The 113,076-nt window shown below is 60.1% G+C and carries 95 protein-coding genes, 4 tRNA genes and 4 pseudogenes (1 of these 103 only partly in view); 55 read left to right on the forward strand and 48 right to left on the reverse strand.

The window, feature by feature from the left end; translation table 11 throughout:
- Positions 1-127 precede the first annotated feature (127 nt).
- A complete protein-coding gene (queD, locus tag ACQ4MY_RS12530; RefSeq protein ID WP_007915588.1) occupies positions 128-484 on the reverse strand; it encodes a 6-carboxytetrahydropterin synthase QueD in 357 nt (118 codons plus the stop codon).
- An 85-nt stretch (positions 485-569) separates the two neighbouring features.
- Complete coding sequence (locus tag ACQ4MY_RS12535; RefSeq protein WP_008088948.1) at positions 570-1,649, reverse strand: patatin-like phospholipase family protein; 1,080 nt, start codon at positions 1,647-1,649, stop codon at positions 570-572.
- A gap of 246 nt (positions 1,650-1,895) precedes the next feature.
- Here ACQ4MY_RS12535 and ACQ4MY_RS12540 point away from each other — a divergent pair, with 246 nt between their 5' ends.
- From ACQ4MY_RS12540 to ACQ4MY_RS12555, 4 genes are read left to right on the forward strand one after another with little or no spacing between them, the layout of a single operon-like run.
- Positions 1,896-2,204, forward strand: a complete 309-nt coding sequence (locus ACQ4MY_RS12540; protein WP_008081499.1) for a PepSY domain-containing protein — start codon at positions 1,896-1,898, stop codon at positions 2,202-2,204.
- Positions 2,204-2,515 carry a PepSY domain-containing protein gene (locus ACQ4MY_RS12545; RefSeq protein WP_008081498.1) on the forward strand — a complete coding sequence of 104 codons (312 nt, stop codon included), beginning with the start codon at positions 2,204-2,206 and terminating at the stop codon, positions 2,513-2,515. The genes ACQ4MY_RS12540 and ACQ4MY_RS12545 overlap by 1 nt, the downstream gene beginning before the upstream one ends.
- A 3-nt stretch (positions 2,516-2,518) precedes the next feature.
- Positions 2,519-3,187 carry a response regulator transcription factor gene (locus tag ACQ4MY_RS12550; protein ID WP_008081496.1) on the forward strand — a complete coding sequence of 223 codons (669 nt, stop codon included), beginning with the start codon at positions 2,519-2,521 and terminating at the stop codon, positions 3,185-3,187.
- Positions 3,184-4,497, forward strand: a complete 1,314-nt coding sequence (locus tag ACQ4MY_RS12555) for a sensor histidine kinase (protein WP_440095322.1) — start codon at positions 3,184-3,186, stop codon at positions 4,495-4,497. The genes ACQ4MY_RS12550 and ACQ4MY_RS12555 overlap by 4 nt, the downstream gene beginning before the upstream one ends.
- A 112-nt stretch (positions 4,498-4,609) precedes the next feature.
- On the opposite strand, the gene ACQ4MY_RS12560 is transcribed toward ACQ4MY_RS12555, so the two are convergent.
- Both ACQ4MY_RS12560 and ACQ4MY_RS12565 read right to left on the reverse strand, forming a co-directional pair.
- On the reverse strand, positions 4,610-5,365 hold the full coding sequence (locus tag ACQ4MY_RS12560) for a methyl-accepting chemotaxis protein (protein WP_440095591.1): 756 nt from the start codon (positions 5,363-5,365) through the stop codon (positions 4,610-4,612).
- A gap of 102 nt (positions 5,366-5,467) precedes the next feature.
- Positions 5,468-7,030, reverse strand: a pseudogene (locus ACQ4MY_RS12565) (HAMP domain-containing protein); the annotation flags it as partial.
- Positions 7,031-7,206: 176 nt separating this feature from the next.
- On the opposite strand from ACQ4MY_RS12565, the gene ACQ4MY_RS12570 reads away from it, so the two are divergent.
- The 3 genes and pseudogenes from ACQ4MY_RS12570 to ACQ4MY_RS12580 all read left to right on the forward strand — a co-directional run.
- Positions 7,207-8,526 (forward strand): Na+/H+ antiporter family protein, encoded by a 1,320-nt coding sequence (locus ACQ4MY_RS12570; RefSeq protein ID WP_440095323.1) that lies wholly within the window; start codon positions 7,207-7,209, stop codon positions 8,524-8,526.
- A gap of 165 nt (positions 8,527-8,691) precedes the next feature.
- Positions 8,692-9,468: pseudogene (locus ACQ4MY_RS12575) on the forward strand (cache domain-containing protein); the annotation flags it as partial.
- A 312-nt stretch (positions 9,469-9,780) separates the two neighbouring features.
- Positions 9,781-10,374: pseudogene (locus ACQ4MY_RS12580) on the forward strand (methyl-accepting chemotaxis protein); the annotation flags it as partial.
- Between the two features lie 109 nt (positions 10,375-10,483).
- Here the strand turns inward: ACQ4MY_RS12580 and ACQ4MY_RS12585 are convergent.
- Positions 10,484-11,419: a LysR family transcriptional regulator gene (locus ACQ4MY_RS12585; RefSeq protein ID WP_440095324.1), complete on the reverse strand. Its 936-nt coding sequence runs from the start codon at positions 11,417-11,419 to the stop codon at positions 10,484-10,486.
- A 112-nt stretch (positions 11,420-11,531) separates the two neighbouring features.
- Here ACQ4MY_RS12585 and ACQ4MY_RS12590 point away from each other — a divergent pair, with 112 nt between their 5' ends.
- The 3 genes from ACQ4MY_RS12590 (at position 11,532) to ACQ4MY_RS12600 (ending at position 13,159) form a co-directional block, all read left to right on the forward strand.
- A complete protein-coding gene (locus ACQ4MY_RS12590) occupies positions 11,532-12,017 on the forward strand; it encodes a DMT family transporter (protein ID WP_440095325.1) in 486 nt (161 codons plus the stop codon).
- The gene (locus tag ACQ4MY_RS12595) at positions 12,017-12,475 is read left to right on the forward strand and encodes a DMT family transporter (RefSeq protein ID WP_008081487.1); all 459 of its coding nucleotides are present in this window, start codon (positions 12,017-12,019) and stop codon (positions 12,473-12,475) included. The genes ACQ4MY_RS12590 and ACQ4MY_RS12595 overlap by 1 nt, the downstream gene beginning before the upstream one ends.
- Before the next feature lie 516 nt (positions 12,476-12,991).
- Entirely contained in the window at positions 12,992-13,159 is a 168-nt protein-coding gene (locus ACQ4MY_RS12600; protein ID WP_008081486.1) for a metallothionein, read from the forward strand.
- Positions 13,160-13,182: 23 nt separating this feature from the next.
- Here ACQ4MY_RS12600 and ACQ4MY_RS12605 read toward each other — a convergent pair whose 3' ends face one another.
- Both ACQ4MY_RS12605 and ACQ4MY_RS12610 read right to left on the reverse strand, forming a co-directional pair.
- On the reverse strand, positions 13,183-13,455 hold the full coding sequence (locus tag ACQ4MY_RS12605) for a hypothetical protein (RefSeq protein WP_440095326.1): 273 nt from the start codon (positions 13,453-13,455) through the stop codon (positions 13,183-13,185).
- Between the two features lie 39 nt (positions 13,456-13,494).
- Positions 13,495-13,722 carry a DUF6555 family protein gene (locus tag ACQ4MY_RS12610; protein ID WP_008081484.1) on the reverse strand — a complete coding sequence of 76 codons (228 nt, stop codon included), beginning with the start codon at positions 13,720-13,722 and terminating at the stop codon, positions 13,495-13,497.
- Positions 13,723-13,867: 145 nt separating this feature from the next.
- Between ACQ4MY_RS12610 and ACQ4MY_RS12615 the strand changes: the two genes are divergently transcribed.
- The 3 genes from ACQ4MY_RS12615 (at position 13,868) to ACQ4MY_RS12625 (ending at position 16,026) form a co-directional block, all read left to right on the forward strand.
- Entirely contained in the window at positions 13,868-14,632 is a 765-nt protein-coding gene (locus ACQ4MY_RS12615; protein ID WP_440095327.1) for an AraC family transcriptional regulator, read from the forward strand.
- A gap of 235 nt (positions 14,633-14,867) precedes the next feature.
- Positions 14,868-15,041, forward strand: a complete 174-nt coding sequence (locus tag ACQ4MY_RS12620; RefSeq protein WP_007969534.1) for a DUF1427 family protein — start codon at positions 14,868-14,870, stop codon at positions 15,039-15,041.
- Between the two features lie 28 nt (positions 15,042-15,069).
- Complete coding sequence (locus ACQ4MY_RS12625) at positions 15,070-16,026, forward strand: quinone oxidoreductase family protein (protein ID WP_440095329.1); 957 nt, start codon at positions 15,070-15,072, stop codon at positions 16,024-16,026.
- A gap of 123 nt (positions 16,027-16,149) precedes the next feature.
- Here the strand turns inward: ACQ4MY_RS12625 and ACQ4MY_RS12630 are convergent, their stop codons facing one another.
- Together ACQ4MY_RS12630 and ACQ4MY_RS12635 are read right to left on the reverse strand one after the other, a co-directional pair.
- Positions 16,150-17,172, reverse strand: coding sequence for a purine-nucleoside phosphorylase (locus ACQ4MY_RS12630; protein ID WP_440095330.1), 1,023 nt, complete (start codon positions 17,170-17,172; stop codon positions 16,150-16,152).
- Between the two features lie 16 nt (positions 17,173-17,188).
- The gene (locus ACQ4MY_RS12635) at positions 17,189-18,148 is read right to left on the reverse strand and encodes a nucleoside-specific channel-forming protein Tsx (protein WP_008081480.1); all 960 of its coding nucleotides are present in this window, start codon (positions 18,146-18,148) and stop codon (positions 17,189-17,191) included.
- 545 nt (positions 18,149-18,693) lie between these two features.
- Between ACQ4MY_RS12635 and ACQ4MY_RS12640 the strand changes: the two genes are divergently transcribed.
- From ACQ4MY_RS12640 to mnmH, 3 genes are all read left to right on the forward strand, one after another.
- Positions 18,694-29,217, forward strand: coding sequence for an autotransporter-associated beta strand repeat-containing protein (locus ACQ4MY_RS12640; protein ID WP_440095331.1), 10,524 nt, complete (start codon positions 18,694-18,696; stop codon positions 29,215-29,217).
- Between the two features lie 193 nt (positions 29,218-29,410).
- Positions 29,411-30,445 carry a selenide, water dikinase SelD gene (gene selD, locus ACQ4MY_RS12645; RefSeq protein WP_440095332.1) on the forward strand — a complete coding sequence of 345 codons (1,035 nt, stop codon included), beginning with the start codon at positions 29,411-29,413 and terminating at the stop codon, positions 30,443-30,445.
- A complete protein-coding gene (mnmH, locus tag ACQ4MY_RS12650) occupies positions 30,445-31,551 on the forward strand; it encodes a tRNA 2-selenouridine(34) synthase MnmH (RefSeq protein WP_008081476.1) in 1,107 nt (368 codons plus the stop codon). Before selD ends, mnmH begins: the two co-directional genes overlap by 1 nt.
- A 132-nt stretch (positions 31,552-31,683) precedes the next feature.
- Here the strand turns inward: mnmH and ACQ4MY_RS12655 are convergent, their stop codons facing one another.
- Positions 31,684-32,358 carry a hypothetical protein gene (locus ACQ4MY_RS12655; RefSeq protein WP_008081474.1) on the reverse strand — a complete coding sequence of 225 codons (675 nt, stop codon included), beginning with the start codon at positions 32,356-32,358 and terminating at the stop codon, positions 31,684-31,686.
- A gap of 332 nt (positions 32,359-32,690) precedes the next feature.
- On the opposite strand from ACQ4MY_RS12655, the gene ACQ4MY_RS12660 reads away from it, so the two are divergent.
- The gene (locus ACQ4MY_RS12660) at positions 32,691-33,389 is read left to right on the forward strand and encodes a glutathione binding-like protein (RefSeq protein WP_440095333.1); all 699 of its coding nucleotides are present in this window, start codon (positions 32,691-32,693) and stop codon (positions 33,387-33,389) included.
- A gap of 253 nt (positions 33,390-33,642) precedes the next feature.
- Positions 33,643-34,617, forward strand: coding sequence for a porphobilinogen synthase (gene hemB, locus ACQ4MY_RS12665; protein ID WP_008081471.1), 975 nt, complete (start codon positions 33,643-33,645; stop codon positions 34,615-34,617).
- Between the two features lie 128 nt (positions 34,618-34,745).
- Here hemB and ACQ4MY_RS12670 read toward each other — a convergent pair whose 3' ends face one another.
- Both ACQ4MY_RS12670 and ACQ4MY_RS12675 read right to left on the reverse strand, forming a co-directional pair.
- Positions 34,746-36,281 (reverse strand): FAD-dependent oxidoreductase, encoded by a 1,536-nt coding sequence (locus tag ACQ4MY_RS12670; protein WP_440095335.1) that lies wholly within the window; start codon positions 36,279-36,281, stop codon positions 34,746-34,748.
- 218 nt (positions 36,282-36,499) lie between these two features.
- On the reverse strand, positions 36,500-38,704 hold the full coding sequence (locus tag ACQ4MY_RS12675; RefSeq protein ID WP_008081469.1) for a TonB-dependent receptor: 2,205 nt from the start codon (positions 38,702-38,704) through the stop codon (positions 36,500-36,502).
- A gap of 287 nt (positions 38,705-38,991) precedes the next feature.
- Here ACQ4MY_RS12675 and ACQ4MY_RS12680 point away from each other — a divergent pair, with 287 nt between their 5' ends.
- Positions 38,992-40,074 carry a DUF1615 domain-containing protein gene (locus ACQ4MY_RS12680; RefSeq protein WP_440095336.1) on the forward strand — a complete coding sequence of 361 codons (1,083 nt, stop codon included), beginning with the start codon at positions 38,992-38,994 and terminating at the stop codon, positions 40,072-40,074.
- Between the two features lie 70 nt (positions 40,075-40,144).
- Here the strand turns inward: ACQ4MY_RS12680 and ACQ4MY_RS12685 are convergent, their stop codons facing one another.
- The 12 genes from ACQ4MY_RS12685 to ACQ4MY_RS12740 form a co-directional block, all read right to left on the reverse strand.
- On the reverse strand, positions 40,145-40,468 hold the full coding sequence (locus tag ACQ4MY_RS12685; protein WP_440095337.1) for a hypothetical protein: 324 nt from the start codon (positions 40,466-40,468) through the stop codon (positions 40,145-40,147).
- A gap of 216 nt (positions 40,469-40,684) precedes the next feature.
- Positions 40,685-41,377, reverse strand: coding sequence for an anti-sigma factor (locus tag ACQ4MY_RS12690; RefSeq protein ID WP_440095338.1), 693 nt, complete (start codon positions 41,375-41,377; stop codon positions 40,685-40,687).
- On the reverse strand, positions 41,374-41,907 hold the full coding sequence (locus ACQ4MY_RS12695; protein ID WP_440095339.1) for a sigma-70 family RNA polymerase sigma factor: 534 nt from the start codon (positions 41,905-41,907) through the stop codon (positions 41,374-41,376). The genes ACQ4MY_RS12690 and ACQ4MY_RS12695 overlap by 4 nt, the downstream gene beginning before the upstream one ends.
- Positions 41,908-42,063: 156 nt before the next feature.
- Positions 42,064-42,585: a DUF3455 domain-containing protein gene (locus ACQ4MY_RS12700; protein WP_440095341.1), complete on the reverse strand. Its 522-nt coding sequence runs from the start codon at positions 42,583-42,585 to the stop codon at positions 42,064-42,066.
- Between the two features lie 192 nt (positions 42,586-42,777).
- Positions 42,778-44,391: an ABC transporter ATP-binding protein gene (locus ACQ4MY_RS12705; protein ID WP_440095342.1), complete on the reverse strand. Its 1,614-nt coding sequence runs from the start codon at positions 44,389-44,391 to the stop codon at positions 42,778-42,780.
- Between the two features lie 14 nt (positions 44,392-44,405).
- Positions 44,406-45,428: an ABC transporter permease gene (locus ACQ4MY_RS12710; RefSeq protein WP_440095343.1), complete on the reverse strand. Its 1,023-nt coding sequence runs from the start codon at positions 45,426-45,428 to the stop codon at positions 44,406-44,408.
- Entirely contained in the window at positions 45,428-46,492 is a 1,065-nt protein-coding gene (locus tag ACQ4MY_RS12715; RefSeq protein WP_008084944.1) for a microcin C ABC transporter permease YejB, read from the reverse strand. The genes ACQ4MY_RS12710 and ACQ4MY_RS12715 overlap by 1 nt, the downstream gene beginning before the upstream one ends.
- A 1-nt stretch (position 46,493) precedes the next feature.
- The gene (locus tag ACQ4MY_RS12720; protein WP_440095344.1) at positions 46,494-48,359 is read right to left on the reverse strand and encodes an extracellular solute-binding protein; all 1,866 of its coding nucleotides are present in this window, start codon (positions 48,357-48,359) and stop codon (positions 46,494-46,496) included.
- A 229-nt stretch (positions 48,360-48,588) separates the two neighbouring features.
- Complete coding sequence (locus tag ACQ4MY_RS12725) at positions 48,589-51,300, reverse strand: TonB-dependent receptor (RefSeq protein WP_178116925.1); 2,712 nt, start codon at positions 51,298-51,300, stop codon at positions 48,589-48,591.
- A 206-nt stretch (positions 51,301-51,506) separates the two neighbouring features.
- Positions 51,507-51,908 carry an ExbD/TolR family protein gene (locus ACQ4MY_RS12730; protein WP_007918272.1) on the reverse strand — a complete coding sequence of 134 codons (402 nt, stop codon included), beginning with the start codon at positions 51,906-51,908 and terminating at the stop codon, positions 51,507-51,509.
- Positions 51,908-52,594: a MotA/TolQ/ExbB proton channel family protein gene (locus ACQ4MY_RS12735; RefSeq protein WP_371924613.1), complete on the reverse strand. Its 687-nt coding sequence runs from the start codon at positions 52,592-52,594 to the stop codon at positions 51,908-51,910. The genes ACQ4MY_RS12730 and ACQ4MY_RS12735 overlap by 1 nt, the downstream gene beginning before the upstream one ends.
- Positions 52,595-52,661: 67 nt before the next feature.
- A complete protein-coding gene (locus ACQ4MY_RS12740) occupies positions 52,662-53,480 on the reverse strand; it encodes an energy transducer TonB (protein ID WP_440095345.1) in 819 nt (272 codons plus the stop codon).
- A 1,184-nt stretch (positions 53,481-54,664) separates the two neighbouring features.
- Between ACQ4MY_RS12740 and ACQ4MY_RS12745 the strand changes: the two genes are divergently transcribed.
- Entirely contained in the window at positions 54,665-55,288 is a 624-nt protein-coding gene (locus ACQ4MY_RS12745; protein WP_008084933.1) for a glutathione S-transferase, read from the forward strand.
- Between the two features lie 142 nt (positions 55,289-55,430).
- On the opposite strand, the gene ACQ4MY_RS12750 is transcribed toward ACQ4MY_RS12745, so the two are convergent.
- A complete protein-coding gene (locus ACQ4MY_RS12750) occupies positions 55,431-55,871 on the reverse strand; it encodes a CBS domain-containing protein (RefSeq protein WP_440095347.1) in 441 nt (146 codons plus the stop codon).
- Between the two features lie 465 nt (positions 55,872-56,336).
- Here ACQ4MY_RS12750 and ACQ4MY_RS12755 point away from each other — a divergent pair, with 465 nt between their 5' ends.
- Positions 56,337-58,697 (forward strand): DNA polymerase II, encoded by a 2,361-nt coding sequence (locus tag ACQ4MY_RS12755; RefSeq protein ID WP_440095348.1) that lies wholly within the window; start codon positions 56,337-56,339, stop codon positions 58,695-58,697.
- On the opposite strand, the gene ACQ4MY_RS12760 is transcribed toward ACQ4MY_RS12755, so the two are convergent.
- From ACQ4MY_RS12760 to ACQ4MY_RS12770, 3 genes are all read right to left on the reverse strand, one after another.
- Positions 58,662-59,132: a DUF1810 domain-containing protein gene (locus tag ACQ4MY_RS12760; protein ID WP_440095349.1), complete on the reverse strand. Its 471-nt coding sequence runs from the start codon at positions 59,130-59,132 to the stop codon at positions 58,662-58,664. The two genes, ACQ4MY_RS12755 and ACQ4MY_RS12760, sit on opposite strands and share 36 nt — an antisense overlap.
- A 25-nt stretch (positions 59,133-59,157) precedes the next feature.
- Positions 59,158-59,979, reverse strand: coding sequence for an aldo/keto reductase (locus tag ACQ4MY_RS12765; RefSeq protein ID WP_440095350.1), 822 nt, complete (start codon positions 59,977-59,979; stop codon positions 59,158-59,160).
- 273 nt (positions 59,980-60,252) lie between these two features.
- Positions 60,253-61,401, reverse strand: coding sequence for an aldose epimerase family protein (locus tag ACQ4MY_RS12770; protein ID WP_440095351.1), 1,149 nt, complete (start codon positions 61,399-61,401; stop codon positions 60,253-60,255).
- Between the two features lie 343 nt (positions 61,402-61,744).
- Between ACQ4MY_RS12770 and ACQ4MY_RS12775 the strand changes: the two genes are divergently transcribed.
- The 4 genes from ACQ4MY_RS12775 to ACQ4MY_RS12790 all read left to right on the forward strand — a co-directional run bounded on the left by ACQ4MY_RS12775 (position 61,745) and on the right by ACQ4MY_RS12790 (position 65,247).
- Positions 61,745-62,494, forward strand: coding sequence for a hypothetical protein (locus ACQ4MY_RS12775; protein WP_440095352.1), 750 nt, complete (start codon positions 61,745-61,747; stop codon positions 62,492-62,494).
- A 218-nt stretch (positions 62,495-62,712) separates the two neighbouring features.
- Positions 62,713-63,927, forward strand: a complete 1,215-nt coding sequence (locus ACQ4MY_RS12780) for an MFS transporter (RefSeq protein ID WP_158832717.1) — start codon at positions 62,713-62,715, stop codon at positions 63,925-63,927.
- Positions 63,928-64,127: 200 nt separating this feature from the next.
- Positions 64,128-64,913: a sulfite exporter TauE/SafE family protein gene (locus ACQ4MY_RS12785; RefSeq protein WP_008077785.1), complete on the forward strand. Its 786-nt coding sequence runs from the start codon at positions 64,128-64,130 to the stop codon at positions 64,911-64,913.
- Between the two features lie 7 nt (positions 64,914-64,920).
- Complete coding sequence (locus tag ACQ4MY_RS12790; RefSeq protein WP_440095353.1) at positions 64,921-65,247, forward strand: hypothetical protein; 327 nt, start codon at positions 64,921-64,923, stop codon at positions 65,245-65,247.
- A 164-nt stretch (positions 65,248-65,411) separates the two neighbouring features.
- On the opposite strand, the gene ACQ4MY_RS12795 is transcribed toward ACQ4MY_RS12790, so the two are convergent.
- Positions 65,412-65,876, reverse strand: a complete 465-nt coding sequence (locus tag ACQ4MY_RS12795) for a GNAT family N-acetyltransferase (RefSeq protein WP_440095354.1) — start codon at positions 65,874-65,876, stop codon at positions 65,412-65,414.
- A gap of 208 nt (positions 65,877-66,084) precedes the next feature.
- Here ACQ4MY_RS12795 and ACQ4MY_RS12800 point away from each other — a divergent pair, with 208 nt between their 5' ends.
- Entirely contained in the window at positions 66,085-66,648 is a 564-nt protein-coding gene (locus ACQ4MY_RS12800; protein WP_008077777.1) for a DUF4174 domain-containing protein, read from the forward strand.
- A 150-nt stretch (positions 66,649-66,798) separates the two neighbouring features.
- Here the strand turns inward: ACQ4MY_RS12800 and ampC are convergent, their stop codons facing one another.
- Positions 66,799-67,893, reverse strand: a complete 1,095-nt coding sequence (gene ampC, locus ACQ4MY_RS12805) for a class C beta-lactamase (protein ID WP_440095592.1) — start codon at positions 67,891-67,893, stop codon at positions 66,799-66,801.
- Between the two features lie 232 nt (positions 67,894-68,125).
- Between ampC and ACQ4MY_RS12810 the strand changes: the two genes are divergently transcribed.
- Positions 68,126-68,998, forward strand: coding sequence for a LysR family transcriptional regulator (locus tag ACQ4MY_RS12810; protein ID WP_440095355.1), 873 nt, complete (start codon positions 68,126-68,128; stop codon positions 68,996-68,998).
- 149 nt (positions 68,999-69,147) lie between these two features.
- Here the strand turns inward: ACQ4MY_RS12810 and gudD are convergent, their stop codons facing one another.
- Together gudD and ACQ4MY_RS12820 are read right to left on the reverse strand one after the other, a co-directional pair.
- Positions 69,148-70,491, reverse strand: coding sequence for a glucarate dehydratase (gene gudD, locus ACQ4MY_RS12815; protein ID WP_440095357.1), 1,344 nt, complete (start codon positions 70,489-70,491; stop codon positions 69,148-69,150).
- Positions 70,492-70,531: 40 nt separating this feature from the next.
- Positions 70,532-71,878 carry an MFS transporter gene (locus ACQ4MY_RS12820; protein WP_440095359.1) on the reverse strand — a complete coding sequence of 449 codons (1,347 nt, stop codon included), beginning with the start codon at positions 71,876-71,878 and terminating at the stop codon, positions 70,532-70,534.
- Positions 71,879-72,235: 357 nt separating this feature from the next.
- Between ACQ4MY_RS12820 and ACQ4MY_RS12825 the strand changes: the two genes are divergently transcribed.
- Positions 72,236-72,949 (forward strand): FadR/GntR family transcriptional regulator, encoded by a 714-nt coding sequence (locus ACQ4MY_RS12825; RefSeq protein WP_008077767.1) that lies wholly within the window; start codon positions 72,236-72,238, stop codon positions 72,947-72,949.
- Between the two features lie 92 nt (positions 72,950-73,041).
- Positions 73,042-73,272, forward strand: coding sequence for a hypothetical protein (locus ACQ4MY_RS12830; RefSeq protein WP_008077765.1), 231 nt, complete (start codon positions 73,042-73,044; stop codon positions 73,270-73,272).
- A gap of 161 nt (positions 73,273-73,433) precedes the next feature.
- Here ACQ4MY_RS12830 and ACQ4MY_RS12835 read toward each other — a convergent pair whose 3' ends face one another.
- Positions 73,434-74,327 (reverse strand): DMT family transporter, encoded by an 894-nt coding sequence (locus ACQ4MY_RS12835; RefSeq protein WP_440095360.1) that lies wholly within the window; start codon positions 74,325-74,327, stop codon positions 73,434-73,436.
- Between the two features lie 101 nt (positions 74,328-74,428).
- On the opposite strand from ACQ4MY_RS12835, the gene ACQ4MY_RS12840 reads away from it, so the two are divergent.
- Positions 74,429-75,292 carry a LysR family transcriptional regulator gene (locus ACQ4MY_RS12840; RefSeq protein WP_440095361.1) on the forward strand — a complete coding sequence of 288 codons (864 nt, stop codon included), beginning with the start codon at positions 74,429-74,431 and terminating at the stop codon, positions 75,290-75,292.
- Between the two features lie 71 nt (positions 75,293-75,363).
- On the opposite strand, the gene trhP is transcribed toward ACQ4MY_RS12840, so the two are convergent.
- A complete protein-coding gene (trhP, locus tag ACQ4MY_RS12845) occupies positions 75,364-76,686 on the reverse strand; it encodes a prephenate-dependent tRNA uridine(34) hydroxylase TrhP (RefSeq protein WP_440095362.1) in 1,323 nt (440 codons plus the stop codon).
- 156 nt (positions 76,687-76,842) lie between these two features.
- Here trhP and ACQ4MY_RS12850 point away from each other — a divergent pair, with 156 nt between their 5' ends.
- The gene (locus ACQ4MY_RS12850; protein ID WP_008077756.1) at positions 76,843-77,904 is read left to right on the forward strand and encodes an AI-2E family transporter; all 1,062 of its coding nucleotides are present in this window, start codon (positions 76,843-76,845) and stop codon (positions 77,902-77,904) included.
- Here the strand turns inward: ACQ4MY_RS12850 and ACQ4MY_RS12855 are convergent.
- The 3 genes from ACQ4MY_RS12855 to ACQ4MY_RS12865 form a co-directional block, all read right to left on the reverse strand.
- Positions 77,901-78,083, reverse strand: coding sequence for a hypothetical protein (locus tag ACQ4MY_RS12855; protein ID WP_008077753.1), 183 nt, complete (start codon positions 78,081-78,083; stop codon positions 77,901-77,903). The genes ACQ4MY_RS12850 and ACQ4MY_RS12855 overlap by 4 nt on opposite strands.
- Before the next feature lie 102 nt (positions 78,084-78,185).
- Positions 78,186-78,380, reverse strand: a complete 195-nt coding sequence (locus ACQ4MY_RS12860; RefSeq protein WP_016984641.1) for a hypothetical protein — start codon at positions 78,378-78,380, stop codon at positions 78,186-78,188.
- A 230-nt stretch (positions 78,381-78,610) separates the two neighbouring features.
- Positions 78,611-78,994: a hypothetical protein gene (locus tag ACQ4MY_RS12865; protein WP_440095364.1), complete on the reverse strand. Its 384-nt coding sequence runs from the start codon at positions 78,992-78,994 to the stop codon at positions 78,611-78,613.
- 256 nt (positions 78,995-79,250) lie between these two features.
- Between ACQ4MY_RS12865 and ACQ4MY_RS12870 the strand changes: the two genes are divergently transcribed.
- Together ACQ4MY_RS12870 and ACQ4MY_RS12875 are read left to right on the forward strand one after the other, a co-directional pair.
- Entirely contained in the window at positions 79,251-80,069 is an 819-nt protein-coding gene (locus ACQ4MY_RS12870; RefSeq protein ID WP_440095366.1) for a shikimate 5-dehydrogenase, read from the forward strand.
- Positions 80,070-80,272: 203 nt separating this feature from the next.
- Positions 80,273-80,791 (forward strand): cupin domain-containing protein, encoded by a 519-nt coding sequence (locus ACQ4MY_RS12875; RefSeq protein WP_008077744.1) that lies wholly within the window; start codon positions 80,273-80,275, stop codon positions 80,789-80,791.
- A 133-nt stretch (positions 80,792-80,924) separates the two neighbouring features.
- Here the strand turns inward: ACQ4MY_RS12875 and ACQ4MY_RS12880 are convergent, their stop codons facing one another.
- On the reverse strand, positions 80,925-81,572 hold the full coding sequence (locus ACQ4MY_RS12880; RefSeq protein ID WP_008077742.1) for a YceH family protein: 648 nt from the start codon (positions 81,570-81,572) through the stop codon (positions 80,925-80,927).
- Between the two features lie 125 nt (positions 81,573-81,697).
- Here ACQ4MY_RS12880 and ACQ4MY_RS12885 point away from each other — a divergent pair, with 125 nt between their 5' ends.
- A complete protein-coding gene (locus tag ACQ4MY_RS12885) occupies positions 81,698-82,207 on the forward strand; it encodes a DUF1993 domain-containing protein (RefSeq protein WP_008077741.1) in 510 nt (169 codons plus the stop codon).
- Positions 82,208-82,360: 153 nt separating this feature from the next.
- Here the strand turns inward: ACQ4MY_RS12885 and sstT are convergent, their stop codons facing one another.
- The gene (gene sstT / locus ACQ4MY_RS12890; RefSeq protein ID WP_440095367.1) at positions 82,361-83,593 is read right to left on the reverse strand and encodes a serine/threonine transporter SstT; all 1,233 of its coding nucleotides are present in this window, start codon (positions 83,591-83,593) and stop codon (positions 82,361-82,363) included.
- A 335-nt stretch (positions 83,594-83,928) separates the two neighbouring features.
- Here sstT and ACQ4MY_RS12895 point away from each other — a divergent pair, with 335 nt between their 5' ends.
- Positions 83,929-85,092 (forward strand): MFS transporter, encoded by a 1,164-nt coding sequence (locus ACQ4MY_RS12895; protein ID WP_158835233.1) that lies wholly within the window; start codon positions 83,929-83,931, stop codon positions 85,090-85,092.
- Here ACQ4MY_RS12895 and nhaR read toward each other — a convergent pair.
- Complete coding sequence (gene nhaR / locus ACQ4MY_RS12900; protein WP_440095369.1) at positions 85,087-85,986, reverse strand: transcriptional activator NhaR; 900 nt, start codon at positions 85,984-85,986, stop codon at positions 85,087-85,089. The two genes, ACQ4MY_RS12895 and nhaR, sit on opposite strands and share 6 nt — an antisense overlap.
- A gap of 231 nt (positions 85,987-86,217) precedes the next feature.
- Between nhaR and ACQ4MY_RS12905 the strand changes: the two genes are divergently transcribed.
- Together ACQ4MY_RS12905 and ACQ4MY_RS12910 are read left to right on the forward strand one after the other, a co-directional pair.
- Positions 86,218-86,463 carry a hypothetical protein gene (locus ACQ4MY_RS12905; protein ID WP_008077733.1) on the forward strand — a complete coding sequence of 82 codons (246 nt, stop codon included), beginning with the start codon at positions 86,218-86,220 and terminating at the stop codon, positions 86,461-86,463.
- A gap of 28 nt (positions 86,464-86,491) precedes the next feature.
- Positions 86,492-87,238, forward strand: a pseudogene (locus ACQ4MY_RS12910) (TerC family protein); the annotation flags it as partial.
- A gap of 204 nt (positions 87,239-87,442) precedes the next feature.
- On the opposite strand, the gene ACQ4MY_RS12915 reads toward ACQ4MY_RS12910, so the two are convergent.
- Positions 87,443-87,613 carry a hypothetical protein gene (locus tag ACQ4MY_RS12915; RefSeq protein ID WP_440095371.1) on the reverse strand — a complete coding sequence of 57 codons (171 nt, stop codon included), beginning with the start codon at positions 87,611-87,613 and terminating at the stop codon, positions 87,443-87,445.
- A gap of 233 nt (positions 87,614-87,846) precedes the next feature.
- On the opposite strand from ACQ4MY_RS12915, the gene ACQ4MY_RS12920 reads away from it, so the two are divergent.
- The 3 genes from ACQ4MY_RS12920 to ACQ4MY_RS12930 all read left to right on the forward strand — a co-directional run bounded on the left by ACQ4MY_RS12920 (position 87,847) and on the right by ACQ4MY_RS12930 (position 89,033).
- Complete coding sequence (locus ACQ4MY_RS12920) at positions 87,847-88,518, forward strand: peptidase C39 family protein (RefSeq protein ID WP_158830114.1); 672 nt, start codon at positions 87,847-87,849, stop codon at positions 88,516-88,518.
- Between the two features lie 89 nt (positions 88,519-88,607).
- On the forward strand, positions 88,608-88,814 hold the full coding sequence (locus ACQ4MY_RS12925) for a DUF6021 family protein (RefSeq protein ID WP_158830113.1): 207 nt from the start codon (positions 88,608-88,610) through the stop codon (positions 88,812-88,814).
- Positions 88,815-88,826: 12 nt separating this feature from the next.
- Positions 88,827-89,033, forward strand: a complete 207-nt coding sequence (locus ACQ4MY_RS12930) for a hypothetical protein (RefSeq protein WP_158830112.1) — start codon at positions 88,827-88,829, stop codon at positions 89,031-89,033.
- A 157-nt stretch (positions 89,034-89,190) separates the two neighbouring features.
- On the opposite strand, the gene pbpG is transcribed toward ACQ4MY_RS12930, so the two are convergent.
- Both pbpG and folD read right to left on the reverse strand, forming a co-directional pair.
- Positions 89,191-90,129 carry a D-alanyl-D-alanine endopeptidase gene (gene pbpG, locus ACQ4MY_RS12935; protein ID WP_008077722.1) on the reverse strand — a complete coding sequence of 313 codons (939 nt, stop codon included), beginning with the start codon at positions 90,127-90,129 and terminating at the stop codon, positions 89,191-89,193.
- Positions 90,130-90,359: 230 nt separating this feature from the next.
- Positions 90,360-91,214, reverse strand: coding sequence for a bifunctional methylenetetrahydrofolate dehydrogenase/methenyltetrahydrofolate cyclohydrolase FolD (gene folD, locus ACQ4MY_RS12940; RefSeq protein WP_008077717.1), 855 nt, complete (start codon positions 91,212-91,214; stop codon positions 90,360-90,362).
- Positions 91,215-91,490: 276 nt separating this feature from the next.
- Between folD and ACQ4MY_RS12945 the strand changes: the two genes are divergently transcribed.
- The 10 genes from ACQ4MY_RS12945 (at position 91,491) to ACQ4MY_RS12990 (ending at position 100,893) form a co-directional block, all read left to right on the forward strand.
- Positions 91,491-91,567 (forward strand) — tRNA-Arg (locus ACQ4MY_RS12945).
- Positions 91,568-91,599: 32 nt separating this feature from the next.
- Positions 91,600-91,675, forward strand: a tRNA-His gene (locus ACQ4MY_RS12950).
- A gap of 58 nt (positions 91,676-91,733) precedes the next feature.
- Positions 91,734-91,818 (forward strand) — tRNA-Leu (locus ACQ4MY_RS12955).
- Between the two features lie 77 nt (positions 91,819-91,895).
- Positions 91,896-91,971: transfer RNA gene (locus ACQ4MY_RS12960), tRNA-His, on the forward strand.
- 403 nt (positions 91,972-92,374) lie between these two features.
- Complete coding sequence (gene tig / locus ACQ4MY_RS12965; protein ID WP_008077716.1) at positions 92,375-93,685, forward strand: trigger factor; 1,311 nt, start codon at positions 92,375-92,377, stop codon at positions 93,683-93,685.
- A gap of 92 nt (positions 93,686-93,777) precedes the next feature.
- A complete protein-coding gene (gene clpP, locus ACQ4MY_RS12970; RefSeq protein WP_007951559.1) occupies positions 93,778-94,413 on the forward strand; it encodes an ATP-dependent Clp endopeptidase proteolytic subunit ClpP in 636 nt (211 codons plus the stop codon).
- A 112-nt stretch (positions 94,414-94,525) separates the two neighbouring features.
- A complete protein-coding gene (gene clpX / locus ACQ4MY_RS12975) occupies positions 94,526-95,809 on the forward strand; it encodes an ATP-dependent Clp protease ATP-binding subunit ClpX (RefSeq protein WP_003223632.1) in 1,284 nt (427 codons plus the stop codon).
- Positions 95,810-95,972: 163 nt separating this feature from the next.
- Positions 95,973-98,369 (forward strand): endopeptidase La, encoded by a 2,397-nt coding sequence (gene lon / locus ACQ4MY_RS12980; protein ID WP_008077715.1) that lies wholly within the window; start codon positions 95,973-95,975, stop codon positions 98,367-98,369.
- Between the two features lie 148 nt (positions 98,370-98,517).
- Positions 98,518-98,790: an HU family DNA-binding protein gene (locus tag ACQ4MY_RS12985; protein ID WP_008077714.1), complete on the forward strand. Its 273-nt coding sequence runs from the start codon at positions 98,518-98,520 to the stop codon at positions 98,788-98,790.
- Positions 98,791-99,021: 231 nt separating this feature from the next.
- A complete protein-coding gene (locus ACQ4MY_RS12990) occupies positions 99,022-100,893 on the forward strand; it encodes a SurA N-terminal domain-containing protein (protein ID WP_008077712.1) in 1,872 nt (623 codons plus the stop codon).
- A gap of 557 nt (positions 100,894-101,450) precedes the next feature.
- Here the strand turns inward: ACQ4MY_RS12990 and ACQ4MY_RS12995 are convergent.
- Positions 101,451-102,656 carry an MFS transporter gene (locus tag ACQ4MY_RS12995; protein WP_440095372.1) on the reverse strand — a complete coding sequence of 402 codons (1,206 nt, stop codon included), beginning with the start codon at positions 102,654-102,656 and terminating at the stop codon, positions 101,451-101,453.
- A 119-nt stretch (positions 102,657-102,775) separates the two neighbouring features.
- On the opposite strand from ACQ4MY_RS12995, the gene ACQ4MY_RS13000 reads away from it, so the two are divergent.
- Together ACQ4MY_RS13000 and ACQ4MY_RS13005 are read left to right on the forward strand one after the other, a co-directional pair.
- Positions 102,776-103,675: a LysR family transcriptional regulator gene (locus tag ACQ4MY_RS13000; RefSeq protein WP_440095373.1), complete on the forward strand. Its 900-nt coding sequence runs from the start codon at positions 102,776-102,778 to the stop codon at positions 103,673-103,675.
- A 92-nt stretch (positions 103,676-103,767) separates the two neighbouring features.
- Positions 103,768-104,640, forward strand: a complete 873-nt coding sequence (locus ACQ4MY_RS13005) for a DUF2242 domain-containing protein (RefSeq protein ID WP_440095374.1) — start codon at positions 103,768-103,770, stop codon at positions 104,638-104,640.
- 392 nt (positions 104,641-105,032) lie between these two features.
- Here the strand turns inward: ACQ4MY_RS13005 and ACQ4MY_RS13010 are convergent, their stop codons facing one another.
- The gene (locus tag ACQ4MY_RS13010; protein WP_008077698.1) at positions 105,033-106,073 is read right to left on the reverse strand and encodes an AraC family transcriptional regulator; all 1,041 of its coding nucleotides are present in this window, start codon (positions 106,071-106,073) and stop codon (positions 105,033-105,035) included.
- Between the two features lie 3 nt (positions 106,074-106,076).
- Positions 106,077-107,207, reverse strand: a complete 1,131-nt coding sequence (locus ACQ4MY_RS13015; protein ID WP_440095375.1) for a nitrilase-related carbon-nitrogen hydrolase — start codon at positions 107,205-107,207, stop codon at positions 106,077-106,079.
- A gap of 208 nt (positions 107,208-107,415) precedes the next feature.
- Here ACQ4MY_RS13015 and ACQ4MY_RS13020 point away from each other — a divergent pair, with 208 nt between their 5' ends.
- Together ACQ4MY_RS13020 and ACQ4MY_RS13025 are read left to right on the forward strand one after the other, a co-directional pair.
- Entirely contained in the window at positions 107,416-109,455 is a 2,040-nt protein-coding gene (locus ACQ4MY_RS13020; protein ID WP_440095376.1) for an oxidoreductase, read from the forward strand.
- Positions 109,456-109,579: 124 nt separating this feature from the next.
- A complete protein-coding gene (locus tag ACQ4MY_RS13025; protein ID WP_440095378.1) occupies positions 109,580-110,485 on the forward strand; it encodes a 1-aminocyclopropane-1-carboxylate deaminase/D-cysteine desulfhydrase in 906 nt (301 codons plus the stop codon).
- 321 nt (positions 110,486-110,806) lie between these two features.
- Here the strand turns inward: ACQ4MY_RS13025 and ACQ4MY_RS13030 are convergent, their stop codons facing one another.
- The gene (locus tag ACQ4MY_RS13030) at positions 110,807-111,355 is read right to left on the reverse strand and encodes a cytochrome b (RefSeq protein ID WP_440095379.1); all 549 of its coding nucleotides are present in this window, start codon (positions 111,353-111,355) and stop codon (positions 110,807-110,809) included.
- 307 nt (positions 111,356-111,662) lie between these two features.
- Here ACQ4MY_RS13030 and ACQ4MY_RS13035 point away from each other — a divergent pair, with 307 nt between their 5' ends.
- Positions 111,663-112,316, forward strand: coding sequence for a hypothetical protein (locus tag ACQ4MY_RS13035; protein ID WP_440095380.1), 654 nt, complete (start codon positions 111,663-111,665; stop codon positions 112,314-112,316).
- Positions 112,317-112,437: 121 nt separating this feature from the next.
- On the opposite strand, the gene phnX is transcribed toward ACQ4MY_RS13035, so the two are convergent.
- Positions 112,438-113,076: the 3' portion of a phosphonoacetaldehyde hydrolase gene (gene phnX / locus ACQ4MY_RS13040; RefSeq protein WP_440095381.1), read on the reverse strand. It continues 189 nt past the right edge of the window; 639 of the gene's 828 nt are visible here — the last part of the coding sequence; its start codon lies off the right edge, out of view; the stop codon is at positions 112,438-112,440.

Consider the following 113,076-nt stretch of genomic DNA (forward strand, 5'->3'; position numbering starts at 1 on the left):
ACTGCGCCTTTTTCCCGTGTTCATTACGTCCTCCTGAGAATGGGTCAGAAGGTGTAAACCTTATTCAGGACGGGACAGCGGATAAAAAAAGGGTCGTGAGCAATGCAGCTCACGACCCTTTTGCATTTTACTCGCCGCGATAGATGCAACCGCTGGTGCAGGTCTCGTGGATACGGATCGCGCTCAGTTCCGGCAGCAATGGCTTCATTTCATTCCAGATGAATTTGGCCAGGACTTCGCTGGTCGGGTTTTCCAGACCGGGAATGTCGTTCAGGTAGTTGTGATCCAGACGCTCGTACAGCGGCTTGAAGATCGCCTTGATCTCGGAGAAATCGCGGATCCAGCCGGTGTGCGGATCGAGGTCGCCGCTCAGGTGAAGCGCCACTTTGAACGAGTGACCGTGCAGACGTCCGCACTTGTGGCCGTCCGGGACGTGCGGCAGGCGGTGGGCGGATTCGAAAGTAAATTCCTTGAAGATTTCCACGGTATTTTCGGCTCTGTTCAGATGGTGTTCGCCGCAGCGATTCGGGCAGGCGGCGAGTTTACCAGCTTGTGTTTGGGCGTGCTGACTAAAGGGTCAGCAAGCGCTCGGCGAGGCGACCATTGGCAGCCAGTTCGAGGAACTCATCACCCAGGCGGCGGCTTTCGTCCATCGCCGCATGCCAGTATTTCTGTCGGCTCGGCGCATCGCCCATGAAGCGTTTGAAGTCATTACGATCGGGGAGTTTGCCGTAAGGCAGGCGCGCCAGATATTCCTTCGACGGCGCAAGCAACAGTACGTCCTGCAAGCGCTGCACCGAAGCCTTGCGCCACGGCAGGGTCTTGTCGAACCAGCCCGGAATCACCCGGTCGGTGAAATGCGGATAGAGCACGATGCCGTCGCCGCTGTAGGGCAGGTCGAGGTGATAGTCGAGCAGACCGCCATCGCGGAAGGTGCCGGCACCGGCGCCCGGCAAGTCGCGCACGCCTTCCATGACCATCGGGATCGAGCCCGAGGCCAGCAGCGCCTGACGCAGGTTGCCGGCATTCAGGGCGACGAAGCGCGAGGGGAAGTCGTTCAGCGCATTCACCGGTGGCGCCAGACGCGGATCGTGGATGATCAGCCGTTCGAAATGCCGCGACAGCCGCGCGCGGCCCCGCAGGTTGTCGGCGATCACCGAACCCAGCGCCAAGCCGAGGCGACCGCGATGGTCATCAGCCAGGCGCCCCTGACTTTTCACCACCATGATGTTCAAGCGGTAATGCGCGTTGTCGAGGATGCTCGCGTCGCGGCCATCGAGCAGGTCATTGAGCATGCGCTGCGAGCTCTGACTGATCTCGGCCATGGTCACGCCTTTGTTGAAGTTCTGCTCGGCGTACAGATGTCCGAGACGGCGGATGCCTTCGGCGGCGTCCGGCAGGCAAGCGCTGGCGAAGCGCCAGGAACCGACCGAGGCGCCGATCAGCGATCGCTCGCGCGGCGCACTCGGCAGCCATTCACCGAACAGCGCCAGATCCAGCCCCTGAATCCCCAACGCCTTCGGCCCACCCGCGGCGCCGGGCAGGGTGCCGACGTCAGCGGCGTTCAGGCCTTGCGCGCGAATCCGCGCCATGGCGCGAGGGCCGGCTTTAAGGGTGAGGGCGGGGAATTTGATGTGGATGGCGGTCATACCGATCTCGATCGTTAGCAAGCAAACAATTATAAGCACATGTCACAAATTCCTGTAGGAGCTGCCGCAGGCTGCGATCTTTTGATCTTGCTTTTAGTAAAAGACCAAATCAAAAGATCGCAGCCTGCGGCAGCTCCTACAGGGGGTGATGTGTTGGGATGGGGCAATGATGGCAATTCAGTTTCAGTTAAGTTGAAATCGCTAAGGTGCCCGCCGTATGCAACACATAAAAAATACGGAGACACCATGAAAACCCTGACTGCCCTGTCCATTGCCGCGTTCATCGGCTTCACCGCCAGCCTCGCCCACGCCCGCGATCTGGGCCCCGATGAAGCCCTGCGTCTGCGTGACGCTGGTACTATCGTCTCCTTCGAGAAGCTCAACGCCACGGCGCTGGCCAAACATCCGGGCTCGACGATCACCGACACCGAGCTGGAAGAGCAGTACGGCAAGTACATCTATCAGGTCGAAATGCGTGATCCGCAGGGTCTCGAGTGGGATCTGGAATTAGACGCGGTGACTGGGCAGGTTCTCAAGGATCATCAGGATACGTAATGAAGGTTAATGTTTGCGCCACGCGCCGCACGGCGTTGGCGCTGGTGATGTTTTGCTCGACGGCGATGGCCCGCGACCTCGGTCCGGACGAAGCCCTCAATCTGCGCAAGCAGGGCGTGATTCTGCCGCTGGAGCAAGTGCTGCAACAGGCGATGGACCGTTACCCCGGCGCGAAACTGCTGGAGGTCGAGCTGGAAGAAAAGCACGACGTCTACATTTACGAAGTCGAGTTGCTGACCGCCGAAGGCGTGGCCCGCGAGTTGCACCTGAAGGCCGACACCGGCGAACTTGTGAAAGACAAGGAAGATTGATCGATGCGTTTGCTATTGGTGGAAGACCACGTACCGCTGGCTGACGAGCTACTCGCCGGCCTGCAACGCCAGGGCTATGCGGTCGATTGGCTGGCGGACGGCCGCGATGCGGTGTATCAGGGCAGCAGCGAGCCCTATGACTTGATCATTCTCGACCTCGGTCTGCCCGGCGTGCCGGGGCTTGAGGTGCTCGCGCAATGGCGTGCCGGCGGTCTGGCGATTCCGGTGCTGATCCTCACGGCGCGTGATTCCTGGGCCGAGCGCATCGAGGGGTTGAAGGCCGGCGCCGACGATTACCTGACCAAACCGTTTCACCCCGAAGAGCTGTACTTGCGGATTCAGTCGCTGCTGCGTCGCTCCAAGGGCCAGGCCAATCAGCCGACGCTCAAGGCCGCCGGCCTGCATCTGGATGAGGGCCGCCAGTGCGTAGTGCGTGACGGTGCCGACATTCAACTGACCGCCGCCGAATTCCGTCTGCTGCGCTATTTCATGCTGCACCCAGAGCAGATCCTCTCGAAAAGCCACCTCGCCGAACACCTCTACGACGGTGAAACCGAGCGTGATTCCAACGTCCTCGAAGTCCATGTCAATCACCTGCGCCGCAAGCTGGGCAAAAGTGTGATCGAAACCCGTCGCGGCCAGGGTTACCTGTTCGGCGGGCAGGCTTCGTGAGGTCGATCCAGCGCCGCTTGAGCCTGGGGTTGATCAGCGTGATGGTGATCGTCGGTCTGGTCGTCGCGCAAACCAGTTTGTGGTTGTTCGAAGTGGGTTTGCAGCGTTACCTCGAAGCCGGCCTGCGCAACGACAGCGAAAGCCTGCTGGTGGCACTGGTGCGCGGCCCGCAAGGCTTGCAGCTGGATGAGCGGCACCTGTCGCCGGCCTATCAACGGCCGTTTTCCGGGCATTATTTCCGCATCGATTTTGCCGACAGCCACTGGCGTTCGCGCTCGCTGTGGGATCAGGATCTGCCGCTGCTGGAGCAGTCCGGTCTGCACAGCAACCTGCAACTGGGCCCGGACGGTCAGCAACTGTTGGTGCTGCGTTCGGATTATCGGCGTCTGGGACAGTCGATCTCGATCAGCGTCGCGCAGGATTACACGCCGGTGCGCCAGAGCTTTCAGCGCATGCGTCAGATTGGCCTCGGCTTGGGTCTGGCGGCATTGCTGCTGATTCTGTTCTTGCAGCGGCTGACCGTGCGCCGCGCGTTGAAACCCCTGGAAAAGGCGCGCGAGCAGATCGCGCAATTGCAGCAGGGTCAGCGCTCGCAACTCGATGATCAGGTGCCGGTGGAGCTGGAACCACTGGTGGCGCAGATCAACCATTTGCTTGCCCACACCGAAGACAGCCTCAAGCGTTCACGCAATGCCTTGGGCAACCTCGGGCATGCGTTGAAAACGCCGCTGGCGGTACTGTTGAGCCTGGCGTCGAGTGAGAAACTCGATGGCCATCCCGAGCTGCGCAAGATCCTCAAGGAGCAACTGGAGCAGGTGCAGCAGCGGCTTAATCGCGAACTCAATCGCGCACGGTTGTCCGGTGATGCGCTGCCGGGCGCGCTGTTTGATTGTGATGCGGAATTGCCCGGGCTGCTGGCGACGCTGAACATGATTCACGGTGAGCACCTGGCGTTAAGCTACGTTGCGCCAGCCGGGCTGCAGTTGCCGTGGGACCGTGAGGATTTGCTCGAACTGCTCGGCAACCTTTTGGACAACGCCTGCAAATGGGCGGATGCCGAGGTGCGCTTGAGTGTGATCGAGCGTACGGATGGTTTTGCCCTGAGCGTGGAAGATGACGGCCCGGGGATCCCCGAAGCACAGCGCGCGCAGGTGTTCAGTCGTGGCACGCGGCTGGATGAACAGACCCACGGACATGGCCTGGGGCTGGGGATTGTGCGCGACATCGTCGACACGTGGGGCGGGTTGCTGGTGTTGGGCGAGAGTGAGTGGGGCGGCTTGAAAGTCCTCATCGAACTGCCGCGCCGCTGATCCCCCGCATCACCCTGTAGGAGCTGCCGCAGGCTGCGATCTTTTGATCTTTAAAGCAGGGTCAAAAGATCGCAGCCTCGTTGCACTCGACAGCTCCTACCTGTCGTGTGGGTCAGACGCGGAACTGGTCCATCAAGCTCTGCTGCTGATTCGCCAGGCTGTTGAGCGACTGGCTCACCCGCGCCGACTCATTTGCCTGCCCGGACAACGACTCCGTCACGTCGCGAATCGTCGCCACGTTGTTGTTGATCTCTTCAGCCACCGCGCTCTGCTCTTCCGCCGCGCTGGCAATCTGCAGGTTCATGTCGCTGATCACCGTCACTGCCTCGCCGATCTGACGCAGCGCGGTCACTGCCTGGCCTACCTGCTCGACACTGCCCTGTGCCTGACGATGGCTGTTGTTCATCGAGCCGACCACATCCTGCGTGCCGCTCTGCAATTGTTCGATGACCTGACGGGTTTCTTCCACCGACTCCTGCGTGCGGCGGGCGAGGTTGCGGACCTCGTCGGCGACCACCGCGAAACCGCGGCCGGCCTCACCGGCACGGGCCGCTTCGATCGCGGCGTTGAGCGCCAGCAGGTTGGTCTGTTCGGCGATGGCGCGGATGGTTTCCAGCACCGTGCCGATTTTCTCGCTGTTGGCGGCCAGACCTTCGACTTGCACCATGGCTGCACTCATGTCAGCGGCGAGGGTGTCGATGCTCGCGGTGGTGCGGTCGATCACGGTCAGGCCCTGGCGGGTGGCGCGATCGGCATCCTTGGCGGCTTCGGCAGCTTGTGCGGCACTGCGCGCGACGTCTTGCGCGGTCGCGCTCATTTCGTGGGAGGCGGTGGCGACCTGATCGACCTGACGGTATTGCTGCTCCATGCCGGCGCTGGTCTGGGTGGCGATGGCCGAGGACTGGTCGGCGGTGTTGCGTGCGTCCTGCACCGAGCGCTTCACGTCGGCGATGATCGGCTGCAACTTGTCGAGGAAACGGTTGAACCAACCGGCCAACTGGCCGAGTTCGTCCTGCTTGTCGTAGGCCAGACGGCGCGTCAGATCACCTTCGCCGCTGGCGATGTCTTCAAGCATGTGCGCCACGCCGAGGATCGGCTTGGTCACGCTGCGCGCCATCAGCCATACCAGCAGCAGGCCGATCAACGCGGCCAGCACGCCGAGGCTCAGCTCGATCAGCGTGCCCGAATTGTTGCTTGCGTCCAGCTGTTGCTTGAGCGCTTCGGCGCGGCTGACCAGGACTTTTTCCGGCACATCGAGCAACACGGCCCACGACGGGCCGCCGGGAATCGGCTGGAACGGCGACAGCACTTTCAGCTGGCCATTGCTGTGCAGGCTGCTGACGCTGCTGCTGGCCGCGAGCATGCGCAGCAGTTCGCTGCCGCTGGTTTTGTCCACGGCGTCCAGACGCTGGCTGAGTTTGCCGGCGTCCGGGCTGTACCCGGCGAGCAGACCGGTCGGGCTGATGATGCTCACGGCGGTCTGGCCGTCATAGAGCTTCTTGCTCGCGCCCTGACTGATCGCTTGCAGGCTGTTGAGGTTGATGTCGACCGACAGCGAGGCGATGACTTTGCCGTTGACCGTCAGCGGGAAAACGATGCTGGTCATCAGCACGTTGTGGCCGTCGATCACATAGAAGTACGGTTCGATCACACACGGTTTGAGCGTGGTGCGCGGGCAGGTGAACCAGGCATTCGCGGCCTGGCCGCTGGGGCCGGTGCTGGTGTCGGCCATGTCGCTTTCCGGCAGGGCCATCGAGGTGACTTTGCCCGGGGTCGGTTGCGACCAGTACAAGGCGAAACGGCCCTTGTCGTTGCTGCCCAGCTCAGCCTGGCCGGCGAACAGTTCGTCCTTGCCGTCCAACGCATTGGCTTCGAACACCAGCGACAGGCCGAGCAGGTCAGGGTTGGCTTGCAGCGCGGATTTGACCTGACGGGTCATGTCTTCGCGCAGGTCGAAGGCATCGAGGAAGCGCTTCTCTGCCTGTTCGCGCAGGAACAGCACCTGCCGCGAGAAGCCGTGGCCGTACTGATAAGCGTCCATGAACTGTTGACGAATGCCGGCGGCTTGCACTTCGCCTTGCGACTCGATGCGCGCCTGAGCGGACTCGGTGAGCATCTCCATGCTGGAGGCTTTCACCAGTTCGGAACTGTGCTCCATGCGATACAGCGAAAGACCCACCAACAGGGTCACGATACCGGCCAGGCAGAGGCCGGCGAGCAGGGTGATTTTCCATTGGATGGAAAGTTGTCTGAGCGACATGGAGACGTCCTTATTCGATAAATATCTGAGACTTTGCACTGTAACGGCCGAAAATCGGCTTTCTTTATCCCTGAAACACAATATGACCAATTGCCGCATGCCAAGGCTGGCCCCCTGTTTGGGTTGAGCACAAAACCTGTGGTGAGGGGATTTATCCCCGATGGGTGGCGAAGCCGCCCCCTGCATTGCGTCAGGTAAATTGAATCCGCAGGTTTTGCGACTGCTGCGCAGCCGATCGGGGATAAATCCCCTCGCCACAGGAAATACCTTCATCACAGGAGGATTTCAGCCATTGTGCAGCCAGCAGTTGTTTTGACACCGCCGCCACTCTGCGGCACAGTGCGCGCCCTTCTAATAAGACCCTCTTTGCAAATCCGCCGGTAACCCGTTGGCGGACTCATCCTGTCTGGCGGTGTGTTTTCCACCGCAGTGTTTTTTGAGGTAGTGAAATGAATGCAGTCATAGCCGCGGTCGGCGTCATGCTGGTGCTCAGCCTGTCCCGGGTGCATGTGGTGATCGCCTTGATCGTCGGCGCGCTGGTCGGTGGCCTGACCGGTGGTCTGGGCATCGATGCCACGCTCAAGGCGTTCAACAGCGGTCTTGGTGGCGGGGCGACGGTGGCGTTGTCCTACGCGCTGCTCGGCGCTTTCGCCGTGGCGATTGCCAAGTCCGGCCTGGCCCATGCGCTGGCCGACAAGGCTCTGGCGATGGTCGATCGCCAGCATTCGAGCGGCGGCGGCAGCGTCAAATGGCTGCTGATTGGCTTGCTGTGGGTGGTGGCGATCGCTTCGCAGAACATTCTGCCGATCCACATCGCGTTCATTCCGCTGCTGGTGCCGCCACTTCTATATGTGCTGACCAAGCTGCAACTCGACCGCCGCCTGATCGCCTGCGTCATGACCTTCGGTCTGATCACCCCGTACATGGTGTTCCCGGTCGGCTTCGGCAACATCTTCCTTAACCAGATTCTGCTGGCCAACGTCAGCAAGGCCGGCGTCGACATCAGCCAGATCAATGTCATGAACGCCATGGCGATTCCGGCGCTGGGCATGGTCTTCGGTCTGTTGGTGGCGGTGTTTTTCAGCTACCGCAAAAAGCGCGTTTACGATCTGGAGAAGATTGAACAGGTCGAGCAGGTCAGCGTGGCCTACAACCCGAAAACCATTGGCATTGCCGGTCTGGCGATTGCGGCTGCGTTCATCATTCAACTGTTGCTGGACTCGATGATTATCGGCGCGCTGGCCGGTTTTCTGATCTTTTCGGCGTCGGGCATCGTGAAGTGGCGTGAAACCGACGACCTGTTCACCGAAGGCATGAAGATGATGGCGATGATCGGCTTCATCATGATCTCGGCCTCGGGGTTTGCCGAAGTGCTCAAGGCCACCGGCGAAGTGCGCACCCTGGTCGAAAGCGCAGCGGCGTGGATCGATCACAGTCAGGCCATCGGCGCGTTGTTGATGTTGCTGGTGGGTTTGATGGTGACCATCGGTATCGGTTCGTCGTTCTCGACCGTGCCGATTCTGGCGGCGATTTTCGTGCCGTTGTGCGTGCAGTTGGGCTTCAGCCCGATGGCGATCGTGTGCATCGTCGGCACTGCCGGGGCGTTGGGCGATACCGGTTCGCCGGCTTCGGATTCGACGCTGGGGCCAACCTCTGGCTTGAACGTCGACGGTCAGCATCACCACATCTGGGACACCGTGGTGCCGACGTTCCTGCATTACAATTTGCCGCTGCTGGCGTTCGGCTGGGTGGCCGCGATGGTGTTGTAATTTAGCCTCTGAAGATCAAAAGATCGCAGCCTTCGGCAGCTCCTACATCAATCTCTGTAGGAGCTGCCGAAGGCTGCGATCTTTTTTTGCGGGTTCAACTTTTGCTCTGGCGTGCCGTTAAAGCCTTTAACCACGCCAATAAAACCAAAAGAGTGAGCCCCCACAATGCGCCTGAGCCTCAAGGCTAAAGTCCTGTCCCTCGCCGTTCTTCCGGTATTGCTCTTTGCGCTGGTCATCAGCCTGACCACGCTGTTCATCCTCCAGGAACAAGCGCACAAAGAGGTCGAACAGACCCGCGAACGCCTGCTCGGCGACGCCAAAGCGACCCTGCAAAGTTACGTGGCCGTGGCCATGACTACGATCAAACCGCTCTACGACGCGGCCGCCCCGGGCGATGAAGCGGCGCGGGCGCAGGCAATCAAATTGCTCTCGGGCATCCGCTACGGCAAGGACGGCTACTTCTTCGGCTACGACTCCGAGACCGTGCGCCTGTTCAAGGCCAACGACCCGGAAGGCGTGGGCAAAAGCTTCAAGGACAATCGCGACCCGAACGGTGTTTACGTCAACCAGGGCCTGGTGAAGGTCGCGAAGGACGGCACTCACTATCTGCAATACAGCTCGCCGCTGCCGGGCAATGCGCAAGTGCTGGTGCCGAAACTCGGTTACACCGAATACCTGGCGAAGTGGGACATGGCCGTCGGTACCTCGGTCAATCTCGACGGCATCGAAGCGCAAGTGGCGCAGGTTGAAGCGCAGGTGCAGGAACGCATGCAAGGCGTGGTGCTGAGCATCGTCGGCGTGGCGCTGGTGGTGCTGTTGGTGATCGCGGCGGCGGGCATGCTGCTGGCCAATACCATTCTGCGTCCGCTGACCCTGATGAAAGCCAACCTCGACGACATCGCGGCGGGCGAGGGCGATCTGACCCGCCGCCTGAACATCACCAGCGAGGACGAACTCGGTGAACTGGCCGGCTCGTTCAACCGCTTCGTCGATAAAATCCACGGCCTGGTGCGGCAGATCACCGAGATGACCACGCAACTCACCGGGCTGGTGACGCAGGTGTCCGATCAGGCGCAGCGTTCCGATCAGGCGATGGAGCGGCAGCGTCACGAGACCGATCAGGTTGCCACCGCCATCAACGAGATGTCTGCCGCCGCGCAGGAAGTGGCCAAGAGCGCGCAGAACGCCGCCGTCGCCGCCCAGCAGACCGACGAAGAAGGCCAGAGCGCCAAGCGTGTGGTGGCGGGCAGCATCAAACAGATTCATGCGTTGGTCGATGACATCCGCAGCAGCGGTGTCTCCCTCGACAGCCTGCAGCAGGACGTGACCTCGATTGTCGGCGTGCTCGGGGTGATCCGTTCGATTGCCGAGCAGACCAACCTGCTGGCGCTGAACGCGGCGATCGAAGCGGCGCGCGCTGGCGAGGCCGGGCGCGGCTTTGCCGTGGTGGCGGACGAGGTGCGGGCGCTGGCCAGTCGCACGCAGATCAGCACCCAGGAAATTCAGGGCATGATCGACCGCTTGCAGGCGGGTACGCAGCAGGCGGTCGAGGCGATGCGCCGCTCCAGCGAGGCCGGTGACGGCACCTCGCAACAGGCCAATCAGGCTGGCGCGTCGCTGGATGCAATGGCGTCGCTGATTGCGACGATCAACTCGATGAACGCGCAGATCGCCAGTGCGGCGGAAGAGCAGACGGCGGTGGCGGAGGAGATCAACCGCAGCGTGCATCAGATTGCGGTGGCGGTGGACAACGTCGCCGATGAGACGCAACTCGGCGCGCAGACCTCACGCAGCCTGGCCGAACTTGGCCAGCGCCTGGGCAAACTCGTGGGCCAGTTCCGTATCTGACTCCCCTCACTATCCAATGTAGGAGCTGCCGCAGGCTGCGATCTTTTGATCTTGATTGTTAAAAACCTGATCAAAAGATCGCAGCCTGCGGCAGCTCCTACATGGGACATCATGGTCTGTCCCAGTAGGGGATTTCGCCGAAGCATTCCATGAAGAAGTCGATGACCGTGCGCACCTTCACTGACAGCCGGCGGCTGCCCGGCCACAGCACCGCGATCTGCTGCGGTTCCAGGCTGTTCGACACCTGATACTCCCCCAGCACCGGCACCAACGTGCCTTCGCGCACCGCTTCGCCAATCAGCCACGACGGAAACATCACCAGGCCCAAACCTTGTTCGGCGGCTTGCGTGAGGGTGTCGGCATGGTTGCCGGTGATCGGGCCTTTCACCGAATACGGTGTCCAGTCTTCACCCTCGCGGCGGAAAAACCAGCGTTGCAGACCGGCCGCGCCTTTGTAGGCCAGGCATTGATGCTGCGCGAGGTCTTCAGGCTGTTGCGGTGTGCCGTGACGCTTGAGATACGCCGGGCTGGCGGCGACCTGAAAGCGGTGCGGCGCGAGAATCCGTGCCTGCATGCTCGAGTCGTGCAGCGGGCCGATGCGAAACAGCAAATCCGCGCCTTCCTGCAGCGGGTCGACGTAGTGGTCGGTCTGCTGGATATCCAGTTGCAGCTTCGGATAGCGCGCGCACAACTGCCCCAGCCACGGCGTCAGATGCCGCTGACCGAAGACCACCGGTGCGTTGATGCGCACCAGGCCGGTGGGTTCGCTTTGCTGTTCCTGCAAGGCTTGTTCAGCTTCTTCCAGTTGCACCAGCAACAATTGCGCGTGGTAGCCGAGCATGCGCCCGGCTTCGGTCGGCGTGACGGCGCGGGTGTGGCGGTAGAGCAATTGCTGGTTCAGCGCCTGCTCCATCAACTGGATTTGCCGAGAGATCGAAGAGGGCGCCACGCCCTCGCGGCGGGCCACTTCGGAAAAACTGCCATGGTCGAGCACGGCCACAAACAGCCGCAGTGCCTTGAATCCGAGTTCGCTGAGCCCGTGCATGATCTGTCCTGCTGTGCGTTATGCGCAAAAGTGTTGTCCGGATGCTCCCATTTATCGCACAGCGGCGCCAGCCGATAATCCGCGCCATCGTTGACTGGGCTGGATTGTGTTTATGCAAACGTTGGATGAAGTGAATGTGGCGGCACCGGTGGCCAAACCGGGGCTGCGCTGGTTATTGCTGCCGCTGGTGATAATGGCGGGCATGGGGTTGTCGGTAGAGGCCGGGTTGCTCGGGCCATTGGGCGCGCAGGTCGGGCATCTGTGGGCGACGTTGAGCATCTTTGGCGTGGGCTCGGCGATTCTGTTTTTGCTGCTGTTGTTTGCCGGCCCGCAGAAGGGCCCGGCGCTGAACACCTTGCCGCGCTGGCAGTTGATCGGGGGCATTCTCGGGCCGATCTACGTGGTGGTACTGACCCTGGCCACGCCGCACATCGGCATCGCCATGACGATGATCGCGATCCTCTCCGGGCAAGTCGGCAAGAGTGTGTTGATCGACCATTTCGGCTGGTTCGGGACGGCGCGCAAGAAGGTCAACGGTGAACGTTGGCTGGCGTTGTTGCTGATTGTGGCGGCACTTGTTTTGATTGCTCGGGGTTGATGATGAGTCTGATTATTTTGTTGGCCGTGGTGGTTGCGGCAGGTGCGGTGCTGAGTGTTCAGGCAGCGATCAATGGGCGCTTGGGGGAAACTGTCGGCGTGTTGCGCAGCAGTTTGCTGACGTTCGCCGTGGGTGCGCTGGTGACCGGATTGCTGATTGTGTTTTTCGAACCGGCGCATTCGGTGAGTTTGCTTGATGTGCCGAAGTGGCAGCTCAGTGGGGCGCTGTTTGGCGTGATATACATGATTGTCATGGTCGGCGCTGTGCCTCGGGTCGGTACGGCGGTGGCGACCGTGGCGGTGATTGTCGGGCAGTTGGGGATGGGGATGTTGATCGATAATTTTGGCTGGTTTGGCAACCCGGCGATCGATTTGTCCGGTAGCCGGGTTTTGGCGATGGGGTGTTTGGGGTTGGCTTTGGTGTTTATGTATCGGAGCAGTGTGCGTACGGGGGATTGATTCGGGTTTTTTGGGGGGCAAGCGGTGCGCGTTCAGCTGTTGTTCTTCGTAGGAGCAAAGCTTGCTCGCGAAGGCGGCCTGACAGCCGACCCACCTCTCCCAGCCGTACCATCATCCCCTGTAGGAGCTGCCGAAGGCTGCGATCTTTTGACTTTATCTTTTAAGAGCAAGATCAAAAGATCGCAGCCTGCGGCAGCTCCTACATGGTTTATCGGCTTCGCTTGCTGGCAGCCTGCCAATCTTCGATGCAATCCCCCGTAGGAGCTGCCGAAGGCTGCGATCTTTTGATCTGGCTCTGATTTTTGAATTTTCGCCAGGCCGGCATTCCGGCGTTTGAAAAAGGGGCTCGCTGATAAGAGCGAAACCCTAGGAAGCCATATCCGCAGCAACGGATATGTCCCCCAAACCCCAATAAAAAATCCGGATCAAAAGATCGCAGCCTTCGGCAGCTCCTACACTGGGTATCACGGCTTGCCCTCCAAGCCTCAGACAACCACCACACAAGGAGTCTGTTCCATGCCCGATAAAAAATGCGATTGCCCCGGCTGCAACTGCACCATCAAAGAAGGCGATCATTCCTACGCCGTGCACGGCAAACACTACTGCTGCGAAGCCTGCGCTCACCACCACAAGAGTGGCGAGGAGTGCTCAAGCAAGGGCTGCCATTGCGCACATCCGAAATAAACCCGGCGCAAAAAAAGTGGAGCCTAATCAGGCTCCACTTCCAGTTTCAAACTCGCATCATCCATGCGCTCGGTATGACGCACCGTCCCTTGCAGCCGTCGACCTTCGACCCTGACCACCACGGTTTTCGCCTGGTCGAGGTCGTCGGGTAACGGCGCTGGTACCCTCAGCGCGAAGCGGAACGGATCATCCTCGACCGCTTCCAGGCCCACGCGACAATCCACACTTTTGGTAATGCGCCCAAAGAGCGTGTCCAAGCCATAGTCCAGGTGCGCCTCGCTGCTGATGTTGCTCATTGTGCATTCCCCCGAATGATGCCGACCGCCAGGCTGAGCTTAGCTGGTCGGTCGCCAGACGACGTTTTCCACGCCGAATTTTTCCGCCATCGGTTTGCTGGTTTTCTGCACCTTTTCACGGCCAAAGCGCGGGATTCGCCCGACGCCGGCGTCGCAGCTTGCCCAGTGCCAAGCCTCGGCGTTGTCCATTTTGTCCGAGCGGATAATGAACGACTTGGGCGTGCCGTGAAGGGTGTATTCGATGACATAGAGTTTTGCGTTGTTCATAAAGCCCGTATTCCTCCCTGTGGTAATAGAAGGATCGCGGCGCACCGGGAAAATTCACTCGGATTGTCCGACGGTATCTGTCATTGGCGACGCATCGGTGCACTGGTTACCATGGCGCCTCCACCAACCCCAATGAATACTCGCCATGGCCCTCGCCGCGCCCCCCGATCTCAGTGACACCGATGTGCCCGTGCAACGTGTGGCGCGGACGTATCCGCGTGGGTTGTTTATCGAGCCGCATGCGCATGTCTGGGGGCAGTTGCTGTACGCGATGAGCGGGGTGATGTGGGTCGAGACGCCGCATGAAGCGCTGGTGGTGCCGCCGCAGCGGGCGGTGTGGTTGCCGCCCGGTGTGCCGCACGGGATCCGCGTGGTGTCGGATCTGCAGATGCGCAATATCTACTTGCGCCCGGCGCTGGCGGCGACACTGGATCAGACCGTGCAGGTGATCGAGGTCGGTGGGTTGCTGCGCGAGTTGATTGTCGGGCTGGTGGAGCAGGGCGACAGCGGAGACCCGGCGTACTACGAGGCGCTGGTCGGGCTGGCGTTGCTGGAGCTGCAACGCGCCCGCCGTTCGCAGTTGAAAATCCCGCTGCCGGACGATTCCGATCGGCGTCTGATGAACGTGTGCCAAGCGGTGATGGCGGCGCCCTCACTGGACATTCCTTTCGAGCAACACGCGGAAAATGCCGGGGCCAGCGTGCGCACCCTGGCGCGGCTGTTCAAGGACAGTCTCGGCATGGGCTTCGCCGAGTGGCGCCGACAGGTGCAACTGGCGACGGCGGTGGCGGAGTTGATTCAGGGCGTGGCGGTGAGCGTGATCGCCCGCGAACTCGGCTACTCGCCCAGCAGCTTCAGCGACATGTTTCGCCGCGAACTGGGCGTCGCCCCCTCACAATTCACTCTGTAACAACGTTACCTCCTGAACCGGCACAAACCCTGTGGGAGCTGGCTTGCCAGCGATGGCGGTGTGTCTGCAAAAATGATGCTGGATTTACTGGTGCCATCGCTGGCAAGCCAGCTCCCACAGGGTTTTGTGGTGGTTTCGGCAGGGTTGGCCGAAATTCAGAAGTCGTTGGCCGATGCCTTCGCACTCGATTCCCTAGACTCTGCCCATTCCTTGCAATCGGCGGAGTTCCTCCCCCATGAACTACCTGATTTCGCTGGCCATTGGTCTGGGCGTTGGCCTGCTGTACGGCGCGCTGGATTTCCGTTCTCCCGCACCGCCGGCCATCGCGCTGGTCGGTCTGCTCGGCATGCTGGCCGGTGAGCAGTTGTGGCCGATGGGCCGGCAACTGGTCGCCGGCTGGTTGTCCTGAGTTTCCTTTCTCTTCGGTGGATCAATCCATGAAAGCACTGCAATTCGATAAAACCGGCGACCTGTCTTCCCTGCGTTTCGTCGACGTTCCGACCCCAACCCCCGGCGCTGACGAGGTGCTGGTACAGATCAAGGCCGCTGGTCTCAATCCCAGCGATGTGAAAAACGTCCTCGGCCGTTTCCCCTACACCACGCTGCCGCGCATACCCGGTCGCGATTTCGCCGGTGTGGTGGTTGAAGGCCCGCCAGCATTGATCGGTCAGGAAGTCTGGGGCACCGGCCGCGAGCTGGGTTTTTTCGCCGACGGCTCCCACGCGCAATTCGTCAAACTGCCGGCCAACGGTGTCGCCCTCAAACCATCGCGTCTGAGTTTCAGCCAGGCCGCCAGTCTCGGCGTGCCGTACACCACGGCGTGGGATGCGCTGGAACGCAGTCTGGTAAAAGCCGACACGCGCCTGCTGGTGATCGGCGGCGGTGCGGTGGCCACGGCGGCATTGGCCTTGGCCAAAGTGCGCGGCGCGCAGATCCTGGCGGCGGCGCGGCGTCCAGAGCAGGTCAAGGATTTGCAGGCGCAGGGTTACCAGACGATTCAGCTGGATAAACCTGAAGACCTCGGCGCGCAGGTCAACGCGGTGTATCAGGGGGGCGCTGAAGTGATCTTCGACACCACCGGTTTCTGGCTGCCGGCGTCGGTGGCGGCACTGGCAATCTTTGGTCGAATCGCGATCATCGCCGCACCGGTAGACGGCCATGTGCAATTGCCGGCACTGGCGTTGTACCGCAAGGGCGGTTCGGTGGTGGGCGTCAATACGTTGCTGTACGGCGTTGAAGCCTGTGCGGCGATGTTGGGCCAGTTTGGCCGACTCTTCGACGAAGGCGCGTTGCCGTTGCCGCAGGGCTTGGTCGAGTCGCCATTGGCCGACGGTCTTCAGCGTTATGCGGATGTGAATCAGGGTAGCGGTGACAAAGTCATCCTGATTCCCTGACCCCCCGCCAACCCCCTGTAGGAGTGAGCCTGCTCGCGATAGCGGTGTGTCAGACGAAGTATTCGTTAATAGACACACCGCTATCGCGAGCAGGCTCACTCCTACAGTTGATTTGTGTTGGGCTCAGGATGGCGGGACGCCGTTTTCCCAGGCTGTCCAATGCGTGAGGATGTCCTGCACCAGCGGATGGCCGGCGCGATAGAGGTTTTCCAGCGCCGGGGCAAAACCACCCTGATCGGCGTATTTCAGCAGGTTGTCCACTTCACTGCCGCCCGGCTCAGGGCGATCGAAGTCAGAGCCGGCGCGCACCACGGCCAGGCGTTGAACATCGACCAGACCTTCGCGACTGGCCCGCAATAAAGCTTCATAGGTGGAGTTGTCTTCCTGCTGCGTCGTGCAGTATTCGCCCTTGTTATCCGTGAGCAGTTTGGTCCAGACCTCGGCCCGTTCGCTCAAGCGCGTGCCGGAAAACCAGGTGTTGCCGGCCAACGTGTCGCAGCGAGTGACCACCGGTGGCTGATTGGCTGGGGCCGACGGATATTTCCGGCGCCACGCTGCCGATTCCTTGCTCTCGCTCAGTTCAACCTTGTGGCTCAGGGCGAAGGCTTTGTCCTGCAGTTTCGCGTTCAGCTCGAAGACTTCGGTCTTGTAGTCCAGCGGCGGTTTTTCGTTCGGGCCTTTTGTGTTGATACCCAGATAACCGGTCGGCCAGTTTGACGGAGCATCGCGCGAATCGATCTCCCATTGCGTGCCGAACTCCACCAGATAGTGCGCCCATGCCGCGGTGCCAATGGTCCCGTGTTTTGGGCTGATCCCGGCGATCCCAGCGATGAGGAAATAGCTTTTACGCAGGTCGAATTTCGGCGACAGCGCCAACGCCAGGGTCGAGGCGGCAGCGTTGGTCTGGCCCATGCCGGTGGTCAACAGGCACACCTGCTGCGTATTGCAGCGGATGCTCGGGTACTCGGCGGACAGGCCCGGCACGCGGATTTCCTGTTTCAGTTCCAGGCGATCGATCCAGTGCTGTGCCTCGGGGGCGAACATGGTGATCAGCACGACTTTCGGTTGGATCGGCGCCTCGACCGCCCAAGCGGTGGAAGAGAGCAGGGCCGCAGCGGCCAGTGTCAAACGCATCATTGCTTGCATGAAACCTCCTTGAAAATCAGAACTGATAACCGACGCCGGCGTAGTAACCCCAGCCATTGGAACGCGCGCGGAAATTACCGTCGCCAAAATTCAGCTCGCTGCCGTCCTCCCAGTTGCCGCCGTTGTGGAAATAACGCCCCACCAGCGTGAAGCGCAGATGGGTGAAGGAGTAGAGCAACACGTTGGTCGCCACCGTCGCGTTGGCGGTGCGAGCGGGGTTGTCTTTGTGGATGTCGGAACCGAAATCGAAGTTGGTAAAACCGATGTAGGTCAGCGAGGCGCCGTTGCTGAATTTGTCGATGGGCACGATGTACTTGAGCTGCGCGCGGTAGCCGTCCCACGAATATTCATTGCTCGCGCCGTAGTTTTCCCACTGGTAGCGACCGTAGAGGTTGGCCGACAGATTGACCCGCGAGTGGGTGTCGATGTCGGTGCCGAAACCGCTGTACAGCGTGTTGGCGCGATTCTCTTTACGGCTGCCGTGGTCGTAGATCCAGTCGAACGCGACGTACCATTCCTTGAACGGGCCGATGGCCAGGCTGCGGCCGGCGAGGTAGTCGATGGAGATGCGCGGTTCGTGCTCCATGAACACTGGCGAGCCGTGATCCCACACACCTTTGTCGTGGCTGTTGCCGATGTTGAAGATCTTCGGCACGTCGATGTAGCCGTACAGCTCGAACGGGCCCTTGCGGCCGAAATACTCGTACTCCAAGTAGATATCGTCGGCCGGTTGCGGGCCGAAACTGATGTCTTTGCTGCCGATCAGCATCAGGTCCTGGTTGTACCAGTCCGACAGGTAGGCGCCTTTTTTCGGCGGGCTGGCTTCCGGGCTGAGGGCTTCGCCCTGGGCGGATTCTTCCGGCAGCGCGGGCTGAGCGAAAGCGCTGGCGCTGAGAAGTCCGGTAACGCCAGTAAGCAGCAAAGAAACAGCAAACGTGCGCGCAAACGGTGCGCGAAAGGGGGATGCGGTGTGCATTCAAAGTCCTTTTTTGCGGATCGAGGCCCGTGTTCCGTGGGCTTGTACGGTTTTGTTACGAAAACCTTGAGATTGACGTTACGCAAACGTTTGCACAAGGCGTACCAATGTTTTCAATTCGCTGATATTTCGTCGATTTCAACGGTTTTTCTGACAGAACGATCACATTTTTCAAGAGCGTAAAAAATGCCGTCGGGTACGAATCCTGTGGCGAGGGGATTTATCCCCGATGGGGCGCGTAGCGGCCCTTGGAAGCGTGGGCCTGCTGCGCAGTCCATCGGGGATAAATCCCCTCGCCACAAAGGCCATACCCGAGGTCCTGGGGCAGGTTGAAGCCCCGTGGATACGGGCTGAAACGCTTATTCCAGACGCCTCTAGTATTAAAGTATTAACACCATTTAATCCGTGCCCCATTGCCGGGCGTCTACTAGCTTTGTCCCCAATCAACGGTTTTGTGATGACCGTCGCAGTCTTGATTCGCGTGTGGAATAAGCGCGGCTTTGCACGCCTTCAAGGAAGAAATTGGCCACGACAAGGAGTAGCCCGTGGAAGCAAGGTTTGGTATCGCCCTCGTTTCGCGTTTTTCCCCTCTTTCCCTTGCTGTGCATCTGAGCGTCGCCGGGCTGCTGTTCGGCGGGATCAGTGCCCCTGCGCTGGCCACATGCTCCACGGCCGGTTCAATCGTGACGTGTACGGGGGGGCCGCCACTGCCACTGGTTCCCAACGACTTCGCCAGTGCCACGAACAACCTGACGGTCAACGTCAACAGCGGCGCGCAGATGAACGCGACCCTTGGCGGGCATGTCATGGACCTGACGGGGGTCGGCATCACCCTGAACAACTCCGGCATCATGGATCCGGCAGTCCTTGGTCTGATATCGGTGTTGAGCGGCGGTGCATTTATCGGGAACGGCGCGACCAGCACGGTCAATGTGCTCAACAATACGGGCGCGATCATGCGCGGTACCGGCATGTTGCTTGGGCTTAACCTGACCAGCGTCAATGGCCTGGCCATCGCGGTGAACAACGCCGCTGCCGGCACCACCACCCTCACCAACAACGGCACCATTACCTCCACCGGACTCTCGATCGGCGGCATCACCCTGGCCGACACCCCGGTGATCGGCGTCTACGGTGGCTCGCAGGTCCACATGACCAACAGCAACACTGGTGTCATCAACGGCCGTATAGCCTTCGAAACCTCGGCGGCGGGCAACACCTTCACCAACGCCGGTGCGATTACCGGCGGTGTGTCGATGGGCGCGGGGAGCACCAACACCTTCACTGCGGTGACCGGTTCTTCGGTGCAGGTCGGTGACGGCGTGCAGATCAGTGTCGGCCTTGGTGGTCTGGTCAATATCAACCTGACTTTCGCCCCGACGGGTACGGTGGATGGCGGTGCGGGGGGGACTAACAGCCTGATCCTGCAAAACACCAGCGGCGTCGGCGGCGGTATCGCCGAGAATGGCACGGCATCGAGCGCCACCTACGTCAACTTCAACAACCTGACCCTCAACAGCGGCACCTGGACCTTGCAGGGGCCACTGGTCAGCGGTGCGACCACGCTCAACGGCGGTATCGCGAATTTCAACAACAACGCCACCTTCGGCAGCGGCGTGCTCACGTCCAACGGCGGGATTCTGCAGGCCAGTAATGCCGGGTTGAACATCAGCAATCTGATTTCCGTCGGTGCCGGCGGCGTCACGGTACAAGGCGGCAATGCCACCACCCTGAGCGGGGTGATTTCCGGCAGCGGCGGTTTCACCAAGGCCGGTACCGGACAACTTAACCTCGGCGCCGCCAACACCTATCTGGGCAACACCACGCTCAACGGTGGCACGGTGCAGGTCAGCAACAATCAGGCGTTCAGCACCGGCAGCCTCAACGTCACCGGCGCGACAACGCTGAGCGCACCGGGCACCATCAGCCTGGCCAACGCCATCAGCCTCGGCGGCACCTTGACGGCCGGCGGCACGGGCGCACTGACCCTCGGCGGCTTGATCAGCGGCAGCAGCGGCCTGACCAAAACCGGCAGCGGAAGCCTGACCCTCAGCGGCGCCAACTCCGGTTTCACCGGCACCACCACACTCAGTGCCGGCAGCCTGCTGGTGACCAATAACAACTCGCTGGGCAGCGGTGCGCTGAACACCGCCGCCGGCACCAGCCTCGACAGCACCACCAACGTGACGCTGGCCAATAACATCGGCATGACCGGCGCGCTCAACGTGCTCGGCAGCAATGCGCTGACCCTCGGCGGCGTGTTGAGCGGCACTGGCGGCATCACCAAATCCGGCACTGCCAGCCTGACCCTGACCGGCAGCAACACTAACTCAGGCAACACCGCCCTCAATGCCGGCACGTTGTTCGTTGGCAGCAATACCGCGCTGGGTACCGGCGCACTCAGTGCGGCGGCCGGCACTGTGCTGGATGCGTCTGCTGCGGTGACACTGGCGAATGCCGTCGCACTGGCCGGCGGCGTGACCATTGGCGGCACCCAGGCACTGGGCTTGAGCGGCGTCGTCAGCGGCGCCGGCAACCTGATCAAGAGCGGCACGGCGAACCTGAGCCTCAGCGGCAACAACACCTTCTCCGGCGGCACCGCACTGAATGCCGGCACGCTGATTGTCGGCTCCAACACCGCGCTCGGCACTGGCGCGCTGACCACGGCGGCGGGCACCACGCTCGACGCCAGCACCGCAGTCGCACTGACCAACGCGGTCTCGCTCGGCGGCAATCTCAACGTCGGCGGCAGCGCCAACCTGACCCTCGGCGGCATCGTCAGCGGCAGCGGCGGGCTGACCAAAAACGGCGCGGCCAACCTGATACTCAATGGCGCCAACACCTTTCTCGGTGCCATTGCGCTGAACGCCGGCACCATCACCGCAGGCGCCAACGCGGCGCTGGGTAGCGGCAACATCACCGTGGGCGGTGTAGCTACCCTCGACAGTAATGCGGCGGTGACCCTGAACAACGCCGTCATCCTCAACAACAGCCTGGGGATCGGCGGTAGTAACGCGCTGACCCTCGGCGGGGTGATCAGCGGCGCCAGCCAACTGGTGAAAAACGGCGCCGCCAATCTCACGCTTAACGGCACCAACACCTACAGCGGCAGCACCACGCTGAATGCTGGCAGCCTCACCGTCGGCAACGGCGCAGCATTGGGCACGGGGGCCTTGACGGTGGAAGGCGCGGGCACGCTCAACAGCAGCTCGGCCGTGACCCTGAACAACAACGTGATTCTCAACGCCAACCTCACCGCCGGCGGCGCCAACGCACTGACCCTTGGCGGGGTGATCAGTGGCGGCAACGGGCTGATCAAAACCGGCGCTTCGAGCCTGACCCTCAACGGCAACAACACCTACACCGGCACCACGGCGCTGAATGCCGGTTCGCTGATTGTCGGCTCCAGCACAGCTCTTGGTACCGGCACACTGAACGCCTCGAACGGCACCTCCCTCGATGCCAGCGCTGCCGCGACGCTGGCCAACAACGTCAACCTCTCCGGCACTCTGACTGTAGGCGGCACTAATGCGCTGACCCTTGGCGGTGTGGTCGCCGGTATCGGTGGATTGACCAAGAACGGCGCTGCCGATCTGACTCTCAACGGCGCCAATACTTATTTTGGCAACACCGTGTTGAACACCGGCAAACTGATCGTCGGCAGTAATACCGCGCTGGGTTCCGGTACGTTGAACGCGGCGGCCAACACCACGCTGGACGCCAACACGGCCGTCAGCCTGAACAACGCCGTCGCGCTGGCCGGCGCTGTGAACATCGGCGGCACGGCGAATATGACGCTGACCGGTCTGGTCAGCGGTGCCGGCAGCCTGGTGAAAAACGGCACGGCCAATCTGATTCTCAATGCAGCAAACAACTACCTCGGCGGCACCACGCTGAATGCCGGCACACTGACCGTCGGCAACAGTTCGGCATTGGGTTCTGGCGCATTGACCGTCGCTGGCGCGTCGACGCTGGACAGCAACTCGCCGCTGGTCAGCCTCAACAACGCGGTCGCCCTGAATGCCGGACTGACCGTGGGCGGCACGCAGAATCTCACCCTCGGCGGCGTCACCAGCGGTACTGGCCCACTGATCAAGAACGGCACTGCCAATCTGACCCTCAACGGCAACAATACTTTCAGCGGCGGCACCACTTTAAATGCCGGTACGCTGACCTTGGGCAATGCCAACGGTCTGGGCAGCGGCGCATTGATCGTCGGCGGCGCGGCGACGCTGGATAACAGCGCGTCGTTCGGCATCGGCAACGCGATCACGCTGAACGCTGGATTGACCGTCGCCGGCAACAATGATTTGAGTTTGAACGGCATCATCGACGGTGCCGGCAGCCTGACCAAAAACGGTCTGTCGGACCTGGCCCTGGCCGGCAACAACACCTTCACCGGTGCGCTGAACATCATCTCCGGCAGCGTCACCACGCTCAACAACAACGCCTTGGGCAATACCTCCGGGGTCAACATCAGCGCCGGCGCCGGGCTCAATCTGGGCAGCAACGCCAGCCTCGGTGCGCTGACCGGCAGCGGCAGTGTGCAACTGACCGGCAGCAACCTGCTGACCGTCGGCAGCGGCGACGTCACCAGCACCTTCGACGGCGATCTCAGTGGCAGCGGCGGCCTGGTCAAAGTCGGCACCGGCACCTTGAACCTCACCGGGATCAACGGCATCACCGGCAACACCGCGATCAATGGCGGTACCGTCGACCTCAGCGGTTCGCTGGCCAGTGCGCAGGTCAACGTCAACACCGGCGGTACCCTCACCGGCACCGGTTCGGCGATTGGTAGCGTCAACATCAACAGCGGCGGCCATCTGGCCTTGTCGTCGGGCAACCAACTGTCTGCCAGTGCGTTGACTCTCGCGGCCGGCAGCAACGTCGATGTCGCGTTGGCAACACCGTCGACCACGTCGCTGATGAATGTCGGCGGCAACCTCACCCTCGACGGCAATCTCAACGTCACCGATGCCGGCGGTTTTGGCGTTGGCGTGTATCGCCTGTTCAACTACACCGGCGCCCTGACCAATCTCGGTCTGGACGTCGCCAGCGTGCCGGTCGGTTACGGCCTCGGCGATCTGCTGGTGCAGACCGGCGTGCCCAATCAGATCAACATTCAAGTGTCGGCGCCGAACGTCAACATCCGTTACTGGGACGGCAGTCAGACCATCGCCAACGGTGTGGTCGATGGCGGCAGCGGCACCTGGAACGCGGTCGGCACCAACTGGACCGATGCCAACGGTCTGGTCAACCAACCATGGGCCGGCGATTTCGCAGTATTCCAAGGCACCGCCGGCACGGTGACGGTGAACGGCACACAAGCGTTTACCGGCATGCAATTCCTCACTGACGGCTACAACGTAGTGAATGGCGCGGCGGGGCAACTCACGGCAGTCAACGGCACTGGCGGCACCACGTCGTTGCGCGTCGATCCGGGCGTGACGGCGACCATCAACGCCAACATCAATGGCAGCGGCATCCTCAATAAACTCGACAGCGGCACCTTGGTGCTGGGCGGTGCCAACGCCTACACCGGCGGCACGCAACTGGACGGCGGCAAAATCATCGTCGGCAGCAACACTGCACTGGGTACCGGTACGTTGACGGCGAATGCCGGCACGCAACTGGACAGCAATGCGGCGGTGACGCTGGCCAACGCGGCCACGCTCAACGGCAACCTCACCGTGGTCGGCAGCAATGCATTGACCCTCAACGGCGTGATTGGCGGCACCGGTGGCCTGATCAAAACCGGCACGGCCAACCTGACCCTCGGCGGCAATAACGCCTTCCTCGGCCCGGTAGCCTTGAATGCCGGTGGACTGATTCTGGCGTCGAACTCGGCGCTGGGTTCCGGCACCTTGAATGCGGCGGGCGGCACCACGCTGGATGCGAGCACGGCGGTGTCGTTGAACAACGCGGTCAATCTGGCCGGCAACCTCGGCATCGTCGGCACGGCAGATCTGACGCTTGCCGGTACGGTCAATGGCGCCGGCAGCCTGAGCAAAAACGGCGCGTCGAACCTGACCCTCAGCGGCAACAACAACTTCCTCGGCGGCACCACCCTCAACGCCGGTACGTTGACCGCCGGCAGCAACTCGGCGCTGGGTCTGGGCAACCTGACCGTGGCCGGTGCCTCGGCGCTGGACAGCAACAGTGCGCTGAGCCTGGGCAACAACGTCGTGCTCAACGCCAATCTGAGCAACACCGGCAGCAACAACCTGACCCTCGCCGGTGTGGTCAGCGGCGCGGGCGGGTTGATCAAGAACGGCGCGTCGAACCTGACGCTCAATGGCATCAATACTTACTCGGGCGGCACCACGCTGAACGCCGGCACGCTGACGCTCGGCACCGGCGGCTCGCTGGGCAGCGGCGCGCTGACCGTGGCAGGCGCCTCGACCCTCGACAATTCCGCGCCGCTGGTACTGGCCAACAACCTCAACGTCAACGCCAATCTGGGCCTGGCCGGTAACAATAATCTGACCCTCGGTGGTGTGATCGCCGGCGCCGGCACGTTGACCAAAAACGGTCTGTCCGACGTGACCCTGAGCGGCAGCAACACGTTCAGCGGCACGTTCGATGTGCTCGCCGGCAGCCTGACCACGCTGAGCAGCGGGGCGCTCGGCAACAATGCCACGCTCAATCTCGCAAACGGCGCGGCGCTCAACCTTGGCGCCTCGGGCAGCCTGGCCAGCCTCACTGGCAGCGGCACGGCGTTGATCGGCACGGGCAACACATTGAGCCTTGGCGGCAACAATATCAGCAGCACCTTCGCCGGCATCCTCAGCGGCGACGGCGGCCTGACCAAGCTCGGCACCGGCACCCTGACCCTCAGCGGCATCAGCGACCTGACCGGCGACACCAGCGTCAACGCCGGTAGCCTGCAGGTCAACGGTTCGCTGGCCAGCAGCAACGTGCTGGTCAACAACGGCGGCACCCTCGGGGGCAGCGGCACCTTGACCGGTGCTGTGACCGTGGCGGATGGCGGTCATCTGGCAGGCGTTACCGGCAGCACCTTGTCGGTCGACTCGCTGGTGTTCAACGGCAACTCCAACTTCGACGTCGGCCTTGGCACTCCGGTGTCCGGTGGCGGCAATGCGCTGGTCAATGTCGGCGGCAACCTGACCCTCGACGGCACGCTCAACGTCAGTGACATCGGTGGTTTCGGCAGCGGCGTGTATCGCCTGATCAACTACACCGGCGGCCTGACCGACAACGGCATGCTGATCGGCAGCGTGCCGGGCAGCGTGACCCCGGGCGACCTGACCCTGCAAACCGCGCTGGCCAATCAGATCAACCTGTTGGTGACTGCACCGGGCGTCACCGTGCAGTTCTGGGACGGCAATCAGCTGGTCGCCAACGGTTCGGTCGAGGGTGGCAGCGGTACCTGGGGCACCGGCACCACCAACTGGACCGACGTCAACGGCACCACCAACCAAGCCTGGACCAACAACTTCGCGGTGTTCCAGGGCGCGGCTGGCACGGTCACCGTCAACGGTGCGCAAACCGTCACCGGCATGCAGTTCGTCACCGATGGCTACAGCCTGGTCAACGGCACGGCGGGTTCGCTGAATCTGGTCAACGGTTCGCTGGGCAATGCCACGGTGCGGGTAGACCCGAACGCCACTGCAACGATTGGTGTGGCGCTCAACGGTGCCGGCACCCTCGGCAAATACGACACCGGCACGCTGGTGCTCAACGCGGCCAACGGCTACACCGGCGGCACGGCGCTCAATGGCGGCAAGATTGTCGTCGGCAACAACGCGGCCCTCGGCACTGGTATGTTGACTGCCGCTGCGGGCACCGCGCTGGACAGCAACACCGCCGTCACCCTCGGCAATGCCGTGGTGCTCAACGGTGGCCTGACCGTCGCCGGCTCCAACGCCCTGACGCTGGACGGCGTGATCAGCGGCACGGGCAGCCTGATCAAGGCCGGCGCGTCGAGCCTGACCCTCAACGGCAACAACAGCTACAGCGGCGGCACCCAACTCGCCGGCGGCACGCTGATTCTGGGCAACAACAGCGCGATCAGCAGTGGCGCACTGAGCGTGACCGGCAATGGCACCCTCGACAGCACCTCGGCGCTGCAACTGGCCAACGCAATCAACCTCGGCGCGCAACTGACGCTCGCCGGCAACCAGAACACCACGCTGATCGGCGCGGTGACCGGAAGTGGCAGCCTGGTGAAAAACGGCACCGGTGATCTGGTGCTCAGCGGGGCCAACACCTACAGCGGTGGCACCACGCTGAACGCCGGCAGCACGCGCGGCGACACCAGCAGCCTGCAAGGTGCGATCGTCAACAACGCCACGCTGACCTTTGAACAGAACGCCAATGGCAGTTACACCGGCAACCTCACCGGCACCGGCACGCTGAACAAAACCGGTAGCGGGCAATTGCTCCTGAGCGGCAACAACGGCCTTACCGGCAACACTTCGGTGCAGGCCGGCAGCCTGTTGGTCAACGGCACGCTCAACAGCAGCAACGTCAGCGTTGCCAGCGGGGCAAAACTCGGCGGCAGCGGCCAGCTTAGCGGCGCGGTGCAACTGGCCAGCGGCGCGACATTGGTTGGTGGCGGCGCGGCAACGCCGTTGTCGGTCGGTGCGCTGGCACTGTCGTCGGGGACCAATCTGGACTTCAGCCTCGGCTCGGCAACCAGCTCGACCACGGTGGTTGATGTCGCCGGCAACCTGACCCTCGACGGCACGCTGAACGTCAGCAATGCTGGCGGCTTCGGTACCGGGGTGTATCAACTGTTTCGCTACGGTGGCAGCCTGACCGACAACGGTCTGGTCTATGGCAGCCTGCCGGTAGCGGCGGCCAACCTGACCCTGCAAACGGCCATCGCCAATCAGATCAACCTGCTGGTGCAAGGCACTCCGGGTGAGGTGCAGTTCTGGAACGGCGGCACCACCAATCCCGACGGCAGCATCGGCGGTGGCAGTGGCGTGTGGGGGCCAGGCACCAACTGGACGGACCCGACAGGCACTCAGGCCCTCGGTTCGAATGGTCAATTTGCAGTGTTCGGTGGCCAGAGCGGCACAGTCACCGTGCAGGGCAATCAGAACTTTACCGGCCTGCAATTTCTCACCAATGGTTACAGCCTGACGCCAGGTGCCGGCGGTACGCTGACACCAGTCAACGGTCCGGATGGCAGCCTTGCACCGGTGCGCGTCAATGCCGGGGCCAGCGCGCAAATCTCCGTGCCGCTGGTGGGCACCGGCGGTATCGAGAAACTCGACTCCGGCACGTTGGTGTTGACGGGTGCCAACACCTACAGCGGTGGCACCACGGTCAGCGGCGGTACGCTGATCGGTAACACCACCAGTCTGCAGGGCAACATCCTCGACAACGCGTCGCTGGTGTTCCAGCAAAATGCCAACGGCCAGTTCAACGGTGTGCTCAGTGGCACGGGCGCCTTGGTCAAACGCGGCGACGGCACGTTGTTGCTGACCGGCAATCAACCGTTCAACGGTACGGTCTCGGTCGATCAAGGCGTGCTGCAAGTCGGCAGCCGCTCGGCGCGGGCCTCGCTCGGTGGACAAGTCACCGTGGCCAACGGTGCAGGCCTGAGCGGTAACGGCAGCGTCGGTTCGATCATCAACCACGGCGTCGTGCAATCCGGTTCCGAGGCGGGCACGCTGAGCGTTGCCGGCAACCTGACCAACGCCTCCGATGGCGTGCTGGCGCTGACCATCAGCTCGCCAACCGCCACGCCATTGGCGGTCGGTGGCACGGCGACGCTGGGTGGCGGCTTGCAGGTGAACTCGCTGGCGCCGTTCACCGGCAATACCGTGTACTCGCTGATCACCGCAGGTGGCGGTGTGGTCGGGACCTTCAGTGCTGCGGACTTGCCGCAGTACGCGTTCCTCGATTCGGCACTGGTGTACGACACCAACGCCGTCAATCTGGTGGTCAGTCGCAACGGCAACTCCTTTGTCGATGTCGCCGCCACCCAGAACCAGCGCAACACTGCCTCGGCGTTGATGCGCAATGGTGCGGCGGGTGCGGCGTTGCAGGGCGAAATCGTCAACCTCAGCGTGGCTGGTGCGCGCAATGCCTTCGACAGCCTGTCGGGGGAGATCCATGCCAGCACCGCCAGCGCCATCCTCGAGGATTCGCGTTACGTGCGCGAAGCGGTCAACGACCGCATGCGCCAGCCATCGTGCAGCGCCGCGGATGATCCACGCCGCGCCCTGGCGCCGAGTGACAACCAATTGAGCAGCAACGGTTGCCACGGCGAAATGGTCGGCTGGGCCCGCGCACTCGGCGCCTGGGGCGAGTCGGATGGCGACAGCAACGCCGCCAGTCTCGATCGCAACCTCAGCGGTTTCATGCTCGGCACTGACAAGCAACTCGATGATCAGTGGCGCGTGGGCATGGCCGCCGGTTACACCCGCAGCGACCTCGATGCGCATGATCGTCGTTCGGACGCGACCGTCGAAAGCTACCACCTGGCGGCGTACCTCAACTCGCAGTTCGATGCACTGGCCGTGCGCCTCGGCGCGGCTTACAGCTGGCACGACATCGAGACCAAACGCGACGTCAGCGTCGGCAGCTACAACGATCGCCTGAAGGCCAATTACGACGCCCGCAGCGCTCAGGTGTTTGGTGAAGTCGGTTACACGATTGAAGCCGGCGGCATTGCCCTGGAACCCTTCGCCGGTCTGTCGTATGTCAACTACGACTCCGACAAGGCCAAGGAAAAAGGCGGGGTAGGGCGACTGAAGGCGGAAGCCGATCAGGACATCACCTTCTCGACCCTCGGCCTGCGCGCCGGCAAAGTCATCACCCTGGCCAATGGCGGGCAATTCACCCCGCGCGCGGCCATCGGCTGGCGCCATGCCTTCGGCGACACCAAACCTGACGCCGACCTGAGCTTCATCGACGGCGGCGCCTCGTTCAGCACCCAAGGCGTACCGATCGCCAAGGACAGCGCGCTGGTCGAAGCAGGGGTGGACTTCCAGATCAGCCCGAGCGGCAAACTCGGAGTGGGTTATTCGGGGCAATTGTCGAATGACAACAACGACCACGCGATGACCATCAGCTTCAGCCTTGGCTTCTGATTTAGGGTCGAAGCACTTTTAGCCGCCCGCAAGGGCGGTTTTTTTTAAGATCAAAAGATCGCAGCCTGCGGCAGCTCCTACATGGGATTTGTGTAGGCGCTGCCGCAGGCTGCGATCCTTTGATCTGTTGGCTTTCAGTCCGGCTGTCCGTGCTCTGCTAGAATCGGCTCCATTCACAGCCTGAGACTTCCCCATGAGCGAGCCGATTCGTCTGACCCAATACAGCCACGGCGCCGGTTGCGGCTGCAAGATTTCCCCGCAGGTGCTGGAGGTGATTCTGGCCGGCAGCGGTGCGCAGAACCTTGATCCGAAACTCTGGGTTGGCAACGCTTCGCGTGATGACGCGGCGGTGTACGAGATCGATGCCGAGCGCGGCGTGGTCTCGACCACCGACTTTTTCATGCCGATTGTCGACGACCCGTTCGACTTCGGCCGCATTGCCGCCACCAACGCGATCAGCGACATCTACGCGATGGGCGGCGATCCGCTGATGGCGATTGCGATCCTCGGCTGGCCGGTCAATGTGCTGGCGCCGGAAGTCGCGCGCGAAGTGATTCGCGGTGGCCGCGCGGTGTGCGACGCAGCGGGCATTCCGTTGGCAGGCGGGCATTCGATCGATGCGCCGGAGCCGATCTTCGGCCTCGCCGTCACCGGCCTGGTGGAAAAACGCCACATGAAACGCAACGACACCGCCACCGCCGGTTGCCGGTTGTACCTGACCAAACCGCTGGGCATCGGCATCCTCACCACCGCCGAGAAGAAGGGCAAGTTGCGCGCCGCCGACGTCGGCGTGGCCCGTGACTGGATGTGCACCCTGAACAAGCCTGGCAGCCGCTTCGGCAAACTCGCCGGCGTCACGGCGATGACCGACGTCACCGGTTTCGGCCTGCTCGGTCATCTGGTGGAAATGGCAGACGGCAGCAAGCTGACGGCGCGCATCGTTTATGACCGGGTGCCGCGTCTGGACAGCGTCGAGTATTACCTCGATCAGGGTTGCGTGCCCGGCGGTACCCTGCGCAATTTCGACAGCTATGCGAGCAAGGTCGGCCGCGTGCAGGAACTGCACAAACGTGTGCTCTGCGACCCGCAAACCAGCGGCGGGCTGCTGATTGCCGTTACCCCTGAAGGCGATGCCGAGTTCCTTTCCGTCGCCGCCGAACTGGGCCTGAACCTGGCGCCAATCGGCGAACTGGTTGAGCGACAGACGAACGCAGTCGAGGTGATTTGATGCTCCGCGACTGCACTGACTACCGAGACATTTTCCTCAACGACCGGCCGCTGATGGATGCCCGTGCGCCGGTCGAGTTTCACAAGGGCGCGTTTCCCGGCGTGATCAATCTGCCGCTGATGACCGACATCGAGCGGCAGAAAATCGGCACCTGCTACAAGCAACACGGTCAGCAGGCGGCCATCGAATTGGGCCATCAACTGGTGAGCGGCGCGGTGAAAGCCGAGCGCATCCAGGCCTGGGCCGATTTCGCCCGCGCCCATCCTGATGGTTATCTCTATTGTTTTCGCGGAGGCCTGCGTTCGCAGATCACTCAACAGTGGCTGCGTGACGAAGCGGGTATCGACTATCCGCGCGTCGGCGGTGGTTACAAGGCGATGCGCAACTTTCTGATCGACACCACTGAGCAGGCCATCGCCCAGTGTGATTTTGTCCTGCTGGGCGGCATGACCGGCACCGGCAAGACTGAAGTGCTGGGGCAACTGCGCAACGGCCTGGACCTGGAAGGTCACGCCAATCATCGCGGTTCCAGTTTCGGCAAACGGGCTACCGGGCAGCCCTCCAACATCGATTTTGAAAACCGTCTGGCCATCGACATCCTCAAGAAACGTGCTGCCGGCATCGAGCAGTTCGTGCTGGAAGACGAGAGCCGGGTGGTCGGCAGTTGCGCCTTGCCGCTGCCGCTGTATCAGGGCATGCAGCAGTACCCGATGGTCTGGCTGGAAGACAGTTTTGAGGATCGCGTGGAGCGGATTCTGCGCGATTACGTGGTGGATCTGTCGGCGGAATTTTCGACGGTGCACGGGGAGGAGGGTTTCACGTTGTTCTCGGAGCGGCTGCTGGAAAGCCTCAATAACGTGCAGAAACGCCTCGGCGGTGAGCGTCATCAGCGCATGTTGCTATTGATGGAAGCGGCGTTGATCGAGCAAGGGCATAGCGGCGCAGTGGATCTGCATCGCGGCTGGATCGAGGGGCTCCTGCGCGAGTATTACGACCCGATGTATGTGTTCCAGCGCGAGAAAAAGGGCGGGCGGATCGAGTTTGCGGGGGAGAGCGGGGCGGTGATCGAGTATTTGCGTGGGCGGGTGAATCAGAAAGATTCCTAGTGTTTTTTCCGGCCTCATCGCTGGCAAGCCAGCTCCCACAGGTATTGTGGATGTACACAGATATTATGTATATCCACGATACCTGTGGGAGCTGGCTTGCCAGCGATGGGGCCCGTAAAGGCAACAAATGACTCAGGTCGGACAGGTTTCCTTGCCGTGGTCCAGCCCCTGCTTGTAGCTGTGGCTCTGCAAACTGGCCTTGCCGTTGTGCCAGGTCAGGGTCAGCACGTACAACGAATCAAAATCGTCGCCCGACCAGTCATCGGTAATGTTCTGTTTGCCGCCGACCGCTGTGCCCGCGACCTTGTTGATCAATTCCGGCAGATAACCATGGGACCACGCAGTGTAAATCGTCGAGTTGTGGTACTTGTCGGTGAGCAGTTCGCGGGCCAGGTCGCTGGTGTCATTGGCGGAAAACTCGATGTTCACCGGCAAGCCGAGCTTGATCGCTGCCGGGCTGATGGTCATCAGCGGGCGAATGTAGCTGTAGGAATTGTCCAGCTCGCCTTCCTCGACATTGCGCGTCGGGTTCGCGGCGAACACATAGTCGGCCTTGCCGAATTTTTCCGGCAGTAGCGTCGACAGGTCGATGGCGCGGTTCAAACCCTGGCAGTTGAGCTGGCCGAGACCGCCCTCGGGCTTTTCGGCGTGGCGCAGGAACACCAGCGTCTGCGTGCCATCCGCCGGTTGTGCGCGGCTTTCGCTGGATTCAAGCGACAGAAACAGCGCACTGGCCGCCAGCAGGGAGGGCAGGACCACGTAAGCGCGTTGTTTGAAGCGTTTGGCGAAACTTATCAAGTTCGTCATGGAATAAGGGGTTCTTCAGCAATTTCGGTTAAGGCGGACAAACCTTTACACCGCGGGCTCCCAGCACCGGGTGTTTTCCCTGTCGTGAACGGCTTCCTTTGCAACAAAGGCATAGCTCAGAGTCCTCTGAGGCCGATTTGGTTCGATCCCGCACTTTAGCGGCAACCTTCAACGGTCTGGTCGCAGCTTAACCACAGGATGTTACGGTTCATGTAGGAGCTGCCGCAGGCTGCGATCTTTTGACCTTGCTTGAAGGCTCAAGATCAAAAGATCGCAGCCTTCGGCAGCTCCTACATTAATATCGGGGTTCAATTTGTGACTGGATGCTTCCCATGACCGATCTGTCCGCGTTCCCGATCACCCAGAAATGGCCGGCGCAGTACCCTGACTGGATTCAGCTCTACTCCCTGCCGACCCCCAACGGCGTCAAAGTCTCGATCATGCTCGAAGAAATCGGCCTGCCGTACGAGCCGCACAAGGTCGCTTTCGACAGCAACGATCAGTTGTCCGCGGAGTTTCTGTCGCTGAACCCGAACAACAAGATCCCGGCGATTCTCGATCCGCATGGCCCGGAAGATCAGCCGCTGCCGTTGTTCGAATCCGGCGCGATCCTGATTTACCTGGCCGACAAGAGCGGGCAGTTGCTGGCGCAGGAAGGCGCGCTGCGTTACGAAACTATCCAATGGCTGATGTTCCAGATGGGCGGTATCGGCCCGATGTTCGGCCAGCTCGGTTTTTTCAACAAATTCGCCGGCAAGGATTACGAGGACAAGCGCCCGCGTGACCGATATGTCGATGAGAGCAAGCGCCTGCTGAAAGTTCTCGATACCCGCCTGGAAGGCCGCGACTGGCTGATGGGTGAGCGCTACACGATTGCCGACATCGCGACGTTCCCGTGGGTGCGCAACTTGATCGGCTTTTATGAGGCCGGTGATCTGGTCGGCATTCAGAACTTCCCCAACGTCACCCGCGTGCTCGAGCGCTTCCTCGCCCGCCCGGCGGTCGTCCGCGGCCTGACCATCCCCTCCTGATTTTCGGGCTACAGACATAACCCTGTAGGAGCTGGCTTGCCAGCGATGACGCCGGCACAGTCGACATCTGTGTTGCCTGAACCACCGCGATCGCTGGCAAGCCAGCTCCCACAGGGATTTACAGTGTTCTGAAAGATTGTTGCGCGCCCGGTAATTCACTCTTGATTGATCCAGGTTTGTACCCCGCCCCCCGCAAGGCATAAGCTTCGCCCCCTACGACTTTCGTCTCATCTTCCGATTTCAGGAAAGCCTCATGTCCAGCCAGTTCCCCGAAGCACGTCCCCGCCGTCTGCGCCGCAATGCGAGCCTGCGCAGTCTCTTCCAGGAAACCGAATTCAGCCTGAACGATCTGGTCCTGCCGATTTTCGTCGAGGAAGAAATCGACGACTTCGTGCCGATCAAAAGCATGCCCGGCGTGATGCGTATTCCCGAGCGCAAACTGGCCAGCGAGATCGAGCGTTATGCCCGCGCGGGTATCAAGTCGGTGATGACCTTTGGCGTGTCGCACCATCTGGATGGCAATGGCAGCGACACCTGGCGTGAAGACGGTCTGGTCTCGCGCATGTCGCGCATCGCCAAGGACGCCGTGCCGGAAATGATCGTGATGTCCGACACCTGCTTCTGCGAATACACCGATCACGGCCACTGCGGCGTGATGCACAACCATGAAGTCGACAACGACCAGACCCTGATCAACCTCGGCAAACAAGCCGTGGCAGCCGCGCATGCCGGTGCTGACGTGATCGCGCCGTCGGCGGCGATGGACGGCCAGGTGCGGGCGATTCGCCAGGCACTCGACGCAGCCGGCTTCACGCAGATTCCGATCATGGCGTATTCGACCAAATTCGCTTCGGCGCTGTATGGCCCGTTTCGTGAGGCCGGTGGCAGCGCGCTGAAGGGCGACCGCAAAAGCTACCAGATGAACCCGATGAACCGCCGCGAAGCGTTGCGTGAATCGTTGCTTGATGAGCAGGAAGGCGCGGATGCGCTGATGGTCAAACCGGCCGGTGCGTACCTGGACATCATCCGCGACATTCGTGAAGCCTCGAACCTGCCGCTGTCGGCGTATCAGGTCAGCGGCGAGTACGCGATGATCAAATTCGGCGCGCAGGCCGGTGCGATTGATGAAGATCGCGTGGTGCGTGAAAGCCTGGGCGCGATCAAACGCGCGGGTGCGGATCTGATCTTCACCTACTTTGCGATGGACCTGGCCCTGGCCGGAATCTAAGCAACAACGCACAACCCTGTGGGAGCTGGCTTGCCAGCGATAGCGGTGGATCAGTCAACATTGATTTTGACTGTGCTGACGTCATCGCTGGCAAGCCAGCTCCCACAGGGGGTTGTGGTGTTCTTAGGTCAGGGGCAGTTGAAGAAGGGGCGGATGCCGTGATCGCGGAAGTAGCGTTCGATCACTTTCGGGTCGGCGCTGTTGTCGGCAAGCGCCACGTAGGTGTCCGGGCGTAAGAGGTAGAAACCGTTACGCCCCAAGCCTGCTGTTTCAAACGCCGGACGCCAGTCGAACACATGCAGCGGCAAATGATGCTCGTGGCACCAGGCAATCATTTCGTCGCTGGTGTCGCCATACACATGCACTTGCCAGCAGGGCTGGCGTAGCGGTTCGTAATTATCCCCTTCGCCATCATGCGCCCACGGCAAGCGGTCACCGCCGTGGACGTGGCCGGCGGCACCCTGGCTCAGCGGCATGCCGCGATAGTTGAGGGTGACTTGTGACACCGTGCGAAACAGGAACTCGCGACTGGCTTCGAACGCGGCCATTTTCGGGATCAGAAACGGTGCCACGCGCATGCGCAGCAGATCGGCCAGACGGCCCTCGGCAGTGACAAAACTGAACACCTTGTCGGTGGTCGACACCAGCCGGCGCGCGAAGGCAATGCGCTCGGTTTCGTAGCTGTCGAGCAGACCCGGCTCGGCACCGCCGCTGAGTACCGCCGCGAGTTTCCACGCCAGATTGATCGCATCGCCAATGCCGGTGTTCATGCCCTGACCGCCCGCCGGGCTGTGCACATGCGCAGCATCGCCGAGCAGGAACGCGCGCCCGCTGCGAAAGTGCTCGGCCACGCGGTGATGCACGCGGTAGGTCGAGAACCAGTGCACGTCTTCTATATGGACTTTCAGGTGCTCGATGGCGCGGCTGCTGACATCGGAAAACGCCAGGGTTTCGGCACGCTCCGCGCGTTCATCACGTACGGTGCCGATCAGCCGCGCGCGGCCTTCGCCGGCCAGTGGAAACACCGCGAGAAAATCGGCCTCGTCGAGATCCAGATGCAGTTCGCCATTCAGTGCCGGGCCGCTGGCCTGCACGTCTGCGACATAGAAAATCTGCTGATAGGTGCCACCGGGAAATCCTGCATCGAGGCTTTTGCGCACCACCGAGCGGGCACCGTCGCAGCCTGCCAGATAACACGCCTGGCAGATTTCCTGTTCGCCATCGTGCAGACGCAGATGCGCGGTGATGCCGTCGCCGCTTTCTTCGAAGCTTTCCAGGGTCGTCTCGCGTTCGACACTGATGCCATAGTCGGCGAGTCGATCGATCAGCAGCCGCTCATGCTCATCCTGCGCAAAGATTTCGACGAACGCGTAAGGCGTCAGGCCCTCGCCGATGCGGTTCAGCGGCAACTGTGCGACCGGTTTGCCGTTGACCCAGAAATTCGCCGCTGCCACCCGGTGACCGTTGCGCACCACGGTGTCGGCCAGGTCCAGTTGCCGATACAACTCCAGCGTCCGCGCCTGCACCGCCAGCGCCCGCGAAGTGGTGCCTGGTGCAGAGGTCTTGTCGATGATGCGCACCTGCACGCCGAGTTTGCTCAGCCACAGGGCCAACACCAGCCCGGTGGGGCCGGCGCCGATGATCAGAACGTCGCTGCGGTTCATGGGCCTGTCCTCCTGTTGCTGTGCAACAAGTATGGATCAGAAGGACGGGCTGGCCAGTTCAACCGCCATCGCGAGCAGGCTCACGCCTACAGGCTTGATGTACCTGGATCAAATGTAGGAGTGAGCCTGCTCGCGATGAGGCCGGAAAATCCCCCACAAAACCAAAAAAGGCCCCGCAGCCATCAAAGCCACGGAGCCTTTTTACATGACGGTGACGCTTAGAAGTCGATAGTGCCCGACAACTTCGCCACACGCGGTTCACCCTGCGTCAGGTAACCGCCCTGAGCCGATTCCCAATACTTCTTGTTCGCCAGGTTTTCCACGCCCAGACGCACGGTCACGTCTTTCTCCGAAACCTTGAACGCATAACGCGCACCCGCATCGAAACGGTTCCAGGTCGGCAGGCTCAGGTTGTTCGCCGCATCGGCGTATTGCCCACCGGTGCGCAGCATCCGCGCGTTCAGCGCTACGCCTTGCAGGCCGGGCACGTCCCAATCGGCACCAGCGTTGAACTGGAAGGTCGGTACGCCGATCGCACGGTTGCCGTCATTGGCGCCGTTCTGGGTGTTCTTCAGCTCGGTGTCCATCAGGGTCAGGCCACTGATCAGGCGCAGACCGCTGATCGGCTCGCCGAACACGTTCATTTCCACGCCTTTGTTGACCTGCTCGCCTTCACGCACATAACGCGAGGTGTTGGCGTCGATGATTTCCGAGTAACCGTCGCTCGGCTGTTCGATACGATAAACACCCAGGCTCGCACCGTAAGTGCCCATGTCGACTTTCACCCCGGCTTCGGTCTGCTTGGAGCGTGCCGGTGCATAGGCTTCGTTGCCGTTGATCACGACGCGTGAGCCGGAGGTGGTCGGCGAGGTCGGGCCCTGCGCCAGGCCTTCGATGTGGTTGGCGTAGAACGACACGTGTTCCCACGGCTTGAAGACGATGCCGTAGACCGGCGTGGTAATCGATTCGTCGTAGCTGGAAGAGCGCGGACCGCTGCCGTAGCTGGCGTAGCTGTAACCCTGCACCACCAGTTGCTGACGACGCAGGCCAGCGGTGATCAGCAGGCGATCATCAAAGAAGCCGAGGGTGTCGGAAATCGCCGCGCTGCGGTTGAACGTCTTGCCGGTGATGCCCGGATCGCTGTTGTCGCCGCCGGCGAAGTTACCGACCGGCGATGGCGTTTCTACCGGGTGGTAGATGTTGTTGGCGTACTTGGTCAGGTCGAAGTCGTAAGCGCTGCGCTGTTCGGTCCAGATGCCGGTCAGGCCGAAGTTGAGCTTGTGGCTGACCGGGCCGGTGGTGAATTTGCCGTTGAGGCCGGCCATGACGCTGGTGTTGTCTTCGTCGTGCGGGATGAACGAGCCGGTGGTGTTCGAGGCACCGTTGTTGCCGACCAGTGTGGTCGAGTTGTAGCGCCCGACTTCACGGGTGTGCTTGGCGCCACCGGCGGCGTAGGCGGTCCAGTTGTCGTTGAGGTCGTACTCGGCGCGGAGCATGCCGAAGGTGTCTTCGATGTCGGTGTAGCCCCACTTCGGCGCGTAGTTGGTGTCGGCCGACGGTGCGTCCGGAATGTGCGTGGCAGTGCCGAGGTTGACCGAGTTGCGGCCACCGTTGACGCGCTCTTTCTGGTAGGCGAAGTCGCCGGAAACGCGCAGTGCATCGCCGCGATAATCGAGGCCGATGGCAAACAGTTTCGAGCGCTGGTTTTCGTGATCGATGGCGGTGTCGCCTTCGCGTTGCGACAGGTTGACCCGTGCACCAAAACGGTTGTCTTCACCGAAACGCTGACCGATGTCGAAGTGATGACCGATGCGGCCTTCGCTGTTGATGTCGGTGGTGTAGCGGCGCAGTGGCACGTCACCGGCACGCTTGGGCTGCAGGTTGACGCCGCCGCCGATGCCGGAACCGGTCGGGGTCACACCGTTGATAAAGGCATTCGGGCCTTTGAACACTTCCACGCGCTCCAGCGCATCGGTGGAAATGATCTGCCGTGGCAGCACGCCGTAGAGGCCGTTATAGGAAATGTCATCGCCAGTCAGCGGCAGGCCACGGATCATGAAGATCTGCGCCTGGTTGGAGAAACCGGAGGCCTGGCGCACCGATGAATCGTTGAGCAGCACGTCGGCGACGTCTTCGGCTTGCTGATCCTGGATCAGTTGCTCGGTGTAGGACGCGGCGCTGAATGGCACGTCCATCATGTCCTGATTGCCCAGCACGCCCAACTGGCCGCCGCGAGCAACCTGACCACCGGCGTAAACCGGGGGCAGGGCATCGGGCGTCGGGGCTTGTGCGTTGATGTTGACGTTGTCGAGCACCAGCTCTTTGTTATCGCCTTCAGCGGCGTGAGCGGTGACCGTCAGAGAGCACAGCAGGGCGAGAAGCGTCGGGCGAAACGGGACGGCGAGTCGAACTGGAGCGGGCATTTTTTTACCTGGAGGCGCACGGCCATTGGGAAAAAGTTAGGGCGGCGCGGGAACTCCTTGCGCAAATGCGACTCCAGGCGCAAATGATAGGTTTTCTCAGTAACGTTTTGCAATCAGTTTGTCACTACGCCCCATGACACCTTGTAGGAGCTGCCGAAGGCTGCGATCTTTTGATCCGGTTTTTTAAAATCAAAGGCAAAAGATCGTCCGAACGCGGCCCGAACCTGCGGCAGCTCCTACAGGGATTGTGTATGGTGGTTCTGGCTTAGTGGACTGGATGGAGCAAGATGCGATTACTCATGATCCTCGCCGCAGTGTTGAGCCTCGCCGGTTGCGCGGGGCAGCGCAGCAGCGAACCGGTGCCCCGTGCGCCTGCTGAAGTGAAGGCTGAAATCGTCCGGCTGATGCCGGCCAAGGTCGCGGATCGTCAGGGCTGGGCCACCGACATTTACGCCGCATTTGCCGCGCAAGACATCAGCCCGACCACACAGAATCTGTGCTCGGTGCTGGCGGTGGCTGAACAGGAATCGACCTTTCAGGCCGACCCCACCGTACCCGGCCTCGGCAAAATCGCCCGCGACGAAATCGACCGTCGCGCCGGCAAAGTACACATCCCCAGCCTGTTGGTCAGCGGCGCTTTGCAAGTGCGCTCGACCAATGGCAAGACCTACAGCGAACGCCTCAACGCCGCGCGCAGCGAGAAGGAATTGAGCGCGATTTTCGATGACTTCATCGGCAGGGTACCGATGGGCCGTACGCTATTCGGTGGCTTCAACCCGGTCCACACCGGCGGGCCGATGCAGGTCAGCATCGAGTTTGCCGAACAGCACGCCAAGGACTATCCGTACCCGGTCGACGGCAGCATTCGCCACGAAGTGTTCAGCCGCCGCGGTGGCATGTATTTCGGCATCGCGCACTTGATCGGTTACCCGGTGAGTTATCGCGAGCCGCTGTATCGCTTCGCCGATTTCAACGCCGGTTGGTACGCCAGCCGCAATGCCGCATTCCAGAACGCAGTCAGCCGCGCCTCGGGCATCCCGCTGGCACTCGACGGCGATCTGATTCGTTATGACTCGATCATGCCCGGCGGCACGGAGCTGGCGGTGCGCACCCTTGGCAAGTCGCTCGGCATGCGTAATCCGACCATTCGTGATCAGTTGGAAAAGGGCAAAACCCTCGAATTCGAAGAGACGAAGCTCTATCAACGGGTGTTTGAGTTGGCGGAAAAAGCCGAGGGCAAGACGCTGCCGCGCGCGGTGCTACCAGGCATCGTCCTGCAAAGCCCGAAAATCACCCGCAAACTGACCACGGCCTGGTTCGCCAAGCGTGTGGATGAGCGTTACAAACGCTGCATGGCCAAGGGCGGATAAATCACACGGACATAAAAAACCCGGCAGGGGATGCCGGGTTTTTCTGGGTTGTTGCGATCAGCGCAATCATTCAGACAGCGCGGCGTTCAAGCAGGCGATCCGAACCACCTTCTGCAACGGTATTGCCCTGCAGACGATCCGAACCATCAGCGGCGACGGTGTTGCCTTGCAGACGATCCGAACCATCAGCGGCGACGGTATTGCCCTGCAGACGATCGGAGCCATCAGCTGCGACGGTGTTGCCTTGCAGACGATCGGAGCCATCAGCAGCGACAGCGTTCTGGTACAGACGATCCGAGCCGTCAGCGGCGATCATCGTGTGAACCGGGGTAGCGGCGAAAGCGTTTACTGCGAAAACCGAGAAAGCGATGCTGAGAAGAGTTTGGCGTTTCATGATGTTTGCTCCGGGGTGTTATTGGTTGGTATGGAGCCGATCTTACGCCGGGGATTTTTTATGAGAACTTCATTGCCGTGATGGTAAACATCGACGCCAATGATGGTTCATGTAGGAGCTGCCGCAGGTTCGGGCCGCGTTCGGACGATCTTTTGATCTTGCTTCTGAAAAACCAGATCAAAAGATCGCAGCCTGCGGCAGCTCCTACAGGGGGTATCACAATACTTTGACGGCGCGGCCGATCGCCTGGATCGGCCCGGTCGGTTTGCCGATCGGCGAACCGCCGGCGCCTTCCAGCGTCAACTCGAACAACTGGTTCGCTTGCAACGGCGGCAACTTGTCGAGCGGCACCGACAAGGCCTGCCCGGGTTTGACCAACCCCAACGACACCGGCCCTTGCCAGCCATCGGCCTTGGTCCAGAACTCCAGCGCCTTGTCCGCCGGCACCTCGACCACCCCCAGCGGAATCAACTGAATTTCATGCGAATTGCTCGCCTGAATCACCCACCCCGGCGCCTTGTCCTGCGGCGCGACCAGCACCACCAGATAACTCGGTTTCGGCGTGGTCTGGGTCAACAGGATCGACCCCAGGATCAACGTCGCCGCCAGGCCCACCGCGCTCAATCCGCGCCACAGCGGTAACAGATTCCACCATGAAGTCGACGGCGCTGGCTGCGTCAGTCGGTTGATGCTGCGTTCGATGCGCGGCCACAGCTGCGCCGACGGCTGTTGTGGCGCGGCGAAATCCGTCAGCTCCAGCAGGCGTCGCTCCCATGCATCCACCGCCGCGCGCAACTCGGGCTCATTCGGCAAGCGTCGCTGCACCTCGATCCGCTGCTCGGCCGACAGCGTGCCGAGCACATACTCACCGGCCAGCTCATCACGTTCCTGCGCCGATTCCGTGGTCATCCCATGCACTCCCGCAAAGCGTTAAGGCTGCGCTTGATCCACGCCTTGACCGTGCCCAGCGGCGTGTCGAGACGCGTCGCAATCTGCGCGTGAGAATAACCATCGACGTAGGCGTGAAGGATGCAGCGTCGCCGTTGCGGATCAAGTTGTTCCAGGCAGCGGTTGATGCGCGCCGAATGCGCCTGGGCCTCAAAGTCATCAGCATCAGCGGCCGTTTCATGCTCAGCGCCAAGCGACGTCTCGCGACCCTGATCACGCAGCAGGTTCAGCGCCAGATGCCGGGTCACGCTGAACATCCAGCCGCGTGCCGACCCGCGAGCCGGGTCAAACCCCGCCGCGCCGTTCCAGATCTTGATGAAGGCCTCATGGACGATGTCCTCCGCCAGCGCCGTATCGCGCACCAGCCGCTTGGCCACGCCGAGCAGACGCGGACCTTCCTGCACATACAAATCGCGCAGGGCCGAGCGCTCGCCGCGGGCACAGGCAGCGAGACGGGCTTCATAATCAAACACGGGTTCGGCTAAAGGCATGTCGTGCAATCTAGCTCACATTCCCCAAAACAACACAGAACCCTGTGGGAGCGGGCTTGCCCGCGATGGCGGCGTATCAGTGACGAAGATATTGACTGATGCGACGCCATCGCTGGCAAGCCAGCTCCCACAGGGATTGATGTTGAGCCTGAGGGGTCAGTTCGCGGCCCAGAAGATGTAGTCGGCCTGGTACTTCACCACTTCCTGCTTGCCCTTGTTCGCCGCCGTGCATTCACTGCCTGGCGCCACGCCGCCCTTGAGCGCGACACGCTGGATGTAGCTGACGCCAGCCATCGCGCCTTTACCCTCGGCAGGATTAGCCTTGACCAATTGATAGGGCAGGTTGCCCGGACTCGACGGCGCCACGGCCAATTGCGTGCCAGTGACCTTCGACCCGTCCTTGGCCTGCCAGGTGGCCGGCGGGCCGAAGTAGGTGCCGACCTGCTGGCCGCTGCGATCATTGAGCACCGCTTTCGGGCCGACGAAGGTCCACTCGGTCTGGCCCGGGGCATTGGCCTTGTCGCGGCATTCGTAGGTGATCTCGCCGACGCCAGTGGTTTCCATCGCGATCTTGTGGCCATCCGGGACCTTGATCGCGTCGGGATAACTGCTTTGCGCAAAGGTCGTGGCGCTGGCGGCGAGCAAACCGCTGAGGCAGATCAGTTGGGTGATGTTCATCAGTATGTTTCTCCAAAATGGCTAAACCGCTGACAGCCGAAGCGGGCTGTTACAAGGACTACCCATGACGGAGGCATTTGGATGCACCCGTGCCAAAAAATAAACCCATCCCCTGTAGGAGCTGCCGCAGGCTGCGATCTTTTGATCCTGTTTTTAAAACCAACATCAAAAGATCGCAGCCTGCGGCAGCTCCTACAGGGATTCGGCAATTTCCGCGATTTTGCGGGGGATCGCGAGGCCGGAGGCTTTCAGGAGTTCCTGGGTGTAGGGGTGTTGTGGTGCGGCGAAAATTTCCCGTGAAGAGCCTTGCTCCACAACCTTGCCATCCTTGATCACCATCAAGTCATGCGCCAGCGCATGCACCACCGCCAGATCATGGCTGATGAACAAATACGTCAGCCCGTGCCTGATCTGCAATTGGCGCAACAATTCCACCACCTGCTTCTGTACCGTGCGATCCAGCGCCGAAGTCGGTTCATCGAGCAGAATCAACGCCGGTTCCAGCACCAATGCGCGGGCGATGGAAATGCGCTGGCGCTGGCCACCGGAAAACTCATGGGGGTAACGATGGCGGCTCTGCGGATCGAGGCCGACTTCCTCCAGCACGCGAATCACTGCGGCCTCGCGCTCGGCTTCAGTGCCGATGCCATGGGTCAGCAAGCCTTCGGCAATGATCTGCTGCACCGACATCCGTGGGCTGAGGCTGCCGAACGGGTCCTGAAACACCACCTGAATCTGCCGCCGCAACGGCCGCATCAGACGCTGGTTGAGCAGGCTCAGTTGCTTGTTGCCGAAACGGATATTGCCCTCGGACTCGACCAGTCGCAGGATCGCCTGACCCAGCGTCGATTTGCCTGAACCGGACTCGCCAACAATCCCCAAGGTCTTGCCCCGTTGCAGGGTGAAACTGACGCCGTCCACCGCTTTGATGTAATCCTGCTGGCGACTGAACAACGCCTTGGGCAGTGGAAACCACACCTTCAAATCATCGACTTCGAGCAGGTTGTGCTCAAACTCACTCGGCACCGGCGCACCGCTCGGTTCCGCCTCGATCAGCAGGCGGCTGTAAGGATGCTTCGGTGCGCGGAACAGCGCTTCGCAATCCGCCTGCTCGACGATTTCGCCTTGGCGCATCACGCACACGCGCTGAGCGATGCGCCGTACCAGATTGAGGTCATGACTGATCAGCAACAGCGACATGCCGAGGCGTTGCTGCAATTCGATCAGCAGCTCAAGAATCTTCTGCTGCACCGTGACGTCGAGCGCCGTGGTCGGCTCGTCAGCGATCAACAATTCCGGCTCATTAGCCAGCGCCATCGCAATCATCACCCGCTGCCGCTGCCCACCCGAAAGCTGATGCGGATAGGCTTTCAAGCGCTGCAACGGCTGACGAATGCCGACCAGTTCCAGCAGCTCCAACGTCCGTTCACGGGCAGCGCGGCCCTTGAGGCCCTTGTGAATCTCCAGCACTTCGCTGACCTGCTTTTCCACCGTGTGCAACGGATTCAGCGAAGTCATCGGCTCCTGAAAAATCATCGCAATGCGATTGCCGCGCAAACCACGCATCTGCTGCTCGCTGGCGTGCAATAAATCCACACCGTTGTAGCGGATCGTGCCGCTGCTGCTGACGTTCTTGCCCGGCAACAAACGCAGAATCGAATGCGCCGTCACCGACTTGCCCGAGCCGGATTCACCGACCAGCGCCAGGCACTCGCCACGGCAGATATCCAGGTTCAAACCGTGCACCACTTCCTGCCCGGCGAAGGCGACGCGCAGGTCGCGAATTTCAATCAGGTTGTCGTTCATGTCAGCTCCGGGGATCAAGATCGTGGATCAAATGCATCACGGCAAGCCTCACCAATAAAAACCAACAACGACAAAATCAACGCCAACGCGAAAAACGCCGTCAGCCCCAGCCACGGCGCTTGCAGATTGCGCTTGGCCTGACCGATCAGTTCGCCCAGCGATGCGGTGCCTGCGGGCATGCCAAAGCCAAGAAAATCCAGCGCAGTCAGCGTGGCGATGGCGCCGGTCAGAATGAACGGCAGGTAGGTGAGGGTGGAGGTCATCGCGTTGGGCAGGATGTGCCGACACATCAGTTCGTTGTCGGTCAGGCCCAGTGCCCGCGCGGCTTTGACGTACTCCAGATTGCGCCCACGCAAGAACTCGGCGCGCACCACATCGACCAATGCCAGCCAGGAAAACAGCGCCATGATCCCCAGCAACCACCAGAAACTCGGCGAGACAAACCCGGACAAAATGATCAGCAGGTACAGCACCGGCAGCCCCGACCAGATCTCCAGCACGCGCTGCCCGAGCAAATCGACCCAACCGCCGTAATAACCCTGCAACGCCCCGGCAACGATGCCGATCAGTGCACTGATGCCGGTGAGAATCAGTGCAAACAGAATCGAAATCCGCGTGCCGAAAATCACCCGCGCCAACACGTCGCGCGCCTGATCGTCGGTGCCCAGCCAGTTGCTTGAGGACGGCGGGCTTGGCGCCGGTTCGCTGAGGTCGTAATTGACCGTGTCGTAGCTGAACGGAATTGGCGGAAACAACATCCAGCCGCCCTGATCCTCGATCAGCTTGTGCACGTAACTGCTGGCGTAATCCGGTCGAAACGGCAGCTCGCCGCCGAAATCGGTTTCCAGGTAATCGCTGAGGATCGGAAAGTAAAAAGCGTCGTGATAACGAATCACCAGCGGCTTGTCGTTGGCGATCAATTCACCGCCCAGACAAATCAGGCACAGACCGATAAACAACCACAACGACCAGCGTCCACGCCGATTGGCCTTGAACTGCGCCACGCGGCGCTGGCCGAGAGGGGAAAGAGTGAACATCAGGCAGTCCTCGCCGAGAAGTCGATGCGCGGGTCGAGCAGGGTGTAGCAGAGGTCGCCGATCAGCTTGATCAACAGGCCGAACAGGGTGAACAGAAACAGCGCGCCGAACACCACCGGGTAGTCGCGCGACACCGCCGCTTCGTAACTCATGCGGCCGAGGCCGTCGAGGTTGAAGATGGTTTCGATCAGCAGGGAGCCTGCGAAAAACACCTCGATCAGCGCCGACGGCACACCGGCCACCACCAGCAACATCGCATTGCGAAACACGTGGCCGTAAAGCACGCGACGCTCGGTCAAACCCTTGGCCCGCGCGGTGATCACGTACTGGCGGCTGATCTCGTTGAGGAAGCTGTTCTTGGTCAGGATCGTCAGCGTGGCGAAACCACCAATCACCAGCGCCGTCACCGGCAACACCAAGTGCCAGAGGTAATCGCCGAGCTTGCCCAGCGTGCTGAGGCTGTCGAAGTTATCCGAGACCAGCCCTTGCACCGGGAACCAATTGACGTAGCTGCCGCCGGCGAACACCACGATCAGCAGAATCGCGAACAGGAACGCCGGCATCGCATAGCCGATGATGATCGCCGTGCTGCTCCAGACATCAAACGCGCTGCCGTTCTTGATCGCTTTGCGAATGCCCAGCGGGATCGAAATCAGGTAAGTGATCAACGTCGCCCACAAGCCCAGCGACAGCGACACCGGCAGCTTCTGCACGATCAGGTCGGTGACCTTGGCGCCACGAAAGAAACTGCTGCCCAGATCCAGCTGCGCGTAGTTTTTCAGCATCAGCCACAGGCGTTCGTGCATGGGTTTGTCGAAGCCGTAATGGTGTTTGATTTCCTCGATCAGCGCCGGGTCGAGACCACGGCTGCTGCGCCCGGCGCCGCCAATCGCGGCGACCTCGCCACCGCCGCCCATGCTGTGCCCGCCGAAGCCTTGCAAGCGGGCAATCGCCTGCTCGACCGGGCCACCTGGCGCGGCCTGCACGATCAGAAAATTCACCACCAGAATGCACAGTAGCGTGGGGATGATCAGCAGCAAACGTCGACTCAGATAACGCAACATGTCACTGGCCTCCCGCGAGTTGGCTGTGCATCTGCTGGCTGGTCAACGCCTTGTTCGACACCTCCCACCAGGTGTTGAGGCCTTCGTCGTAGGCCGGTTGCACGGGCGGCATGCCGAAGCGGTTTTGATACACCGTCGGCGTGCCTTTGGAGTAGTAGTTGGGAATCATGTAGTAACCCCATTGCAGCACCCGGTCGAGGGCGCGGGCGTAATGCACCATGGCTTCGCGGGTGTTGGCCTGCACCAGCCCGTCGATCAGTTGATCGACCGCCGGATTGGCCAGCACCATCGAGTTGGAACTGCCGATTTGCGTGGCACTTTGCGAGGCGTAGAGGCTGTACAACTCGCGGCCGGGAGAGACAATCGGATCGCCGCTACGGGGGAAACTGGTGACGATCATGTCGTAGTCACGGGCGTTGAGGCGGTTGACGTATTGCGCCGAATCGATGCGCCGCAGATTGAGGGTGATGCCGATCTGCGCGAGGGTGCGTTTGAACGGCAGCAGCATGCGGTCGAAACCGCCCTGACCGTCGAGGAAGGTGAACTCCAGCGGCTCGCCGGCCGCGTTGACCAAACGATTGTGTTGCGGCGTCCAGCCGGCCTCGGCGAGCAGCTTCAGCGCTTGCAGTTGCTTGTCGCGGATGTAGCCGCTGCCATCGGTTTTCGGCGCTTCATACACGGTCGTGAAGACCTCGTCGGGGATCTGCCCGCGCAGCGGTTCGAGGATTTTCAATTCCTCGGCATCAGGCAGCGCAGTGGCGGCCATTTCACTCTTCGGCCAGAAGCTGTTCTGGCGCACGTAGAAGCCGCGCATCATCTGCTTGTTGGTCCACTCGAAATCCCACAGCAGGCTGATCGCCTGACGCACGCGGCGATCCTGGAAGATCGGGTTTTGCAGGTTGAACACGAAGCCTTGGGCGGCGGTGGGTTTTTCCGGGGCCAGAATCGACTGCTGCAAACGGCCGTCGCGCAACGCCGGGCTGTCGTAGCCAACCACGTAACCAGACGAGGAGAACTCGCGGTTGTAGTCGAACGCGCCGGCCTGCAACAGCTGCCGGGCGACGTCGGTGTCGCCGTAGAAATTCACCGTGAGGGTGTCGAAGTTGTACATCCCGCGACTCACTGGCAGGTCTTTGCCCCACCAGTCCGGATCGCGTTGAAAACTGATGCTGCGGCCGGCGTCGACCTTGCTCACTCGGTACGGGCCGCTGCCCAGTGGTGGCTCGAAACCGCCGCCGTTGGCGAAGTCGCGGGTTTGCCACCAGTGTTCGGGGACCACACGCATGGTCGCCAGGTCCAGCGCCAGGGTGCGGTTGAGGTTGTTCTTGAAGGTGAAGCGCACCTGTCGTGGGCCTTCGATCAGCACGTCCTGGACGTCGGCGTACTGCTGGCGATAACTCAGGCTGCCCTTGGTCATCAGCAGGTCGAAGGTGTAGCGCACGTCTTCGGCGGTGATCGGTGTACCGTCGGCGAAACGTGCTTTTGGATTGAGGGTGAAACGCACCCACAGTCCATCGGGGTCGCGCTCGATCTGTTGCGCGACCAATGCGTAAACGGTGTAGGGCTCGTCAAGCGAACGGAACGCCAATGGCGAATACACCCAGTCGTTGACTTGCACCACGGAAATGCCCTGATCGGCGTATGGGCTGATGTAGTTGAACCCGCCGATTTCCATCGACGCACGGCTGAGCGAACCGCCCTTGGGCGCGTGTGGATCGACGAAATCGAAATGCTGGAAGTTCGCCGGATACTTCGGCGCCTCGCCGTACACCGTCAGCGCATAACTGCCAGCGGCCAGCGCCGAGGGGCCGGTGCACAGCAAAGCACTGCCGAGCAGCAAAGCAGCCATGTTGCGCAAAAAACTCATGAAATCACTCCTAAGTCCCTGAAAAGATCACCGATCAAACTGAGGGAGCGGTCTTTTGTGGCGAGGGGATTTATCCCCGATCGGCTGCGGAGCAGTCGCAAGATCGATGCATGCGGTATTTCTGATTGTCCGCGTCGGCAGGTCTTGGGGGCGCTTCGCACCCCATCGGGGATAAATCCCCTCACCACAAAAGCTCGCCCCCAAAAAAGGTGATGCGTGGTTGTTCCGGTTAGAAGTGGTACGTCATGCGCGCAAACAAGGTGCGGCCCAGTGGGTCGGTGTAGCGCGGGTCATAGCCGCTCTGGAAGTTGTAGGCCTGGTTGGAGAACGGCGGGTTGCGGTCGAACATGTTCTTCATCCCGGCATCGACATCCAGCACCTTGTTGAAGGTGTAACCGGCCGACAGATCCCACACCGAATACGACGCAACGGTTGCATGAGTGTCGCGGTCGTAATCGTTGTAGCCGGTGGTGAAGCGGTTGGTCAGCGACGCCCGCGCCGCACCGAAGGTCCAGCTGCCGGTGAGGTTGTGTTTCCAGCGCGCGATCACGCCGTCACCCTGGAAGTCGCCGACCTTGTCGGTGAACGGGCCTTTGATGGTGCTCTGGAAGTCGTACTCGTCAACGTAAGTGCCTTGCAGCCCCAGACCGAACTGGCCGTACGGCGTGTTCGGGAAGCGATAGTCGAGCGACACATCGATACCGTTGGTTTCGACGATGCCAAGGTTGGCGTTGCCGGTAACGATGTAATTGAGCGTGCCGTCGGCGTTGCGCACGAAGCGATCCGGGTAGGAGCCGGCCTGATCAAACACGGTGGATTCCGGGAATGGCTGGATCTGGTTGGAAATGTGAATCCACCAGAAATCGAGACCCACCGAGAGGTTGTTGATCGGCTGATAAACGAAGCCCAGGGTCACGTTGCGGGCCTTCTCCGGGGCCAGATCCTGGTTGCCGCCAATCTGGTTGAGGAACTGCTGACCGCAATCGCGGCCGCCGTTACCGCCGGGTTGCACCACGCCGCCGGTACACAGCACCGGGTCGTTGTAGTAGCCCTGGGTGAAGGTGATGCTGTTGGGCGAGTACAGCTCGTACAGCGACGGCGCGCGGAAGCCTTCGCTGTACGCGCCGCGCACCACCAGCTCTTTCAGCGGCTGATAACGGAACGAATATTTCGGGTTGGTGGTGCTGCCGAAGTCGCTGTATTTGTCGTGACGCACGGCGGCGGAGAGTTCGAGGCTGTCGAGCACCGGCACGTTGATTTCCGCATAGGCGGCTTTCACGCTACGGTCACCTTCGACACTGCCGTTGGGGTCGATGCCGAGACTCTGGATGTCACCGGCGAACGACTCGAAGTCCTGGTGGAATTTCTCTTTGCGGTACTCGCCACCGAGGGCCAGACCCGACGGGCCGGCACCGAACCAGTCGCCGATTTCGCGGCTGATGCGTCCATCAAAACCGGCCACACGGCCAACAGCGGTGGAATAGGCGCCGTGGTAAGCCGCTTGATCGATGTATTGCTGACCGGCGGCGGACTGCGGCCCGAACGGGTTGAGCAAACCGCTGGCCAGACCGTCGATCATCGCCTGATCGCTGACAAAGCCATTGGTGACGCTGGAGACGATTTTGTTCTGGTTGTATGAGGCGCCGACGTTGTAATCCCAACCGCCGACCAGACCATCGAAGCTGAGCAAGAAGCGCTGGCTGGTGTTCTGATCTTTCGACTCACGCGGACCGGCAGCGGTTTCTCGCCAGTTCACATCCACTGGTTGGGTCGGGTCGAGGGTGAAGTCGGTCGGCCCCGGTGTGATGCCGTTGCCAGGGTAGTAGGGTGACGAGCCGTCGAGGCTCAGACCGGTCAGCGGTGCAGGGCCGATCGAGGTGGCGTTGTTGTTGCGCGACCAGAAGTACTCGAGATTGACGTTGTGATCGTCGGCCAGTTTGCCGGTGGTCTTGCCGAAGAACGAAGTCTTCTCGGTCTGCGGCACCAGGTCGATGTATTCGCGGGTACTGAAGCGGCACAGGCCGTCGCGCGCCACCAGGTTCGGCCCGTTGCAATTGCTGTTCGCCAGCGGGTTGGTGGCGTTGCCGTTCTGGCTATAGTTGCCGGGGAACGCGGTGCCGGAGGTCTGATCCAGACCTCGGCCGGGATCGTAGTCACGGGCGAAGGAGCGATCGTTGGCGTCGAGGTTCTGCTGCTTGTTGTAGTTGAACACGCCGAGGACGTTGAAGCGGTCCTCCTCCAGATCACCGTAGCCCCAACTGGCGCTCATGTCCTTGGTCGCACCGCCGCCACTGTGGGTCGGGGTTTCGCCGCCGAGGGTCAGTTGGCCGTCGGTCATGGATTTCTTGGTGATGAAGTTGATCACGCCGCCGATAGCGTCGGTGCCGTACAGCGCCGAGGCGCCGTCACGCAGCACTTCCACGCGCTCGATGGCGGCAAACGGGATCATGTTCAGATCCACCGCGCCGCCGGCCGAGTTGGTGCCCGACAAGGCGTTGTTGGCCAGGCGTCGACCGTTGAGCAAGACCAGCGTCTTGTTCGCGCCAATGCCGCGCATGTCGGCGAACGAAGCGCCGCCGGTGGCTGCACCGACCGAGCCGGCGCTGTTGTTCAGCGACTGGCTGCCGGTAATGCGCTGGACCAGTTCGGCGGTGGTGGTCACGCCCTGTTTGCGCAGCTCGTCAGCCTTGAGAATGGTGATCGGCACGGCGGTTTCCGCATCGACCCGGCGAATCGCCGAACCCGTCACTTCGACCCGTTGCAGTTGCGTGGTCGGTGCGACCACGGCGGCTGCAGCGGGCACGGCGGCGTTGTCGTCCTCGGCCGCTTGCACGGTCCCGGCGCCCATCCCCATGGCCACCAGATACAACGGAACAAAACGGTGGCGAGAAATCGTGGCCACCAAAGGTTTGAGCGTGAAGCGTGGAGTGTTCATCAGCATGGTTATTTCCGACTTTTCAGACGTTATCGAATTGGCCTTGTGAGCCCCTCATTGCTCCGCTTTCGGTGATACCGCGTGCGGAAAACCACTTTCTTCAAGCAAGCCGATCCCCTCCGAAGACGCGTGGCGTTTTTCGGTCGGCTGGTTGCGACAGGATTCAGCGGGCGGTGGCGGGCGCGTCTTTCACTGCGCGCCCGGCACCGTACTCAGTGGGTGGTCATCACCGAAATCTTGGTAATGCCCGAGCGTTCGATCGACGCCATGGCCTTGGCTACCTGGCCGTAATTGACGGCGGAATCGGCCTGCAACTGCACGCGCACTTCGGCATCCTTGGCCTTGACCTCCTTGAGGCTGGCTTCCAAAGATTCCGGCGCCAGCTCGGTCTTGGCCAGATAGAACTTGCCGTCCTGATCGACGCTGACCACCACCGGGTCCTTCTTTTCGGCGGGGGCGACGGCGTCGGTTTTCGGCAGGTTGACTTTGATTGCGTTGGTCATCAGCGGCGCGGTGACGATGAACACCACCAGCAGCACGAGCATCACGTCGACCAGTGGCGTGACGTTCATTTCGCTGAGCACTTCATCGCTGTCCTGAGTCGAGAAAGACATCAGCTGGCCTCCCGCACGGCGGCTGTGGTTTTGCTGGCGATGGCCTGACGGCTGATGGAAAACGCACTGCGCGAGGCGAGGGCGTCGAAGTCGTGGGCGAAGTCATCCATGTCCGCCGAGGCGAGCTTCAGACGACGCAGGAAGAAGTTGTAGATCAGCACCGCCGGCACCGCGACGGCGATACCCACGCCGGTGGCGATCAGCGCGTGACCGATGGGCCCGGCGACCGCTTCAAGGCTGGCCGAACCGGTTTCGCCGATGCTTTTCAGCGCTTCCATGATGCCCCACACGGTGCCGAACAAACCAATGAACGGCGCGGTGCTGCCGATACTGGCGAGGATCGCCTGGCCGTTTTCCAGCGAGCGGCGTTCCTTCTGGATCTGCTGGCGCAGGTTGCGTTCCAGGCGATCCGAGCGGTTGATGGTGTGCGCCAGTTGTTGCGTGGTGCGCGGCGAATCCTCCACCAGCAACGCTTCGAAACCACTGCTGGCGATGCGCGCCAGTGCGCCCGGATACTGGCTGGCGTGTTCGGCGGCGGTGAGCAGATCCGGCGCGCCCCAGAAGGCTTTGCTGAACTGTTTGTTCTGCGCTTTCTGGCGCAGGTACTGCGCCGACTTGACCAGCAGGATCGCCCAGCTGAGCACGGAAAACAGCACCAGACCCCAGAGCACGCCGGGGACAATCATCGAAGACAAATCGTTCATGGTGATACCTCGCTTGCGTTATTCGGTTGTGCGTTGATTGAGCGTTCGGTTATTGCGGCAATTTGAAATCGATGGTCTGGGTGGCGAAGCCGTCGATCGGCGTGTCACCGCGTTTGGCCGGAATAAATTTCCAGTTCTTCACCGCAGCGACCGCCGCGTCATCCAGTTGCGGCTTGCCGCTGGACTTGGTCACCGTCACCGAGCCAGCGCGACCGTTGGCCAACACCTGAATGCGCAGCACCACACTGCCTTCCCAGTTGCGCCGCAGCGCCAGCGACGGGTATTCCGGCGGCGGGTTGCCGAGGCTGGCGAGTCCGGAAACGGCTGCCGACTCCTTGACCGGACCTGGCGCGGCGGCAGGTGCTGGTGGCGCGCTCGGGGTGGCCGGTGCAGCGGGCGCGGCGGGTTGTGCCGGAGCGGGCGCGGCTTTCGGCCGCTCGACCTTTTTTACCGGTTTTGGCTTCTCGACCGGTTTCGGTTTTTCGATCGGCTTGGGTTTCTCCACCGGTTTGGGTGGCGGCTTGACCGCGTCTTCGTCCTCCACCGGTTGTTCAGGTTCCGGCGGGGGAGGCGGCGGTGGCGGCGGCTCGGGCGTGGGCGGTGCCGGTGGCGTCGGGCTGGTCAGTTCGACGGTCATTTCCGGAATCTGTGGCGGTGTCGGCAATGGCTCGGTCCGCGATTGCTGGAGAAACCACCAGGCGCCGCCATGTATCAGCGCCGACACAGCGACCAACAAGACCATTTGCTGTTTGTTCAAACCACCGGGTTGCGAGGTATTGGCTTTAAACGCCGGCCTGCCCGGTGGCGGCGGGACCGGCGCTTGCCGCAACGGCCCCGGCAGGGTTCTGTGCTTTACCGCATCGTTCATTAAAGCTCCCTCGGGTTGATGAAGGGCAATAAGGTGCCGTCCGAACATCCAGGGGATATTCGAGTGAGTGGGTGCAACTTTCTAAAAGGTGTGCAGAAGCCGATAGTTGAACTATCCGGTTAACAAGGCTCGTGCAAACTTACTGGCTTGGCGCCATCGACTTCGTCTGTTCATTACCCATTCCCTGGTGTTGTTCTATATGTAGGAGCTGCCGAAGGCTGCGATCTCTTGATCCTGTTCTTTAAAGATCAATATCAAGATCAAAAGATCGCAGCCTACGGCGGCTCCTACAGGGGTGTTCAGTTTGTGTTTTGCAACCGCTGTGCCAAATGTTGCTGGAATGTAGTTGGGTTATTTCATTGATGTTACCCATGTCGCATTTATATAAGTTTTGTTGGCTGCCTTGTTGATCTTCGGCGCATACAAACCCGTCGCCCCGTACGCCGGGGGTTTTTGATGGGCGAGTCTGGCCGTGCGCTCTATCTCGCGGATTGGCGAGGCAAAGCGGCTGTTCTCGTGTCGGTCGGGGCACTTGCTGGTGCGCGGCGGACTGATTTGGTGCGGGTCAATGTTTTAGCGGGTCACGGGGTGTGTTCCTTGTTCTTGTTTAAATGAAATCAATACTTCGATCGTTGCTTAGTTACAGTCGTTGGTGCGTTTTTGGTGCAAATAAAAAGCAGCTGAAGTTATTGTCTGACAATTCAGCTGAGGGCCGATTAATACATGGCTTGCGCAATGATAATCAGCGTTGTATTTAAAAAATAAATAATACGCTGTGCTCGGCGAATAACTCATCGGCCAACACAGTGGTGGTCAGTTGGGCTCAGGTAATACAGTAAACGCGCAGGTGGCCGGTGCTGTTCAGGTGAACTCGGCTGTTGGCGTAAAGAGAAGCGAAGGCAGTGATGCGGCAGAACGATTGAAGATTCACGCGGTGAACTCCTTGTTGCCAGCTCGGATACGCGAACTTTTGGTTCGGTATCGCACCTTACAAGAACGCGGATAGCGTTCGATGATTGCTCTTGGTGCGGGATGGGCACCGCCAGCGCTGTTTTGCGAGGATTGAATTCGCAAGTCGCGAGTGCATGGGAAATTCGTGCCAAAACCGATACACACGCAGAATTTTTCTACACCGGGCCTGCCACCATCTACCCTTGGCAAAGGCTTAATTCGGGGGATTGGCTATGTACCAGCTCTACGGGCACAGGAATTCGGGCGCAGCCGCGATTGAAGCGGCGCTGGAGTTGTGCCAGATTGCCTATCGCTTCATCGATATCGAAGCCAGCACCGAAGCCGCTGAGGCGTTGGCCAAACTCAATCCGCTGAAACAGATCCCGACCTTGCAGTTGCCCGATGGCAGTGCACTGACCGAGAGTGCGGCGATTCTGATTCACCTCGGCTTGACGTTTCCACAATCGGGCCTGCTGCCGGTTGAGGCGGCTGATCGAGACCAGTCGATTCGCGGCATGGTCTACATCGTCAGCAACTGTTATGCGGCGATCGGCGTCATCGATTACCCCGAGCGCTGGCTGCTGATGCCCGACGAAGCGTCGCGGCAAAACCTGATGGCCGGCGCGCGTGAGCGTTTGCACTGGAGTTGGGAGGTGTTTGCCGACCAGTTCTCCGCCGAGTTGTACCTGGATGACGAAACACCGGGCGCGCTTGATGTGCTGGCGGCGGTGGTGACGCGCTGGGCGGGGAGCCGCGAGCATTTGCGCCAGACGCGGCCGGGGTTTTATGCGTGGTTGCAGAGGATCGACCGGCATCCGGTGTTGGCACCGGTGTTCGCCCGGCATTGGCCAGCCTGAACCCACCACACAAGAAAGTGTAGGAGTGAGCCCTGTGGCGAGGGGATTTATCCCCGATGGGGCGCGAAGCACCCCCAAAGAAACAGGGCCTGCTGCGCAGTCCATCGGGGATAAATCCCCTCGCCACAGTGTTTTTGTCGATTTATTCCCCGCGGATGTACTGCTCAAGCTGTTTGATCAGCTCGGCCTGTTCGGCAATCGCTTCCTTGACCAGGTCGCCGATCGACAACAGGCCGATCAGCTTGCCGTCCTCCACCACCGGCAAGTGCCGTAGGCGTTTGTCGGACATGATGCCCAGGCACGTATCGACGGTTTGATGGGTGTCCACGGTGATCACGTTCGCGACCATGATGTCGCGTACCGGTGTGCCCACCGATGAGCGGCCATGCAGCACGAGTTTGCGCGCGTAGTCCCGTTCGCTGATGATGCCGACCACTTCATCGTCTTCGACCACCAGCAAGGCGCCGACGTTTTTCTCGGCCATCTTCATCAGCGCTTCGAGCACCATGTGATCAGGTTTGATCTGGTGCACTTCCTGATTTTTCTGATCTTTGAGCTTGAGCAGTTGGGCGACGGTCTTCATGGCGGTTACTCAGGTGTTGTCGTTGTTATCCAAGCATCGTAGACGCAAGCGCGCAGGGCAAGGTGGCAAAGCGGCAGATAACACGCAAAAAACGTCATTTGCCTAACAAACCCCCGGTCATCCTGTGAAAGAAGACCTGTGCTGAGGGGATTTATCTGTAGTGAGGGGATTTATCTGTGCTGAGGGGGATCTGTGCTGAGGGGGGTATCTGTGGCGAGGGGATTTATCCCCGATGGACTGCGCAGCAGTCCCGCTTGTAAGTCAAAAACGGGGCCGCTTCGCGCCCCATCGGGGATAAATCCCCTCGCCACAGATAACCCCACTCACTACAGATAACCCCGCCAACTACAGATAAATCCACTCACCACAGATAAATCGCTACTACAAAGTATTCCAAACTGAAAACGCGGGCGCTGGAAGGGCAGCGTAGAATGCCCCTCTGTTTCAATACCCGAGGTTGCAGTGGTGGATTTACCGCAGGGCTTCGTCCTGACCCGGCATTGGCGTGATACGCCGGCCGGCACCGAAGTCGAGTTCTGGCTGGCGACCGACGCCGGGCCGCGCCGTGTGCGCCTGCCGCATCAGCCGTCAGTGGCGTTTATTCCCGCCGAACAGCGCGCAGCGGCCGAACGCCTGCTGCATGACGAAAAAAACGTCGAACTGCGCCCATTGGCCCTGCAGGATTTCGAACATCGTCCGGTACTCGGCCTGTATTGCCAGCAACACGGCCAGTTGATGCGCCTGGAGACCGCGCTCAATCGCGCCGGCGTCGACGTCTACGAAGCGGACGTGCGCCCACCCGAACGCTACCTGATGGAGCGCTTCATCACCGCGCCGGTGTTTTTCAGCGGCACCGCCGATGCTGACGGCATCCTGCACAACGCCCACCTCAAGCCCGCGCCCGATTACCGGCCGAAGCTGCGGCTGGTCTCGCTGGACATCGAAACCACCGAAACCGGCGAGCTCTATTCAATAGCCCTCGAAGGTTGCGGCGAGCGTCAGGTGTACATGCTCGGCGCGCCGAACGGCGATGCCAGCATTGTCGATTTCGACCTCGAATACTGCGACTCGCGCACGGTCATCCTGAAGAAACTCAACGAGTGGTTCGCCCGCCACGATCCCGACGCGATCATCGGCTGGAACGTTGTGCAGTTCGATTTGCGCATCCTCCACGAACACGCCCGGCGCCTAGGCGTGCCGCTGAAAATCGGCCGTGGCGGTGAAGAGATGCAGTGGCGTGAACACGGCAGCCGCAATCACTACTTCGCCTCGGCGGCGGGGCGGCTGATCATCGATGGCATCGAGTCGCTGCGTTCGGCGACCTGGAGTTTCCCCTCGTTCAGCCTGGAGAACGTCGCACAAACCTTGCTCGGCGAAGGCAAGGCCATCGACAACCCGTACCAGCGCATGGACGAAATCAACCGCATGTTCGCCGAGGACAAACCGGCGTTGGCCAAGTACAACCTCAAGGACTGCGAACTGGTCACGCGGATCTTCGCCAAGACCGAACTGCTGACCTTCCTGCTCGAACGCGCCAGCGTCACCGGGTTGCCGGCGGATCGCAGCGGCGGCTCGGTGGCGGCGTTCACGCATCTGTATATGCCGTTGATGCACCGACAGGGTTTTGTCGCGCCGAACCTCGGCACCAATCCACCACAGGCCAGCCCCGGCGGCTTCGTCATGGACTCGCAGCCGGGGCTGTACGAATCGGTGCTGGTGCTCGATTACAAGAGTCTGTACCCGTCGATTATTCGAACGTTTCTGATCGACCCGGTCGGCCTGATCGAAGGCTTGCAGCACCCGGACGATGCCGATTCAGTGCCGGGTTTCCGTGGCGCACGCTTCTCGCGCACCCGGCATTGCCTGCCGTCGATCGTCTCGCGCGTTGCCGAAGGCCGTGAGACCGCCAAGCGCGAGCACAACGCGCCGCTGTCGCAGGCACTGAAAATCATCATGAACGCTTTTTACGGTGTGCTTGGTTCCAGCGGTTGCCGCTTCTTCGATACGCGGCTGGCCTCGTCGATCACCCTGCGCGGCCACGAAATCATGCTGCGCACGCGCAAGCTGATCGAGGAGCAGGGCCACGCGGTGATCTATGGCGACACTGATTCGACGTTTGTCTGGCTGCGTCGCCAGCATGGTCAGGACGAAGCGGCAAAGATCGGTCAGGCGCTGGTCAAGCACGTCAACGACTGGTGGCGCGAGCATGTACGCGATGAATATGGCCTGGAAAGCGCTCTCGAACTGCAATTCGAAATCCACTACAAACGCTTCCTGATGCCGACCATTCGCGGCGCAGAGGAGGGCAGCAAGAAGCGCTACGCCGGTCTGGTCACCCGCGCCGATGGCAGCGATGAAATGGTCTATAAAGGCCTGGAAACCGTGCGCACCGACTGGTCGCTGTTGGCCCGGCAATTTCAGCAGGAACTCTACGAGCGGATCTTCCAGCGCAAGCCGTATCAGGATTACGTGCGCGACTATGTGCGCAAGACGCTGGCCGGTGAATTCGATGATCGACTGATTTACCGCAAACGCCTGCGCCGCACCCTCGACGATTACGAACGCAACGTGCCGCCGCATGTGCGCGCGGCGCGCTTGGCTGACGATTACAACGCGCAACACGGACGGCCACGGCAATATCAGAACGGCGGCTGGATCAGTTACGTGATCACGTTGGCCGGCCCTGAACCGCTGGAAGTGCGCCGCGCGGCCATCGATTACGACCACTACATCACCCGGCAACTGCAACCGGTGGCGGACGCGATTTTGCCGTTTGTCGACGACGATTTCTCAACCCTGATCGGAGGGCAACTGGGCCTGTTTTGAGTCGAGCAGTTGCAACGTCCATTCATCGAGAATGCCATGGAAGTAGCGTTCCAGTGCTTGCGAGAACAGGCTGTCGTCAGCAGTGAACTGGGCAAACAGCGTCATCGAAGAGTGAAATTTCAGGTCATCGGGATGGCCGAAAATCTCCGCGATGGAACGCTGGCGTACATTCAGCACCAGTTGCGTGCACGTGCGTAAGCGGGCGCCGAGCAATTCATGCTCGAGATAGGCCTGCGCTTCCTCGGCCGAGCCGATGGCGAAGCGCCGGGACATTTCACTGCCGCCCAGACCCGCGAACTGCGGGAAGATGAACCACATCCAGTGGCTGCGTTTGCGGCCGTCTTCGAGTTCGCGTTGCACCCGTTCGAACACCGAGCCCTGGGCCAGCACGAAACGCTGAAGGTTGAAGGGATCCAATTGATCTGTGCTTCTCATCGCGAAGCCCTCGCCAGTCGGCGGCTCAGACCATGGCCAGCCGCTGCTTGCGTTGTGGCGCTTGAAACGCCTGGTCCAGCGCCGCCAGATCCCCGGCCTCCAGTTGCAGCTGCGCCGCTTGTGCATTGAGTCGCACGTGTTCGGGTCGCACAGCCTTGGGAATCGCAATCACCCCATCCTGACGCAGAATCCACGCCAGCGAAACCTGTGCCGGGGTCACGCCGTGACGAATGGCAATCTGGTTCAGCACCGGTTCAGCCAGCATGGCGCCGCCCTGACCGATCGGACAGTAGGCCATCAATGGCATGCGCTGGTGTTGGCACCACGGCAGCAAATCGAATTCGATACCGCGCTCTTCGAGGTTGTAGAGCACCTGATTGGTGGCGCAGGCCGAACTGGAGAGTTCTTCCAGGTCGTCGACGTCGAAATTCGACACGCCCCAGCGACCTATTTTGCCGTCCTCACGCAGACGTTCGAAGGCTTCGACGGTTTCTTCCAGTGGATACTGGCCGCGCCAATGCAGCAGATAGAGGTCGATGTAATCGGTGTCGAGCCGGCGCAAGCTGCGTTCGCAGGCCTGCGGGATGCCTTTGCGGCCGGCGTTGTGCGGGTAGACCTTGCTCACCAGAAACACTTGATCGCGCAGACCGGCAATCGCTTCGCCGACCACCGATTCGGCACCGCCCTCGGCGTACATTTCGGCGCTGTCGATCAGGGTCATGCCCAGCTCGATGCCGGTGCGCAGCGCCGCCACTTCACGCTTGTGCGCCGAACGATCCTCACCCATGCGCCAGGTGCCCTGGCCAATCACCGGCACCTGCACGCCGGCCAATTCGAGGGTACGCATGCAAACCTCCTTGCTGAATGTGTCGATACCTTTTAGTGGGCAGCAGGATAGCTCAGGGGTTCCGAAAGCTTCCAGATCAGGAGTCTTTATGAAGTGGCTGAAATACATTGTGGCGAGGGGATTTATCCCCGCTGGGTTGCGAAGCAGCCCCAAAACCATTCAGCGCGGAGTATCAGTTAAACCGGGTTGTCTGATTTTGGGCCCGCTGCGCAGGCCAACGGGGATAAATCCCCTCGCCACAGGTAACTCAACTCATCACAGGGGGGAGGCGGGTTATTTTGCGGTGAATTTCAGTATCACGCTGTGGTTGTAAGTCTGCCCCGGATCCAGTCGCGTACTCGGGAAGTTCGGCTGATTCGGTGAATCCGGATAGTGCTGAGTCTCCAGGGTAAACGCCCCCCAGTGCGGATACACCTTGCCACCCTTGCCCTTGACCGTGCCGTCGAGGAAGTTGCTGGTGTAGAACTGCACGCCCGGTTCCGTGGTGAACAACTGCAGCACGCGACCGGACTGCGGATCACTCACCTCAGTAGCAACTTTGCCGATATCGCCCTCGGTATCCAGCGCCCAGTTGAAATCAAATCCACCCTGTTTCGGCTCAGCGAATTTCAGTTGCTCATGATCAGCCTTGATATGCGTGCCAATTGCCGTCGGTTTGCTGAAGTCCATCGGAGTCCCGGCCACTGGCGCCAATTCACCGGTCGGGATCAGTTTTGCCGTCACTGGCGTGTAATGGCTGGCGTACAGGGTCGCGACCTGTTTGAGAATGTCGCCATTACCGGCGCCGGCGAGGTTGAAGTAGCTGTGGTTGGTCAGGTTGAGCACGGTGGGTTTGTCGGTGTTGGCCTTGTAGTCGATGCGCAGTTCGTTGTTGTCGGTGAGGCGATAGGTCACTTCGGTGGTGAGGTTGCCGGGGAAGCCCATTTCACCGTCTGCCGACAGATAGGTCAGGGTCACGCCGACGGAATCCTTGTCCTTGGTTTCCTGCGCTTTCCAGACCTTTTTGTCGAAGCCCAGCGTGCCGCCGTGCAGCGCGTTGGTCTTGTCGTTCTGCGGCACTTGATAGCGCTTGCCGTCGAGTTCGAACGCACCCTCGGCCAGGCGATTGCCGAAGCGGCCGATGGTTGCGCCGAAGTACGCAGTGCCTTTCTGATAGCCCTGCACATCGTCGAAACCGAGCACCACGTCGTCGAACTTGCCGTGCTTGTCGGCGACTTTCAGCGATTGCAGGGTCGCGCCGTAGGTGATGACGGTGGCTTGCATGCCATGGCTGTTGCGCAGGATGTATTGCTCGACGGGCGTGCCGTCATTGGTTTTGCCGAAGGCTTTGTGTTCGGCGGTCAGGCCGGCCGCTTGGGCGGAAAGGGTGGCGATCATCAGGGACAGTCCGAGGCCGGAGAGCAGGTGACGTGATTGAAGCATGGTTGACCTTCCTTCTTGTTGTTGTTTTCAAAACGGCGCGATCCCGTGTAGGAGCTGCCGAAGGCTGCGATCTTTTGATCTGGCTTTAAAAATCAAAGTCAAAAGATCGCAGCCTTCGGCAGCTCCTACATGGTAACTAGTCATGCTATTTGTGGGTGTAGTGGAGATTTATAGCTGATGAATCGTTTATTTCAATAATAAAGACTGACTAAATGATCCAAGGGAAGTCGCCGGAGGTCGGCTGATTGCCTGCCGCACTGCACTTTTTCGCAATCGGTGGCTCTATCCATGGCCAAGGATGCGGTGACTCCCGCCGCACAGGAATGTCCCTGTTCGAGAATTCATGCCCAGAGCTTTTGACCTGATCACTGCGTGTGTCCGTCGCCCGTGCCTGTTGCTCGCCTGTTTGTCGTCGCTGTTGTTCAGCGGTTGCAGCCATCAGGACGGCAACGGTTTTTTCAACCAGATGCGTGAGGGCAAACCGCAGGAATTCTTGCAGACCAGCGTCGACCGCATGGCCACCCTGGCGATGCGCGACAACCTCAACAGTCTTTACCGCTTGCAGGCCAAGCTGTATTTGCGCAACCCGGACGAGTTGCGCAAGTCAGGTTTTCTCAACATCCATGCCGCCGTGAAACAGGTGCGGCTGGCCGTCGAGCAGCAACAGCCGCTGCCGGTGCTGGGCGGGCGCAAGGACCTCGCAGCGCTCAGCTATGCAATGAGCCCGGAGTTTCTCGGTGATCGTGTCGGCGCGTTCATCTATGCCATCGGCAGCATGCTGGTCACCGCCCACGGCAATCGCACCGAGTTCTACATGACCGATGCGATCAATCCGACGTTCGTGCACAACGCCGCACGCAATATCGAAAAAGCCACATGGATTTTGTCCCAGCGGCAGAACACCGCCGGCCAGCCGCTGCTGTTTTCCAACGAGATCTCGGAGGAGGGCAGCAACCTGAGCTTCGCCACCGAGTTCGGCAAAATCGTCGCGCGCCTGGACCTGATCACGCAGATGCTCGACGAGCGTTACCGGCGCATCGGCCTCAACTACGCGCAGAGTCTGCTGTTCCTGAATTTCTTGCCGGTGCAGTAACCGTCCGCGATGGTCTGCAAACATTTTTCCCCTGTAGGAGCTGCCGAAGGCTGCGATCTTTTGATCTTGCTGTTTATAAGGTCAAAAGATCGCAGCCTTCGGCAGCTCCTACAGGGATTCGGCGTTTTGTCAGTCCTTACGGTGTGGGTGGCGTGGCACGGGGATAAGTTGTATACAATCATCCGTCATAATTGAGTCAAAATGGAGCCACCCCTGTCATGACCGACCCCGCAAGCGCCGATTTCAGCCGCGTCGACCCGACCGTTCGGACGGACAAATTACCCTACGCCGCGTTGCTGGCCTTCGCCATGACCGGTTTTATCGCCATCCTCACCGAAACCCTGCCGGCCGGGCTGCTGCCGCAAATTGGCGCCGGGCTCAACGTCAGCGAAGTGCTCGCCGGGCAACTGGTGACCCTGTATGCGCTGGGCTCGATTGTCGCGGCGATTCCGCTGACCGTCGCCACGCGCGGCTGGCCGCGGCGGCGGGTGCTGTTGATGACGGTGGGCGGGTTTCTGCTGTTCAACACGGTCACCACGTTCTCCAGCCATTACGGCCTGACCCTGGCTTCGCGCTTCCTGGCCGGGATGGCGGCGGGGTTGTCGTGGGGAATCATGGCCGGTTATGCGCGCGGCATCGTTCCCGTGCATCAACAGGGGCGGGCGCTGGCGATTGCCATGCTCGGCACACCGGTGGCGCTGTCGCTGGGCACGCCGGCGGGGACGTGGCTGGGCAATTTGATCGGCTGGCGCGCGTCGTTCGGGATCATGTCGGCGCTGGCTTTGGTGCTGGCGGCGTGGATTGTCATCGCCGTGCCGGATCGTCCGGGGCAATCCAGCGAAGAGCGTTTACCGCTGCTCGAATCGCTGCGCCTGCCGGGCGTGCGTCCCGTACTGTTCGTGGTGCTGACGTGGATGCTCGGGCACAACATTCTCTATACCTACATTGCGCCGTTTCTGATGCAGGCCGGGCTGTCCGACCGGGTCGATCTGGTGCTGCTGGTGTTCGGTCTGTGTTCGCTGGGCGGCATCTGGATCATCGGTCTGCTGGTGGATCGCTGGTTGCGCTGGCTGACGCTGATCAGCCTCGCGGTGTTTGCACTGACGGCGCTGGTGCTGGCGCTGGCTGCGCCGTCACCGCCGGTGATTTATGCCTGCATGGCGGTGTGGGGCTTGTCGTTCGGTGGGTCGGCAACCTTGTTGCTGACCTCGGCAGCGGACTCGGCCGGCGAACATGTCGACGTGGTGCAAGCAATGCTCACCACCTCGTGGAATGTCGCGATTGCCGGGGGTGGCCTGTTTGGCGGGTTGTTGCTGGATCGGGCCGGGGCAATGTCGTTTCCGTGGGCACTGCTGATTCTGTCCCTGATCGCCTTGGCCACCGTGTGGATCAACAGCCAGCACAGCTTCAAACCCGGCCGCCGCCAGCACTGACAACGCACCTCTGTAGGAGCTGCCGCAGGCTGCGATCTTTTGATGTTGTTTTTTAAGATCAAAAGATCGCAGCCTGCGGCAGCTCCTACAGGGGAGTGGGGTGTTGGGGTATAACGATAGACCGTATCGATATATGTAGTTATAAGAAAAATCGCTATGCTGCGGGCCAGATTTTTCCTGTCGTTTTTCTGGACGGTTTAATGGAATTGGCAAATTTCGGCCTGGTGATTGCCGGGCTGGTGGTGGGTTTTATTGTCGGCATGACCGGTGTCGGCGGCGGTTCCTTGATGACGCCAATCCTGCTGTGGTTCGGCATCAACCCGGCCACGGCGGTGGGTACTGACCTGTTGTACGCGGCCATCACCAAATCCAGCGGCGTGCTGGTGCACAGAAAGAACAAGAACATCGACTGGGCCATCACCGGTTGGCTGACCCTTGGCAGCGTGCCAGCGGTGGCGATGACGCTGTGGTTTCTCAGCACCCTGCACACCGCGCCGGAGGCGATGAACGCCATCATCAAACAGGCGCTGGGCTTCGTCCTGTTCGCCACCGCGCTGGCTATCTTCTTCAAGAAACGCTTGCTCGAGTTCGCCCACAAACGCGCGGGTGGCAACTACAACCCAAGCGGTTCACGCTTGAATCTGCTGACGGTGATCACCGGTCTGATCCTCGGCACCATGGTCGCGCTGACCTCGATCGGCGCTGGCGCACTGGGCACCGTGGCGCTGTTCATCCTCTATCCGCTGCTGCCGACCCGCCGCTTGGTCGGCACGGAAATCGCCCACGCGGTGCCGTTGACGCTGGTCGCCGGCCTGGGCCATGCGAGCATGGGCAACATGGATTGGGGTGTACTGGGCTTTCTGCTGGTCGGCTCGCTGCCGGGCATCTGGCTCGGCAGCCACTTGACCGGGCGTATCTCCGACGAAGTCCTGCGTCCGTGCCTGGCAACGATGCTGGTGCTGATCGGCTACAAACTGGCGTTCTGATCCGGCCATGAGTGAAACCACTTATCACTGCGATGGCCGTGTCGCGATCACCGTCGAGCCGCGTGAAATGCGCATGAGCCATTGGCTGTATGCGCCGAAAGTGGTTGATCAGCAGCGCCAGCAGGTGCTGCTGGATCTGAGCGACAGCCTGTGGGATCTGATCGCTACTGCTGACGAGACTCCCGATAGCATCGAGTTGATGTTGCGTAAGTATCCGGGGGATCGCGGGTCGGTGATGCTGAGTGTTGGTCTCGACAGCGGTGAGCTCAGGATCGGCGAGCGGCGAGTCGATGCTGGGCAGTTGCTCGCAGCGCTCGACTCAACCCTGAACTGAAGCGCTACCTTTGTGGTGAGGGGATTTAGCGAAACGTCGTCGCGTGCCGTTGGGCTGCGCAGCGGGTCCTGGGTCACAACGACCGGGTCTGCCTGAGACTCCGTGTCGGGTGGTTTTGGGGCTGCTTCGCAACCCAACGGGGATGAATCCCCTCGCCACAGGGGTTAGCGGTGGAGGGTGTATTTCATGACGGTCACCGGCAAATCGTCGTAGACGAGTTCTTCAATCACTTCCCAACCCAGTCGTGCATACAGCGACTGCGACGTGTCGGTGTACAGATACAACTCAGGCACACCCAGCGCCGCGGCTTCTTCAACCACACGCTTGACCAGTTGCGAAGCAATCCCGCGACCGCGCTCTTCTGCTTTCACATAAACCCCAGCCAACCATGGCGTCAGGTTCGGACGCAGTTTCAGATCGTTTTCGATGAGCAGCGCGCCGCCCAGCAGTCGTGACCCCTCAAGCGCAACCACCACGCTGGGCACTGCACCTTTGCCACAAGATTCACGCATATGCTCGATGCGGTGCTCAACGGTTTGCCCGGGACGAAACTCGCCCCACTCCTTGAAGTTGAGCGTGGCCAGTTCTGCGATCAATTCGGGGCGGTCGCACAGGTAATCGATGTGCATGCGGGTGAACTCCATTTCATTGGCGAAGCGTCCACCCTAATGCGGTCATAAAAGGTAATCAAATCCGCGTTGCGATCACATCGGATATGTTGCGCAATGTCGCGCCTGTCCTAAGCTTCTGACTAGGCGGAAGATATTTGCCGGGTCGCCCCGGAACAATCGCCACGATGCGCAATCATTAGAGCGTGGATATCAAAAGGAGATGCGCATGCTCATCAGGTCACTGACCCTGACACTCTTGCTGGCGATTGCCGGCCCCTTGTTCGCCGCTGACAACGATTCGCCCATCGCCGGGGATATGGGCCGCGCCCGACCGCTGATCGTGATCGCGCAAAGCACCGTCGACCCCGTGTGGGTCAGCCTGAAAAAGTCGCTGGAAGACCCCGCGAATAAAAAGGGCGTCACCGACCGCAACATCAAGGTCTACACCATCCTCAACATGTCCGGCCAGCTCGACGGCAAGGACATGGGCCAGCAAGACACCATGGCGTTGCTGCGCTCGCTGAAGCTGGGCGCCGGGGCGTACCCGAAAGTGTTTCTGGTGGGCAAGGACGGCGAGACCAAACTCTCGGCCTCGGGGGATGAAGCGAAGGCGGTGGACTTGAAGAAGATTTTCGACACCATCGACGCCATGCCGATGGCTGAGAAAGAAGCAGCCGCTGCTGCCCAAGCGCCGGTTGCTGCCGAGCCAGAGCCGGCCAAAGGCGCCAAGAACGCCAAACCCACTAAACCGGCTAAACCAACCAAGCCGCCGGAAATGCCGGATGATTGATCACGTAAAAGAGCAATGAAAAATGGGCGATCCAAGAAAGATCGCCCATTTTTTTGCCTGCAAAAAGATCGCAGCCTGCGGCAGCTCCTACACAATCGGGTTTTCACTCGGTCAATGTAGGAGCTGCCGCAGGCTGCGATCTTTTGATCTTTATTCAGCCACAGCGCTGAGGATTTCATGAGCCATCTTCACCCGCTCAGGAATCGGGAAGTTCTTGTTGGCCATGATCACGATGCCAACATCCTTGCTCGGTACAAACGCCACGTAAGTCCCGAAACCACCGGTTGAGCCGGTCTTGTTGATCAATACGTCTTCCGGCTGCGGTTGCGGCGGATTCAGCCACTGCACCTTGTGCGCCTCCATGGCCATTTCCGTCGAGTTGCCGGCGAGCAAACGGTCGAGGCTGATCGGGTAGCGATACATTTCCCAACCCAGGCCCTGGGTCATGTCGCCGACGCTGTAGTAACCGGTGTGCGTGTTGGCGATGGTTTGTTGCAGCAGCGGTTCCAGTGTTTCAGGCCTCAGGTTGGCTTGTACGTAACGCAGCATGTCCACGGCGCTGGTTTTTACCCCGTAAGCCTGCGAGTCCAGCGCACCGGGTGTGACGCGCAGCGGTTTGCCGTCCTTGTTGTAGCCCTGCGCATACAGGCTCATTTGCGCGGCGGGCACGCTGAGGTAGGTGTGCTGCAAACCGAGTTTCGGCAGCAGGGTTTGCGTCATCGCTTGATCGAATGGCTGGCCGAGACTTTTCGCGGCCAGATAACCGAACAGCCCAAGGCTCGGGTTGGAATACTGGCGATGGCTGCCTGCCGGATAGATCGGTTTCCACCGCTGGAAATAGCCGAGCATCTTGTCGGCCGAATCCGCGCTTTCCGGGAATTGCAGCGGCAAGCCGCCGGCGCTGTAGGTGCCCAGTTGCAGCACGCTGATGTGGTCGAAAGCGCTACCTTTCAAATCCGGCCAAAGCTGACTGGCCTTGCTCGACAGATCCAGTTTGCCGGTGGCCTGGGCGTAACCGGCGAGGGTGGCGGTGAAGGTTTTGCTCACCGAACCGATTTCGAACAAGGTGTTTTCACTGACCTTTTGCCCGGTGTCTTTGGCGGCGACGCCGTAGTTAAAGTAATGCGCCTGACCCTTGACGGTCAGCGCCACGGTCAGGCCGGGAATGTCCTGTTGCTGCATGATCGGAATGACGGCGGCGTTGACCAGCGCTTGCAGTTGCGCGTCGCCAGGTGCGGCGGCCATGCAGGAGGCAGCGCTGAACAGCAGGCCGAAAGCACTGCAGGAAATGACTTTGATCGGGTGGATGGATGACATGAGTGAACCACTCTCCATGAGTGTTGATGGTTTTATCCCGCTACACTGCGGACGATTTCCCCGTCGGGCGGCTGATCAGCGCGGCTAATTTAGTCAGCTCGACGGTGATCGGCAAACGACGAAATTTCGCACGAGCCATTAGAAAAATTTGGGACTGGGCATGATTCGACCTCAATTGCCGCTCAATGCACTGCGCGCTTTCGAAGCCTCCGCGCGCCATTTGAGCTTTACCCGCGCGGCGGTGGAGCTGTGTGTCACTCAGGCAGCGGTCAGCCATCAGGTCAAAAGCCTCGAAGTGCAGCTCAACGTCACTTTGTTCAAACGCCTGCCCCGTGGGCTGATGCTGACCAGTGAGGGCGAAACCCTGCTGCCGGTGTTGAGTACTTCGTTTGATCACATCGCGCAGATTCTCGAACGCCTCGCCGGTGGCCAGTACCGTGAGATGTTGACCGTCGGTGCGGTGGGCACATTTGCCGTGGGGTGGCTGTTGCCGAGGCTGGCGGACTTCCGGGCGAAACATCCGCTTATAGATCTGCGGCTGTCGACCAATAACAACCGCGTGGATGTGGCGGCGGAGGGGCTGGATTATGCGATCCGCTTTGGCGCCGGAGCCTGGCACGGAATCGAAGCGACACGTTTGCTCGATGCGCCGCTGTCAGTGTTGTGCGTGCCGGAAATCGCCCGGCAGTTGCATGCGCCGGGTGATCTGCTGCAGCAGACGTTGTTACGTTCGTATCGCACTGATGAATGGCCGGAATGGTTTCACGCCGCCGGGTTGGCGGCTCAGGCCGCACCGCCACAGAGCATCGTCTTCGACTCGTCGCTGGCGATGATGGAAGCGGCGTTACAGGGCAGTGGGGTGGCGCTGGCACCGCCGCTGATGTTCGCCCGGCAACTGGCGGCGGATGCGATTCGTCAGCCGTTTGCGATTGAAATCACCACCGGCAGTTACTGGCTGACCCGGTTGCAGTCACGCCCGGAAACAGTGGCGATGCTCGCATTCAAAAACTGGCTGCTGCAGATCTCTGTCTGACTCACATCGTCCCTGTGGGAGCTGGCTTGCCAGCGATAGGGCCGGCACGGTCAACATCGATGTCGGCTGACCCACCGCTATCGCTGGCAAGCCAGCTCCCACAGGTTCATTTGTCAAAATACAAAATCTGATTCAACCCAGGCTAGTGTTCAACGCACCAAACACGGCCGTTTGTTATCGAACTTCCATCCCGGGATCAGAAACTGCATTGCCACGCTGTCATCCCGCGCGCCGAGGCCCATGCCTTTATACAGTTCGTGAGCCTTGGCCACTTGGTCCATGTCCAGTTCGACACCCAGCCCCGGTTTTTTCGGCACCTGCACGCAGCCATCGACAATTTGCAGCGGCGCCTTGGTCAGGCGCTGGCCGTCCTGCCAGATCCAGTGGGTGTCGATCGCGGTGATGTCGCCCGGTGCGGCAGCGGCGACGTGGGTGAACATTGCCAGTGAGATATCGAAGTGATTGTTGGAATGCGAGCCCCAGGTCAGGCCCCATTCATGGCACATCTGCGCGACACGCACTGAGCCCTGCATGGTCCAGAAATGCGGGTCGGCCAACGGAATGTCCACCGACTGCAACTGGATCGCATGGCCCATTTCGCGCCAGTCGGTGGCGATCATGTTGGTCGCGGTTTTCAGCCCCGTGGCACGGCGAAATTCGGCCATCACCTCGCGCCCGGAATAGCCGTTTTCCGCGCCACACGGGTCCTCGGCATAGGCCAGCACCTGATGCTGGTCGCGGCACAAACGGATGGCTTCTTTCAGTGACCACGCGCCGTTCGGATCGAGGGTAATGCGCGCCTCGGGGAAGCGTTCGGCGAGTGACGTCACCGCCTCGATTTCCGCATCGCCGCTGAGCACGCCGCCCTTGAGCTTGAAGTCTTTGAAACCGTACTTGGCATGGGCCGCTTCGGCGAGGCGTACCACCGCTTCGGCAGTCATCGCTTTCTCGTGGCGCACGCGGAACCAGTCGTTGTCGGCGTCTGGTTCGCTGCGGTAGGCGAGGTCGGTTTCGCGCTGATCGCCGACGTAGAACAGATAGCCGAGCATCTTCACTTCGTCGCGTTGCTGACCTTCGCCGAGCAGTGCGGCAACCGGTACGTCGAGGTGTTGGCCGAGCAGATCGAGCAGGGCGGCTTCAAGGCCAGTCACCGCGTGGATGGTGATGCGCAGGTCAAAGGTCTGCAAACCACGACCGCCGGCATCGCGGTCGGCGAAGGTCTGGCGCACCTGATTGAGGATTTTCTGATACGTGCCGATCGGGCTGCCGACCACCAGGCTGCGCGCGTCTTCCAGGGTCTGGCGAATGCGCTCGCCGCCAGGCACTTCGCCGACGCCGGTGTGGCCGGCGTTGTCCTTGAGAACGACGATGTTGCGGGTGAAAAACGGCCCGTGGGCGCCGCTCAGGTTGAGCAGCATGCCGTCGTGGCCGGCCACCGGGATGACTTGCATGTCGGTGATGATCGGGGCTTTGGCAGTGTCGTGTGCGGTCATGGTTTTTATCCTTCTAATTCGCAATCTTTAAAAATGGACGTCAGGCGTGCTTTGGCGCGGCATCGGCCAGAGGAATGTCAGCAGCAGGTTTCGCTGTGGTGCGCGCGAAGAAGACAATGATCGCGGCGATGATCGAGGTCGCGGCCAGACCATAGAGGCCGCCCTGAATCGAACCGGTGTGTTCTTCGAGCAGGCCGAACGTGGTGGGCGCGACGAAGCCGCCGAGGTTGCCCACCGAGTTGATCAGCGCAATCACCGCCGCAGCGATGCGGGCATCCAGATACGCCTGCGGTATCGGCCAGAACAGCGACGAAGCCGACTTGAAACCCAGCGCCGCGAAGCAGATCGCGACGAAGGCGAAGATCGGTCCGCCGGTGGTCGACATGAACATTCCCGCTGCGGCAATCAACAGCGCGGTGGCGACCCACGCCTGCTGGTGTTTCCACTTGGCCGAGAACGAGGCGAAGGCGTACATGCCGATGATCGATAGCAACCAGGGGATCGAGTTGAACAGGCCGACCTGAAAGTCGCTCATCTCACCCATTTTCTTGATGATGCTTGGCAGCCAGAAGGTCGCCGCATAGATGGTCAGCTGAATAAAGAAGTAGATCAGGCAAAACAGAATGATCTGCCGGTCCTTGAGCAATTTGCCCATCGACGGGCGGATCGGCGTCGCGGCTTCGCGGGCCTTTTGTTCGTCGTCGATGGCGTTGACCAGTGCGTCCTGTTCGGCACGGCTCAGCCATTTCGCGTCGTGGGGTTTGGCGTCGAGCCAGAACCAGACGAACACGCACAGGCACACCGAGAACATCCCCTCGATGAAGTACATCCATTGCCAGCCGTGCATGCCCAGCCCGTTGATTTGCAGGAGCAGGCCGGACAACGGGCCGGAGATCAACGAGGCCACGGCCGAACCGCTGAGGAAGATCGCAATTGCCTTGCCGCGTTCGGCGCCGGGCAGCCAGCGGGTGAAGTAGTAGATCACCCCGGGAAAGAACCCGGCCTCGGCCACGCCAAGCAGGAAGCGCAAAACATAGAAGTGGGTTTCGTTCTGGATGAACGCCATGCCGGCGGCAACCAGGCCCCAGGTGAGCATGATGCGGGTCAGCCAGATGCGTGCGCCGACTTTCTGCAGGAGCATGTTGGAGGGTACTTCGAACAGCGCGTAACCGATGAAGAACAGACCGGCGCCGAAGCCGTAGGCGGCAGCACCGATGCCCAGATCATGTTCCATGTGGGTGCGGACGAAACCGATGTTCACCCGGTCAATGTAATTGACGATGAACATGATCACGAAGAGCGGCAGGACGTGGCGTTTCACTTTCGAGATGGCCGACGCGAGTGTCGAATCGACGCCCTCGTTCATCCCGGAGACGGAGGTTTTCACTTGGTTTTCTCCCACTGATTATTTTTATGCGGGGTAGGGCTGGGTGCTGCGTTGTTGATAGACATCATACAACTTGAATTTTTTGTCCTACAAGTGGGTTGGCCCGATTAATTTTCTCTGGATGGTCCTGTTTTTATACTTTTTTGTGTTTGGGGCCAGCGTTTATTGGTTGTTTTCCTTGTTAAGGGAGCGAATTTTCTCTGCCTACAGTCAAGGTATGGTCTTCGGGTTAAGAAAGGTTTCACGCTCTATTTTAGTGTTGTCATACAAGTTGGCTGTGTTTCAGCGCTAATTTCAGTCTCGTCAGCCATCCTTGCAATGCTACGATCGACGAGCCCCCGATCACCGGAACCGACCATGCAAGAAGACCTCGACGCCCCCGCGCGCAAACGTGCGCACAACCTCGCCCATGACCTGGTGGAGAAGCTCACCCAGAGCATCCTGCTCGGCCAGATGTCACCGGGTGACAAGTTGCCATCGGAGAACACCATCGTTCAGGAGCACGGGGTCAGCCGCACCGTGGTGCGTGAGGCAATCTCGAAATTGCAGGCGTCGGGGCTGGTCGAGACGCGGCATGGCATTGGCACGTTTGTGATCGAGCGTGCCCCGGAGCAGGGGCTGCGGCTGAACGTCGATACGGCGCTGGGGGTGCGCAGCATTCTTGAATTGCGCCTGGGCCTGGAGACGCAAGCGGCGGCGCTGGCGGCGCAACGGCGCAGCGAGCAGCAGGTGCTGCAAATGCGGCAGGCGCTGGATGACTATCAGCGCCTGCTGGCGAACAACGACAGCTGCGTCGAAGCTGATCGGCGTTTTCATCTGTTGATTGCCGAAGCGACCGGCAACGTCTGCTTCAGCGAGATCATGCAGCACCTGGGCAGTGCGATGATTCCACGTCAGCGGCTCAACGCGGTCGAGCGCGGGGCGGCGGACCTGAGCAAGCTTGGGCAATTGGCCAATCTGGAACACGAGGCGATTCTGAATGCGATCAAGCGTCAGGACCCGGATGCGGCGCGCGCGGCGATGTGGTTGCACTTGACCAATAGCCGCGATCGGTTTTCCGCGCAGGGTTGAGCGCCGTTGGTCTGTTCGATAGCACGGTGTACAACCGGTCGATTCCAAGCTGTACGGCCCGGGTATTCCGGACCTCCTTGGTGAGGTGCGTCATGGCTAACGATTTGCTGTTTCAGGGTGGTGTGTTGCCGACCGACCCAACCCGGCCGATGCCGGGCACGGATGAGCCGACATTGGCCGATCACGATGCACCGCCGGGGATGAGTCCGGGACGCGATCCGTTGAGTGATGCCGATCGGCCGGAAGACTGGAAGGACCCGGGCGCCGATGAAGACGTGCCGCCGGCGGATGAGCCAACGCCACTGTCGGATGATCGGCGCTGATGGGCGCCAAGTGTCCAGGTATGCGCCGTTATTGCTGGCCTCATCGCTGGCAAGCCAGCTCCCACAGGTTTTAGGGTGGACATAAAAATCATGTCTAGCTGCAACCTTGTGGGAGCTGGCTTGCCAGCGATGACGGCATCGGCCTCAACCACGAACGCTGATCAGATTGCTGCTCGGGTAATCCCGATTCGCCGCTCCAGATTCAACGCCAGCACACTGACCAACACCACCGCCGAACCCACCAGCACCATCAACGTCGGCCGCTCGCCGAGCCCCACCGAAGCAATCCCCATCGCCGTCGGCGGGATCAGGTAGAGCGTCATTGTCGCCCGACTCAAATCCACATGTTTGAGCACATACCCCCACGCCAGATACGCCAGCGCACTGGGAAAAACCCCCAGGGCCAGTACCGCCCATTGCACGCGCAGCGGCGCATTGATCACGGTGTCGCCCAGCCCCGGCAGGTAAATCAGCAGTAGCAAGGTGCCTGACCACACCGCGTAGCACGCCAGGCTGAAGCCGTCGTAGCGCCGGGCATGGTGTTTTTGCAGGGCGAAGTAGAGGCTCCACGACAGCGCCGCGAGCAAGATCAGCAAGCCGTGCGCATCGATTGCGCCCAAGCCTTTGTCGCCGCTGACCACAATCACCACACCGACCAATCCCAGTAACACGCAACCCCAGCGCCAGGCACTGACCTGATCCCTGAAAACAAACCGCGCCAGCAGCGTGCTGAACAACGGGCTCGACTGCGCCAGCACACTGGAGGCCCCGGCACTGACACTCTGCTGGCCAATGTTCAGGGCCACGTGATGCAGGCTGACCGCGAAGAACCCCAGCGCGAACAGCAGCGGCACATCACGCCCTTGCGGCAAGCGAATGCCCTTGAACGCGGCAATCACCGCCATCAACAACGACGCCAGCAGAAACCGCATGAGTGCCAGATGCCCGGGGTCGTACGCCTGCAGACCGATGTGAATGCCGGTCGGTGAGTACGCCCAGCAGCCGACGACAAAGGCCATGGCCAAGAGGATTTTCCAGGGAGAAGGGGGCGGCATGATCGGCGTACCAGGAGGAGGAATACGCCGAGTATCCGGGTGGCCTATTGTTCGCCACAACTGACTTATACTGCGCTGAATGTTCACTCAGAGTGATGAATATGGAGCTGGCACAAATTCGCATGTTCAAGACCGTGGCCGACGTCGGCAGCATCGCCCGGGCAGCGGAAAAGCTGTTTTGCGTGCCGTCGAACATCACCGCGCGCATCAAGGCGCTGGAGGCCGAGTTGGGGGTGGCGCTGTTTTTGCGCGAAGGGCGCGGGCTGCGGATCAGCCCGGCGGGGCAGACGTTTCTGAGCTATGCCGAGAAAATTCTGGCGCTGACCGCTGAGGCAAAACGCGCGGTGGATCCCTCGGCCGAGCCGTCGGGGCCATTGCGTATCGGCGCTATCGAATCGTCGGCCACGGGCCGCTTGCCCAAGTTACTGGCGAAGTTTCACAAACGCTATCCGCAGGTGGCGCTGGAACTCACCACCGGCACCTGGGGCCAGTTGCTCGACGACACCGTCAGCCATCGCCTCGACGGGGCGATTGTTGCGGTGGACGTCGAACGTTCGCAGTTGCGACGCACACCAATGTACCGCGAGGAGTTGCTGTTGATTGCTTCGACATCGTTCGGGCCGGTGCGCAGCATCGAGGATCTGCAGGACAAAACCGTGTTCATGTGGCCGCAAGGTTGCCCGTATCGGGCGGCGCTGGAGCATTGGTTGTTGCGCCAGGGCCAGGCGCTGCCGATTGTCAGCCTTGCCAGTTACGGGGCGATCGTCGGCTGCGTCAGCGCCGGTGCCGGTGTGGCCCTGGTGCCCAAGGGCGTGTTTGATCAATACGCCAAAGGCGCCGGCTGTGTCGGTTTTGAATTCGCCGAACTGACGGCCATCGACAACCTGTTCTACTGGCATGAAAACGCCGGCGTGCACCCGGCGCGAGAAGCATTCGTCGCGATGCTGCACGAAGAATTCACCTGACCCTGCAGGCGCTGCCGCAGGCTGCGATCTTTTGTTTTTAAAGATCAAAAGATCACTGCCTGCGGCCGCTCCTACAGATCGCGCATCAGCAGGCCAAAACGCAGATCCAGCGCCTCCGGTATTGGCAGGTACACCGTATGCCCATCCCCCGGTGCGACCTCGATCGCCTCACCTTTGAGGCTTTGCAGCTCATGCAGATCAAAGTGGAAATTGCCCTGTGGCGTCATCAGTTCGAGGTGATCACCCAAGGCAAAACGATTCTTCACCTTGACCTCGGCCAGCCGCCCGCGCCGCTCCCCCGTCAACTCGCCGACAAATTGCTGGCGCTCCGACACCGAGCTGCCGTGCTGATAATTCTGGTACTCGTCATGCACATGCCGACGCAGAAATCCCTCGGTATACCCGCGCTGAGCCAGTGATTCGAGATCGGTCATCAGGCTGCGATCGAATTCACGACCGGCCACGGCATCATCAATGGCGCGGCGATACACCTGCGTAGTACGCGCGCAGTAGAAGTGCGATTTGGTCCGCCCTTCGATCTTCAGCGAATGCACGCCCATCCGGGTCAGGCGCTCGACGTGCTGCACCGCGCGCAGGTCCTTGGCGTTCATGATGTAGGTGCCGTGTTCGTCCTCGAATGCGGGCATCAATTCGTCGGGGCGATTGGCTTCCTGCAACAGAAACACCTGATCAGTCGGCGCCCCGATCCCCAGGGTCGGTTCCGGCTCGAAGGTCTGGACGATTTCGCCCAGCTGATTTTCCGTGGCCTCTTGCGCCGAGTATTTCCAGCGGCAGGCGTTGGTGCAGGTGCCCTGATTGGCATCACGCTTGTTCATGTAACCCGAGAGCAGGCAGCGCCCGGAGTAAGCCATGCACAGCGCACCGTGGACGAAAACTTCCAGCTCCATGCCTGGCACCTGCTCACGGATTTCGCCGATTTCTTCCAGCGAAAGCTCGCGCGACAGAATGATTCGGCTCAGTCCCTGTTGCTGCCAGAACTCGACGCTGGCCCAGTTCACCGTGTTGGCCTGCACCGACAAGTGAATCGGCATCTGTGGAAAATGCCGGCGCACCAGCATGATCAGGCCCGTGTCGGACATGATCAGCGCGTCCGGCGCCATCTCGATCACCGGCGCCAGATCCTTGAGAAAGGTCTTCAGTTTCGCGTTGTGTGGCGCGATGTTGACCACTACGTAGAAGCGTTTGCCCTGCGCCTGAGCCTCACGAATGCCGAGTGCGAGGTTGGCGTGATCGAACTCGTTGTTGCGCACCCGCAGGCTGTAGCGCGGCTGGCCGGCATAGACGGCATCGGCGCCGTAGGCGAAGGCGTAACGCATGTTTTTCAGGGTGCCGGCGGGGGCCAGCAGTTCCGGGGCGGCGAGGGTAGGGGTCATGGCAGCGTCGGTCGCAAAAGCGCGGCAGGGTAAGTCAGTGGCGACGAGGCTTTATTGATCTGGATCTATGCTCCATAAACAAAGATGGCACTCGCGCGGATGGCGGCTGACTAAGTGGGGCAGGCGTGCGTGGCGCCTGACTGACATGGATCGGACATGAACGAAAAAAGTCTTCAATTCAAATCCCTCACCGTGCTGCTGTTATTGGTGACGGTGGCCTTCATCTGGATCTTGCTGCCGTTCTACGGCGCGGTGTTCTGGGCCGTCATCCTCGGCATTGTCTTTGCGCCGATGCAGCGCCGGCTGCAGGCGAAATTCGGCTGGCAACGCAACCTGACGTCGCTGTGTACGTTGAGCGTTTGTCTGGTGATTGCGATTTTGCCGGTGATCATCCTCAGCGTGTTACTGGTGCAGGAAGGGGCGACGGTCTACAAGAACATCGAGAGCGGTGAACTCGATATTGCGGCGTATCTGGCGCAGTTCAAACACAGCCTGCCGCCGTACTTTCAGCATTTGCTTGATCGTTTTGGCGTCGGTGAACTCAATGCGCTGCGCGAGAAAATCGTCAAGGCAGCGATGCAGGGCAGCCAGGTGCTGGCCAGTCAGGCCTTCAGTTTCGGCCAGGGCACATTCGAGTTCGTGGTGAGTTTTTTCATCATGTTGTACCTGCTGTTTTTCTTTTTGCGTGACGGTCCCGAACTGGCGCGCAAGATGCGCACGGCGGTGCCGCTGGAAGAAAACCACAAGCGTCGTCTGCAACTGAAGTTCAACCGGGTGGTGCGGGCGACCGTCAAGGGCAATCTGGTCGTCGCGGTGACGCAGGGCGCATTGGGCGGGGCGATTTTCTGGTTTCTCGACATTCCCAGCGCGTTGCTCTGGGCGGTGTTGATGGCGTTTCTGTCGCTGTTGCCGGCGGTGGGCGCGGGGATTGTCTGGGCGCCGGTGGCCGCGTATTTCCTGCTCAGCGGGATGGTCTGGCAGGGCGTGGTGCTGGGGTTGTTCGGGGTTTTTGTGATCGGCCTGGTGGACAACGTACTGCGCCCGATTCTGGTGGGCAAGGACACGCGCATGCCCGACTACATGATTCTGATCTCGACCCTGGGCGGTCTGGCAGTGTTCGGCTTGAACGGCTTCGTGATCGGGCCTTTGATCGCGGCGTTGTTCATGTCGAGTTGGGCGCTGTTCGTCGAAACCAAGCCCAAGGTGCAACTGCCTTAGGCGCGAAACGGTTCGCTGACAAGCTTTTGCGACAACGCCTGAGCGGCGGGTAACGAGGTGAGCGGGCCGCTGATCGCCTCGCCGTCGCGCATCAGATACCAGCAGGCAAGCAGACCCGACGCCCGAAGCGAGGCGGGAACGGCGCTGCCGATAACGGACATGATTTGAACCTGAGCCATGAAAAGTACCTCCATCAATCTATAGAGCTACCTTAGGGATTTGCAGGTTCTACGGACAATCAACGCTTTTGATAGTGGTCATTGATGCCGTTGAGGGCTGCCTCAATCGACCACTTGATCAAGCATGTGCATGACTTCGCGCTCATTGAGCAGGCCTTTGTGCACCAGATTCTCCGCCAGCAAGGAGAGAAACTTGGCACAGCGATGGCCTTCCAGATGCTTGAGCTCGGTCAGCGCGCTGTACACCTTGCTTGAGGTGCACAAACCGACGATGCGGTGCGGGTTTTGTGTTGGCATGCGGTCGTCCTTGTTGTTATCAACCTGTTGTTTACGGACGGATTCAGAGTGCGGTTCCGTCATGACAAAGCGATGACCGTTTTGTGGAAGTGTCCATAACGGTCAATCCATCATGCCGACTTTAGCCGCTGAAACTGTCCTCACAGCGACCTTGGCGAGATTTTTTCAGACGCTGGCCGACCAACGGTCATAAAAAAGCCCCGCTATATAAGCGGGGCTCTGTATTTCGATTACCAGCGTGGGCCGCCGTAATAGCCATGTGGCCGACCGTAATAACCGCGAGGCGGGCCGTAGTAGACAGGGGCCGGTTGAACGTAAACCGGTTGTTGCACATACACCGGTGCAGGCTGGTAGTAGACCGGTGGTGGTGGCTGCTGCACGTAGACCGGTTGTGGCTGCTGCACGTAGACCGGTTGTGGCTGAACATAAACCGGCTGTTGTTGCACGTACACCGGGCGATCCTGATTGATCAGTGCCGAGCCGATGATGGCCGAGCCAACGATCGCGCCAAACACCGCCGGGCCTTGCCAGTTGTTGCCGCCGTGGGCTTCTGCTTGCCCTGCGACAGCAAATGCACCGATCAGCAGGGCCACGATAGGGAGTTTACGAATCATGATAATTCCTCGGTTCTTCGACCCGGCGGCAGGGCCTGCACCAGGCCCACAGTTGTCGCGGGGATACCTCTAAGACAGCGAAATTCTGAAAATCAGCACAGCCGCTGGGTAAATTTTGTGTAAGGTCTGTACCGGCTTCTTTACCGGGCCGGGCAAGGGCCACAGAACACGTTTAAAACAGGCCTCTATGATCGTTCAGAACCCGATGGGCTGGCTAATCCCGTCTATCCGAAAGTGCGTTTGAAGGAGAAGTTTCATGCAGATGAACCCGAACAAAGACACCCAACTGTGCATGTCCCTGTCGGGTCGCCCAGGGAATTTCGGTCTGCGTTTTCATAACCATTTGTATGAGCAGCTGGGCCTGAATTTCTATTACAAGGCGTTCAGCAGCCAGGACTTGACCGGCGCGGTCGGCGGCATTCGCGCCTTGGGCATCCGTGGTTGTGGCGTGTCGATGCCATTCAAGGAAGCCTGTATTGCTTTGGTCGATGAACTCGATGCGTCGGCGGCGGCGATCCAGTCGATCAACACCATCGTCAACACTCAAGGCCATCTCAAGGCCTACAACACCGATTACATCGCCATCGCCCAGTTGCTTGAAACCCATGCGGTGCCCACAGAAACCACGTTCGCCCTGCGCGGCAGTGGCGGCATGGCCAAAGCGGTGGCCAGCGCCCTGCGTGATGTTGGCTACCAGAATGGTCTGATTGTGGCGCGCAATGAGCCTGCCGGGCGAGCACTGGCGCAATCGCTGGGGTACCGCTGGCAGGCCGAACTGGGCGATGAGCGCCCGCAGATGCTGATCAATGTCACGCCGGTGGGCATGGACGGCGGCCCGGAAGCCGGGCAACTGGCGTTCGAGCCTGACGTGATCAAAGCCGCTGATACCGTGTTTGATGTGGTGGCGATTCCTTCGGAGACGCCGTTGATCGTGCGTGGCCGGGCGGAGGGCAAGAAGGTCATTACCGGGCTTGAGGTCATAGCGATCCAGGCGCTGGAGCAGTTTGTGCTGTACACCGGCGTGCGGCCGAATGAGCAGCAGTTTGCGGCGGCGGTGGCGTTTGCCCGCAGCTGATGATGTGTTGAATTGACTGGCCTCATCGCTGGCAAGCCAGCTCCCACAGGTACCGAGTGGGAGCAGGAGTCTTTGGGGCCGCCCCAAACTCTGTGGGAGCTGGCTTGCCAGCGATGAATTCACCTCGGTTTCACCTGCTGCCTATACTGCCTCACCAGCAAGCAAAGACTTGCCCCTCCATAAAAACCGTGCCCGAGGCCCCCATGCATCCGCCTATCCTCAACCTGCACCAGGTCGAACTCGAACCGCTGCCCGAAGCCCTGGCCCCCGAAGGCGAAACCGCCGGACGCTACCAGCAACGCACGGCGCGAATCGGCCAGCAACTGGGCTCGCAAAAACTCGGTTATCGCCTGTACGTGCTTGCGCCAGGCATGCGCGGCAGTCCGTTTCACAGTCATCGGGTCAATGAAGAAATGTTCTACGTGGTGGCCGGGGAGGGAGAGGTGCGCCTTGGTGCCGAGCGCTTTCCGATTCGCGAGGGTGATGTGATCGCCTGTCCACCGGGTGGGCCGGAGAAGGCGCATCAGATCATCAATACCAGTCAGGCTGAATTGCGTTATCTGGCGGTGAGCACCCAGCAGCAGCCGGAAATCTGTGAGTACCCGGATTCGAATAAATACGCGGTGATGGATAACTTCACGGTCGATGCCGAGGGCAATGCCTCAGGTTTCGTCGCCGTGGCGCGGCAGGCGGATGGCGTGGATTACTGGGACGGCGAATAGCACACAGATCCTGAATTGACGCACAACCCTGTAGGAGTGAGCCTGCTCGCGATAGCGGTGTGTCATTCAAAGATGATGTGACTGACACACCGCTATCGCGAGCAGGCTCACTCCTACAAGGGGTTTATGTTGGTTATTCGAGGCGGGCCAGGCGTTCTTCCAGCGCAGCAATCCGCGCCTCCAGCTCTTCGATGCGCTCGACGGACACGCCGCTGCTTGCGCCGCGCTCTTGCGGATTCTGCCGCGCTGCCAGAATCGCCTCGATATCCGCCGGATCGCCCAGTGCATGGGTGTAACGGTCTTCACGTTGCCCGGCCTGACGCGGAATCAGCACCGCCAACCCCCGCGCAATCAAACGCTCAAGCTGATGCAGCACCTGCTCGGCATCTTCGAAATCATGCATGCGCCCGCTGCGGGTCAGCAGTTCGTTAATGGTTTGCGGGCCGCGCAGAAACATCAATCCCGTCAGAATCACCTGCGCCGGCACCAGTTCAAGCGCCTTGTCGACCTTGTGCTCCCAGCGGTCGGCGCGACTGCCCATCACCAGCTTGGCGAAACCGCGACCTTCAAGGGCTCGCAGGCTTTGGCCGACCTGACCTTGAGTCAAGTTCATCACCGGTTCGCGGCTGGTTTTCTGGTTGCACGCCGTGACCAGCGCGTTGAGCGTCAGCGGATAGGTTTCCGGGCTGGTCGCCTGTTTCTCGATCAGCGAACCGAGAATGCGGATTTCCGTGGCGTTGAGCCGAGGCTCGTCGAAGGTGGATTCATGTTCGGTCGTCATCGCGCGTTCCCTCAGCAGTCGAAGGCGCCTAGCCTAATCCTTGCCTAACAAAAGGCAAGCCGTGTGGTCATCAAGCATGGCTATAATCGCCTCCTTGTTCCACCCAGCCACCACACGAGACTGCCATGACTATTTCCCTGTACGCCGCATCCGTCCCGGTTTTTCAACAAATGCTCAACGCTTTGAGCGATGTGTTGAAAAAGGCTGAAGCCCACGCCACCGAGAAAAACATCGACCCGAACGCGTTTCTGCAAGCGCGTCTGTTTCCGGATATGTTCCCGCTGACCCGTCAGGTGCAGATCGCGGTGGACTTCGCCAAAGGCGTTTCCTCGCGTCTGGCTGAAGTCGAAGTGCCGAAGTACGACGATACCGAAACCACCTTCGCCGAACTGCAAGCCTTGATCACCAAGGTGTTGGCTTACATCGGCGAGATCAAGCCAGAGCAGATCGATGGCAAGGAAGGCATCGAAATCGTTACCCGTCCGGGCACGCCGAAAGAGAAGCGCTTCAGCGGCCAGGCTTACCTGCTGACCTACGGCCTGCCGCAGTTCTTCTTCCACGTCACCACCACGTATGCGCTGCTGCGTCATAACGGTGTTGAAGTGGGTAAACGCGATTACATGGGCGCGTTCTAAAACACTCAGCTACAAAAAAGCCCGCCAAGGTTTGCGCCTTGGCGGGCTTTTTATCGCTTTTTGTAGGAGTGAGCCTGCTCGCGATAGCGATCTATCGGTCAAAATGTCTTTGAATGACACATCGCTATCGCGAGCAGGCTCGCTCCTACAGGGTTACGCAGCGCGTTGGGCTTTCGCTTCTTCGCCCAGGCACGCCGCTGCGGTGAACAGCACGTCGGTGGAGGAGTTCAGCGCCGTTTCGGCAGAATCCTGCAACACACCAATGATGAAACCGACCGCCACCACCTGCATGGCGATTTCACTTGGAATGCCAAACAGGCTGCACGCCAGCGGGATCAACAGCAACGAACCACCGGCCACGCCCGAAGCGCCACAGGCGCAGATGGCCGCGACCACGCTGAGCAGAATCGCGGTCGGGATGTCCACCGCAATGCCCAAAGTATGCACGGCAGCCAGGGTCAGCACAGTGATGGTAATTGCCGCGCCGGCCATGTTGATGGTCGCGCCCAGTGGAATCGATACCGAGTAAGTGTCTTCGTGCAGGCCCAAGCGCTTGCTCAATTCCAGATTGACCGGAATGTTCGCCGCCGAGCTACGGGTGAAGAAGGCGGTGATACCGCTTTCGCGCAGACATTTGAGGGTCAGCGGGTACGGGTTGCGGCGCAGTTTCCAGAACACGATCAGCGGGTTCATCACCAGCGCCACGAACAGCATGCAGCCGAGCAGCACGGCGAGCAGGTGCGCGTAGCCGATCAGCGCGCCGAAACCGGAGGTGGCCAGCGTCGAGGCGACCAGGCCGAAAATGCCCAGCGGGGCAAAGCGAATCACCACGCGCACAATCAGGGTCACGCCGTTGGACAGATCACCGAGCACTTCACGGGTGGTATCGCCGGCATGCCGAATCGCCACGCCCATGCCGATGGCCCAGGCCAGAATGCCGATGAAATTGGCTTCGATCAGCGCCTTCACCGGATTGTCCACCACGCTCAGCAGCAGGCTCTGCAGCACTTCAGCGATGCCGCCCGGCGCAGTCACCGCAACGTTTTCGGTGGCCAGCACCAGATGCGACGGGAATGCCATGCTGGCAACCACAGCCACCACTGCGGCGGCGAACGTGCCCAGCAAGTACAGGAACAGAATCGGCCGAATGTGCGTTTCCTGGCCGTGTTTATGGTTGGCAATCGAAGCCATCACCAGCACGAACACCAGAATCGGTGCCACGGCTTTCAACGCCGAAACAAATACCTTGCCGATGAATGCGGTATCTTTCGCCACTTGCGGGGCAAACATCGCCAAAGCGATACCGGCAATCAGGCCGATGAGGATCTGTGCGACCAGGCTCAGGTTCTTCAGACGTTGCAAGACAGAAGGGGATGAAGCAGTCATAGCGGCATCTCTGATTTTTTATAGGCTGCAGGTTGCATGAAAGCGCCGGCGAATCGGGGGCAGGCCAGCGTCACGAACCGAAAGGATTGAAGCGCTTTCAACGTCAATAAACCGATCGTTGAACAAGCTGTACGTTTTTCAGGGCGCGGACTTTATCACAGCGTAAGACCCATCCTTCAGGCGTGTGACGATCTGCCACCGGATCAGGCAACAAAGTCGGCAGGTTTGTGCAAGTCAGCCCGGACACACTCTGTTAAGATTGCGCATCCTTATTTTCAAGTTCTGCCAGCGGGCCCTCGGGTCAACGCTGGTGTCGTCGTTTTGCTGGAGTTGCCATGCTGTTGCCCATTCTTCTGTTGTCCGCCGCCGGTTTTACCGTGCTGACCACGGAATTCGTTATCGTCGGCCTGCTGCCGGCGATAGCCAGAGACCTCGAAGTGACCATCCCCCAGGCCGGTTTGCTGGTGACGCTGTTCGCCTTTACCGTGGCGCTGTTCGGGCCTTTCCTGACCGCGTATTTCGCTCGCTTCGAGCGGCGCAAGCTGTTTATCAGCATCCTGATCATGTTTGGCCTGGCCAATACCGTCGCGGCGCTGGCGCCGAATATCTGGGTGATGGCGTTTGCCCGCTTGATTCCCGCGCTCGGTCTGCCGGTGTTCTGGGCGCTGGCCAGTGAGACGGCGGTGGACATCGTTGGCCCGGATTTCGCCGGTCGTGCGATCGCCAAGATCGGTTTCGGTATTGTCTGCGCCACGGTGTTCGGCATTCCGGTCGGCACGCTGATTTCCGATGCATTCGGCTGGCGCAGTGCCTTCGGCATTCTGGCGGTGATCGCCTTTGCCAAGGCTTTGCTGCTGTTTGTCTACTTGCCGAAAACCAGTTTGCACCAGCACCAGGTGAGCTTCCGCTCGCAGTTCAAGATTCTGCGCAGCCCGTTGATGATCGGCCATATCGTGCTGTCGATTCTGGTGTTCAGCGGCATGTTTACCGCTTACACCTATCTGGCCGACATTCTTGAGCGTCTGGCCGGTTTCAACGGCACCGTGGTCGGCTGGTGCCTGATGGGCTTCGGCGCCGTCGGGCTGATCGGCAACTCGCTGGGCGGTCGTGCAGTGGACCGCCATCCGCTGGGGGCGTCGGTGTTGTTTTGTGCATTCATGATCGCCGGCATGGTGTCGCTGGTGCCGAACATTCATTCGCCGCTGGGGCTGGCGGTGGCGATGGGGATCTGGGGCATTACTCAGGCCGCGTTGTTTCTGGTCAGTCACGTACGCCTGATGAAAGCCGCGCCGGAAGCGCCGGCCTTCGCGGCCTCGTTGAACATCGCCGGGGCTAACCTGGGGATCGGCCTGGGCGCGATGGTCGGTGGCCGGGTCATCGACAGTGCGGGGCTGGGTTTTCTCGGCTTTGCCGCCGCCGGTTTCATTCTGCTGTCGGTGTTCCTCGCCATGGTGCTGATGACACTCAAGCCGCGCGACCTGTGCGCCGAGCCTTCATAACGCCGTAAACAACTCGCGTCGGGCACCTTCGGTAATCGCAACGATGCCGGGGTGCTTGACCTTGCGCTCCACCGAAATGGCGTAGAACGACTCGGTCACCGCATCAGTCTGGCCAATCAGTTCGACGCCGCATTGGCGCTTCACTTCCTCGGCAATCACGCTGGGGCTGATAAAAATCCCGCTTCCAGACTGTCCGAAGGCCTGCATCAAGGCGCTGTCGTCGAATTCGCCGACAATTTTCGGCTGGATCTGCTGCTCGGCAAACCAGCGTTGCAAGCGGCTGCGCACCACGGTTTCCGGGCCGGGAATCAACAGCGGCGCACCGTGCAGGCTGCGCGGGAAATCCGCTCCATACCTGGCGGCCAATGCAGCGGTGGCGAAAAAGCTGATGCCGCATTCCCCGAGCTTTTGGCTGTAGCCCTTGATGTCGAGGTGCGAGGGCATCGGGCTGTCGGAAATCACCAGGTCCAGGCGCTGAATCGCCAGATCCGCCAGCAACCGTTCGAGTTTGTCCTCGCGGCACGTGATGCGCAGCGGTTCGTTCAACTCCATGGTCGGCGCAATCAGGCGATAAACAATCGATTTCGGTACCACGTCAGCCACGCCAACGCGAAACAGGATCTGCTGCTCATTGGGCTCCGCGCGCAGCATCAACTCCAGCTCGCCGCCGAGCTGGAACATCTGTTCGGCATACGGCAAGGCCTGGCGCCCGGCTTCAGTGAGTTCCAGTTGCCGACCGACTCGGCGAAACAGTTCGATGCCATACGTCTGTTCGAGCAAGGAAATCTGCCCGCTGATGGTCTGTGGCGTCAGGTTCAGTTGCTCGCAGGCACGCACGATGCTGCCGGTCTTCGCCACCACCCAGAAATAATGCAACTGTCGATAATTGAGCATCCGCCTCCCCTGTAGGAGCTGCCGAAGGCTGCGATCTTTTGATGTTGCTTCTAAAAGAAAAGATCAAAAGATCGCAGCCTTCGGCAGCTCCTACATTGTTTATTTCTGGGTTCGTAAAAACCGAAGTATAGCCGGTAAAAATACGAATTTTCCTGAAGTGTTTGCCTCTCTAGAATGCCCAGCCATCGACGGCCGGTCCGGTGACCCTGTCTGTTTTATCAAGGAAGCATCATGAAACTTAAAACTGCGGCACTGTTGTTGTTTACGTCTTTACTGGTTCTGACGGGTTGCGATCAGGCCGAAAAAAGCGCCCAACAGCTGATGGGCAAAGCCGCCGAAAGCGCAAAACAGGCGATTGACGATACCCACAAGGCCGCCGAGCAAGCCCTGAGCGATGCCACTGGCGGGTTGATCGAGAAAAAAGAAACAGCGGAAAAAGACGCGGAACAATCCGAATCTTCGTCCAAGACCATTTAATTTTCGTACACAGAGTCAGGACTGACCCATGGAATATCTGTTAGAACTCGCCGCCAGCCCCGCTGCCTGGGTAGCTTTGGCCACATTGGTGGTGATGGAAATCGTGCTTGGCATCGATAACCTGATCTTTATCTCGATCCTGACCAACAAGCTGCCCGAGCAGCACCGGCAGAAAGCGCGGCGCATCGGTATCGGCATGGCGCTGATCCTGCGACTGGCGCTGTTGAGCACCATTGCCTTCATCGTGCAGTTGACCGAGCCAGTGTTCGAAGTTCTCGGCCAGGCGTTCTCGTGGAAGGATATGATCCTGATCGCCGGTGGTCTGTTCCTGGTGTGGAAAGCCACCACCGAGATCCATCACAGCATGGACCCGGCGCCGGAAGATCCCAAGTCCGCGACGTCGACCGTGACCCTGGGCTTTGCCGCTGCGATCGGGCAGATCCTGATGCTCGACATGGTGTTCTCGATCGACAGCATCATTACTGCTGTCGGCATGACCGAGCACTTGCCGATCATGGTTATCGCGGTGGTGGTGTCGGTTCTGGTGATGCTGTTTGCAGCTGAGCCGCTGGCCAAGTTCATCAACGACAACCCGACGGTGGTGATGCTGGCACTGGGCTTCCTGATCATGATCGGCATGACCCTGATCGCCGAAGGTTTTGGCGCCCACGTACCGAAAGGGTATGTGTACGCGGCCATGGCGTTCTCGGCGGGTATTGAGGTGTTGAACATGATGTCGCGTCGAGCGAAGCAGAAGAAGCTGGCTGCGCAGGCGCAAACGCTGAAGGACAAAAGGCCGCCTGAACTCACGAAGTTCAGGCGGCCTTTTTGCCATCTTCTTGCTGCTTTTCCACCTCTGTAGGAGCTGCCGAAGGCTGCGATCTTTTAATGTTTAAGATCAAAAGATCGCAGCCTTCGGCAGCTCCTACCGGGATTTTATTTCAGGCGTCTTTCGGTGTTTTTTGAAAGATGCCGTGGCTCAGTGCGCGGTAGCGGGACGGACACGGTGCTTTTCGGGTTTTGCTACAGGTGCTGGCTGGATCGGGTGGTGATGGTGGCGCCGCGACACGCGCAGTACGCCCCACAGCATGGCGGCGGCAACGGCCAGCCAGCCGGCAATCAACATTACGATGGTCATGGTCAGGCTCATCAGTGCCTCCTCTTCGCCCTGCATCGGGCGCACACATTTCAATTCGCTCTGTTTCAATGACAGTCTAGACAATGGGGTGTTTCAGACTATTGACCAAAGGTCGCTGATGACCAATCAGTTCGCTCTATGCAATCGACGTGTCTGCGGTTTAAGGCTATACCGCAGCTTTGCTGCGCCCTATGATCGCAGGCGTTGCCGGAACACGATGACCGGCGTCTGAACAGAGAGTGACGATGGTGCAGGTATTTTCTCGAATTCGTGCGGCGTTGCTGGTCGCCGGTTGCGCGGCGGCATTGGCCGGTTGTGCGGGCAGTGTGGCGCCCGAGGTCAAGCGACTACCCGAGCGAGTCGAGCTCAGTGGCACGTTTTACCGAGGTCAGGCCAACCAGAGCGGCCCTCAGGTATTGGCCAGTCTGCTATCGCAGCAGGGCATCGTGATCACGCCGGGATTGCTGGAAAAACCGCTGCACCTGCCGGGCGCTGAAGACAAATTGCAGCAGAATATTCAGAACCTGGCCCGCGAGTACGGCATGCTGGTTTACCCGCTGGACAGCAATCTGTCTGCACTGTTGACGCAGGTTGCGGCAGGGTATCCGGTGATGGTGCGTTTCAGTGAGGGCTCGGCATTCTGGGCCGAGCCGCGTTACGCGATTCTGTCCGGCTATGACCGTAACAAGCAGAACGTGCTGCTGCGTGCCGGCATGAATCGTCGCGAATTGATGAGCTTCAGTGCGTTTGAATCGGCATTCGAAAAGTCCGGCGGCTGGGCCATTCTGATTCAGAAGCCAACGCAGATTCCTGCTGCGGTTGATCGTCAGCGCTGGTTGAAGGCGGCCGATGAACTGGGTCAGGCCGGTCAGGAAAATGAAGCGGCGCAGGCAAGGAAGGCATTGGCTGCGCACTGAGTTTCCCGTTCGTCATCTGCCGGGCACGTCCGCGCCCGGCAGGCCTCTTACCTCTATAACCCGATTAACGGGTAAATCAGGAGGTGAGCATGGCAGATTCCCCATCCCCGAAAGGCCCACATTCGTCGGAACACGCGACGGATCACGATCTGGGTTTCGATCCGGACTCGCCGGATCTTGATGATCCGCAGGTCGATCCCGTCGGCCCGGCCAAAGCCCCCAAAGACGTAGAGCCGGGGGAGGACGACAAGAAGCCGTCCAAGCCTTATGACCCGTTAGCCAATCTGAAACCTTGATGTGAGGTGCGTATGAGTACCGATTCAAGTTTTGACGATCAAAAGCCCGACAGTGTGCCGACAACGCCGGAGCCTGAGGTTGATCCTGTGCTGGACCCGGACAGTCCAATGCGGGATCCGATGGCGCGGCCGAATGTGCTGACGCCGGAGCCTGGGCGGGATCCGAGTAAAGGGGATGGTATTCCTGATGATGAGCAGATGCCGTTGCCCAATGATTGAGATATCTCAGCCTTACTTGTAGCGAGGGGATTTATCCCCAATGGGCTGCGCAGCAGACCCGTTTTTTGGGGCCGCTGCGCAGCCCATCGGGGATAAATCCCCTCGCCACAGGTGCAGGTGAATTCACTGGTGAAGGTGAATCCTTTAGATCGCAGGTTTACTTCGAGGCTTCAACCACGCCGCTCTGGCGCGATTTCAGGTTTTTCTCGGCTTTGTACTGCTGCGCCACGGCTGGAACGGCGGCACTACGCCCGGTTTCTACCCAGCTGCGGATGCGGCTGGCATCGGCAAAATGAGTGTATTTGCCAAACGCATCGAGAATCACCAAGGCGACCGGGCGGTTACCCATTTTCGTCACCAATACCAGGCAATGACCGGCAGGGTTGGTGAATCCGGTTTTGGTGATCTTTATGTCCCAATCGGCTTTATTGACCAAGTGATCGGTGTTGCGAAAACCCAGGGTGTAGTTGGGTTTGCGGAAAGACACGGTCTTTTCCTTGGTAGTGGTCAGTTCGCTCAAGATCGGGTGCTTGCTCGCCGCCACCAGCAACTTGCTCAAGTCGCGTGCAGTCGACACGTTGCGCTCAGACAAACCCGTCGGCTCGACGTAGTGAGTGTTGGTCATGCCCAGCGCCTTGGCCTTGGCGTTCATCGCCGCGATAAAGGCTGCGTAGCCACCAGGGTAGTGGTGCGCGAGGCTGGCGGCGGCACGGTTTTCCGAGGACATCAGAGCAATCAGCAGCATCTCGCGGCGCGGCAGTTCACTTCTCAGTTTGACTCGGGAGAACACGCCTTTCATTTCCGGCGTGTGGCTGATATCGACATCGATCCATTCGTCCATGTTCTGTCGGGCTTCAACCACAACCAAACCAGTCATCAGCTTGCTGACGGAAGCGATCGGCACGATCACGTCAGGGTTGCTGGAGTAGATGACTTTGTTGGTCTGCATATCCATGAGCAGGGCGCTGCCGGAGGCGATCTTCAAAGATGAAGCGTCACGTGGGGCAGCGGTGGTTTCCGCAGCGTTGATCGTTGGCGTGATGCATGTGCCTGCAAATGCAAAAAACAGGCTCAGAATCGAAAGACGAATTTTCACGCGGGCGAACTCATAAAGGTTGGATATTCCGTTAGTTTGTAACGGGTTATTTCTTAAAAGCGGCGCATTTTAGGAGTATGGCTGAAGAACTGTCGATGGTTGTTTGAATGACCTGAAAATCTCGTGAAAAGACCTGTAAAAATAGGGGTTTCCGGCGAACGGTTACAGTTTTTTCTCAGGCATGAAAAACCCCGCACGGGGCGGGGTTTTGGTGCTGCAAAAATTACGTCTTAAGCGTGCAGGGTTTCCGCTGCATAAAGCGTATTTTCCAGCAGGCAGGCACGGGTCATCGGGCCGACGCCGCCGGGTACTGGAGTGATCCAGCCAGCACGGGGCAGGGCGGTTTCGTAGACAACGTCACCGACCAATTTGCCGTCGTCCTGACGGTTGATACCGACGTCGACGACGATCGCGCCTTCCTTGATCCATTCACCCTTGACCAGGCCAGGCTTGCCGGCGGCCACCACCACCAGATCGGCGCGGCCGACGTGGCCAGCCAAATCCTTGGTGAAGCGGTGGGTCACGGTGACAGTGCAGCCGGCCAGCAGCAGTTCCATCGCCATCGGGCGACCGACGATGTTGGAAGCACCGACAACCACGGCGTCCAGCCCGTAAAGATCAACACCCGTGCTTTCCAGCAGGGTCATGATGCCTTTCGGGGTGCACGGGCGCAGCAGCGGAATGCGCTGGGCCAGGCGGCCGACGTTATAAGGATGGAAACCGTCGACATCTTTGTCCGGGCGGATGCGTTCCAGCAGTTTTGAGGCGTCCAGGTGCTCGGGCAGCGGCAGTTGCAGCAGGATGCCGTCGATAGCAGGGTCGTCGTTGAGGCGATCGATCAGATCGGTCAGCGCGTCTTGCGTGGTTTCAGAGGGCAGGTCGTAGGCTTGAGAGAGGAAGCCGACCTCTTCACAGTCTTTACGCTTGTGCGAGACATAAACCTGAGAGGCAGGATCGCTGCCGACCAGGATCACCGCGAGGCCGGGAGTACGCAGGCCTTGCTGGCGACGCTCGGCAACTCGTTGGGCGATCTGCTGGCGCAGGCTGGCGGCGATCGATTTGCCGTCGATTAGTTGTGCAGTCATTGCGCGTGATTAACCATCGAGAGGGGAAAAAAAGAGAACGCATTCTCGCATGTCGGGCGGTGAGGGCAAAGGCGCTTGGTCAGCAAATTCCCCTAACTCCTTTAATTAAATGAATTTTTTTCAAAAAAGATTTGACGACCTTTGGAGCGCTCTATACTATTCGTCGCACTTGTCGGGCACAGCCTAGCACTGGTTAAGAAGGTCGAGCGGGATTACGATTCTGCGAAGACTGGAAAGCACTTAGTTTGTAGTCCTTTAAGAGTACAGATTAATAAGGCGCCCGTAGCTCAGCTGGATAGAGCATCCGCCTTCTAAGCGGATGGTCGCAGGTTCGAGTCCTGCCGGGTGCGCCATTAGGCAGCTTTGGCACAAGTAGCGCGATATGGTGGGCGTAGCTCAGTTGGTAGAGCACGGGATTGTGACTCCCGTTGTCGTGGGTTCGATCCCCATCGTCCACCCCATATTTCGAAAAGCGCCAGATTTAACGGTCTGGCGTTTTTGCTTTAAAGAGCTTCATCTGCGGATGTGGTGGAATTGGTAGACACACTGGATTTAGGTTCCAGCGCCGCGAGGCGTAAGAGTTCGAGTCTCTTCATCCGCACCAATTAAAGCTTCATTCGTGCCTTTGGGCTGGTGAGGTTTCAACAAAGAAGTTATTTGGCTTTTTTGTTACGCAATATGGTGGGCGTAGCTCAGTTGGTAGAGCACGGGATTGTGACTCCCGTTGTCGTGGGTTCGATCCCCATCGTCCACCCCATATTTCGAAAGGCGCCAGATTTAACAGTCTGGCGCCTTTTTTGTTTTTGCGGTTTCAAAAGTTGGCGTTTGCTGGCTTTGAGTCGCAGGGAGCGGGGCGCTTCGTCGTATTTATGTTGCTCGATGATGCTGCGCTGTTCGCCGGGCTTGCTTGCAAGGTCGGCCGTCAGGGGGCGATTGGCAGTCCCTTCTATATATAGAAGAGGTCGCCGCAGAGCCCTGGCGTGATTAGTTGTATTCGCCTGTGGGGCGCGCTGCAATCGTGCATCGGTCCCTTTAAATTGCCTGCTGTTTTTTTACCCGTTTTCAGTAGGGTGACTTCTTGAGTTTGACCCACTAGAATGCATGCCCTTGATTCTGGGGTCGGAAACGGCCGGCTAACGTCTGTGCAACGAGGAATATCCATGCAAGTTTCTGTTGAAAATACTACTGCTCTTGAGCGCCGCATGAGCGTCACCGTGCCGGCTGAGCGCATTGAGAGCCAGGTCAACAAGCGTCTGCAGCAGACTGCCCAAAAGGCCAAGATTGCTGGCTTCCGTCCAGGCAAAGTGCCAATGAGCGAAATCAAGCGCCGTTTCGGTGCTGATGCGCGTCAGGAAGCTGTAGGCGACGTGATCCAGTCCTCCTTCTACGAAGCTGTGGTTGAGCAGAAGCTGAACCCGGCGGGTTCGCCTTCGATCGAGCCTAAGTCGCTCGAAGCTGGCAAGGACCTGGAATACGTTGCAGTGTTCGAAGTGTTCCCTGAGTTCACCGTTGCCGGTTTCGACGGCATCACTGTTGAGCGCCTGAGCGCTGACGTGGCTGACGCTGACCTGGACAAAATGCTCGACATCCTGCGCAAGCAGAACACCCGTTTTGAAGTGGCCGATCGCGCTGCCCAGAACGAAGACCAACTGAACATCGATTTCGTTGGCAAGGTTGACGGCGAAGTCTTCGCTGGCGGCTCCGCCAAAGGCACCCAGTTGGTACTGGGTTCCGGCCGCATGATCCCGGGCTTCGAAGAAGGTCTGGTAGGTGCAAAAGCTGGCGAAGAGCGCGTTCTGAACCTGACCTTCCCAGAGGACTATCAGAACCTCGACCTGGCTGGCAAAGCCGCCGAGTTCACCGTGACTGTCAACACTGTCTCCGAGCCTAAGCTGCCTGAGCTGAACGAAGAGTTCTTCGCTCAATTCGGCATCAAGGAAAGCGGCATCGACGGTTTCCGCACCGAAGTTCGCAAGAACATGGAGCGTGAACTGCGTCAGGCGATCAAATCCAAGGTCAAGAATCAGGTAATGGACGGTCTGCTGGCCACCAACCCGATCGAAGTGCCTAAGGCTCTGCTGTCCAACGAAGTTGACCGTCTGCGCGTGCAGGCTGTTCAGCAGTTCGGTGGCAACATCAAGCCTGATCAACTGCCGGCCGAGCTGTTCGAAGAGCAAGCCAAGCGCCGCGTAGTGCTGGGTCTGATCGTGGCTGAAGTGGTCAAGCAATTCGACCTGAAGCCTGACGAAGCTCGCGTTCGCGAAATGATTCAGGAAATGGCTTCGGCTTACCAGGAGCCTGAGCAGGTTGTGTCGTGGTACTACAAGAACGAGCAGCAACTGAACGAAGTGCGTTCGGTTGTGCTGGAAGAACAAGTTGTGGATACTGTTCTGCAGAAAGCTAGCGTGACCGACAAATCGGTCTCTTACGAAGAAGCGGTCAAGCCGGTAGAAGCTCCAAAAGCCGACTGATTGTTTTTGCGTTAAGAAGTACACACATAAGCCAGCCTTCGAGCTGGCTTATGCGTATTCAAGACATAACTATTTGGGAGTGACTGCAGAGCATGTTCCGTAATTCGTATATTCAGCAGAACTCTGATATCCAGGCCGCAGGCGGCCTGGTCCCGATGGTTGTCGAGCAATCTGCTCGTGGCGAACGCGCCTATGACATCTATTCGCGCCTGCTCAAGGAGCGAGTGATCTTTCTGGTTGGTCCGGTAGAGGACTACATGGCCAACCTGATCTGTGCGCAACTGCTGTTCCTTGAAGCGGAAAACCCGGACAAGGACATCCATCTTTATATCAACTCCCCGGGCGGTTCGGTGACAGCAGGCATGTCGATCTACGACACCATGCAGTTCATCAAACCCAACGTATCCACCACTTGCATCGGTCAGGCCTGCAGCATGGGCGCGTTCCTGCTGACCGCAGGCGCTCCAGGCAAACGTTTCTGCCTGCCGAACTCGCGTGTGATGATTCACCAGCCACTGGGCGGTTTCCAGGGCCAGGCGTCGGATATCGAAATCCACGCCAAGGAAATCCTCTTCATTCGCGAGCGTCTGAACACGCTGATGGCCAAGCACAGCGGCCGCACCCTTGAAGAAATCGAGCGCGATACCAATCGCGACAACTTTATGAGTGCAGAAGCTGCGAAGGAATACGGCTTGATCGATGAAGTGATCAACCAGCGCCCCGCTTAAAATAAGCAGCTCAAAATAGGCTTGGTCGGCGAGTCTGTTCGCCAGCGGGCTTGAAAAAGCCCGCAATAGCCTTCATCTTGTGTTGCAAGCCTATCGGATTTGGATCGAACGAATGACTGACACCCGCAACGGCGAGGACAACGGCAAGCTGCTCTATTGCTCCTTCTGTGGCAAAAGCCAGCATGAAGTGCGCAAATTGATTGCCGGCCCCTCGGTCTTTATCTGCGACGAGTGCGTCGACCTGTGCAACGACATCATCCGCGAGGAGGTGCAGGAAGCCCAGGCCGAAAGCAGCGCGCATAAATTGCCTTCGCCTAAAGAAATCAGCGGCATCCTTGACCAGTACGTCATTGGTCAGGAGCGTGCGAAGAAGGTTCTGGCCGTAGCGGTGTACAACCACTACAAGCGTCTGAACCAGCGTGACAAAAAGGCTGACGACGTCGAACTCGGCAAGAGCAACATCCTGCTGATCGGCCCGACAGGCTCCGGTAAAACCCTGCTGGCCGAAACACTGGCCCGCTTGCTGAACGTTCCGTTCACCATCGCTGACGCAACCACCCTCACCGAGGCGGGTTACGTGGGTGAAGACGTCGAGAACATCATTCAGAAGCTGCTGCAGAAGTGCGATTACGACGTAGAGAAAGCCCAGATGGGTATTGTCTACATCGATGAAATCGACAAGATTTCGCGCAAGTCCGACAACCCGTCGATCACCCGGGACGTTTCCGGTGAAGGCGTGCAGCAGGCCTTGCTCAAGTTGATCGAAGGCACGGTCGCTTCGGTTCCGCCGCAAGGTGGCCGCAAGCATCCGCAGCAGGAATTCCTGCAGGTCGACACCCGTAACATTCTGTTCATCTGCGGTGGTGCGTTCTCTGGTCTGGAAAAGGTTATTCAAAACCGTTCCACCAAGGGCGGCATCGGTTTCAACGCCGAAGTGCGCAGCAAGGAAGAGGGCAAGAAAGTCGGTGAATCCCTGCGTGAAGTCGAGCCTGACGATCTGGTCAAGTTCGGTCTGATCCCGGAATTCGTCGGTCGTCTGCCGGTCCTCGCGACGCTGGACGAGCTCGACGAGGCTGCGTTGATGCAGATCCTCACCGAGCCGAAAAATGCTCTGACCAAGCAGTATGCCAAGCTGTTCGAGATGGAAGGCGTGGATCTGGAATTCCGCACCGACGCTCTCAAATCGGTCGCCAAGCGTGCCCTGGAACGTAAAACCGGTGCCCGTGGCCTGCGTTCGATTCTTGAAGGTGTATTGCTCGACACGATGTATGAAATCCCCTCGCAGTCCGAGGTGAGCAAAGTCGTGATCGATGAAAGCGTGATCGAAGGCAAGTCCAAGCCACTGTATATCTACGAAAACAGTGAGCCGACGGCCAAGGCAGCGCCGGACGCGTAAGTGTCCAGTCTGCTGGAATAAAGAAGGGGCCTTCGGGCCTCTTTTTTTTTATGTCGTTTTTTACATCCGCTTTGCGCTTGTTTTTTTCCAGAGCTGCCCCCATCTTGGTTCCAAGCTCAATTCCATCTGATTACGGCCATATGGCCGCCGTAGAGGCGAAATCATGAAGACCACCATCGAATTGCCTCTCCTGCCATTGCGTGATGTCGTGGTTTATCCGCACATGGTTATCCCGCTGTTCGTGGGGCGCGAGAAATCCATCGAAGCCCTCGAGGCCGCGATGACGGGCGACAAGCAGATTCTTCTGCTGGCCCAGAGAAACCCGGCTGACGACGATCCCGGTGAAGACGCTCTCTATCGCGTAGGTACTATCGCTACCGTTCTGCAACTGCTCAAGCTGCCTGACGGCACCGTCAAGGTGCTGGTCGAAGGTGAGCAGCGCGGTACCGTCGAGCGTTTCAGCGAAGTCGACGGCCACTGCCGCGCCGAAGTCTCGCTGATTGAAGAAGTCGACGCTGCCGAGCGCGAATCCGAAGTGTTCGTGCGCACGCTGCTGTCGCAGTTCGAACAATATGTACAGTTGGGCAAGAAAGTCCCGGCTGAAGTCCTGTCGTCGCTCAACAGCATCGATGAGCCGGGTCGCCTGGTCGACACCATGGCGGCGCACATGGCGCTGAAAATCGAACAGAAGCAGGAAATTCTCGAAATCATCGATCTGTCGGCCCGGGTCGAGCACGTCCTGGCGCTGCTGGATGCCGAGATTGATCTGCTGCAAGTCGAAAAACGCATTCGTGGCCGCGTCAAAAAGCAAATGGAGCGCAGCCAGCGCGAGTACTACCTGAATGAGCAGATGAAGGCCATTCAGAAAGAACTCGGCGACAGCGACGAAGGCCACAACGAGATCGAAGACCTGAAAAAGCGCATCGACGCTGCCGGTCTGCCAAAAGACGCACTGGCCAAAGCCACGGCCGAGCTGAACAAGCTCAAGCAAATGTCGCCGATGTCCGCAGAAGCCACCGTGGTGCGCTCCTACATCGACTGGCTGGTGCAAGTGCCGTGGAAGGCCCAGAGCAAGGTGCGCCTGGACCTGGCGCGGGCTGAAGACATTCTCGACGCCGATCACTACGGCCTCGAAGAGGTCAAGGAGCGCATCCTTGAATACCTCGCCGTGCAAAAGCGCGTGAAGAAAATCCGTGGCCCGGTGTTGTGCCTGGTCGGTCCTCCGGGCGTGGGTAAAACCTCGCTGGCCGAGTCGATCGCTCACGCCACCAACCGTAAATTCGTGCGCATGGCCCTCGGTGGCGTGCGTGATGAAGCGGAAATTCGTGGTCACCGCCGGACTTACATCGGTTCGATGCCGGGAAGATTGATTCAAAAGATGACAAAGGTCGGCGTGCGCAACCCGCTGTTCCTGCTCGATGAAATCGACAAAATGGGCAGCGACATGCGTGGCGATCCGGCCTCGGCGTTGCTGGAAGTGCTCGATCCAGAGCAAAACCACAACTTCAACGATCACTATCTGGAAGTCGATTACGACCTGTCGGATGTGATGTTCCTGTGCACCTCGAACTCGATGAACATTCCGCCGGCGCTGCTCGACCGGATGGAAGTGATCCGTCTGCCGGGCTATACCGAAGACGAAAAGATCAACATCGCCGTCAAATACCTCTCGCCAAAACAGATCGCCGCCAACGGCCTGAAGAAAGGCGAGCTGGAATTCGACGCAGAAGCGATCCGCGACATCATCCGTTATTACACCCGTGAAGCCGGTGTGCGTGGTCTTGAACGTCAGATCGCCAAGGTCTGCCGCAAGGCTGTGAAAGAACACGCGCTGGAAAAACGCTTCTCGGTGAAAGTGACAGCTGATGCGCTGGAACATTTCCTCGGCGTGCGTAAATTCCGCTACGGTCTGGCTGAACAGCAAGATCAGATCGGTCAGGTCACAGGCCTCGCCTGGACTCAGGTCGGCGGTGAATTGCTGACCATCGAAGCCGCTGTCGTGCCGGGTAAAGGTCAACTGATCAAAACCGGCTCGCTGGGTGATGTAATGGTCGAATCGATCACTGCAGCCTTGACCGTGGTGCGCAGCCGCGCGAAAAGCCTGGGCATTCCGGTGGACTTCCACGAGAAGCGCGACACGCACATTCACATGCCGGAAGGGGCGACGCCGAAAGACGGCCCTAGCGCTGGTGTCGGCATGTGCACGGCCCTGGTGTCGGCATTGACCGGCATTCCAGTGCGCGCCGATGTTGCCATGACCGGTGAAATCACTTTGCGTGGTCAAGTGCTGGCGATTGGTGGTCTGAAGGAAAAACTGCTCGCGGCACACCGTGGCGGAATCAAGATTGTGATTATTCCTGAAGAGAACGTGCGTGATCTCAAGGAGATTCCGGACAACATCAAGCAGGATCTGCAGATTAAACCGGTTAAATGGATTGACGAGGTCCTGCAAATTGCGCTGCAATACGCGCCGGAGCCCTTGCCGGATGTGGCTCCGGAGATAGTTGCCAAGGATGAAAAACGTGAGTCTGATGCTAAGGAAAGAATTAGCACGCATTAGTATGCTTTTGCCTGGGTGGCTTCCTTGACAGCTTTTTAGAGCCCTTGTTATAAAGCGGCTCTTAAGTGTCTGTAGGCCATTCAGCACTCGTTTTTGCTTTCACCAAAAAACTTAGAATCATCTCAAAATAGATATAAGGGGACTTAGAGTGAACAAGTCGGAACTGATTGATGCTATCGCTGCATCCGCTGATATCCCGAAAGCTGCTGCTGGCCGTGCGCTGGACGCTGTAATCGAATCCGTCACTGGCGCTCTCAAGGCTGGCGACTCCGTTGTTCTGGTTGGTTTCGGTACTTTCTCCGTGACTGATCGTCCAGCTCGCGTTGGTCGTAACCCACAGACCGGCAAGACGCTGCAAATCGCTGCTGCTAAAAAACCAGGTTTCAAAGCCGGTAAAGCACTGAAAGAAGCGGTTAACTAAGTTCGTTACAAGTTTTTACCCATCCGGGTCGGGGTTATCCCTGACTTGGCAGCGGAGCGGTAGAGCAGGTCGCTGAAACAGGCGCCTGTAACGCCGGGATCGAGGGTTCGAGCCCTGTCCGCTCCGCCAGTTACGAGAAGGCGCATCCTCGGATGCGCCTTTCTTCTATCCGGATTCTACCCACGCTCCACGGTTGCCAAATTTTGAAGTTCAACCGTTTCTGGGGGACGCATGCTGCAGAATATCAGGGACAATTCACAAGGCTGGATTGCCAAGACCATTATCGGGGCCATCATTTTGTTGATGGCTTTGACCGGTTTCGACGCCATTTTCCAGGCCGCCACTCACAAGAATGAGGTGGCCAAGGTCAATGGTGAAGAAATCAGCCAGAACGAGCTGAGCCAGGCCGTTGATATGCAACGCCGCCAGCTGATGCAACAGCTGGGCAAAGACTTCGACGCCTCATTGCTCGATGAAAAAATGCTCCGCGAATCGGCCCTCAAGGGTTTGATCGATCGCAAGCTGTTGCTGCAAGGCGCGGAACAATCGAAATTCGCTTTCTCTGAAGGCGCACTGGATCAAGTGATCCTGCAGACGCCTGAATTCCAGGTGGACGGCAAGTTCAGTTCCGAGCGTTTCGATCAGGTCATCCGTTCGCTGGGCTACAGCCGTATGCAATTCCGCCAGATGCTGGCTCAGGAAATGCTGATCGGCCAACTGCGTGCCGGTATCGGTGGCAGCGGTTTCGTCACTGACGCCGAAGTCCTGGCATTCGCCCGTCTGGAGAAGCAGACCCGCGATTTCGCCACCCTCAACATCAAGGCCGATCCGGCTGCGGTCAAGCTGACCGATGATGAGGTCAAGGCTTACTACGACGAGCACGCCAAGGAATTCATGACCCCTGATCAAGTGGTCATCGATTATCTGGAGCTGAAGAAGGCTTCGTTCTTCGATCAGGTCACCGTCAAGGACGAAGACCTGCAGGCGGCGTATCAGAAAGAGATCGCCAACCTGTCGGAACAGCGTCGTGCGGCGCACATTCTGATCGAAGTGAACGACAAGACCACCGAAGCTCAGGCCAAGGCGAAGATCGAAGACGTCCAGGCGCGTCTGGCCAAGGGCGAGAAATTCGAAGCGCTGGCCAAAGAGTTCTCGCAGGACCCGGGTTCGGCCAACAATGGCGGTGACCTCGGTTATGCCGGTCCTGGCGTTTACGACCCGGCCTTCGAAAAAGCCCTGTACTCGCTGAACAAAGACCAGGTGTCCGAGCCGGTGCGTACCGACTTCGGTTTCCACCTGATCAAGCTGCTGGGCGTTGAAGCCCCTGAAGTGCCGACCCTGGCCAGCCTGAAAGACAAACTGACCCGCGATCTGAAAGCGGCACAGGTCGAGCAGCGCTTCGTCGAGGCGACCAAGCAACTGGAAGACTCCGCGTTCGAATCGTCCGACCTGGCCCAGCCAGCGGCTGATCTGAAGCTGACCGTACACACCTCCAAGCCGTTCGGCCGTGAAGGTGGCGAAGGTGTTGCGGCCAACCGCGCTGTAGTCACTGCTGCATTCAGCACTGAAGTGATTGATGAGGGTGCCAACAGCACCGCCATCGAGCTGGACCCGGATACCGTGATCGTGCTGCGCGCCAAGGAACACCTGAAGCCTGCGCAACTGCCTCTGGAAAGCGTGAGTGCGGCCATTCGCACGCAGTTGACCAAAGAGCACGCCAGCGCTGCAGCCAAGACCAAAGCCGAGAAGCTGATTGCTGATCTGCGCGATGGCAAGGCGCCGCTGGACAAGGCAATTGAAGGCCAGACCTGGAAAACCACCGCAGCGGCCACCCGTGCTCAGGAAGGTGTTGATCCGGCGGTGCTGCAAGCGCTGTTCCGCATGCCGAAACCGGCTGCCAAGGACAAACCGACGTTCAGCAACGTCACGCTGCCAGACGGTAGTTTGATGATTGTGCGTTTGAACGGCGTTAACGAAGCGGCTGCACCGACTGAGGAAGAGAAGGTTCAGTACCGTCGCTTCCTGGCTTCGCGTGAAGGTCAGCAGGACTTCGCGGCGTTCCGCAAGCAGTTGGAAGCTCAGGCAGAGATCAAGCGGTATTGATCGCTGAGTGAGTGTTCAGATAAAAAGCCCCGGCTCGTGAGTCGGGGTTTTTTTTTGGGTTTGGATTGGGGGGTATATCCGTTGCTGCGGTTATGGCTGCTTAGGGTTCCGCCCTTACGGCGGGTCACTTTGGCAAACGCCCCAAAGTAACCAAAGGTCTATGCCCTGACGTTCGGCCCGCTCGCTGGGGCTCGGGGTTCCTTCGCTCCGGGATCGATCCGGGGGGCATCGCCTCCGGTTTGCTGCGCTGCACCTCCTCTCGATGTGTTCGACTTCGTCGAACGGTCGCTGCGCTCCCACCCCGGATCAATCCCTCCACTCAGCCTGCCGACGGGCCTTCAGATCAAAAGCTGCACCCGAGCTTGCGCTCATCGTGTTGAGTGGTGAGGGGCAGGGGTGGTGCGCATTATGCTTTCGCTCTTCTGTGGGAGCTGGCTTGCCAGCGATGGCGGCCTGAGATCCGACCCGTTTCCTACTGGTGTACCCGCTCCAACTGTAGGAGTGAGCCTGCTCGCGATAGCGTCCTCACTGCCCACCATTCCCCAACATGCCTCGCCCTAACCAGCGCTCGGAAATCCATGGACTTTGGCCCTGAGCGTCGCCCACAGACTAAGCACTAACAGCGCAGCGACGATCCACGGAAACGCCCCGACGCCTGGATTCTCCAGCAGTAAGCCACCCAACAGCCCACCGCCGGCTATCCCGACATTCCACAATGTCACCAGCATCGATTGCGCGGTATCAGCGGCCTCTTTTGCGGTTTTCGCAGAAGCGGTTTGCAGCAGTGATGGCATTGCGCCGAAAGCCAGTCCCCAGACAGCGGTGGCGAAGTAAATCACGCCGGGCGATTCACGCCATACGCCGAGCGCAATCGAGGCCAGCATGAACAGCCCTGCACTGATCAGCACCAGTTCGCGTAGCCAGCGGTCGATCAGGCTGCCGACGATCCACAGGCTCAGTACCGACGCGAGGCCGAATACCAGCAACACCCGGTCGACACTCTCGGCAAGCCTGGACGGTTGCAGAAACGGCGCGATGTAGGTGTACAGCAAGTTGTGTGCGACGACGTAGGACAGGGTAACGAACAGCACGGATCGCACGCCCGGCAGGGTAAAGACCTGACGCAAGGGCAGGCGTTGGCTGGCGCGTTCACCGGCGAAATCCGGCACTTGCCAGCGTACCCAGATGACCAGCAGCACGGTCAGCCCGGTCATGATCGCAAAGCTGAGGCGCCAGCCCACCACGGTGCCGAGCAACGTGCCGGCCGGGATGCCCAGCGACAGCGCAAGGGGCGCGCCGAGCATCGCCACTGTGATGGCGCGACCCTGCAGGTGCGGTGCAACCATGCGGCTGGCGTAGCCTGCCAGCAGCGCCCAGAGCAGTCCGGCGAAGACGCCGGCGATCAGGCGGGCGATCAGGGTCAGCCAATACAGGTCTGATACGGCGGTGATGATGTTGGCGATCGCGAAGCCGCCGATCGCTGTCAGTAGCAGAGGCCTGCGTCGCCAGCCGCGGGTGGCGATCGTCAGCGGAATTGCCGCCAGGATCGAGCCGATGGCGTACAGGGTGACCAATTGCCCGATCAATGCTTGTGAGACGTTCAAGCCCTCGCTCATTTGCGGCAGCAGGCCGGCCGGCATGGCTTCGGTCATCACTGTGATGAATCCGGCGGTTGCCAGCGCGAGCAATGCGCCGAGGGGTAAACGTTCGCGGGTCTGGAGCGAGTCATCCAGTGCGGTACAGGTCAGTGGGGCGTCGTTCATGAGCCGGCATCCATGTGCAGAAGGGGACGAAGGCTACAGGGTAGGGCGCTGCGCAGCGGCGAAAAACAGGTTAAGGTTCCGAACATATCGGACACGGATGTCTTCAATGGAGGTGAGGGATGGATAGCCTGGGCAGTATTTCGGTGTTTGTGCAGGTCGCCGAGACGCGCAGCTTTACCGAGGCCGGTAGGCTGCAAGGCGTGTCGTCTTCGGCCGTGGGCAAAAGCATCGCGCGGCTGGAGGCGCGGCTGGGTGTGCGTTTGTTTCATCGCACCACCCGCAGCATCACGCTGACCAGCGAGGGCGCGCTGTTTCTTGAGCGCTGTCGCAAGATTCTGGCGGAAGTCGAGGCGGCGGAGTTCGAGCTGTGCGACGCCGCCGCGCAGCCTCACGGCAAGTTACGCATCAGCCTGCCGCAGGTGCATGGACTGGTGATGCCGGTCATGAACGAGTTCATGACGCTCTACCCACAGATCGAACTGGATCTGGATTTGACCGATCGCATGGTCGATGTGGTCGAAGAGGGCTTTGACGCGGTGATTCGCACCGGCAAGCCGCGTGATTCGCGCTTGATGGCGCGGCCACTGGGTGAATTTCATATGGTGCTTGTGGCCAGCCCGGTTTATCTGCAGCAGCGCGGCACACCGCAAAGTCCCGCCGATCTGGCCGATCACGCCTGTTTGCGGCACACCTTTCACGCCACCGGCAAGTTGGAGCTCTGGCCACTGCGGCGCGAGGAGGGCAGTGCCGAGCCGATGTTGCCGACGCGGCTGGTCAGTACCTCCATCGAGGCGGTCAACCACGCGGCACTGGCCGGCATGGGCATTGCCTGTCTGCCTGATTTCATGACACACGATGACGTGACCCAAGGACGCTTGCAGCGGGTGTTGGAGGCTGATGTCGAGCACGTCGGGCAATTCTGGCTGCTGTGGCCATCGAGTCGCCATGCCACGGCAAAATTGCGGGTTTTTATCGATCATTTATCCGCGCGACTTTTTCCCGCCATTGAAGGTCGATAGAGTTGTAAGCGTTTCAAGACACTAATCCATACGCCGCGGGGCTGCGATCTGTTGCACAATACGCCCCGGACTGTTTTCCCTCAGGATGTTTAATGTTGATTTCCACTCCCTTGCGTGTTGTCGGGTTAGCGTTGTTGGTGGCTGCAGTGGCCGGCTGTTCGAAAGACAAGCCGATGTACGAGCATGAGAACTTCGATGACTCCGGTACGTTCTCGCGCAACTATCCGGTGACCGACGCTACCAGTTGTGAAGCGGCGCGCCGCGCCTTGCTCAGTCAGGGCTACATCATCACCAGCAGTGATCCGAAGCTGATCAGTGGCCACAAGAGTTTTCAGCAAACCGGCGATACGCACATGGAGATCAGCTTCAATGTGGTCTGTGCCGAAGACAGCAGCGGCAAGCATCACGCGACCATGTTCGCCAACGCCCTGCAGGATCGCTATGCGCTGAAGAAAACCAACAACTCCGCCAGCCTCGGTGTCGGTGTGCTGGGCTCGGTGTCGATGCCGATCGGCTCCTCGGACGACTCGATGGTCAAGGTTGCCAGCGAAACGGTGACCTCGCAGAAGTTCTATGAACGATTCTTCACCCTGGTCGAGCTGTTCCTGCCGGCCGATGCGAAGAAAGCGGCGCATATCGAAGAAAAACCGAAGACCGACCTTGGTGTGCCTGAGCCGAAACCTGCGCCAGCGCCCGCTGCGTTGGTGCCGACACCTGCGGCCGAGCCAGCAGCAACCCCCGCAGCGACACCCGCTACGGCGGCCGAACCGGCTCCGGCCCCGGCTGAAGTAGCCCCTGTGAGTTCTGAGCCCGTTGTGCCGCCCGCCGAGACTGCGCCGATCACCCCGGCACCCGCCGCAGAACCCGCGCCGGCAGCCCAGACCGAGGTCATCACGCCGCCGGCCAATCCGGACATCCCGCCGCCGTCCGAGCCCATCCCGGCGATGCCGCCCTCCGGCCAATAACCCGATCGCCCTGTAGGAGCTGCGGCACGCTGCGATCTTTTGATGTTGTTTTTAAAGGCAAGATCAACAGATCGCAGCGTGCCGCAGCTCCTACGAGGGATTCGTGACATTCCCCTGACAAAATTCTCGCGATAAATTCCTGACCGTCTGCTACGTTTTATTGATGAAGGCCATGTTTCATTTTTCCTTCACACGGGCACTTTATGCTCGGGGCACGGGTCGATTGATCAGGCCATTTTCAGCGAGCAGCAGGGGGATTACACGATGGACGACTATCAAGAAGAACTGCTCGAGTACCAGGCTTTTGAACTGGATCCGCCGGAGCCTGCGGAAGACGCTACCGAGCTGTAAGCGCTTGCTTGCCGCTTGTGGCTGTCGGCTTGCAGCTGCCTTTATGCCGTTTTGCGGTGACTGCGGCGGAATTCGCCCGGGGTCTGACCGCTCCAGCGTTTGAATGCGCGCTGGAACGCTTCGGCTGAGGCAAACCCCAGCAGGTAGGCGATCTCACCGAACGCCAGTTCCGTGTCGCGGATGTAGGTCATCGCCAGGTCACGGCGAGTGTCATTGAGGATCGCGCGAAACTGCGTGCCTTCCTCGGCCAGTTTGCGCCGCAACGTCCAGGTGGGCAGCTTCAGGCGTGCCGCCACTTCTTCCAGGTCGGGTTCCCGGCCACCATTCAACAATGGCCCCAACAACTGCGTGATGCGTTCGCGCAGGCTGCGAGTGCGGGTCAGTTGTTCCAGTTCGCGTTCACACAATTGCAGCAGGTGCCGCCAGGTGCTTGGGCAATGTTGCGGGTTGCGTTGGGCGAGGCTGCTCAGGCTCAGGCGCAATTGATTGCGCTCGGCGCCGAACTGCAGCGGGCAATCGCCCAGTGCGGTGTAGGCGTCGCGGTAATCCGGTTCGTCGAATTCAATGTCGATGCGCTCGGCTCGCAGCGATTCGCCGCTGACGCTCGACAACTGATGCAGCCAGCCAGCAATAATCGAATCCACCACGAAGCGGTTATAGGCGTTGTATGGGCTGATCGAATAGAAACGCAGCCACGCGCCATTCGCGTCTTCGTGAAAACTCGACTGGCCGCGATAGTTGGAGCCGTACAACGGTTCGAAACGGATCAGGCAGCGTGCCGCCTCGCGCACGGTCGGGGCTTGCGCGGCGGTCACCCCGGCCAGCCCGGCCTGACTCAAGCGACTGAGCTGGCCCATGCGCAGCCCCAACGCAGGATCGCCGGTCAACTGAATCGCCGCGTGTCCCAAACGCATGTAGCGCGGAATAGACAACCGCGCGCCAGCTTCCGCCAGTCGCGCGGTATCCAGACCGTATTGCTCCAGCAGCGGCAGAGGGTCGGCGTCATGGCTGCGCACTGCATCGGCGAGGCTATGGACAAAGCCCACCGACAAATCCCCAAGGCGCATCGGCAGCGGCTTCATGGTTTACAACCAGATATTCAGCAAACGCGCGCCACGCGCTTCGCCGTCGGCGAACTGTTGGCCGTTGCTGCTGAGGAAACTTTGCCCTGAACTCAACTTGTCCCAGAACTGCCCGCGCAGGAATACGCTGATGCCGGCGATCGCCCGGCTGCTCGGCGGTTGCGCGGTCAAGGTCAGACGATGCCAGGCCTGGCCTTCGCTGACTTCGCCGGGCTTGAGGCTGATCGAGCCCGGCGTGCTGGAACCCTTGTAGCCGCCCCACGGTTGATCCCACACGTTATGACCGACGACAAACGCCGGCACGGCGATCAGTTGCGCGCCTTGCTCGTCGAGTTTGCGGTAATTGTCCGGGTACCAGCTGTCGCTGCCGATCAGGATGCCAAGGCGTCCGGCGGGGGTGTCGACCACGTTGATGGCGTGCTTGTCTTCAGCCTCGATCACGTCGCGCTGATCGAAGATCGGGTGCATCTGCCGCTGCGGTTGCCCGAGCGGCACGCCGTCGCGGCCAAACACCACGCTGCTGTTGAACAAGGCGCCGCTACCCGGCTTGAGCTGGCCATCGCGGATACTCGGCTCGGGCAGCACGATGGAGCCGGCCACCAGCGTTACGTGAAACTCTTTGGCCAAGCCACCGAACAGCACCTGGTAATCCTTGGCCATGTCTTTGGACTTCATGCGCAGGTGCGCATCATCCAGGCGACTGCTGCCCTTGGCGCTCAGCCAGGCGCGGGCAAACAGCAGCGGATTGCTTGCTGCCAGCCAGTTCATCGCTTCGGCGAGGGTCGGCGCCTGATAAAGCTCATCTTTTTCGCCGCTGATCATCAGCCAGGTGCCGACGTGCTCGGGCAACACGACCACGGTTTTGTCGTTCAACAAACCCTGATCCTGCGCTTGCTGCAAATAAGCGGCGAGCTTGCGGTGCAGGCGCTCCGGGCTTTGATAGTCGGTGGGGAAGAGTTCGGGCTGGATGCCCAAGAGATTGCCACGGTCGGCGGGTGTGCCCTGATCGACCGCGAGTTTGATGCGCAGGTCGGACAGGTAATGTCCCGCCGGGCGGTCCGCCGCCCACATGGCGTAGGAAGCAAGGACGGCCACGAGGGCCATGGAAAACGTCAGATACAAAAGTTTGCGCATGAAAACCAACAACAGCCGGGTACAGGGTGTGGCGACTAGGGTAGGGCGCATGGCGCCGGTTGCCAAGGGGCGCTGCGCATTTGGATCAATAAGTTGTCAGTTACGGTCATTGAGTGACAGCAGTGCGACTCTTAGTCTGTGCCACATGACTGACGGGGGACGCAGAGCTCCCGCAACTTTTCCGTGATTGCTCGTTGTGGAGTTACCGATGACCGCCGCTCATTACCCGCACCTGTTGGCCCCGCTGGATCTGGGATTCACCACGCTGCGCAACCGCACCCTGATGGGCTCGATGCACACCGGCCTGGAAGAAAAACCGGGCGGCTTTGAACGCATGGCCGCGTACTTCGCGGAACGTGCGCGCGGCGGTGTTGGCCTGATGGTCACCGGCGGCATTGGTCCGAACGACGAGGGCGGTGTCTACTCCGGCGCGGCCAAGCTGACCACCGAAGAGGAAGCGCTCAAGCACCGCATCGTCACCCGCGCGGTGCACGACGCGGGCGGCAAGATCTGCATGCAGATTCTCCACGCCGGCCGTTATGCCTACAGCCCGAAACAAGTGGCACCGAGTGCGATTCAGGCGCCGATCAACCCGTTCAAACCGAAAGAGCTGGACGAGGAAGGCATCGAGAAGCAGATCAGTGATTTCGTCACTTGCTCGGTGCTGGCGCAAACCGCCGAGTACGACGGCGTCGAAATCATGGGCTCGGAAGGTTATTTCATTAACCAGTTCCTTGCCGCGCACACCAACCATCGCACCGACCGCTGGGGTGGCAGCTACGAAAACCGTATGCGTCTGCCGGTGGAAATCGTCCGCCGTGTGCGCGAAGCGGTGGGCCCGAATTTCATCATCATTTTCCGTCTGTCGATGCTCGACCTGGTCGAGGGCGGCAGCACGTGGGATGAGATCGTCACCCTGGCCAAAGCCATTGAGCAAGCCGGCGCGACCATCATCAACACCGGCATCGGCTGGCACGAAGCGCGCATTCCGACCATCGCTACCAAAGTCCCGCGTGCGGCGTTCAGCAAGGTCACGGCCAAGCTGCGCGGATCGGTGAACATTCCGTTGATCACCACCAACCGCATCAACACCCCGGAAATCGCCGAGCAGATTCTCGCTGAAGGCGACGCCGACATGGTCTCGATGGCGCGGCCGTTCCTCGCCGATCCGGACTTCGTCAACAAGGCTGCTGAAGGGCGCGCAGACGAGATCAACACCTGCATCGGTTGCAACCAGGCGTGCCTCGATCACACCTTTGGCGGCAAGCTGACCAGTTGCCTGGTCAACCCGCGTGCCTGCCACGAGACCGAACTCAATTATCTGCCGGTGCAGCAGATCAAGAAGATTGCCGTAGTCGGCGCCGGCCCTGCCGGTTTGTCTGCCGCCACCGTGGCCGCCGAGCGTGGCCATCAGGTCACTCTGTTTGATTCGTCCAGCGAAATCGGCGGCCAGTTCAACATCGCCAAGCGCGTGCCGGGCAAGGAAGAGTTCTTCGAAACCCTGCGCTACTTCAAGCGCAAGCTGCAGACCACCAATGTCGAGGTGTGCCTGAATACCCGCGTCGACGTGACGAAACTGGTTGAAGGCGGCTATGACGAAATCATCCTTGCCACCGGCATTGCGCCGCGTGTGCCGGCGATTCCGGGCGTCGAGAATGCCAAGGTGTTGAGTTACATCGACGTCATTCTTGAGCGCAAACCGGTGGGCAAGCGCGTGGCGGTGATCGGCGCCGGCGGTATCGGTTTCGACGTGTCGGAATTCCTTGTTCACGAAGGTGTGGCCACCAGCCAGGATCGTGCCGCGTTCTGGAAAGAGTGGGGCATCGACACGAAATTGGAAGCCCGCGGTGGCGTGGCCGGGATCAAAGCGGCGCCGCATGCGCCGGCCCGGGAGGTGTTCCTGCTGCAGCGCAAGAAAACCAAGGTTGGCGATGGTCTGGGTAAAACCACGGGCTGGATTCACCGTACCGGTTTGAAGAACAAGCATGTGCAGATGCTCAACAGCGTTGAATACCTGGGCATTGATGATGACGGTCTGCATATTCGCATTGGCGAAACCGGCGAGCCGCAACTGCTGGCGGTGGACAACATCGTGATTTGCGCCGGCCAGGATCCGCTGCGTGAGCTGCACGACGGCCTGGTCGCGGCGGGGCAGAATGTGCACCTGATCGGCGGCGCCGATGTCGCGGCAGAGCTGGATGCCAAGCGCGCCATCAACCAAGGCTCGCGCCTCGCCGCTGAACTGTAAGCACCTATGTAGGAGCTGCCGCAGGCTGCGATCTTTTGATTCTGTTTTTAAAAGACAAGATCAAAAGATCGCAGCCTGCGGCAGCTCCTACTAGTATGTGTTTTTTTCAGATTACGCAGCGCCCATGTTTCCCCACGCCCCCCTCGAACACCTTCATCTGGACTGGCTGAGCGCCGCCGGTATTGAAGTGGCCATCCTGCGTCTCGACCAGATCGACCCGCTGATCAGCGGCAACAAGTGGTTCAAACTCGTCGAACACCTCAAGGCTGCCGAGCGCAACGGGGCCGAAGGCATCATCAGCCTTGGTGGTGCGCACTCCAATCATCTGCATGCGTTGGCAGCGGCGGGGAAACGGCTGGGGTTTAAAACCGTGGGGCTGTTGCGCGGGCATGAACAGGAAACGCCGACGGTGGAGGATCTGCAGGCGTTCGGCATGCAACTGCACTGGCTGGGTTACGGCGGCTATCGGGCGCGGCACGAGCCTGGGTTCTGGGAACCTTGGCTGGCGCAATATCCGACGCTGCACGCGGTGCCCGAGGGCGGCGGTGGTTTGAGTGGTGCGCTCGGTTGTGTTGCGCTGAAGGCGCAGGTTGATGCGCAGTTGAGCGCGTTGGGCTGGCGCGATTATCAGGCCTGGTGGCTGGCCTGCGGCACCGGCACGACATTGGCCGGGTTGGTGCTGGCGGAGGCGGGGGCGCATCCGGTGTTCGGCGCGCTGGCGGTGCCGGAAGATCATGGTGTGGCACCCCAGGTCGAGGCGATTTTGCGCGAAGCCGGGGTGGCCAATGCGGGGTATGCGTTGATTGAGGCGAGCCGTGGTGGTTTTGCCAAGGTTGATTCGGGGTTGCTGGCGTTTATTGAACAGACCGAACAGGCCAGCGGTGTGCCGTTGGAACCGCTGTATACCGGCAAAGCGTTGCTGGCCCTCAAGGAACAGATACAAGCAGGCAGATTTGCCAGCGGCACACGACTGGTCTTCGTCCACACCGGCGGTCTGCAGGGCAGACGCGGTTTCAGCACTGATCCCTGACCGCACCCTGTTTCTGTCATATGGAGATCTATTGTGGCGAGGGGATTTATCCCCGCTGGGCTGCGAAGCAGCCCCAATTCAGCCCACACTGTTCAGCCTGACACACCGCGTTTTGAGGTTTTGGGGCTGCTTCGCAGCCCAACGGGGATAAATCCCCTCGCCACAGTGGTTTGCATTGCCCCAGATAGATTCCATTGCCAGGCACAGGTTTGCATTGCCCCAGATAGATTCCATTGCCAGGCACAATGGTTTGCATTGCCCCAGATAGATTCCATTGCCAGGCACAGTGGTTTGCATTGCCCCAGATAGATTCCGGTAGGTTTACCCGCGCTTGGGCATCATCCGCAGCAACGTGTTATCCCTCACCACGTAATGGTGATAGATCCCCGCCAGCGCATGCAGGCCGATCAGCCAGTAACCGATCGTGGCGATCAGCACATGCCAGTACTCAATCTGTTTGGCGAAGTCTTTGTTTTCCGCGACCAGCAACGGCAGATCAAAACCATAGAACATCACCTGATGCCCTTCGGCGCTGGTGATCAGCCAGCCAAGTATCGGCATGCTGATCATGAACAGGTACAACGCCCAGTGCATCAGCCGCGCCAATGCGGTTTGCCATTGTGGCGAGGCGGGGAAGATCTTCGGTGCCGGGCCGAGGCTGCGCGCGAGCAGGCGAAACCACACCAACACGAACACCGTCAGGCCAAGCATGTAATGCACTTCACGGATCAGCGTGCGCCCGCCGCTGCCTTTGGGGAAGAGGCCGCGCAATTCCATGCTGGCGTACACCAGCACCAGCAGCACCAACATCAGCCAATGCAGCATGACCGACACGGTGCTGTAACGCGATTCGGAACTTGTCCACGGCATACAGTGTTCCTCTCGGTTCAGGGTTTCATCGCACCGTTTCTCTGACGGCATGCCTTAACTGTAAACCCCCCTGAGCATTTCTGCTGAACGAAACAGAAGTTTTAATGTGCTGTTTTTACAAAGTTATTAGTGTTTGCGGTTTGCGGACTTTAGTGCTGCGGGTGTAACCGGTTGTTGTTTATATCTTGAATCTGCAGAGGGTTTGATTGGCGTTGTTTGATCCGCTAATGTTGCGGGCAGTTGTTGCTTTCAAATCGCTTGATTCAATAAGTGATGCTGTTGATAACTTACTTAAAAGGAATTAAAGATGACTTTTTGTATTCTTCTGAATCGCAAGCATAGTAAAAACATTGTAAAAAAAGCGATGGCCAAGCCACCGATATCTCGACCGAAGCCCGTGGGCAGCAAACCGCCAGTAACCCGACCCACCACACCTCCGGTCAAACCACCCGTGGTTCCGGTCAAGCCGCCAGTCAAACCTGCACCGGTCAAACCGCCTGTGAAGCCGCCGGTCAAACCACCCGTGAAGCCACCTGTCACTCCGGGGACGCCTGGCACCAAACCACCGGTCAAGCCAGCGCCACCGGGCACCAAACCACCCGTGAATGCCCGTCCGCCAATGCCGTGGCCTACCTTGAACATCAACATCGATCCGGTGGCACTGATTAACCTGATCAACGCCCTCGGCAGTATTCGCCAGCCGGATGGATCGACCACACTGAGCGATGGCAGCATCGTCGATGCCGGAAAAAACAAAGTTACCCGCCCCGACGGGATCATTCAGCATGCTGACGGCCGGGTCGAGCATCCTGATGGCCGCATCGTGTGGCCGGATGACACCGTGGAATATCCAGATGGTCGTATCGTCTGGGCTGACGGCACCGAGCAACTAGCGGACGGTTCGATTCGTTATCCCGATGGATTGAAATATGATGCAGATGGCAATCTTGTGGTTGATTGAATGTTGCTGTTTTGATTTGAAAGACTGTTTCGGTTTAATAGCTTGAAACCGATCAGGTGTTTAATGTGATCAATAAAAAACCGCCAACTTTTTATCAGTTGGCGGTTTTTTTCAATCTACCTTAATCGTTTTGCGGCATCTCACCCTTGGCCAGACGCTGGTTGATGTCGGCAATCACTTCCGGCAGGTCAGTGATGGTGTCGATCATGTAGTGCGGACGCGAGCTTTCGAACAGCGCGTGGATGCGCTTGCGCTCGCTGGCCAGTTCATCACTGCCCAGTGCGCGGAAGCCCTCGTAATCGAGGCCCAGCGCATTGCCCGAGCAGATCAGCGCGACCGTCCACATCCCGGCGCGACGGCCTTCGAGGATGCCCGGCACGGTGTCGTCGATCTTCACGCAGGCGCCGACGTCGTCGATGCCCAGCGCAATCACGTTGGCCAGGGCTTGTGCCGGCCACGGACGACCGTTTGGTACTTCGTCGGTCGCCACAACGTGGTCGGCGACGTAACCGTTGGTGGCGGCCAGTTCGACGACTTTGTCCATGACCTGTTTCGGGTAGCCGGAGCAGGAGCCGATCTTGATCCCTTGCTGACGCAGGTTGGCGATGGTTTCCAGCGCGCCGGGAATCAGCGCCGAGTGCTCGGCGATCTTCTCGATCTGCAACGGCATGAAGCGGTTGTAGATCGCGGTGACGTCGTCATCGGTCGGCGTACGGCCGAAAACCTTGCGATAACGCTCGGCGACTTGCGGCTGATCGCA

Origin of the sequence: Pseudomonas sp. SM4 (assembly GCF_051913165.1) — a bacterium.
Taxonomy (GTDB): Bacteria; Pseudomonadota; Gammaproteobacteria; order Pseudomonadales; family Pseudomonadaceae; genus Aquipseudomonas.

Excerpts from the sequence above, each read along its gene's own strand:
- ACQ4MY_RS12705 (WP_440095342.1), bottom strand. The coding sequence starts at position 44,391 with ATGAACGACAACCTGATTGAAATTCGCGACCTGCGCGTCGCCTTCGCC.
- selD (WP_440095332.1), top strand. The coding sequence starts at position 29,411 with ATGAGCGAGCCGATTCGTCTGACCCAATACAGCCACGGCGCCGGTTGC.
- ACQ4MY_RS13025 (WP_440095378.1), top strand. The coding sequence starts at position 109,580 with ATGTTTCCCCACGCCCCCCTCGAACACCTTCATCTGGACTGGCTGAGC.
- ACQ4MY_RS13005 (WP_440095374.1), top strand. The coding sequence starts at position 103,768 with ATGTTGATTTCCACTCCCTTGCGTGTTGTCGGGTTAGCGTTGTTGGTG.
- ACQ4MY_RS12605 (WP_440095326.1), bottom strand. The coding sequence starts at position 13,455 with ATGAGCAACATCAGCAGCGAGGCGCACCTGGACTATGGCTTGGACACG.
- ACQ4MY_RS12720 (WP_440095344.1), bottom strand. The coding sequence starts at position 48,359 with ATGAGTTTTTTGCGCAACATGGCTGCTTTGCTGCTCGGCAGTGCTTTG.
- ACQ4MY_RS12800 (WP_008077777.1), top strand. The coding sequence starts at position 66,085 with ATGCTCATCAGGTCACTGACCCTGACACTCTTGCTGGCGATTGCCGGC.
- ACQ4MY_RS12995 (WP_440095372.1), bottom strand. The coding sequence starts at position 102,656 with ATGAACGACGCCCCACTGACCTGTACCGCACTGGATGACTCGCTCCAG.
- ACQ4MY_RS12535 (WP_008088948.1), bottom strand. The coding sequence starts at position 1,649 with ATGACCGCCATCCACATCAAATTCCCCGCCCTCACCCTTAAAGCCGGC.
- ACQ4MY_RS12795 (WP_440095354.1), bottom strand. The coding sequence starts at position 65,876 with ATGCACATCGATTACCTGTGCGACCGCCCCGAATTGATCGCAGAACTG.
- ACQ4MY_RS13000 (WP_440095373.1), top strand. The coding sequence starts at position 102,776 with ATGGATAGCCTGGGCAGTATTTCGGTGTTTGTGCAGGTCGCCGAGACG.
- ACQ4MY_RS12765 (WP_440095350.1), bottom strand. The coding sequence starts at position 59,979 with ATGCGTACCCTCGAATTGGCCGGCGTGCAGGTGCCGGTGATTGGCCAG.
- ampC (WP_440095592.1), bottom strand. The coding sequence starts at position 67,893 with ATGGCCGCCGCACCTGGCGACGCGCAACTGCAAGCGCTGGTCAACGCC.
- hemB (WP_008081471.1), top strand. The coding sequence starts at position 33,643 with ATGTCCAGCCAGTTCCCCGAAGCACGTCCCCGCCGTCTGCGCCGCAAT.
- ACQ4MY_RS12655 (WP_008081474.1), bottom strand. The coding sequence starts at position 32,358 with ATGACGAACTTGATAAGTTTCGCCAAACGCTTCAAACAACGCGCTTAC.
- ACQ4MY_RS12920 (WP_158830114.1), top strand. The coding sequence starts at position 87,847 with ATGGTGCAGGTATTTTCTCGAATTCGTGCGGCGTTGCTGGTCGCCGGT.
- ACQ4MY_RS13020 (WP_440095376.1), top strand. The coding sequence starts at position 107,416 with ATGACCGCCGCTCATTACCCGCACCTGTTGGCCCCGCTGGATCTGGGA.
- ACQ4MY_RS12850 (WP_008077756.1), top strand. The coding sequence starts at position 76,843 with ATGAACGAAAAAAGTCTTCAATTCAAATCCCTCACCGTGCTGCTGTTA.
- ACQ4MY_RS12785 (WP_008077785.1), top strand. The coding sequence starts at position 64,128 with ATGGAATTGGCAAATTTCGGCCTGGTGATTGCCGGGCTGGTGGTGGGT.
- ACQ4MY_RS12630 (WP_440095330.1), bottom strand. The coding sequence starts at position 17,172 with ATGCAAGCAATGATGCGTTTGACACTGGCCGCTGCGGCCCTGCTCTCT.
- ACQ4MY_RS12590 (WP_440095325.1), top strand. The coding sequence starts at position 11,532 with ATGCAAACGTTGGATGAAGTGAATGTGGCGGCACCGGTGGCCAAACCG.
- ACQ4MY_RS12545 (WP_008081498.1), top strand. The coding sequence starts at position 2,204 with ATGAAGGTTAATGTTTGCGCCACGCGCCGCACGGCGTTGGCGCTGGTG.
- clpX (WP_003223632.1), top strand. The coding sequence starts at position 94,526 with ATGACTGACACCCGCAACGGCGAGGACAACGGCAAGCTGCTCTATTGC.
- ACQ4MY_RS12930 (WP_158830112.1), top strand. The coding sequence starts at position 88,827 with ATGAGTACCGATTCAAGTTTTGACGATCAAAAGCCCGACAGTGTGCCG.
- trhP (WP_440095362.1), bottom strand. The coding sequence starts at position 76,686 with ATGACCCCTACCCTCGCCGCCCCGGAACTGCTGGCCCCCGCCGGCACC.
- ACQ4MY_RS12895 (WP_158835233.1), top strand. The coding sequence starts at position 83,929 with ATGCTGTTGCCCATTCTTCTGTTGTCCGCCGCCGGTTTTACCGTGCTG.
- ACQ4MY_RS12915 (WP_440095371.1), bottom strand. The coding sequence starts at position 87,613 with ATGAGCCTGACCATGACCATCGTAATGTTGATTGCCGGCTGGCTGGCC.
- ACQ4MY_RS12625 (WP_440095329.1), top strand. The coding sequence starts at position 15,070 with ATGAAAGCACTGCAATTCGATAAAACCGGCGACCTGTCTTCCCTGCGT.
- ACQ4MY_RS12735 (WP_371924613.1), bottom strand. The coding sequence starts at position 52,594 with ATGATTGTCCCCGGCGTGCTCTGGGGTCTGGTGCTGTTTTCCGTGCTC.
- ACQ4MY_RS12680 (WP_440095336.1), top strand. The coding sequence starts at position 38,992 with ATGCGATTACTCATGATCCTCGCCGCAGTGTTGAGCCTCGCCGGTTGC.
- ACQ4MY_RS12610 (WP_008081484.1), bottom strand. The coding sequence starts at position 13,722 with ATGAACAACGCAAAACTCTATGTCATCGAATACACCCTTCACGGCACG.
- ACQ4MY_RS12585 (WP_440095324.1), bottom strand. The coding sequence starts at position 11,419 with ATGCACGGGCTCAGCGAACTCGGATTCAAGGCACTGCGGCTGTTTGTG.
- ACQ4MY_RS12715 (WP_008084944.1), bottom strand. The coding sequence starts at position 46,492 with ATGTTGCGTTATCTGAGTCGACGTTTGCTGCTGATCATCCCCACGCTA.
- ACQ4MY_RS12760 (WP_440095349.1), bottom strand. The coding sequence starts at position 59,132 with ATGAGAAGCACAGATCAATTGGATCCCTTCAACCTTCAGCGTTTCGTG.
- nhaR (WP_440095369.1), bottom strand. The coding sequence starts at position 85,986 with ATGCTCAATTATCGACAGTTGCATTATTTCTGGGTGGTGGCGAAGACC.
- gudD (WP_440095357.1), bottom strand. The coding sequence starts at position 70,491 with ATGACCGCACACGACACTGCCAAAGCCCCGATCATCACCGACATGCAA.
- folD (WP_008077717.1), bottom strand. The coding sequence starts at position 91,214 with ATGACTGCACAACTAATCGACGGCAAATCGATCGCCGCCAGCCTGCGC.
- ACQ4MY_RS12840 (WP_440095361.1), top strand. The coding sequence starts at position 74,429 with ATGGAGCTGGCACAAATTCGCATGTTCAAGACCGTGGCCGACGTCGGC.
- ACQ4MY_RS12725 (WP_178116925.1), bottom strand. The coding sequence starts at position 51,300 with ATGCTGATGAACACTCCACGCTTCACGCTCAAACCTTTGGTGGCCACG.
- ACQ4MY_RS12990 (WP_008077712.1), top strand. The coding sequence starts at position 99,022 with ATGCTGCAGAATATCAGGGACAATTCACAAGGCTGGATTGCCAAGACC.
- ACQ4MY_RS12710 (WP_440095343.1), bottom strand. The coding sequence starts at position 45,428 with ATGTTCACTCTTTCCCCTCTCGGCCAGCGCCGCGTGGCGCAGTTCAAG.
- ACQ4MY_RS12595 (WP_008081487.1), top strand. The coding sequence starts at position 12,017 with ATGATGAGTCTGATTATTTTGTTGGCCGTGGTGGTTGCGGCAGGTGCG.
- ACQ4MY_RS12675 (WP_008081469.1), bottom strand. The coding sequence starts at position 38,704 with ATGCCCGCTCCAGTTCGACTCGCCGTCCCGTTTCGCCCGACGCTTCTC.
- ACQ4MY_RS12600 (WP_008081486.1), top strand. The coding sequence starts at position 12,992 with ATGCCCGATAAAAAATGCGATTGCCCCGGCTGCAACTGCACCATCAAA.
- ACQ4MY_RS12775 (WP_440095352.1), top strand. The coding sequence starts at position 61,745 with ATGCCCAGAGCTTTTGACCTGATCACTGCGTGTGTCCGTCGCCCGTGC.
- ACQ4MY_RS12875 (WP_008077744.1), top strand. The coding sequence starts at position 80,273 with ATGCATCCGCCTATCCTCAACCTGCACCAGGTCGAACTCGAACCGCTG.
- ACQ4MY_RS12700 (WP_440095341.1), bottom strand. The coding sequence starts at position 42,585 with ATGAACATCACCCAACTGATCTGCCTCAGCGGTTTGCTCGCCGCCAGC.
- ACQ4MY_RS12870 (WP_440095366.1), top strand. The coding sequence starts at position 79,251 with ATGCAGATGAACCCGAACAAAGACACCCAACTGTGCATGTCCCTGTCG.
- ACQ4MY_RS12670 (WP_440095335.1), bottom strand. The coding sequence starts at position 36,281 with ATGAACCGCAGCGACGTTCTGATCATCGGCGCCGGCCCCACCGGGCTG.
- ACQ4MY_RS12615 (WP_440095327.1), top strand. The coding sequence starts at position 13,868 with ATGGCCCTCGCCGCGCCCCCCGATCTCAGTGACACCGATGTGCCCGTG.
- ACQ4MY_RS13015 (WP_440095375.1), bottom strand. The coding sequence starts at position 107,207 with ATGCGCAAACTTTTGTATCTGACGTTTTCCATGGCCCTCGTGGCCGTC.
- ACQ4MY_RS12835 (WP_440095360.1), bottom strand. The coding sequence starts at position 74,327 with ATGCCGCCCCCTTCTCCCTGGAAAATCCTCTTGGCCATGGCCTTTGTC.
- ACQ4MY_RS12770 (WP_440095351.1), bottom strand. The coding sequence starts at position 61,401 with ATGCTTCAATCACGTCACCTGCTCTCCGGCCTCGGACTGTCCCTGATG.
- ACQ4MY_RS12690 (WP_440095338.1), bottom strand. The coding sequence starts at position 41,377 with ATGACCACGGAATCGGCGCAGGAACGTGATGAGCTGGCCGGTGAGTAT.
- mnmH (WP_008081476.1), top strand. The coding sequence starts at position 30,445 with ATGCTCCGCGACTGCACTGACTACCGAGACATTTTCCTCAACGACCGG.
- ACQ4MY_RS12540 (WP_008081499.1), top strand. The coding sequence starts at position 1,896 with ATGAAAACCCTGACTGCCCTGTCCATTGCCGCGTTCATCGGCTTCACC.
- clpP (WP_007951559.1), top strand. The coding sequence starts at position 93,778 with ATGTTCCGTAATTCGTATATTCAGCAGAACTCTGATATCCAGGCCGCA.
- ACQ4MY_RS12750 (WP_440095347.1), bottom strand. The coding sequence starts at position 55,871 with ATGAAGACCGTCGCCCAACTGCTCAAGCTCAAAGATCAGAAAAATCAG.
- ACQ4MY_RS13030 (WP_440095379.1), bottom strand. The coding sequence starts at position 111,355 with ATGCCGTGGACAAGTTCCGAATCGCGTTACAGCACCGTGTCGGTCATG.
- ACQ4MY_RS12685 (WP_440095337.1), bottom strand. The coding sequence starts at position 40,468 with ATGAAACGCCAAACTCTTCTCAGCATCGCTTTCTCGGTTTTCGCAGTA.
- ACQ4MY_RS12570 (WP_440095323.1), top strand. The coding sequence starts at position 7,207 with ATGAATGCAGTCATAGCCGCGGTCGGCGTCATGCTGGTGCTCAGCCTG.
- ACQ4MY_RS12745 (WP_008084933.1), top strand. The coding sequence starts at position 54,665 with ATGTACCAGCTCTACGGGCACAGGAATTCGGGCGCAGCCGCGATTGAA.
- ACQ4MY_RS13010 (WP_008077698.1), bottom strand. The coding sequence starts at position 106,073 with ATGAAGCCGCTGCCGATGCGCCTTGGGGATTTGTCGGTGGGCTTTGTC.
- ACQ4MY_RS12810 (WP_440095355.1), top strand. The coding sequence starts at position 68,126 with ATGATTCGACCTCAATTGCCGCTCAATGCACTGCGCGCTTTCGAAGCC.
- ACQ4MY_RS12925 (WP_158830113.1), top strand. The coding sequence starts at position 88,608 with ATGGCAGATTCCCCATCCCCGAAAGGCCCACATTCGTCGGAACACGCG.
- ACQ4MY_RS12740 (WP_440095345.1), bottom strand. The coding sequence starts at position 53,480 with ATGAACGATGCGGTAAAGCACAGAACCCTGCCGGGGCCGTTGCGGCAA.
- ACQ4MY_RS12885 (WP_008077741.1), top strand. The coding sequence starts at position 81,698 with ATGACTATTTCCCTGTACGCCGCATCCGTCCCGGTTTTTCAACAAATG.
- ACQ4MY_RS12905 (WP_008077733.1), top strand. The coding sequence starts at position 86,218 with ATGAAACTTAAAACTGCGGCACTGTTGTTGTTTACGTCTTTACTGGTT.
- tig (WP_008077716.1), top strand. The coding sequence starts at position 92,375 with ATGCAAGTTTCTGTTGAAAATACTACTGCTCTTGAGCGCCGCATGAGC.
- ACQ4MY_RS13035 (WP_440095380.1), top strand. The coding sequence starts at position 111,663 with ATGACTTTTTGTATTCTTCTGAATCGCAAGCATAGTAAAAACATTGTA.
- ACQ4MY_RS12790 (WP_440095353.1), top strand. The coding sequence starts at position 64,921 with ATGAGTGAAACCACTTATCACTGCGATGGCCGTGTCGCGATCACCGTC.
- ACQ4MY_RS12560 (WP_440095591.1), bottom strand. The coding sequence starts at position 5,365 with ATGGAGCAGCAATACCGTCAGGTCGATCAGGTCGCCACCGCCTCCCAC.
- sstT (WP_440095367.1), bottom strand. The coding sequence starts at position 83,593 with ATGACTGCTTCATCCCCTTCTGTCTTGCAACGTCTGAAGAACCTGAGC.
- ACQ4MY_RS12635 (WP_008081480.1), bottom strand. The coding sequence starts at position 18,148 with ATGCACACCGCATCCCCCTTTCGCGCACCGTTTGCGCGCACGTTTGCT.
- lon (WP_008077715.1), top strand. The coding sequence starts at position 95,973 with ATGAAGACCACCATCGAATTGCCTCTCCTGCCATTGCGTGATGTCGTG.
- ACQ4MY_RS12825 (WP_008077767.1), top strand. The coding sequence starts at position 72,236 with ATGCAAGAAGACCTCGACGCCCCCGCGCGCAAACGTGCGCACAACCTC.
- ACQ4MY_RS12860 (WP_016984641.1), bottom strand. The coding sequence starts at position 78,380 with ATGCCAACACAAAACCCGCACCGCATCGTCGGTTTGTGCACCTCAAGC.
- ACQ4MY_RS12550 (WP_008081496.1), top strand. The coding sequence starts at position 2,519 with ATGCGTTTGCTATTGGTGGAAGACCACGTACCGCTGGCTGACGAGCTA.
- ACQ4MY_RS12620 (WP_007969534.1), top strand. The coding sequence starts at position 14,868 with ATGAACTACCTGATTTCGCTGGCCATTGGTCTGGGCGTTGGCCTGCTG.
- ACQ4MY_RS12880 (WP_008077742.1), bottom strand. The coding sequence starts at position 81,572 with ATGACGACCGAACATGAATCCACCTTCGACGAGCCTCGGCTCAACGCC.
- ACQ4MY_RS12660 (WP_440095333.1), top strand. The coding sequence starts at position 32,691 with ATGACCGATCTGTCCGCGTTCCCGATCACCCAGAAATGGCCGGCGCAG.
- ACQ4MY_RS12855 (WP_008077753.1), bottom strand. The coding sequence starts at position 78,083 with ATGGCTCAGGTTCAAATCATGTCCGTTATCGGCAGCGCCGTTCCCGCC.
- ACQ4MY_RS12780 (WP_158832717.1), top strand. The coding sequence starts at position 62,713 with ATGACCGACCCCGCAAGCGCCGATTTCAGCCGCGTCGACCCGACCGTT.
- ACQ4MY_RS12695 (WP_440095339.1), bottom strand. The coding sequence starts at position 41,907 with ATGCCTTTAGCCGAACCCGTGTTTGATTATGAAGCCCGTCTCGCTGCC.
- ACQ4MY_RS12730 (WP_007918272.1), bottom strand. The coding sequence starts at position 51,908 with ATGTCTTTCTCGACTCAGGACAGCGATGAAGTGCTCAGCGAAATGAAC.
- ACQ4MY_RS12865 (WP_440095364.1), bottom strand. The coding sequence starts at position 78,994 with ATGATTCGTAAACTCCCTATCGTGGCCCTGCTGATCGGTGCATTTGCT.
- ACQ4MY_RS12830 (WP_008077765.1), top strand. The coding sequence starts at position 73,042 with ATGGCTAACGATTTGCTGTTTCAGGGTGGTGTGTTGCCGACCGACCCA.